Below are 115,343 nucleotides of genomic sequence, written 5' to 3'. Positions count from 1 at the left end.
GCGCCGACGGCGCAGCACGGCCCGGATCCGTGCGAGCAGCTCGGCCAGCCCGAACGGTTTGACCAGGTAGTCGTCGGCGCCCTCGTCCAGGGCCAGCACCCGGTCCGCCTCCTCGCCCCGGGCGGTCACGGCGATGATCGCGGCGTCCGACCGCGCCCGCAGCCTGCGGCACACCTCGACGCCGTCGATGTCGGGCAGCCCCAGATCGAGCAGCACGACATCGGGGCTGGGCGCCGACAGCGCCGCCCGCCCGGTCCGGACGCCCTCGACCGCGTATCCGGCCTGGCGCAGACCGCGTACCAGGGACTCCGCGATGCCGCGGTCGTCCTCGACGACCAGCACCCGCGTCTGCCCGGCCATGCCCGCGACCTCGGCGCTCATGCCTGCCACTCGCCTCCCTGGCGGTGAGACCAGCTGTCCGTACGCGACATCCAGCCTGCTCCTCGCACCGGGCGCGACGGCAGGGCCGTTCGTCCCTGGACCGTGCTGTCCGGACCACCTTGTCGTGCATGCACACGATCGATCAGAAGGCAGCCGGACGACGCAATCTTCGAACTCGCCGGACCGCCCGGCGATGACGCCGATCCGTTCGCCCTCGTGATCGACGAGGTCGTAGAAGAGGTGGCGGTGGCCAGGGCAACAGGACCGGCGTCGGATCCTGGGAGACAGTGGGGATTGAGGAGGTGACGCCGATGATGCGCACCAGGTCCTGCGGCGTGTGGCATCTGTGTCTGTTCCCCGACGTCCCCAGCCGTCCGAGACGGTTCGACGGCGACCGATGGGTGGCACGCGCCGTGCTCAGGGAGCCTGGAGGCTCGCCTTGAGTCCCCCGGTTGTGGTGGGAGTCGACGGCTCGCCTTCCGGCTTGGAGGCTGCGGCGGTCGCGGCACGTGAGGCGCGGTTTCGCGGGTGCGGGCTGAAGGTGGTGCACGCGCTCGTGTGGCCGGCCATGGAGGTGCCGCTCGGGCCGGACGAGGAAGGGCTGCGGTACGCGGCCGGACAGCTGGTGGCCGAGGCGGTGGAGCATGCGCGCTCGGTGGCCCCCGGCATCGAGGTCGGCAACGCGGTGGTCACGGGTGCGCCGCTGACGGTACTGGAGGCCCAGTCGCGCACTGCGGCACTGCTGGTGGTCGGCAGCCGGGGCCTGGGGGGATTCGCGGGGCTGCTGCTGGGGTCCACGGCGGTCCATCTCGCCGCACACGGCCGCTGCCCGGTCATGGTGGTGCGTGACCGTCCCGACGGGACCGGCCCGGTCCTGCTCGGCGTCGACGGCTCACCAGCCGGAGAAGCCGCCGTCGAGTTCGCCTTCACCGAAGCCGCCCTTCGCGGCACCGGAATCGTGGCCCTGCACGCGTGGACGCCGTGGAGCGTGCCGGTTTCTCCACCACCGGATCCCTCCGAGCCCTACGCGCTGGCTCCCGGCGTGCTCGCGGAGGGCGAGAGGCGCCTGCTGGCGGAAGCGGTCGCCGGCTGGCAGGAGCGGTACCCGGATGTCCCGGTCGAGCACACGGTGGTCCGCGGCGGTGCCCGCGAGGCGCTCATCGAGGCGAGCGCACGCGCCGGACTGCTGGTCGTCGGTGCCCGGGGCCGCGGCGGGTTCACCGGTCTGCTCCTCGGCTCGGTCAGTCAGGCGGTCCTGCATCACGCGCACTGCCCGGTCGCGGTCGTACGAGGCTCCCGTGGCCGGCGATGAGGCTGCCAGGGCGCCTGGGCAAGCCTCTGGTTCTGCGGCGGACGCGCGTCACGCGCCGGTGGCCCGGCCTCTTGAGCGGTTCGGCCCCGATCCTGCGTCAGTTCCACCATCCGCTGTTCTACGTCCTGCCCGGCCGTGGGCGCCGTCACGGCCGCGTTGGGCGAGTACGTCGACTCTGCGGTGATCTTCGGTGTGGAAACACCCCAGCGATGCGGCTGATGGCCCCCGATGCGCCGAGTGGCACGTTGGCAGAGGCTGGGAGGGAGGCCGGACAGGCAGGCAGCAACGGCCGTTCGACAAGGAGGCGCGGCGATGGCTGAACCGGTCGTAGTGGGAGTCGACGGCTCACCGTCCAGCTTCGAAGCGGTCGGGACGGCGGCACGCGAGGCCGCACTACGCGGGACCGGCCTGCGGCTCGTGCACGCCTTCGGGTGGCCCTCGATCCACCCGCCGCCCGGTGTGCCGCCCTGGACCCCTGCCGCGGTGGGGGAGCGCGAGCTGGTGGACGGCACGCTGGCCAAGGCCGAACGGCGGGCCCGTGAGGTCGCGCCGCACCTGGACATCGCCCGCGAGGCCGCCGTCGGTGAGCCGCTGATGGTGCTGGAGATCGAGTCGCGTACCGCCTCTCTCGTCGTGGTGGGCAGCCGCGGCCTGGGCGCGTTCGGCAGCCTGCTGCTCGGCTCCACCGCACTGCATCTGGCCGCCCATGGCCGTTGTCCAGTGCTCGTGGTACGGGGCAGGCCGAACCCGACGGGGCCCGTGCTGCTGGCGGTGGACGGCTCACCGGCGGGCGAGAAGGCCATCGAGTTCGCCTTCGCCGAGGCGGCCGTGCGCGATGCGGACTTGCTGGCTCTGCACGTGTGGAACACCTGGAACGAACGGGCCTACGAAGGGCCCGGCGACCCATTGAACATGGTGGTCGACATCGAGCGGCTGCGTGCGCAGGAGCAGCAACTGCTGGACGACACCCTGTCCCCGTGGCAGACCCGCTATCCCCAGGTCGCTGTGGAGCGGCGCCTGATGCGCTCTCGGGTCCGCATGGCCCTGATCGACGCAAGCCACGACGCGCAGTTGGTCGTGGCCGGCGCGCGCGGACGCGGTGGTTTCACCGGCCTGCTGCTCGGCTCGGTCAGCCAGGCACTGCTGCACCACGCACACTGCCCTGTCACAGTGGTTCGCGGTGACGAGTGACCACGCTGTCCTGCCCGTTGGGGTTCGGTTGTCCGGAAGACGAGGAAGGCTTCGTGGACCGCGCCGCGTTGTCCCCGCTGTATGCACAAGAGGCGGAGGTCGTGGCTCCGTTGAACTCCGTGATCAAAGACGTTGTGCATGGCCTCCAACCGGGAAGTCCCACGCCGCCTACCTGCGCGGCAGCTCAGGTCGCGGCCCGGGAGCAGCCGACCTAATCTGTGGAGGGGGGAGGGTCGGCTGCCGCAGATGCGTCAAACGTGGGCAGAGGCCCGTTTCTCCACCGCACGGGTACGGTCTCCCGGCCAAGGAGGAAGCCATGCATGCGAAGCGACTTCGAGTTCTCCTCGCAACCCCGTTGGCCGCCACCGCACTTCTGCTCCAGCTGTCCACGAACGCGCAAGCTGTCGTGGGACAGTCTGTGTCGGCGGCGCCGGCGGTGGTTGCGCATACCGACTCTCTGAGGATCACCCCGTACGACCAGGGCTACAAGGACGGATACCGGGATGGCCTGACGTACGCCCGTGACTGCATTCGCGGCGACTCCCGCGGACGGAGCGGAAAGCCCGGGGCTTCCGTTGAGTACAACCGCGGCTATGTCGACGGCGTCATCGCGGCGTACCGCTACGTCCACCAGACCTACTGTGGATTCGGGCGCTCCTGAGCGGTAGTGCCCACACACCGTCACCATTGCCGCCAGCGCCCTCGTCTCGTTGGCCGCCCTCACCGCTTGCCCAGCTAGCCGGAGACGGCCTTCGCCCAGCCCTGGGTGACCGTCTTCCTCGCCTTCTCCAGTTGCGCGTCCGTCGGGAACTGCGGTGTTCCCTCAACCGTCGGCAGTCGTGCAGCGGCGGCCTTGTCGAGGGTGCCGTCCTGCCTCATGGCGTCCATGAGCACCGGGCGGGCATAGGCGCGCAGCCGGAGGTTCTGGCCCTCTGGGCTGAAGAGGTACTCAAGCCACAGGCGGGCAGCCGCCGGGTGCGGGGCGTTCCGGTTGATCGCCAGCGCGAAATACTGGGCGAAGCTGCCGTCGAAGGGGATCGAGACCTGCCAGTTCACGCCTTTGTCGCGGAGCTGGTCGGCGTAGTGGAGGTTGATGTAGTCCCAGTTGATGCTGATGGGGGTCCGGCCGCTCGCGACCGTCGCCGAGTTGGAATTGAGAGGGTTGAAGTTGCCGCGATTCTTGAGTTCGGCGAAGAAGTCGAGACCGGGCTGGACGTCATCGAACGACCCGTTGCTCGCCAGCGCGGCCGCGTAGACACTGGCGAAGGCGGTGGCCGACCGGGGCGGGTCGCCTTCGAGTGCGACCTTGCCCTTGTAACCGGGTTTCAATAGATCGGCGAAGGTCTCCGGACAGGGTTTGACCCGGTTGGCGTCGCAGCCGATGGAGATGTAGCCGCCGTAGTTGTTGGACCAGCGGGCCTTCGAATCCTTCTGATTAACGGGAATCGAATCGTAAGCGGCTACCTCGTACGGCGCGAGAAGATTCTCCGCCGCTGCTTTCCGCGCGAACGTATCGCCCACGTCGATCACGTCGGGCGCTGTCGGCCGGTTCCCCCTCTTCCTGAGGGCGTCGACCTCGTCCTCGCTGTGGCCCAGCGGATCCTCGACCGTGACCTTGATCCCGTACTTGTTCTCGAAGCCGTCGATCAGGCCGCCGTAGTCGGCCCAGTCACGCGGCAGCGCGATTGCTCTGAGCGTGCCCTCCCGTGTCGCTGCGGCGATCAGTGCGCGCATACCGCCCATGCTCTCGGCGGACGTGGCCACCGACGGCTTCGCAAGGCTGGTGGTCGGTGTGCTCTCGCAAGCGCTCAGGCCCAGGGCCACAAGAGCGAAGCAGCCGAAGACCGCCGCTGCTCGGCCACACGGTGTAGTCACGGCTGCTCCCGGACGTGGAGGGATGAGATGGTCACCTCGACCGGCTGCCGGCAGCGCCACTGCGCCCGGAGTGGCGGGCCTCCCGCTGCGCCTCCAGGCTTCCTCGGCTCCACTGCGCCGACGAAGTGGTCATCGAGGCCAGGGTACCCGGCCGCCTCGATGGCGGAATGCCGCCCGGGACGCCCGCGATCACCGTCAATTGCCCGGCACTCGGCTTCTCCGTACGCCCTGGGCCTCGCCGCGCCCACACCGGCACCCGGCCTGGGCGACGGCGGAGGGAGGCGGAGGGAAGGGACGTACCGGCTCACCTCACAGCGCGGTGTCGTCCCATTGGCCGAGCAGGATCTCGCCGAGTTCTTCCGCCTCCGGCGTGGCGCCGTGGTGCAGGGACTGTTCGGCCCAGATGACTTTGCCGGTGGGCGTGTAGCGGGTCCCCCAGCGTTCGGCGAAGCGGGCGACCAGGTACAGTCCACGGCCGCCTTCGTCGGTGACCTTCGCCCGGCGCAGCCGCGGTGAGGTGCTGCTGCCGTCGGAGACCTCGAAGATCACGGTGCCCGCAGCGGGATCGCTGATCGGCATCGTGTGCAGCAGCCGGACGGCGATGGGCTCGGCGCCGTAGCGGATGGCGTTGGTGATCAGCTCACTGAGGATGAGTTCGGCGGTGAAGGCGAGCTGCTCCAGCCCCCACTCCGTCAGCCGGCGGGCGCAGGCGGTGCGGACCGGGGCCACCGCCGCCGGGTCACGGGGCACGTCCCACTCTGCGATCTGTTCTGCTCCGAGCCGGTGGGTGCGGGCCACCAGCAGCGCGATGTCATCCCTGGGCCGGTCGGACAGCATGGCCTTCATCACCGCCGCGCAGGTGGCCTCCGGCGTGCGATCTGGCCCTGTCAGAGCGTCGCGCAGAGCCTCCAGACCGGCGTCCAGGTCTCGGGTGCGGTCCTCGATCAGTCCGTCGGTGTAGAGCACCAGCCGGGAACCCTCGGGCACGGTCAGCTCGGCGGTCTCGAAAGGCAGGCCGGCGCCGAGTCCCAGCGGCGGGGAGACGGGCAGCAGAGGGAAGTCGACCGTACCGTCGGGCCGGACCACCGCCGGCCCCGGATGGCCGGCGGTGGCGATGGCCAGCCGCCCGGAGGTGGGGTCGTAGACGGCGTACTGGCAGGTCGCCCCGGTGATCATCCCCTGCCCGTCATCCGCGGTGGCGGTCTCCTCGGCGTCGATCTGCGCGACCAGCTCGTCCAGCCGGCCCAGCAGCTCCTCCACGGGCAGGTCCAGACTGGCGAAGTTGTGCACGGCGGTGCGCAACCGGCCCATGGTCGCCGCGGCGTGCAGACCGTGGCCGACGACATCGCCTACGACCAGCGCCACCCGGGTGCCGGACAGCGGGATGACGTCGAACCAGTCCCCGCCCACTCCGGCCTGGGCCGGCAGGTAGCGGTAGGCCACGTCGAGGGCGGACTGCTCGGGTAGCGCGCGTGGCAGCAGGCTGTGTTGCAGGGTGACGGCCATGGTGTGTTCGCGGGTGTAGCGGCGGGCGTTGTCGATGCACACCGCTGCCCGCGCGGCCAATTCCTCGGCGAAGGAGACGTCCTCGTCCTCGAACGACGGGGAGCCCTGTGCGCGCCAGAAGTCCACCACTCCCAGCACCACGCCGCGGGCGCGCAAGGGAACCACGAGCATGGAGTGGATGCCGTGATCGAGGATCCGCCGGGCACGTTCGGGTTGCTGGGCCCGCCAGCCGTCGGCGGTGCGCAGGTCCCCGAACAGGACCGGTCGGCCTTCGGTCAGCGCCGTGGAGACGGGGTGGGCCGGGACGAACCGGATCAGCTCGCGGACGGGGTGCAGGGGGTGGTCCGGGTCGAGACTGGTGACGGCGATGCGGTGCAACTCGGTGATCCCGGCGGTCGCACCGGAGGATTCCTCGCCGCGCAGGACCGGGTCCAGGAGTTCGACGGTGACGATGTCGGCGAACCTGGGTACCGCCACCTCGGCCAGTTCCTCGGCCGTGCGCTTCACATCGAGCGTGGTGCCGATCTGCAGCCCGGCGTCGTAGAGCAATTTCAACCGTTCGCGTGCCACCTCCGCCCGGCCGGACACGGCCTGCAGCTCGGTGGTGTCCCGGAGCGTCACCACGCTGCCGACCGGTCCGTGGGGTGCGGTGAGCCGCTTGCTGACAGAGAGCAGCCGGTCGGCCGCCAGGTACACCTCGTCGGTGGCGGGGCGGTCGGAGGCCAGCAGCCCGGCGAGGTCCTCGTACAACCCCAGATCGGTGATGTGTCGCCGCTCCGCGTCCGCCGGCAGGTCCAGAAGCCGTCGTGCCTCGTCGTTGGCCAGCAGCAGCCGGCCGTCACCGCCGATGATCAGTACTCCTTCCCGTACTGCGTGCAGGACCGCGTCGTGGTGCTCGTACATCCGGGTCATCTCAGTCGGCCCCAGGCCATGGGTCTGCCGCCGCAGCCGCCGGCTCACCAGGCCCGACCCGCCCGCGGCTACGACAAGGGCCGTGGCGGCGCCGCCGAAGAGGACCGGCAGCTGCCGGTTCACCCTGTGCTGAACCGTCTCGACCGTGACGGGCACGGAGACGACGGCGACGACCGAGCCGTCAGGACCCCTGACGGGAACCGCCGAGATCACGGAAAGCCCCAGTGAGCCCTTGAAAGTACTGGTGAAAGGCTTGCCGGTCGCCGCCGCAGCGTAAGGCCCGATGACCCGTTTCCCGATTTGATGCCGGTCGCTGTGGGTGAGGGTGATCCCGTTCAGCCTGTACACGATGATGGCGTCGACGCCTGCGGCCTTCCGGGCCGCCTCGGCGTGCGGCTGCAGCACGGCCGTCGGGTTCGCGCTGTTCAACGCCGCCACGATCCCCGGGGAGTTCGCGAATGTCTGCGCCGTGGTGAGCGTCCGGTGGCGGGCATCCGTCATCACGTCGCGTTGAGCCTGCACCACGAGCGCCACCAGGGCGGCGGCGGCGAGCAGCATCACAACGGCCAGCTGGAGCAGGAAGACCTGGCCCGCGAGGCTGTGCACGCCCAGCAGCGAGCCCGACCGCCACGCCTCCCCGGCCTGACGGGGCCGACCGGGCCGATGAGTCCTCACGGACGGATCAGGCGTCTCCTGTCCGGATTGACTCGAAACTCCGCTCATATTCCCTTTCTATCGTTTCCGGATGGCGGAGCACGAAGCGACCGGGGCGGACGGGTCCGTACAGCGACGGCGACGAGCACATGTGCGCTGCCGGGTGCCCGCGGCCACGCACGGCCTCTGAGGTCCGATTCGAGCCCACAGGGCGACATCATTCGGCACCAGTACCGGCGGTCGGCAGGCCGTTGCCGGCGGCTTCCCTCTTCACACGTGGGAAGATCGGAGCCTGCCCGACCGGACACGAAGACCGGCTCGACTGCAACCCATGAATTCACCGTCGGTAACCAGCAGACCTGCGTGCGTATGCGACTCATGAAGAGGCGCATCGACCCGCCTGATGCGGCGCTCTTCGGCGGGGTCCGAGCGGCTTGCCGAAAGGATGGTCGGGCGTCGTCCCCCGATGACGGTCGGCCCCGTTTCGGCACCCGGAAAGACCCTGGGCTGCAGGCAGGCCCGCGCTTGCTGGCGCCTCAGCCCCTCTGGCCCTCGGCCGAGAGATGTACGCGGATGTCCTCGGACTCACCGGACCGGCAGCACCGACGTGGACGCCCCGCGTTCGCGGCGAGCATGCCGAGCCCGAGCCGTCCGCGCATGCCGCGCTCCTGCGCGGGCAGGCACCGGCGCCTGCCCGCGGTGTCGGCAACACGGGCAGGACGCGGGAGTCGGGCCGGAGACGGCGGCACGACGAAACTCGCGCCACCGCCTGCCGCTGCCCACGTCGGCCGGCGCGAGCGGCGCTGCCCGCGCGCGGTCAGACCAAGGGCACATCGGCACATCGGCACATCGAGAGGAGGTCTTCCATCATGAACAGCGTCAACCGCCGCACCGTCCTGCTGGCCGGGCTCGGCGTCGCGGGCGCGGGCGCGCTCGCCGTGTGCACCAGCGGCTCCGGCAGCTCCAGCGGGCGCCCCCTCCCTGGTCAGTCCCGACAGCAGGGTGGTCGCCGCCACTGACAAGAAGCGCAAGAGCTGGGCCTTCGCCGGCCGCACTCCGGGCAAGGAGATCCGGCTTTCGGCCGGCGACCCGCTCGCCGCCGAGCTCTCCAAGCAGTTGCCCAACAAGACCGCGACGTCCATCCACTGGCACGGCATAGCCTTCGCTCCGACATGGATGGCGTGCCCCCGGCCACCCAGAGCGCGGTACGGGCCGGGAGCAACTTCACCTATCGTTTCATCGCCGACACCTCCGGCACCTATTTCTTCCACCCGCACGTGGGTGTCCAGCTCGACCGTGGCCTGTACGCCCCGCTGATCGTCGAGGACCCGAACGAGAAGGGTGCAGTACGACGACGAGTGGGTCGTCGTCCTCGACGACCGGGTCGGCGGCGTCACCGGCACCCCCGGCGAGGTCTTCGCCGAACTCAAGCAGGGCATGGGGGGCATGGACCGAGAGTGAGCTGCTCGGCGGTGACGCGGGCGTCGTCAAGTACCCGTCGTCACGAGCGAGTCGATGGAAGGGCGTCGGCGAGCCGTTCGTCGGATGGGTCACTCCGCGACCTCAAGAGCTGTGTCTCGTCCCCTTCTGTGGTCCTCGCCGGACTCCCGCTCCACACGACAGACATGAAACTCACCCGCGCGGATGAACCTTGGGACCGGAAGAGCCGTCAATCAACACGTCGGTAATCATCCGATCCAGTGAAAGGTCTCCCGTGGCCAGGTACGTGCGACTACGACGGTCGCGAATACTCATCGCCCTCACGTCAGCCGTAACCGTCGTCCTGGCCGTCGCGGTGACCATTGCGCTGACGGTCACGACGTACGATCACACGTCGCCGCGCGCCGCCCGGAACAAGGCATCGGGATCGGTGGCCGGGACTGTGGACTGCCGTAAGACGAAGTGCGTGGCCCTCACCTTCGACGGCGGCCCCAGCCCGACGACCCCCAGGCTGCTGGACATCCTGAAGCGGGAGCATCTGCACGCCACGTTTTTCCTGCAGGGCGAGGGCCACATCGGGAGGTACCCCGAGATCCTCCGTCGTATCTCGGACGAGGGCCATGAAATCGGCAATCACACCTGGAACCACAAGATCCTGACGGAGATCGACACGGCCGACGCCCGTGAGGAACTGACCCGCACGCAGAACGCCATCGAGAAGATCACGGGCACCAAGCCCATCCTGATGCGTCCGCCACAGGGTCGCACCAACCGCAAGGTGGCCAAGGTCTGCAAGGAGTTGGGGCTGGCTCAGGTGCTGTGGAGCGTCACGGCCAAGGATTACGAGACGACCGACTCGGCCCTGATCACCAGGCGGGTGCTCGACCAGACCGACCGAGACGGCATCATCCTGCTGCACGACCTGCACAAGGGCACCGTGCCCGCCGTACCGGGGATCCTCAAGGCTCTCAAGCGGCGCGGCTACACCATCGTCACGGTGTCGCAGTTGCTCGCCCCAGCCAGGCCTCAGCCGGGGATGGTCTACCGGCCCTGAGGCCAGGGCTCCAGCGTGCCCCCGTTGGTCTTGGACGGTGGCAGGGGCTGTGTCCGTGCTGGCGCCGTCCGACTCGCCCGGCGGCTCGACCCACAGGAACGCGTCCAGGTGGGAGGGGGCTGTCCGAGTGGGCCCCGCGGTCGGCGCGGGAATCGTCGACGTAGGTCTCGAGGCTGGTGCTGGTGCTCGCCGCCCTGGGGCGTCCGGTGCTGCCCGAACGGGTTGTGCCCAGTCGGGAACATGGTCGGCAGCGGTCGTTGGTGTGGGCCCGCGGGCCTTACGGGTCACGCCCGGGCTGGATCAGCAACCCAGGCGCGCCCCGTGGCGCGGTGTGACGCGAGGCCGCGTGACTTACGGCAGAGCCGCCGTCATGAGGCTCAGGTGCCACACCAGGTTTCACACCGTCGTGCAGGTGGACCCGTTGAGACTGAAGGCCGCCGGCTTGGCGAAGCTGCCGCCGTAGGTGCCCTGGAAGCCGAAGGAGACCTTGCCACCGGCCGGGATCTGCGCGTTGTAGTCGACACTGGTCGCCGTGACCGCTGCGGAGGTCGGAGCGACACCGGCGTTCCAGGCCCCTGTGATCTGCTGCCCGGCCGGCAGCGTGAACGCCAGCTTCCAGCCGTCGACCGGGGAGGAACCGGTGTTGGTGACGGTGACGTCGGCGGTGAAGCCGCCCGGCCAGATGTTCGTCCCGTACGACACGGTGCAGGCCGAGGAGCCTCCGGGGCCGCCGGGACTTCCGCCGCCGGCGTTGATCGTGGAGGAGAACGAGGTCACCGCGAGGCCGGAGCCGTTCTGCCAGGGCTCGAAGCCGGCCTGGACGCTGGTCAGGTACCAGTCGTTCTGTGCCAGCCCCCGTGAGACGGCCTGGCGGACGAAGTCCATGACGTCGAAGTCCCAGCTGTTGATCGCCGACGGGGCGACGAAGGACAGGACGTCGTTGGAGCCGTTGTTGCCGGACCACACCTGCCACTGGCGCCCGGCCACACTGGCCGTGCCGACCTGCGAGCCGACGGGCTGGATGGGACCCGCCTCGTTGAACCAGACCATGATCTCGGTCCGGTTGACACCGTCGGTGCGGGGCGTGGGGTCGAGCCAGATGTCGTACGCGGCGTCGTACACCGCGCCGCTCACATAGCCGTAGGAGATGCCGGTCGGTGCGCTGGATATGCCGCTGAGCTGCGCCGGAAGAGCGGTGCCCGGTGAGCAGTTGGTGTAGTGGCAGCCGTTGTAGACGGACGGATAGGACTTCGGGGCGCCGTTCGTCGGGACCGAGCCGTCGGCCTGCGTGATCCTGAAACCCGAGTCCGTGGCGGTGATGCACTGGGTCTGGCTGGTGCCCCAGCGGTTGTTCTGGACGATGTAGCGGCCCTGGATCGTGGCCGATCCGAACTGTTCGCAGATCGAGGTGTCGGCGTGGGCGGCCGAGGTGGTGCTCAACAGCGCCGCCAGGGCGGCGAGCGAGGCGAGCAGTGCGCCTAACAGACCGTGCGCTCTGTGGAGTACGGGGCGCGATGAGACAGGCATGCGGGGTCCTTCCGGAGGGGTGGGGAGTGATCGCGGGAGCACTCCGGCGTCGTAATGGGAGCGCTCCCATCACCTCCGTTTCGCTGGGACTGTAGGAGAGGGGCATGGTCTTGACAAGACGGTGGGCGCGAGGTCGTCGAAATTCCTTCGAAGGCCCAGGTCAGGGAAACCCGCCAAGGCGTGCCGGAAGGCTGTCGACTTGGGAGCGCTCCCGAACTCGTCGCGGTGATACGACGCTGTCGCACGTGCCGGGCATCGGCGTGGACGCCTCCCGTGGTCGCAGGCGGCGCTCAGGCCGACTCGCGCACCACCAGCTCCGTCCGCAGGATCACGTGGCGCCAGGCCACGGAGGACTCCTCGATCTCCTGGAGAAGCAGCTGGACCATGGTCCGGCCGATGTCCTCCAGGGGCTGACGCACCGTGGTCAGCCGCGGCTCGGTGCGCTCGGCCAGCGGAAAGTCGTCGAAGCCGATGACGGCGACGTCCTCCGGTACCCGGCGTCCCGCCGCGCGCAGCGTCTCCAGGGCACCTACGGCCGTGGTGTCCGAAGCGGCGAGGACGCCGTCGATCTCCGGATGCCGTTCGAGGAGCTGGGCCATGGCCCGGCGACCGCTCTCCTCGGTGAAGTCGCCCTCGGCGACCCACGACGGCTGGGCGTCCAGGCCGGCCAGCGCCAGGGCCTCGCGGTAGCCACGCAGCCGGCACTGGGCGACGTACATGTCGAGCGGCCCTGTGATGGTGGCGATCGCTCGTCGTTCTGTGGCCAGCAGGTGGGTGACCGCGCTGCGGGCACCGCCGACGTTGTCCGCGTCGACGTAGCTGACGTGCTCGTCGCCCGAGCGGCGCCCCAGCAGCACGGTCGGCAGACGGGCCTCGGCGAGCATGTCGGGCAGTGGATCGTCGGCGTGTACGGATATCAGCAGCGCGCCGTCGACCCGGCCGCCGCGGGCGTATTCGAGGAAGCGCTGCCGCTCCGCGTCCGAGCGGACCAGGGTCAGCAGCAGTTGCGGCCCGGTGTCGGTCAGCGTGTCACCGATAGCGCGGACGATCTCGGAGAAAAACGGCTCGGCGAAGAGCCGCCAGTCCGGCTCCATCATGACGAGCGCGACGGCGTCGGCCCGCCGCCCGGCGAGGGACCGGGCCGCCAGATTGGGCACGTACCCCAGTTCCGCGATGGCTTGCTGCACGGCTCGTCGCGTCGACTCCTTGACACCCGCCGCGTTGTTGACGACGCGGGAGACCGTGCCGCGGCCCACTCCGGCGCGGGCGGCCACCTCCTCCAGCGTTGGAGTACCCGGGCGCCTGCCCATGACCACCTCCCCCACGAGATCACCGATATTACGGTCCCGACGACTCCGGGCACAGCTCTTCCAGCGGCTTCAAAGCCCGCAACCACCTGGCAGTCCGTACGACTTCAGTGCGTGCGCCGCAAACCCTGACCGGCGATCTGCGGGGGGGGGGGAGAGGGAGAGGAGGCAGCCCCGTCGTCGACGAGTTCGTCACCCACCCACAGCAACGGTGGACGGTGAATGGTGGGCTACGTCAGCAAGGCAGCAGACTGCATGAGTTGCGCGAGCGGGAAGTCGCCGAAAGGCGCCGTGACATCGGGACCGGGCGATCATGTGCGGGGCGGGCGGCCGGGTCCGTGGGCGGCGCCGGTCAGCCGCCGAGCGTCCCCGGTGTCGCCTGCTCCGCCCAGATGACCTTGCCGTCCTTGGTGTAGCGCGTGCCCCAGCGCTCGGCGAACTGGGCCACGAGGAAGAGGCCCCGTCCGCCCTCGTCCGTGCTGGCCGCATAGCGCAGATGCGGCGAGGTGCTGCTGTGGTCGGAGACCTCGCAGATGAGCGCACGGTCGCGGATCAACCGCGCCTTGATGGGCCCTGTGGCGTGGCGCATGGCGTTGGTGATCAGTTCGCTGCAGATCAGCTCCGTGGTGTCCACGAGGTCCTCCAGCCCCCACTCCATGAGCCGGGCGGAGACGGCGGCGCGTACGCGGCGAACGGCGGCAGGGTCGCACTCCACGTCCCACTCGGCGACCTGCCCGGGCCCCAGCACCCGCGTACGGGCGACGAGCAGCGCGATGTCGTCGCTCTGGAGCTCCGGGAGCAGGGCGTCGAGCACGGCGTCGCAGGTCTCCTCGGGCGACTGGTCCGCGCGCGCCAGCGTCTCGCGGAGCAGCCGGAGCCCGGTGTCGACGTCCAGGTCGCGGCGCTCGACGAGGCCGTCGGTGAACAGGACGAGCCGGCTGCCCTCGGGCAGACGCAACTCGGCGTACTCGAAGGGCAGTCCGCCGATGCCGAGGGGAAGGCAGGACGGCACGTCCAGGAACTCCACCGTCCCGTCGGGGCGTACGAGCGCGGGTGCGAGGTGGCCGGCGCTGGCGATGGCACAGTTGCCGGACACGGAGTCGTAGACCGCGTACAGGCAGGTGGCGCCGGTGACGGTGGTCTTGTCGCCGGCCGCGATCGCGTCCTGGTCGATAAGGGCGACCAACTCGTCGAGGTGGCTGAGGAGTTCGTCGGGCGGCAGGTCCAGGGGGGTGGAGAAGTTGTGCACGGCGGTGCGCAGCTGCCCCATGGTGGCTGCGGCATGCAGTCCGTGCCCGACGATGTCGCCCATGACCAGCGCCACCCTGGCGCCCGGCAGCGGGATGACGTCGAACCAGTCGCCGCCGACTGCCTGCGCGGGGAGGTAACGGGAAGCGACCTCGACGGCGTTCTGTTCGGGCAGCGCGCGGGGCAGCAGTCTCCGCTGCAGCGCCACGGCCAAGCCGTGCTCGCGGGTGTAGCGGCGTGCGTTGTCGAGGGACACGGCGGCTCGGGTTGCCAGTTCGGCCGCGAGGGAGAGATCGTCCTGATCGAAGGGCTCGGGCTTCTCGGAGCGCCAGAAGTGGACGACGCCCAGCAGCACGCCGCGGGCGGACAGCGGCGCCGTGATGAGCGAATGGATCCCGTAGTCGATGATGCGGGAGCCCCGCGCGGGGTCCACCTCCTGCCATCGCGTGGCATCACGCAGACGAGGCACCAGGACCGCCTGCCCGCTCTCGACGCTGCGGGCCTGCGGCGAGGACGGCCCGAAAGTGATCAGGTCACCGACGGCGAAGAAGGGAGCGTCGTCGCGGATGCCGCTGACGGCCGCGCGCTGCATCCGCTTGCTGCCGTTGCCTGTGCCGTTCATCCCCAGTTCCTCGTCGCGCAGCACGGACTCGGCCAGGTCGACGGCGACGTAGTCGGCGAAGCGCGGAACCGCGACCTGCGTCAGCTCTTCGGCTGTACGGGTCACATCGAGGGTGGTGCCGATGCCGCCGGTCGCGTCGTAGAGCAATTTCAGCCGCCACCGGACCAGCTCGACCCGCTGCGACGCCTCGCCGATCATCTCCATCACTTCTTCGGTGCCGACCTCCTCCTCTCCGGCCACCGCGGCGATCGCAAGACGCGCGGACGCGGCGCCCACCGAACCAGCGAGCTGGGCTTCCGCGTGATGGACCAGCTCCGGCGGCGCTTCGGCTGCCAGTGAGTCCGGTCTTCCTCCAGGGTAGGAGCGCAGCGCCCGCTGGGCGCCCTCCCGCCCGAGGAAGCGCTCCAGCAGGGTCTGCAGTTCGCCGACCGTGGCACGGACCTGCCAGCGCCGCACCCTGACAGGCTCTTCGAGGATCTCGACGAACTGCACCGCCTGCGCCCGCTCGGCAGCGTCCGGTCGGTCCGCGAGGGAGACTGCGACATACCCGCCGAAGTTCAGCAGGACACTCCAGAACATCGCATGGCTGATCGGGTCCATTCCCGCCACGCCCAGCAGATGCTGCGGCCGGAGCAGCCCGATGCCGAGCGGGCCCTCCCGCAAGAAGGAAGCAGACAGCAACCCGGCATCGGCGAAGGTCGGCAGCACCAGGGTGTACGCCCACACGGCGAACCCCGCCACCAGGCCGACCAGCACTCCTCGGCGGGTACCACCCTTCCAGAACAGGCCGCCCAGGATGGCGGGCGCGAACTGTGCCACAGCCGCGAACGACACCAGGCCGATCGACACCAATGCCGTCTGTTCGCCCGCAAGCCGAAAGTACGCGTACCCGAGCAGCAGGACCAGCACGATGGTCGCCCGGCGAATGCCCAGCACCAGCCCGGCAAGGTTGTCCCGGCGCGCCAGCCGGGACTTGCTGCGCAGCAGCAGCGGCATCACGAGTGAGTTCGACACCATGGTGCTGAGCGCGATCGTCTCAACGATGATCATACTGGTGGCCGCGCTGAGGCCGCCGATGAAGACGAGCAGGGCGAGTGCCTCCTGGCCTTCGGCCATCGGCAGGGTCAGCACATAGGTGTCGGCGTCGACGGCCTTTCCGAACCGCAGAAGCCCGCCGGCTGCGATCGGAAGCACGAAGATGCTGATCGCGAGCAGGTACAGCGGGAACAGCCACATCGCCCGCTTGAGGTGCTTCTCGTCGACGTTCTCGACAACGCTGATCTGCCACTGCCGGGGCAGCAGCACGATCGCCAGCATGGACAGCACCATGAGCCAGACCCACATGCCGTAGCCGGTCTGCTCGTGCAGCGTGAACATCGTGGTGAGGCCGGCGTCCGCGGCCCGGGAGAACAGGTCGTGGAGCCCCCCGAACATCCAGAAGGCCACAAAAATCCCGGCCGAGAGGAACGCCACGAGCTTGACCACGGACTCGAACGCGATGGCGGCGACCATGCCCTCGTGGCGTTCGGTGGCGTCCAGATGGCGGGTGCCGAAGACGATGGTGAACGCGGCGAGCACCAGCGCTGCATACAACCCGGTGTCCTGAAACAGCGGGATATGGCCCGGCTCGGAGGTGACCACGGGGTGCCGTCGAATGACCGCAAAGGTGGTGGAGACCGCCTTGAGCTGCAGCGAGATGTAGGGAACAACCCCCACCACAGCGATGATCGTCACCAGACAACCCAGCGCGGTGCTCTTGCCGTAGCGGGCGGAGACGAAGTCGGCCAGCGAGGTGATCCGGTGCTGGTGGCTTATCCGGATGATTCTGCGCAGCACCAGCCAGCCCAGCGCGAGCATGAGCGTCGGCCCCAGGTAGATCGGCAGGAAGCCGACTCCAGCCCTGGCTGCCCAGCCCACGCTGCCGTAGTAAGTCCACGAGGTGGCGTACACGGCGAAGGACAGGGCGTAGATCGTGGCATTGTTGATGATGCTCCGACCGGAATCTGCCCGCCGGTCACCGTAGAAGGCCACAGCGAAGAGCAGACCGAGGTACCCGGCCGAAACAGCGACGATGAACCAGGTCTGGAGCACGGCCTACCTCGATCTGCCGCCGATCACGGCGACCAGACCGATCACGATCGCCCAGACGAGAAACAGGTAAGCCGCGAGAACGGGGACGCCGAAGACCTGGCCCATGTGATCGAACCGCGCCAAGAACGGCGGAACGAACAGCACGAACCCCAACGCCGCTACGGCCGTCAGGCGCAGACTGAGCTGCTCGTCGTCTCGCGACTGCGCCATGAGCCGCCTCCACATCCTCAATGTCAGGCTTTGCGACGCACACCCGAATTCGACCGATGTCAAACCGCGGCGTCGATCGGTGCCGTAGTGACGCGCACTCTGCTCAGTTCAACACGGCACCGAGACGCCCGCTACCTCGCCGAGCCGCCACCCCCACTACCTGCTGTGCGTGAAGGGCGGCCGGCCGGCCCGGCGCGCCCATTGAAGATCCGCCATCTTGAAGTCGCTGGTCATGCGGCCGTGTGAATCGTTGATCGTGTTCTCGTGCTGGTCGCGGGCGGTTGTCGGAGTTCGAGATCGTCTGCCACCTCGGCGATCACGGATCCGCGGCTTCCCCGGCGTGCGCGAGGCACCTGTCCGTGATGTCGGCAACCGCCTCCGCGGCGCTCACGCAGACCATGTCCATGAGTGTGAGGGCCTTTCTGCTGCTACTTGCGTATGGCGTCCGAGATCGGCTTGGCACCACCGTGCGCGGTGAGGCCGCCGTCGACCGGGATCTCGGCTCCGGTGATGAAGGACGCGTCGTCGGAGAGGAGGAAGGTGACGAGCGGGGTGATGTCGTCGGCGGTGCCGGTGCGGCCCAGCGGAGTCCCGGCGAGGTTGGCCACGCGGAACGCGGGCGCTGCGGAGGCGGTCATGTCCGTCTCGATGAAACCGGGGTGGATGATGTTGACACGGATGCCGCGCGGCCCCAGTTCCATGGCGGCGGTGGCCGACAGACCGCGCAGTGCCCACTTGCCGGCCGTGTACGCGACCGGGTAGTGGGCGGTCAGCGCCGCCGACGAACCGATGTTCACGATCGACGCCCCCGGGCGCATCAGCGGCGTCAGCTGCTGGATGCCCAGGAGTGGACCGGTGACGTTGACCCCGTGGACCCGGGCCATGTCCTCGGGGCGCACGTCGTCGATGCGAGCGCGCCAGGTGACGCCCGCATTGTTGACCAGGCCGTGCACCTGTCCGTACGCCTCGCGCAGGTCGGCGGCGAGCTCCGCCCAGTCCTGCTCGCTGGTGACGTCGAGGCGGCGGCAGCCGGGTGCGTCCGTCACGTCGGTGGCGATCACCCGGGCGCCCTCGCGCGTCAGTGCCTCGGCCTCCGCGGCGCCCTGGCCGCGGGCGGCACCCGTGACGACGACGACCTTGCCGAGCACGGCCTCGGGGATCAATGGAACCGTGGTTATCGGTGAGATGGATCATGGTGGGCGCCTCTACCACGGGTGCTGGCCTTCGCGCAGGGGTTCGGGTCACGGCTAACTGATCGGGCGTCAGTCCGGCTACCCTCCGCCCGTGCCGGTTGAGTTCTTAACTGATGAGCAGGCCGAGGCGTACGGACGGTTCGTTGAGGAGCCGACCGCCCGGAGCTGGAGCGGTTCTTCTACCTGGACGACGTGGACCGGGACCTGATCGCGCTGAGGCGCGCGCCCCACCAGCAGCTCGGGTTCGCGGTGCAGATGTGCACCGTCCGGTACGTGGGCCGGTTCCTGGTGGACGACCCGCTGGACGTGCCGTGGTCGGTGGTCGAGCACCTGGCCGTGCAGCTGGGGATCGAGGACCCCTCGGTGGTGAAGCGGTACGCCGAGCGCCGGCAGACCGCGTACGACCACGCCTGGGAGATCCGGGACGCCTACGGCTACCACCAGTTCGAGGACCACGAGTGGGGCCGGAAGTTCCGCACGTTCCTGCACGGGCGGGCCTGGACGCACGCCGAGGGGCCGGTGGCGCTGTTCAACCAGGCGGTCGGGTGGCTGCGGCGCAACCGGGTGCTGCTGCCGGGCGTCTCGGTGCTCGCCAAGCAGGTCGCCGCGGTGCAAGGTCGCGGAGAACCGGTTGCGCGCGACCGTGGCCAACGCGGCCCGGCGTGCGGACGCCGCACTGCCCGCCGACCTGGTGGCGCTGCTCGAAGTGCCGGAGGGCAGGCGGGTGTCGGAGCTGGAGCGGCTGCGCCGGCCGCCGACGCGCACGACCGGCACCAGCATGGCCAAGGCGCTGGAGCGGGTGGAGGAGATCTCGGGGTTCCGGCTGGGCCGGGTGAAGGTGGACAAGGTGCCACCGAACCGGCTGGCGACGCTGGCCCGGGTCGGGCTGGGGTCGAAGGCGCCGATCCTGGAGCGCACCCCGGAGCCGCGCCGCACCGCGCTGCTGACCTCGGTGGTGCGGCACCTGGAAGCCTCCGCGATCGACGACGCGCTGGACGTGTTCGCGCTGCTGATGCAGGTGAAGCTGCTGAACGCGGCGAAGCGGGCCACGGACAAGGACTGGCTGGCCTCCTGGCCGCGCTTGGCGAAGGCATCGCGCACCGTGCAGGCGGCGTACCGGCTGTGGAGCGGGCAGCTGGACCTGGTCGCCGAGGCCGGCGCCGACCTGGACGCGGCGGCGATGTACCGGGCCCTGGAGGCCGAGGTGGGCCCGCGCGCCGAGGTTGAGGCCGCCGCGCGGCTGCTGGACGAGCTGCTGCCGCCGGGCGACGACGAGGCCGAGGCGGAGATGCGCCGCGCGCTGGCCGGCCGCTACAACACCGTGCGCCCGTTCCTGTCCCTGCTCGGCGAATCCTCGGCGCTGGGCGCGGCCTCCGGCGGGCGGCGGGTGCTGGAGGCGGTCAAGCGGCTGCCGGCGCTGGCCCGGCGCAAGGTGAAGGCCAAGCCGCTGCTGCCGCGCGAGATCGACCAGAAGCTGGTGCCGTCGGCCTGGAAGAAGGCGGTGTTCTCCAACCCCGAGCTGCCGCAGGGGGCAGTGGACCGCGACGCCTACGTGGTGTGCGTGCTGGAGCAGCTCTACCGCGCGCTCGGGCGCCGGGACGTGTTCGCCTCCCCGTCCGCGCGCTGGGCCGATCCGAGGGCCCGGCTGCTGGACGGGCCACAGTGGGAGGCGGTGCAGGCGGACGTGCTGCACGGCCTGAGCCTGGATCAGCCGGTGGCCGAGCACCTGGCCGAGCGGGTCGGTGCGCTGGACGCGGCTTGGCGGCTGATGGCCGAGCGGCTGGAGGAGGCCGGGCAGGACGCGAAGCTGAGCTTCGTGGTGCAGCCGAACGGCCGGTTGAAGCTGAACGTGGACCGGCTCGGCGCGCTCGGCGAGTCGAAGTCGCTGCGGTGGCTGCGGCGGACCGCCGCGGCGATGCTGCCCAGGGTCGACCTGCCGGACCTGCTGTTCGAGGTGGACTCCTGGACCGGGTTCCTGGACGCCTTCGTGCACCTGGACGGCGGCCGGCCCCGGATGGAGCGGGTGAAGACCTCGCTGGTGGCGCTGCTGGTCGCCGAGGCGTGCAACATCGGCTACACCCCGGTCATCGACGCGGACGACGAGGCGCTGACGAGGGCCCGGCTGGTGCACGTGGACCAGTACTACCTGCGGTCCGACACGATCGCCGCCGCGAACGCCAGCCTCATCACGGCCCAGGGGCGGGTGCCGATCGTCGCGCACTGGGGCGAGGGCCTGCTGGCCTCGGTGGACGGGCTGCGGTTCGTCGTGCCGAAGCGCACGATCAGCGCCGGGCCGTCACCCACGTACTACCACTTCAAAAGGGGCATTACATGGCTAAATGCCGTAAATGACCAGGTTGCTGGCATCGGGCAGATGGTGGTGCCGGGAACCCCGCGCGACTCGCTGCACATCCTGGACACCCTGCTGAACCTCGACGCCGGCGCCCGCCCGGAGATGGTCGCCACCGACAACGCCTCCTGCTCCGACATGGTCTTCGGGCTGTTCTCGATGCTCGGCTACAACTTCTCGCCCCGCTTCCGCGACCTGGCCGACCAGCGGTTCTGGTGGGCCGAACTGCCCGGCGTCACCACCGGCGACTACGGGCCGCTGGAGCCACTGGCCCGCAACCGGGTCAACCTCACCAAGGTGGTCACCCACTGGCCGGACATGCTGCGGGTGGCCGGCTCCCTGGTGACCGGCCAGGTCCGCGCCTACGACCTGCTGCGGATGTTCGGCCGCGAAGGCCGCCCCACCCCGCTGGGCACCGCGTTCGCCGAGTACGGGCGGATCGCCAAGACGCTGCACCTGCTGCGGGTGGTCGACCCGGTGGACGACACCTACCGGCGGCAGATGAACCGCCAGCTCACCGTCCAGGAGTCCAGGCACAAGCTCGCCCGCGACATCTGCCACGGCAAGCGCGGGCAGATCATGCAGGCGTACAGGACGGGGCAGGAGGACCAGCTCGGCGCGCTCGGCCTGGTCCTCAACGCCGCGGTGCTGTGGACCACCCGCTACCTGGACGCCGCCGTCGAGCAGCTGCGCGCGCTGCCCGCCGAGGAACGCGAGCACCAAGTGCTGGACGAGGACGTGGCCCGGCTCTCCCCGCTCAAGCACGCCAACCTCAACGTGCTCGGCCGCTACAGCTTCCGGCCCTCCGTCCCGGCCGGCGGCGACCTGCGGCCCCTGCGCGACCCGGCCGAGGCCGACGACGAGGACACCGACGAGTGAGTACCGTTTGCGCCCGTACGCGGGACAGCGAGAGGAAGGTCCGAGGGGTGCGACCTGGTTGTGCGGCCTGCTACGGCTACGCCGTCGCCGAAGCCGACGTGCTGGAGCACGAGGAGGAGGCCGGCGGGAGCTTCGACAGCTGGTACGAGGCCCTGACCGAGATGCGGGACGCCCACGTCGAGCGCGCCCACCCGGACGGCCCGGACCAGCCCGCTCCTGCCGCGGCCGTGGCGCCGCTGGGGTGAACTCCGCGATCGTGACGTCCAGGCGTGGTACCGGCCAGTAGGGGCGGGAGAGCGCAACGCGCGCCCGGGCGGGTCGCCCCGGATGCGGCGCTGTTCGGTGCAGCGGGCGCGGTACGCCTGTGCAGGACGTCGAGGACGTCGAGGATGTGCTGGTTGCCGCGTACGAGGCGGAACATCTCGGAGATGTGCACGGTGTCGCCTGGCCGCGCGTATGCCAGCAGCTCGCCGGGAGTCGAGAGCACCGTTGGCGTGTCGGGGCAGCGGTGGAGATGGTGTCTAGCCGGCGCCGGCCTCGTGGTTGTCGACCAGCTCGTGGATGGTCTGATCGAGCTGCTGCCGCAGTAGCTCCGTGCGTAATGCCTCTACTGCGACGGCGAGGCGCCCTTGTCCAGGCCCAGCGCCCTCGGCGAAGATCTTGTGCTTGTGAGGCCGTCTGGCCATCACACTCGGCAGATATCCCTTGGAGGCGGTATGGAAACCGGCATCGTGAAGTGGTTCAACGATGCAAAGGGATTCGGCATCATCATTTCAAACAGCAGCGGCGAAGAGCTTCTCGCTCACTTCTCCGAGATCACGATGAACGGGTTCAAGACCCTCAAGGAGGGCCAGATGGTGGCCTTCACCGTCAAGACCGGCCCGAAGGGCAACCTAGCAGCCAACATCCAGGCCGTCTGATCCCCAGCCCTTCCAGCCGCATAGGGGTAGTCAGCCATGTGGGCTGACCACCCCTGGTCATCTCGGCCCCAAGACCCGATGGCGGGGCGGATCTGGAGAAGGGCTACCGGGGGACTTTGGCAGCACCCGGCCGCTTTGGCTCTGTTCACCAGAGTGCTGGTGAACAGAGCTACCCCCCCTCGTCGGCCCTGTCCTCGTATAGCTACGGCGAACGGACATGTAGCGCTGCGTGACGCTCGGGGTCAGTCCTCTTCTCCCGCCAGGACGCGGTCGGCCGCGTAGTGCGGGCAGGAGAGCAGGTGCCACGTCACGGTGAGGCGGGCCTCGGCCGCGGTGAGAGGGGTGTCGCCGAGATAAGCGCCAAGGCCGCCAGTAGTTGATCTTGAGCGGCCCGGGGTCAGTGAGGCCGCAGTTGGCGCTGGGATCGATCATGGCCGTCGCCGGTCCTTTGTGCTCCTAGGATTGCGAGGGTGACGGCAAGAACCAGTGACATCGAGAAGGCGGCCGGTGTGCTGCGTGCCGGCGGCCTGGTGGCTCTCCCGACCGAGACCGTCTACGGACTGGGCGCCAACGCTGAGGACCCAGCCGCCGTCTCGCGCATCTTCCAGGTCAAGGGGCGCCCGCCCTCGCACCCGCTGATCGTGCACATCGCCAGCGCGGAGCACCTGGACGACTGGGTCGAGGACGTGCCCGCGACGGCCCGCCTGCTGGCCGAACGCTTCTGGCCGGGGCCCCTCACGCTGGTCCTTCGGCGCGGGTGCCGGGTGCCTCTGGAGGCGACCGGTGGCTTGGAGACGGTGGCCGTGCGCGTGCCTGACCACCCCGTCGCACTCGCGCTGCTGTCGGCCTTCGGCGGCGGTGTCACGGCCCCGTCCGCCAACCGCTTCGGCTCGGTGAGCCCCACGACCGCGGACGACGTCCGTGCCGAGCTCGGCGACGCCGTCGACTTCGTGCTGGACGGCGGCCCTTGCGAGGTCGGTGTCGAGTCGACCATCGTCGACGCCACCGGCGAGATCCCGACCATCCTGCGGCCCGGCGGGGTGACGCGCGAGGACCTCGAAGCAGTGCTGGGATGCCCGCTCGCGGTCCCTGCGACCAGCCACATCCGGGTGCCGGGCCAGCATCCGTCGCACTACGCGCCGCGGGCGCGGGTCGTCCTGGTCGAGCCGGAGAAGGTCGTCGCCGAGGCGGAGCTGGCGCAGGAGCTGGGGCACCGGGTCGGCGTCTTTCTTCCTGCCGCCTTCGCCGGCGCCGAGGTGAAGGCTCACGCGGTGGTGCAGGTCCCCGGTTCGATGGCCGCCTATGCGCGCGGGCTGTACGGGTTCCTGCGTGAACTCGACCAGCGGGGGTGCGACCTCATCGTCGCGTCACTGCCGGCGGAGGAGGGGCTGGGACTGGCGATCGTCAACCGGCTCCGCCGCGCCGCGGGGCCCCGGACCACCGTGTGACCAGCGCCGACACCCTGCCCTTACTGCTCCCGGGTGCGGGGACCTGGCGGATTCGTGGCGGATTCGGCTGAGCTTGCGCCGGTCTGGCAGGCCGGGCACAGCTCGTGCCGTCCGTCGTCGGTGACGACCGTTCCCCATCCCCGGCACACCTCGCAGCCCGCGGCCCGCGCCAGGTCGGCGCGGGGGGCGGTGCTGGGCGCGTGGTCGGCTCCGTGAGCCATCGGGTGGTGCCCTTCCGGGGTGATCGAGCGGTGAACCCGGTGGGTTGGCTCTGTTCGCGGAAATGGGCAGCGTTTCGACAGCGGTTCGGGAGGCAGGCAACGGTTGGTGGACGGCCCAGATGTTCACGGCTTCTGGCAGCAGTCGCGCTGCCTCGCATCTGGGTTCCGCACGTGAGCGGCCGTGACGCAGCCCTCCGCCGGTCGAGCTGACGGAGGGCTGCCGGTTGTTCTGGGTCAGGTGCCTAGGCCCTCTTCACGACACCGAAGAACGGGGCCCCGTCCTACGGGGTTGTGCCGTCTGACGGCCCGGAGAATCCGATGATGGGCCTCGGGACCAGAACCGTCACGGGACCACGAGTCTGTTCTAGCTGACGCCGCGGTGTACGCACATCAGTTGTGCGTGGGTGCCGTTCTTGTCTTTGCCTGCGATGAGGGCGGGGCCGTGGGCGCTGGCGTGGCCGGTCTGGGCGCCGTTGTTCCAACTGGTGCCGTCGAACCGTGTCCAGAACATCTGCTCGACGGTGCCGCCCTTGTAGACGCAGTAGAGCTTGTTATCGAAGACCTCCAGTGCCGGGCCGTCATCGCTCTCCTGGGTACCGATGGGCTGTCCGCCGCTCCAGCTGGTGCCGTCGAACCGGGTCCAGAACAGCTGTCGGTCGTGGGACCCGGTGTAGACGCAGTACAGGGCGCCGTTGTAGGCGGCCAGAGCAGGTTCCGCGCCGGTTTTCTGGCTGCCGATCGGCTGTCCGCCGCTCCAGGTGGTGCCGTCGAACCGCGTCCAGAACAGCCGTGCGTCATAGGCCCCGCGGTAGACGCAGTACAGGCGGTTGTTGAAGACGCCCAGCGCCGGCCCGGTCCCGGTCTGCTGACTGCCCATCTGCTGGGCGTTCCCCCAGCGGTTTCCGTCATAGCTGACGGAGTGCAGGGTTTTGCCGTCGGTCCCGCGGTGCACGCCAGGGCCGGGGAGGAGGGGCTGGCGTAGTTGCCGGGCATCTGGGTTCCCGGGCTCCAGCCGCCTCCATCGGGGTCGTAGACCGTCCAGAACAGGTGCTGCTGGTGCGAGCCGCGGTACACGCAGTAGATCTTGCCCTTGTACATGGCAAGCGCGGGGTTTTCAGCGGTCATCTGGCCGACGAACTTCTCGCTCGCGCTCCAGCCGTTGTCCGGCTCGTACACGTTCCAGTACAGGGCCATGTCCTCCACCCTGACCCGCACTGGGATCAGCCAGCCGGGAGCCAGCCATGGGGAGACGAGCTTGCAGGCCCCGCCGTCAGCGACCTGCTTGATCCACTCGCCACGGACCTTCGCGTACACCTCGACGATCGTGCCGTAGGGCTCAGGTAGAAACGCCGAGACGAAATCTCCGATCAGCTCTGCGACGTCGGGTGCAATCGCCGCTGCTTCGGCGTTCATGTGGACCTCGAACTTCCACCACTTGGTTTCCACCCACACTTTAAGGCCCCGGGCCTTGAGTTCTTCCTGAGCCCGCTCTGACCGTTCGAGCACGGCGGCCGTGGGAGTGAAAGCCCGAGGGTCCTTGGTTTCGTCCTCACTTGCGGTGCTGAGTTCCTCTGTTGCCACTGGACTCTCCTGCCTGCTCAACCGGACCGGCTGGCGACGCACGGCCCGTGCGCGGCTCGTCCCGCACCCCACCATGAGAGCAGTTAGTAACCGCACGACACTGCCTGTAGTCGAGATTGGCGGGAAGTCGTCTCACCTGTGCGTTCGGTGCGGAACGCCAAGCCGTCCCACCGCCGCGAGGGTGCGCGGGTCGGGGCACCGTCGCCGACGCAGTGGCCAGGTCCCAATCCAAGATTCGGCGATAGAACATCAGCCTGATTGCTGGTTCAGCCGCCATCATTCTGTCCGCCTTCGACAAGCTCGGCTTCGAGGGCGGCGATGCGCTTCTCCGCGAAATAGCTATACGAGGACTGGGCCTTGCCCGCTGGTGAAGACGACTGCCAACGGGTGCCTCCCGTTCTCGTGAACACCGCTTATTCGCGCGAGCGTGCGACTTCCAACCTCGTGTCAAAACGACGTCGCTACTCGCGTACAAAGCCAGTAGGTCCCCCATCCACGTATACGGGTCTCCTCACACCGGGGCAAATCACTCCGTGGCAGTCACGGTCGGGGCGGTCAGGACGCGGCGGGTACCGCCGCATCGAGGCCGCGAGAGGCGACGAGCTGTGCACTGCCGTCGGCCAGTCGGTAGGACAGCCCCACCACGCCGAGGCGGCCTGCGGCCACCCGCTCGGCCAGGACGCGGGAGCGTTCGAGCAGCAGGTCCACGGTGTTCTCGATGTGTTCGGCCAGGATCTCTTCGGCCTGGTCGCGTCCGGTGGCGCGGGCTGCCAGCACGCTCGGCGTCACCCGTTCGACAACGTCACGGACGAAGCCGCCGGGCACCCTGCCGCCGTCGGCGGCGGCACGGGCGGCTGCGATGGCCCCGCACGAGTCGTGGCCGAGCACGACGACGAGCGGGGCGTCGAGCACGCTCACGCCGTACTCGATGGAACCGAGGACTTCTGCACCGGCGACATGCCCCGCGGTGCGCACCACGAACAGGTCGCCCAGGCCGCGGTCGAAGATGATTTCGGCGGCCAGGCGGGAGTCGGAGCACCCGAACAGCACGGCGAAGGGCTGCTGGGACGGTGCGGTCTCGGTGCGGCGTACGGCGTCTTGGTTCGGGTGCTCGGGGGTGCCTGAGACGAAGCGCTGGTTACCGGCCATGAGCAGCTTGAAGGCGTCGCGGGGTGTCGGGTTCTGGATCTCGGTCATGGCGGCAGCCTACGAGCCGGCACCAGCCGTCGCACCGCCTGGTCCCGCCGGAGCTCACCAGGTCGGGCCACACCGACGGCCTTGCCATCACTCCCAGGCGCCCGGCGAGAGCGGCCTCGGTATGGAACCTCAGCGCGCGACGGTGCTGCCCCGCCCCGTACGCCGACCGGTCCAGGACCCTCCGTTCGTCGTCCACATCCGCACAACGGGCCAGGTGCCGCCCGCGCTGTCGGCCGAACGAGGGCGGACCGCCCGGGATCACTCGCCATCCCCGCCGTTGCGGGCCTGCGCCAGCAGCTGGGCCACCACGCCCTTCGCTCCGTCGTCGGTCTGCTCAGTGAGCGCGTCAATCACCTCGTCGCTCGTGCCGTCGAGAACCTGCTGCGTGAGGCGATCCATCAGCCCGGGGTCGGTGCCGCTACCGGGGCCGGTGAGGTCCACTCGGGTCGGCCGACGCGGGGCGATGATCTCCGGCCCGGCCGGTGCCTCGGTCGCCTCGCTTTCGGCGAGCGCGCGGTAGACGGAGGCGACGGAGGGGTGCTGACCTGCGTTCTTGCCGGTCTTGATGGTCAGCTTCTTGGCGATCTCCGGGACGGGGACGCCCTTGTCCTTGAGTGCGCGGGCGAACAGGAGCATGTCGTCGTCGATGACCTTCGGCCGTCCGCCGTGGTTGCCCTTGGTCGCGGCGGCGACCTGACCTTCCAGGGTCTTCTCCCGGATGTAGTTGCGGTCGAGCTGGGCGGCGACGGCGAGCACGGCGAAGAACATCGCGCCCATGTCGTTGGGGTCGTAGATGCCGGTGAGGGGGCCGGTGAGGAGTTCGAGCTGGACGCCGGCCCTCTGGAGCTGGTTGGACAGGGTCATCAGCTCGGCGGCGTTGCGGGCGAGGCGCTTGAGCTCGTGGACGGTGAGGATGACCTCCTGGTCGGGGGCGGCCTCCTTGATGTCGTACGCCAGCTTCAGCGCCTGCTCCAGCTTCGGCCGGGTCTTCACCCGGGTGCTGATCTTCTCGGAGAAGATCCGCTTGCACAGTGGTTCGAGCGCGTCGAGCTGGCTCTGCAACTCCTGCTGGGCGGTCGAGCAGCGGGCGTACCCGATCCGGATCGGCTTGGCCGCCGGCGCCGCCGGGGCGGCCTCGACGGGCGGGCCCGGCTTCCACGGCCGTCCCGAGCCGCGGTCCTCGGGCACGAGGACGTCGAGTTCCTCGCGGAGTGCGGGCACGAGGATGAAGCGGGCGGTGTGGTACTTCGTCGTGGTCTTCCCGCCGCGGGTGCGGCAGGGACTGCCGGCCGGGGCGTCACACTTCGGACAGTCGTTTCGTTCTACCGCGATTGCAGCTTGATCGGGCGTCAGATCCACCCCGGAAGTCTGTCAGAACTGTCTCGCACAACGTGCGGGTTTTGAGAGGACTTCTGCGAGTCGCGACCTGCGGAAACGTGATCGCTTTCGGGGCTCTCGCAGAACTCTCGCAACCGGTCATTTCTGCGAAGGACACACCGTCACCGTCGTCACTCACTGCTACACCAGTGCGGCGCCCGACCGCCCCAGCAGGATCTCCGCGGCCTTCAACAGGACGTCGCCCGACTCCTCCACCAAGGCCAGCGCCTTGCCGATCTCCGCGAAGCCGACGCCGGCTTCACGGGCCCTCCCGGTCGCCGCCAGCGCCGCCGCGTGCAACTCCTTCACGAGCCGCCGCGCGAACTCCATGGCCCCGCCGGGGTCACAGAGCACGAGTCGGCCGAACTCCGCGCGCAGGGCCTCCGCCGGATCGGACTCGGGGTGTACGTGGTCGATGTCCATGACCAGATCAACGAGCCAGCCCCCAGCCGAGCCACCACCTGGCCATGATCGTTCTCACCGATAACCACGGTTCCATTGATCCCCGAGGCCGGAGCAGTCTCCCCCAAGCCCTCGGCTCCGCTCGAGCAGGGAGGTGCCCCCTCGGGTGGAGGTCGGTCACGGCCGCTCCCGCAGCCGGCGCCGGGCGGCCGGAACCGGCGCCGGATCCGAGCCGGCCACCACGGTGTTGGAGACGCTGCCGATGCCCTCGGCGGTGAGCGTGACCGTGTCGCCGGGCTTCAGCGGCGCCGGGTCCTGCCTGCCGCGTACGCCCCACAGCTCGGCGAGGCAGCCGCCGTTGCCGCAGGTACCCGAGCCGAGGACGTCGCCGGGGCGCACCCAGGTGCCGCGGGAGGCGTAGGCGACCGTCTCCTCGAACGTCCGGCTCATGTCGGACAGCAGGTCCTTGCCGACCGCCACGCCGTTGACCTCGGCGGTCAGCGCCAGCCGCAGAAAGCCCTCCGGGTCCCGGAACCGCTCCAGTTCGTCGGCGGTGACGAGGTACGGGCCAAGGGTGGTGGCGGTGTCCTTGCCCTTGCAGGGCCCGAGGCCGACCTTCATCTCGGCGGACTGCAGGTCGCGGGCGGACCAGTCGTTGAAGATCGTGTAGCCGATGATGTGGTCGCGGGCCTGTTCGGGGGTGAGATCGCGGCCCTCCTTGCCGATCACGGCGGCGACTTCGAGTTCGAAGTCGAGCACGGCCGAGCCCGGCGGGACGGGGATGTCGTCGTGCGGGCCGTACACGGCGTAGGGGTTGGCGAAGTAGAAGGTCGGGGCCGCGTACCACTGCTCCGGCACCCCGGCGCTGCCGTCGACGGACCGCCGTACGCCCTCGACGTGTTCCTCGAAGGTGACGAAGTCCCGCACGGTGGGCGGCTGGAGCGGCGGCAGCAGCCGTACGTCGGAGACATGGGGTCCGGCCGGGGCGTCGGCCATCGCTGCGCCCGCGTCGAGCAGCCGGGGCAGGCCGCCGCCGTCGGCAAGGAGCCCGGTCAGGGAGTGGAGGTCATCCACTGCCCGGCCGTTCTGCCCGGCGCCGGGATCCACGCGGTCAAGGTCTCCCCGTGCCTGCCGCAGCCGACCGGCCCCGCAGCCACCACCGTGCTCGCCGCCGCCGACCTCCTTCTCCCCGCTCGGGACGAAGGGCCAACGAAAGCGTCCAGGCGGCCCCCAGCGTCGAAAAGGCCGTGGCGGAGGCGGACTTGATGGTGTTGTGCACCTCGGCGGCCGAGAGCGCGGTATCTCCACCGACAACACGTCCAAGCCGTACTCGCCGGCCGACGTCTCCACCCACCGTGACCACGCCACCATCAGCGTCGGCCGCACGACATCGCCTACGCACCCCATCGGCTCCTACGAGTTCTGCACCCGCCTTCTGGAGCAGACCGGCGTCATGTTCACCCCCGGCGCCGCGTTCGGCACCCTGCGCACCGGCCTACGCCTGCCAACTGTCAGGGGTGCCGGGAACTGGCATGTCTCCTCGTGGCGGGAACTCCTCTGCCGGCTCCCGCCCGAAGGCGCGCCCGACGGACTGGGGCCCACCGCATGACGCTCGCCCAACGATGCTTGAACCGAGTGTCCGACGCAGGTTCGGAATTCCTCGTCGACTCGACCTGAGTGCACCCCAGAGAAGTCAGCAACGGGTCGGTGTGAGTCCTGAAACACCTGGCGACAGCTGACTGGGCAGGCGAATCGATGTAGCCTCCGAGACGGCCCTTGACCTGCAAAAGCAGGCAGGGAGCAGACAAACCGGGAGTTTCTTCATGCTTCGTACCATGTTCAAGTCCAAGATCCACCGCGCCACCGTCACTCAGGCCGACCTGCACTACGTGGGATCGGTGACCATCGACGCCGACCTGCTGGACGCCGCCGACCTGCTGCCCGGCGAGCTGGTCCACATCGTCGACATCACCAACGGCGCCCGTCTGGAGACGTACGTCATCGAAGGCGAGCGCGGCTCGGGAGTCATCGGGATCAACGGCGCTGCCGCCCACCTCGTGCACCCCGGAGACCTGGTGATCATCATCAGCTACGCTCAGGTCTCCGACGCCGAGGCGCGGGCGCTCCGGCCGCGGGTCGTGCACGTGGACGCCGACAACCGGATCGTGGCTCTCGGCGCCGACCCGTCCGAGCCGGTGCCCGGCTCGGACCAGGAGCGCAGCCCGCAGGCCGTCTCGGCCTGACCGGCGGACGACGACCAGGAGCGTGCCTGCCCATGAGCGACATCGAGATCCGTGACGACCGGGCGGCGGGCCGCCTGGAGGCCGTCGGTGACGGCGAAGTCGTCGCCCACATCGAGTACTTCGTCCTCGAGTCGCCCGCGCGCGCCCTGGTCCCGGTCCACACCATCGTGGAGCCGGCCCACGAGGGCACGGGCATCGCCGGCTCCCTGGCCCGTGAGCTGTACGCCGTGTCCGAGCGCGAGGGCATCCCGGTCGCCCCGTTGTGCCCGTACGTCGTCAAGTGGGCCGAACGCCACCCCGACGTGGCCCCGACCGCCGACCCGGAGCTGCTCGAGGCCGCGAAGGACTGGCTGCGGGCCCACCCCGGACGCTTCTGAGCACACCGACGCCTTCCGGCCACCCGGGCCCCGTTCCCCGCCGCCGTCGGGTGAGTGGCCGAGCGGGCCCCCGGGTACGCGGGAAGTAGCCCAGGCGACGCCAGCGACTGCTCGGAGGCCCCCGATGACGAGCCCGTACCCCGACCCGGCGTCCCCGGGGCCACCACCGGCCCCGGGCCCCACCCCGCCGGACCCTTACCCGAGCCCGGTCCCACCCCCGGAGCCGGGTCCGGCCCCGGCCCCGGAGCCTGTGCCACCGCCGGCGCCCACCCCGCCACCGGCCCCGGGCCCACCGGAACCCTCACCGTCCCCGATCCCCCCGGGCCCGGAACCCGTACCGAACCCGGAACCAGGCCCACCCCTCACCTGAAAACCCCGGGAGGGTCCAGCGCCTCCCAGGAGCGCGGGGAACTGCGCGACCAGCCACGAAACACCCGCACACGCGATCCGACCGCGCCCCGCACCCCGTTAGGCGCACAAAGCACCCCTGGCAGCCCTACGCGGAAACCTCACTACGGTCCCCACCCCACAGCGTGTGGAACGACCCCTCCCGGTCCACCCGCCGATACGTGTGCGCCCCGAAGAAGTCCCGCTGCCCCTGCGTCAAAGCCGCCGGCAGGCGTTCCGCACGCAGCGCGTCGTAGTACGCCAGCGCCGCCGCGAAACCGGGCGTGGGCACCCCCTGCCGGGTCGCCGCGATCAGCACCTCGCGCCAGTCGTCCTGCGCCGCGGCGATCTCCTGCGCGAAGGCGTCGTCCGACAGCAGGCTCGGCAGATCGGTCCGGGCGTCGTACGCGGCACGGATCCGGTCCAGGAAGGCCGCCCGGATGATGCACCCGCCGCGCCAGATCGAGGAGACCGCGCCCAGGTCGATGTCCCAGTCGTACTCCTCGCTGCCCGCGGCGATCTCGTGGAAGCCCTGTGTGTACGACACGATCTTCGATGCGTACAGCGCCTGCTCCACCTGGTCGGCGAACGCGGCCGCCTCCGACTCGCTCAGAGCCGAGGGCTTCGGTCCTGCCAGGCCCTGCGAAGCGGCCCGCAGCGCCGCGTGACCCGACAGTGACCGGGCGAACACGGCCTCGGCGATGCCGGACACCGGCACACCCAGGTCCAGCGCGATCTGCACGGTCCAGCGGCCGGTGCCCTTCTGCTCGGCCTGGTCGACCACCACGTCCACGAAAGGCTTGCCGGTCGCCGCGTCCACGTGGGAGAGCACCTCGGCGGTGATCTCGATCAGGTACGAGTCCAGGCGGCCCGTGTTCCAGGTGCGGAAGATGTCCGCGATCTGCGCGGGGGAGTACCCGGCGACGTCCCGCAGCAGCTGGTAGGCCTCGCCGATCAGCTGCATGTCGGCGTACTCGATGCCGTTGTGGACCATCTTCACGAAGTGGCCGGCGCCGTCGGGGCCCACGTGCGTGACGCACGGCGCGCCGTCGGCCGCCTTCGCGGAGATCTTCTCCAGCATCGGGCCGAGCGAGTCGTAGGACTCCTTCGGGCCGCCCGGCATGATGCTCGGACCGTGCAGCGCGCCCTCCTCGCCGCCGGAGACGCCCATGCCGACGAAGTGGATGCCCTGCTCGCGCAGCGCCTTCTCGCGGCGGCGGGTGTCCGCGAAGTGCGCGTTGCCCCCGTCGATGATCATGTCGCCGGGCTCCAGGAGCGGGGCGAACTCCTCGATCACCGCGTCCGTCGGACCGCCGGCCTTGACCATGATGACCAGACGGCGCGGGCGCTCCAGGGCCGCCACGAAGTCCTTGGCGGTCTCGGCCGCGATGAAGTCGCCCTCGTGCCCGAACTCCTCCACCAGCTCCTGCGTCCGCGACACCGTACGGTTGTGCACGGCGACCGTGTAGCCGTTGCGCGCGAAGTTCCGGGCGAGGTTGCGGCCCATGACCGCGAGGCCCGTGACGCCGATCTGCGCTGAAGTGCTCATACCGCCTGCTCCCTAACTGCCTCGTGACTACGGCTCCGTCAGTACGGGCCCTCGCCCATCCTGACGTGCCGCTACAGCGAGCGCACATCCGACCCGCCACGCATGTTTACGCACGGAAGGCGCCCGTCTCCTCAGTGTCGCCGCCGCTCGCGGCCGATCCCGTCAAGGAAAGCCCGTTCCCGGCCACTTGGGAGCGGCATGCGGCTGATTTGCCGTCTTGTCATGGCCTGTTCGCGGCGCTTACTTTTGCCGCTCCTGACGCATGCCGAGGGGATTTCGGACATGGCCGTACGCGGCCGGCATCGCCGGTACCAGCCGAACAGGATCAACCGCGCCTCACTCACCGTCACGGCGGGCGGCGCCGGTCTCGCCATCCCGCTGGTCGCCGCCGGCACCGCCGACGCGGCAGACGCGTCCACCTGGAACAAGGTCGCCGCCTGCGAGTCCAGCGGCAACTGGAGCATCAACACCGGCAACGGCTATTACGGCGGGCTGCAGTTCACCCAGTCCACCTGGGCGGCCTACGGCGGCACCCGGTACGCCCCGCGCGCCGACCTCGCCACCAGGGACCAGCAGATCGCCGTCGCCGAGAAGGTCCTGGACGGACAGGGACCCGGCGCCTGGCCGGTGTGCTCGGTCCGGGCAGGGCTGAACCGGGGTGGCCACGCGCCCGAACTCCACACGGACAGTGCCGCGACCCGCCCGGCGAAGTCCGGCAGGACCGGCTCCGTGCCGGACGTGCAGCCGCAGACGACCCCGCAGTCCCGTGCCGGCAAGGCCGAGATGTACACGGTGGTGCACGGCGACACGCTCTCGGGCATAGCCGGCGAGCATCACGTCCAGGGCGGCTGGCGCCGGCTGTACGCGGGCAACCGCGCCGCCATAGGGTCCGATCCCGACCTGATCCTGCCTGGCCAGCGGCTCAGCCTGCGCGCCACCGCCTCCCCGGCGCCCGACACGCACACCGGCGGCAAGCCCAAGTCCCCGAAGCGGAAAGCCCCTTCGGAGAAGAAGACCCACCAGCGCCCGGGCCACGGCAGCGGCCACTCGCTCGTCGCCCCGGTGCACGGCGCCATCGGCACCGGCTACCGGGTGGCCGGGTCGCACTGGTCGAAGGGCTACCACACCGGCGTCGACTTCCTCGTGCCGACCGGTACCTCCGTCCACGCGGCGGCGGCCGGACACGTGGTCTCCGCGGGCTGGGGCGGCTCCTACGGCTACCAGGTGGTGATCCGGCACGCCGACGGGCGCTACACCCAGTACGCCCACCTGTCGGCCATCTCCGTGCGGGCCGGGCAGAGCGTGTCCGCGGACCAGCGCATCGGCCGGTCCGGGTCCACCGGAAACGTCACGGGCCCGCATCTGCACTTCGAGGTGCGGACGGGGCCCGGCTTCGGTTCGGACATCGACCCGGTCGCCTATCTCCGGGCCGGCGGCGTCAGGATCTGACCCGCGTGCGCTGCCGGTCCCCGACGGGCACCGGCACATGGAAGCCGGCGGCCAGCGGGAGGTACGAGGCGGGGAGGGCGTAGACGGCGGCCGGTACGCCGCCACCTCCCCCCTCGCGGCCGCCGTCCGGAGCCGCCACGAGCACGTCCTCGAGGGCGGGCACGTCCGGAAGGGCGCGTACGTCGGGGCGGGCGGGCACGTCCGTGAGGAGGGAGCTGTCGGGCACGGGCAGGTCCACCGCGGCAGGATCGCCCACGGCCCCCACGGCCCCCACGGCCTCCGACGGCTCCGCCGCCGACCGCTGCCGGGGCACGCTCCCGAGCACCTCTCCGGCGCCCGACCCGGTCTCCGTGACCGGCTCCGCAGCCGGGGCGGGCTCGAGCCGCTCCGTCGTCAGCAGGATGAGACCGCCCGCGGCCACCACGCCGCAGCCCAGGGCGAGCACGGTGCCCGTGGAGGCGTAGCGGAACGTCTCGCCGAACATCATGATGCCGACCGCGGCGGCCAGTACCGGGTTGACCACCGTCAGCGTGGCCAGCGGGGCGGCGAGGCCACCGCCCCGGTAGGAGGCCTGGGAGAGCAGGACGCCGGCGGTCGCGAACACACCGATCACCGCGAGGGAGGGCAGGTCGCCGAGGCTGATCCCACTGTCCCAGTCGACCGCCACGGTCTTGGTGAACACGGACGACATGCCGAAGGCTATGCCGGAGCCGGTGGCCAGCAGCACGCTGCGCACGGCCGGGTGCCGGTGCACGGCCCGGCCCGCGACCATCAGCGCCACGACCGCCCCGCCGGTGACCAGCGCGACGGCCGCCCGCTGGGCGGCGTCGAGGGAGTGCGCGTCGGACGTGCCGACCAGGGACAGCAGGCCCGCGAGGCCCACCGTGGCCATGACGGCGCCGCGCCAGGCGGTCGCCCCTGCCTTGCGGGAGACGAAGAGCGCCGCCATGGGCAGGGCGAAGACGATGGTCAGCGCGCCCAGCGGCTGCACCAGGCTGAGCGGGCCGTAGGCCAGCGCCACGACGTGCAGCACGCCGCCGAGCCCGTTGAGTGTCAGCGCCGCCCACCAGCCGGCCCGGCGCAGCGGCATGTACGAACCGTCGGGGCAGGACACCGCGACCTGCTCCTGCACGATCGCTCCGCCGGCGTAGGCGACGGCGGAGACGAACGACAGGAGCACGGACAACGCCAGGGCGCTCATCTGCAGCTCCTCTGCGTGAGCCGGGACCCCCGGGTCCGGCGCGGCGTACGGTCGGCTTCCATGGTCAACACTCTGCCCGCCCGGGACTCTTCCCGTCGTCGTACCTGAGCACGCAATGCGTCCTACTACCGATGGAGTACGCCGAGCGCGCGATCATCCCCAAGAGGGGTGACCACGGGTGGACACCCCGGGGTCCGCGCCACGGACCAGCCTGGTACTAGTGCTCCTCGTGGACCTCGACCTCGACCCCGAACTCGCCGCCCTCCGCCCGCTCGGCGGCTTCTTCGTCCTTCGCACCACCAGTGCGGTCGCGGGGCCGGCTTCCGCGCCCCTGCCGACGCTCGCGCAGACCTATGGGACGGGGGCATCGGATGTTTACCGAAATCAGCTGACTTTCCGTGTCGGCACGGTGGGGCAGCGCCTGCGCACGACCGAGCCGCGGGTCGCCGCCTCCATCAGCCAGCAGGGCCTCGCCGCCCGCCTGTGGTCCCCGGCCCTGGCCTGTGCCGCCCTGTACGGCCGCCTGCCCGACCTGGACCCGCGCCTGCTGCGCTGGGACGCCGCCGCCACCGCCCCCGACGATCTGTGGCTGACCGAGGTGCGCCCGCTGCCCGGGGACGCGGCGGCGCTCGCGGACACGGTGCTGCACGGCCACCTCGAGCCCCTAGGGGAGACCCTGAGGTCCCGCTACGGTGTCGCGGCCGGTCTGCTGTGGGGCAACGCCGCCTCGGCGCTCGCCGGCGCCGCCCGCGAACTGGACCGCTGGGCCCGCGCGAAGGGTCGTACCGAGGTGGCGGACCGGGCGCGCGCCCTCACCGGCGAACTCTTCGCCCACCCCCTCCTGCGCGCCACCGGCACCCGCACCGGCACGGCCTTCCGCCGTCGCAGCTGCTGCCTGTACTACCGCGTCCCCGGCGGTGGAGTCTGCGGCGACTGCTGCTTCACCCGCCCGCCGCGCTCTTCCCCGGACGCCGCTTCTGGGTGACCATGAGGGGAACGTGCCGCCGTGGCAAGGGGGTTGTCGGGTGCGTGTGGGACTGCTGACCCGGGAGTACCCCCCGGACGTGTACGGCGGCGCCGGTGTCCATGTGGAGTTCCTCGCCCGGGAGTTGACCTCCCTGGTGGACCTGGAGGTGCACTGCTGGGGTGAGGGGCGCGGCGTCGGTGTCGTACGCCACCGCCCCTGGACCGTCCTCGACGGCTCCAACGACGCACTGCGCACCTTCTCCGTGGACCTCTCCGTCGCCGCCGCCCTCGAAGGCCGCGACCTCGTCCACTCCCACACCTGGTACGCCAATCTCGCCGGTCACTTCGCCAAGCTCCTGTACGGCGTCCCGCACGTCGTGACCGCCCACTCGCTGGAGCCCCTGCGCCCGTGGAAGGCCGAACAACTGGGCGGTGGATACGCCCTGTCGAGTTGGGCCGAGCGCACCGCGGTCGAGGCCGCGGACGCGGTGATCGCGGTTTCGGGGGCCATGCGGGAGGACATCCTCGCCTGCTATCCGGCGCTGGACCCGGCAAAGGTCCACGTCGTGCACAACGGCATCGACACGACCCTCTACCGGCCGAACCGGGGCACCGACGCCCTCACCCGCACCGGCCTCGACCCCGCCCGCCCGTACGTCCTGTTCGTCGGCCGGATCACCCGCCAGAAGGGCGTGCCCCATCTGCTTCGCGCGGTACGGGACATCGACCCGCGCGCACAGGTCGTGCTGTGCGCGGGAGCCCCCGACACACCGGAGACCGACCGTGAGTTCCGGGAGCTGTACGAGGAGCTGAGCCGGGTCCGCGAGGGCGTGTTCTGGATCCCGCAGATGCTGCCGCGCCCGGATGTGATCCAACTCCTCACGCACGCCGCCGTGTTCGTCTGCCCTTCGGTGTACGAACCCCTCGGCATCGTCAACCTGGAGGCCATGGCGTGCGGCACGCCCGTGGTGGCCTCCCGGGTGGGCGGCATCCCCGAGGTCGTCGAGGACGGGAGGACGGGTCTCCTCGTCGACGTGGACGACGACTTCGAGGAGGGCCTCGCGCGGGCACTGGACGCCGTCCTCGGCGACCAGGAGACGGCCCGAAGGATGGGCGAGGCCGGACGGGAGCGTGCGGTGGGCGAGTTCGGCTGGGACGCGGTGGCCCGGCGCACCGCCGGGTTGTACGAGGAGATCCTCAAGCAGGCTTAGTCCGGTCTGCTCGGGGCAGCCATGGTTCAACCAGGGTGAGGGGAGCGGCCATGCGTCGTGGTGGGCCTTCGGTTCTCGGAATCGTGCTGGCGGGCGGAGAGGGCAAGCGCCTGATGCCGCTCACCGCGGACCGCGCCAAACCAGCCGTCACCTTCGGCGGCACCTACCGGCTCGTCGACTTCGTCCTGTCCAACCTCGTCAACGCCGACGTCCTGCGCATCTGCGTGCTGACCCAGTACAAGTCCCACTCCCTGGACCGGCACATCACCACCACCTGGCGGATGTCCAGCCTGCTCGGCAACTACGTCACCCCGGTCCCGGCCCAGCAGCGCCTCGGCCCGCGCTGGTACCTGGGCAGTGCCGACGCGATCCTGCAGTCGCTGAACCTCGTGTACGACGAACAGCCCGAGTACGTGGCCGTGTTCGGCGCCGACCACGTCTACCGCATGGACCCGCGGCAGATGCTGCAGCAGCACATCGAGGGCGGCGCGGGCGTGACGGTGGCCGGCATCCGGGTGCCGCGCTCGGAGTCGTCCTCCTTCGGGGTGATCACGCCGGGCTCGGACGGCGTCGGTGTCGAGCGGTTCCTGGAGAAGCCCGCCGACCCGCCCGGGCTGGCGGACGACCCCGAGTGCGTGTTCGCCTCGATGGGCAACTACGTCTTCTCCACCAAGGCGCTCGTCGAGGCGCTGCAACGCGACGCCGAGGACAGCCAGTCGGTGCACGACATGGGCGGCTCGATCCTGCCCCAGCTCACCGGCCGCGGCGAGGCACAGCTGTACGACTTCAGTGCCAACCACGTGCCCGGGGAGACCAGCCGCGACCAGGGCTACTGGCGGGACGTCGGCTCCCTGGACGCCTACTACGAGGCCCACATGGACCTCATCGCCGAGCGGCCCGCCTTCAACCTCTACAACCGCCAGTGGCCCGTCTACACCCACTCCAACCAGCTCTCCCCGGCCCGCTTCAACGCCGGCGGCATGGCGAGCGAGTCCATCATCAGCGCGGGCTGCCTGATCCGCGGTCAGGTCACCCGGTCCGTGCTGTCGCCGGGGGTCCGGGTCGACCCGGGCGCGGTCGTGCAGGGCTCGGTGCTGCACGACAACGTGCACATCGGCCGGGGTGCGGTCGTCCGCGGTGCCGTCCTGGACAAGAACGTCGAGGTGCCGCCCGGCGCGACGATCGGTGTCAACCCGGAGCGGGACGCGGAGCTGTACACCGTCTCCAAGGGCGGGGTGATCGCCCTGGGGAAGGGACAGCGGGTCTCCTGACCTCCTGACGGACGCGTCGTCAGGCCGCTTCCGACCGCGACGCGTTTGTCATCACCCTCCCGGAATGCCGGGGTTCGGATCGTTCGGCCTTCACGATGCAGGCAACGATGTCGAACCTTCGGAGGTCATCCGACATGAGAGGGACCCGGCGCACGCGGCTGTGCCTGGCCGGAGTGCTGGCAGCGTCCACGCTGGTCGCCACCCCCGCCGCACGGGCCGCCGAGCGGACCGACGGCCACCTCACCGACCTGGTCAACCCCTTCATCGGGAGCCAGGACGAGGGCAACACCTTCCCCGGTGCGACCGTGCCCTTCGGCATGGTGCAGCTCTCCCCGGACACCGGGCACAGCACCGGCTACGACTACACGAGGAACAGCATCCGAGGCTTCTCGCTGGTCCATCTCTCGGGCGTCGGCTGCCGGATCGGCGGCGACCTGCCCGTGCTGCCCACCACCGGCGAGGTCACACAGACGGACTACGCCAAGTACGCGGCGGGCTTCTCGCACGCCGACGAGGAGGCGAGCCCCGGCTACTACCGCGTCGGTCTCGACTCCGGCATCCGCGCCGAGCTGACCGCGACCAGGCGCACCGGAGTGCAGCGCTTCACCTTCCCGGCCACCGACAAGGCCAACGTGCTGCTGAACGCGGCCCAGTCGCTGCACAAGCCGGTCGGCAGCGCGGTCGAGATCCTCGACGACCACACCGTGCGCACCGAGATCACCGGTCACGGCTTCTGCCGGGACACCGGCCCCTACACCGTCTACACGATCACCCGCTTCAGCCGGCCCTTCACCGCGTACGGCACCTGGGACGGCGCCACGGTCACCCCGGGCGCCCGCACCGGAGGCGGCGGCGCCTACGTCCGCTTCGACGCGACGAAGGACCGTACCGTCGAGGCGACCACCGCCCTGTCGTACGTCGACGCGCGCGGTGCCGTCGTCAACCTGCGCGCCGAGGGCGGCCGGTCCTTCGACGCCGTACGGGACCGGGCCCGCGGGGAGTGGGAGCGGCGGCTCGCCGCGGTCCGCGTCGAGGGCGGCGACCCGACCCTGCGCCGCACCTTCTACTCGTCGCTGTACCGGTCGTTCCTCGCGCCCAACATCGGCAGCGACGCCGACGGCCGCTACACCGGCTGGGACCGCCGTGTCCACCGTGCACAACGGTTCACGTACTACCAGAACTGGTCGCTGTGGGACACCTACCGCACCCAGGCCCAGCTCCTCGCCCTGCTCGCGCCCCGCGAGGCGCGCGACATGGCCCTGTCGGTGGTGAAGGTCGACGAGGACGGCGGCTGGCTGCCCAAGTGGGGCTACGGCCCGGTCGAGACGAACACCATGAGCGGCGACCCCGTCACCCCGTTCCTGACCACCGCCTACCAGATGGGCCTGCTCGAGGGGTTCGAGGAACGCGCCTACCGGGCGCTGCGGAAGAACGCCGACGGGGTGCCGCCCGCCGCCTACCCGGGCGTCGGACGGGAGGCCAACGCCGAGTACATCGCGTACGGCTTCGCGCCCTACGACAAGAGCCGCCCGCTCGCCAAGATGGGCGACTCCGACTACCACCACGGCGCCTCCGTCACCCTGGAGTACGCCCTCGCCGACGCCGTGCTCGCCCAGATGGCCCGCGGCCTCGGCCACACCGAAGATGCGGCCCGCTATGCCGCCCGGGCGCAGAACTACCGGACCGTCTTCGACCCCTCCACCGGCTTCTTCCGCGCCCGGGACGGCTCCGGTGCCTTCACCGGCTCGGCCGACCCGGCCCGCGGCATCGGCTTCCACGAGGGCACCGCCTGGCAGTACCAGTGGCTCGTCCCGCAGGACCTGCCCGGCATCATCGGCCTGATCGGCGGCGAGCGCGCGGCCAACGACCGCCTGGACTCCTTCTTCGCCTACGACCGGCTGCTGGCCGACCCCGGGAAGACCGCCCGCGAGGTGTGGGTGCACGGGGACGCGTACAACTACTACAACGCCGACAAGTACAACCCGATGAACGAGCCCGACCTCATCGCGCCCTACACCTACCTGGCCACCGGGCAGCCCTGGAAGACCACGGACGTCGTCCACGCGGCGCTGACCCTCTTCACCGACGGACCCACCGGCATGACCGGCAACGACGACCTCGGCACCATGTCCGCCTGGAACGTGCTGTCCTCGATCGGGCTCTTCCCGATCCAGCCCGGCTACGACACCTGGGGCCTGTCCACCCCGGTCTTCGACCGCGTCGACCTCACCCTGGACCGCCGCTTCTGGCCCGGCGGCCGGCTGACGGTCACCGCGCCCGGCACCTCGGCGAGCGACCGCTACGTCCAGGCCGTCCGCACCGACGGGACACCGCACACGCGGACCTATCTGACGACGGATGCGCTGCGCTCCACGCGCTCCCTCGCGTTCACGGTCGGCCCGCGCCCGTCCGAGTGGGGTACGTCACCCCAGGCGGTGCCACCGGTGCTGAAGTGACCTCAGGAGTCCCCTGTGTCCCGCCCTTCTCACCAGGGCGGGACTTAATCTGTTGTTAACTGAGCGTAGCCTGATCGTACTTGACCGTAATCGGCTGACGCGCTTTGACTGTTCCCCTGCACCTCCACCCGTCGTCGACGCGAGGCAAGCCCTTGACTTCCGATCTGCTCGCTCCCCTCGACCTGGCGTTCTGGAACATGGAGTCCGAACGGCACCCGATGCACCTCGGCGCGCTCGGCGTCTTCACCGCGCACTCGCCCACCGCCGGAGCCCACGCCGCCGACCTGCTCGCCGCGCGCGCCGCCGCCGTGCCCGGTCTGCGCATGCGCATCCGGGACATCTGGCAGCCGCTGGCCTTCGGTGGCGCCACGCGCGAGACCGATCCGGACTTCGACCCGCTCAACCACGTACGGCTGCACGCCCCGACCGCCGACTTCCAGGCGGTCGCGGGACGGCTGATGGAACGCCCGCTGGAGCGCGGCCGGCCGCCGTGGGAGGCGCACGTCCTGCCCGGCGAGGACGGCGTGTCCTTCGCCGTGCTGTTCAAGTTCCACCACGCCCTCGCCGACGGACTGCGCGCGCTCAAGCTCGCCGCCGGCGTCCTGGACCCGGTCGACCTGCCCGAGCGCGGCCCGCGCGCCATCGAGCCGCCTCGCAGCCTGCTCTCCGACGTGCGCCGGCTGCCCGGACTCGTCCCCGAGCTGCTCAAGGGCACCCTGTCCGACGTGGGCCGGGCCCTCGACATCGGCGCCTCCCTGGCCCGTTCCACCCTCGGCATGCGCCCCTCGTCCGCGCTGACGTCCGCGCCCAGCGGCACCCGCCGCACGGCCGGGGTCGTCCTGGACATCGACGACGTCCACCGGGTCCGCAAGAGCGTCGGCGGCACCGTCAACGACGTCCTGATCGCCGTCGTCGCCGGCGCGCTGCGCCGCTGGCTGGACGAACGCGGCGACAGCAGCGAGGGTGTCGCGCCCCGCGCGCTGATCCCCGTCTCCCGGCGCCGCCCGCGCGCCGCCCACCCACAGGGCAACCGGCTCTCCGGGTACCTGATACGGCTCCCGGTGGACGACCCCGATCCGCTCCGCCGGCTCGACACCGTGCGCACGGCGATGGTCCGCAACAAGGACGCGGGGCCCAACCGGGGGGCCGGGGCCGTCGCCCTGCTCGCCGATCACGTGCCCGCGCTCGGTCACCGGCTCGGCGGGCCGCTGGTGGGCCAGGCCGCTCGGCTCTGGTTCGACATCCTCGTCACCAGCGTGCCGCTGCCCGGGCTCGGGCTGAAGCTCGGCGGGCACCAGCTCACCGAGGTCTACCCCTTCGCCCCGCTCGCCCCGGGCCAGTCCCTGGCGGTCGCGATCTCCACGTATCGCGGCCGCGTGCACTACGGGCTTGTCGCCGACGCGCGGGCCGTGCCGGACCTCGATGTGTTCGCGCGGGCGGTGTCGGACGAGGTGGACATGCTGCTGTCCGTCTGCGAGGCCTGAGCACCGGGCCCGGGTTCCCACCCGCACCACCCGTGTGGCTTTCGTCGCCGGGTGCGGGTGGCCCCCGCGGGGCTGATGCGCCGTCGGCGGGTGGCGGGTCCGTGGTGGGGCGGGCGGCAGTTTTGGAGCCGTTGGTATGTCGTGTGGCCAGTGGGGCCGTTTTGTGGTGGGTGTGGCTGATGGGCCGTTTGTGGTGCGGTGTCGGCCTCGGTGGAGCCCGGTGTGTGGGAGCGGTTTGGCGGGTGGGCCCCGTGCTCCGTAAAATTCCCCGTTCGAAAGCGGGCGCGAGTCGGCGCGCTGCGCGGGTGATCAGGGAAGCGGCAGCGCGATGACGGTGACAGAGGACGGCTCGACGACCATGGACGAGGTCGGGTACGGCCCCGGCATCGACCCCGAGCGCCTGGCCGTCTGCCTCAGCGTGCTCGAGGAGCTCGACAAGCTGGAGGTCGACCACCCCGACGCCATCACGGTGCGCCGGGCCACGGCCGGCATCTACCGCACGGTGAAGCAGCGTCGCCGCCAGGAGCGCCGCGCCGCCAAGACCGCCCACGACAAGGCGGTCACCGAGGCCACCGCGACCGGCTCCGCCCAGCGCATCGACGACGAGACCGAGGGCATCCTGCCGTCGTCGGTCACCGAGGCAGGGAAGATCGCGGGGATACTCCAGCGCCCGCGCTCCTGCTACACCTGCAAGACGCGGTATGTGGAAGTCGACTACTTCTACCACCAGCTCTGTCCCGACTGCGCCGGTCTGAACCGGGCCAAGCGCGATGCCCGCGCCGATCTGACCGGCAAGCGCGCCCTGCTCACCGGCGGCCGCGCCAAGATCGGCATGTACATCGCGCTGCGCCTGCTGCGCGACGGCGCGCACACGACCATCACCACGCGCTTCCCCAAGGACGCCATCCGCCGGTTCAAGGCGATGGAGGACTCGGCGGACTGGATGCACCGGCTGGAGGTCGTCGGCATCGACCTGCGCGACCCGGCGCAAGCCGTGGCGCTGGCCGAGCGGGTCGCCGAGGCGGGTCCGCTCGACATCCTGATCAACAACGCGACGCAGACCGTGCGCCGCCTGCCCACCGCGTACGCGGCCCTGGTCGAGGGCGAGAGCGCCCCGCTGCCCGCCGGTGAACTCCCCGCCCACCATGTGATCGGCGCCTTCAACTCCGGCGCCGTGGACGGCATCGCCGCCCTGCCCGTCGGCACCAGCGGCCTGGACGCGCAGAAGGTCGCCGACCTCGCGCTCGTCGCGGGCAACGCCAGCGTCGCCCGGCACCTCGACGGCACCGCCATCGACGCGGGCGGCCTCGTCCCCGACGTCGTCGACACCAACACCTGGGTGCAGACCATCGACCAGATCTCGCCGGTCGAGCTGCTCGAGACCCAGCTGTGCAACTACACGTCGCCGTTCATCCTGATCAGCGCCCTGCGCTCGGTGATGGCGGACGCCGCGAAGAAGGCCGTCAGCGGCCGTGCCTACGTCGTCAACGTCTCGGCGATGGAAGGCGTCTTCGGCCGCGGCTACAAGGGCGCCGGGCACCCGAACACCAACGCCGCGAAGGCCGCCATGAACATGGTCACGCGGACCAGCGCCCAGGAGATGTTCGAGACCGACGGCATCCTCATGACCTCCGTCGACACCGGCTGGATCACCGACGAGCGTCCCCACTACGACAAGCTGCGTCTGGCGGAGGCCGGCTTCCACGCGCCGCTCGACCTGGTGGACGGCGCGGCCCGCGTCTACGACCCTGTCGTGCGCGGCGAGCAGGGCGAGGACGTGTACGGCGTCTTCCTGAAGGACTACGTGCCCGGCAAGTGGTGAACCGGGGGGCGGAAAACCGGTGGCCTGTCGGGCCACCGGTGATCTACTCTCCGAGGGTCGTGCCGGGGTGCCCGGTGCGCAGGCGACGCGTTCTTCGTGGTTGAACTCCTCTACAGGCCCCATGGGCCTGGGGCCCTTCTGGGGCCGGCTCGCGCCGCCGCCTAGACCTCGGGCACCCGGCGCAGACGTTCGTGCACGGCGTACGCCCCGGCCCCGGAAGCGGCCCGCACCCGCGTCCCGCCGTCCACCAGCAGATCGGCGCCCGTGATCCACTCGGCCGCCTCCGAGACCAGCCACACCACGGCCCGCGCCACGTCCTCCGGCTCCCCGATCCGCCCGAGCGGCAGCCCCGCGGCCACCTCCGCCTCGCCCGGCTCCCACACGAACCGCGCCATCTCGGTGCGGACGAGGCCGGGGGAAACCGAGTTGACCCGTACCCGGGGAGCGAGTTCGCCCGCGAGCTGCCGGGTGAGATGCAGCAGGGCCGCCTTGGTGGTGCCGTAGGCGCCGACGTGCGGCCCCACATGCCCGGCGCCCTCCGTGCACACGTTGACGACGGCTCCGCCGTGCTCCCGCATCCACCCCCGCCAGGCGCACTGCACCAGCCGCAGCGGAGCCTCGACGTTGACCGCGAACGCCTCCCGCCAGGCCGCCGCGCCGGCCTCCATCAGCGGCCCGTACGGCCGGTTGGTCGCCGCGTTGTTGACGAGGACGTCCAGCCGCCCGAACTCGCGCAGCACGAGATCGGTCAGCTCCTCGGGATGCCCCGCATCGGCCACGTTCCCGGCCAGCCCGATCCCGCCCAGCTCCACGGCCGTGCGCCGCACCTCGCCCGCGTCCCGCGCGGTCACGCACACCAGCGCACCGGCCGCGGCGAGCGCCCCGGCGACGGCACGCCCGATCCCACGCGTCCCACCGGTGACGACGGCTGCCCTGCCCCTGAGCCCGTACGACGAGGTCATCGCCGTACCGTCTCATGACGGGCCGTCAGACAACAGAGGCGCGACCGGATCCTCAGTCGACGGCGCCGAGCCGCGAGTGCCGGGCCGCGACCAGCTCCAGTACGGTGCGCCAGTCCTCCAGGACCCCGGCGTCGAAGCCCGCGGTGCGGCCCTCCTCGGCGGCCTGGCGCAGCCGCAGCAGATCGTCGTCGGCGGGTCCGGTGGGGTGGGAGGCCCCGCGCACCAGCCGGAACACCCGCTCGCCGAGCAGGGGGCGCACCGCGGCGGCCGCGCTGCGGGCCCGCCCGGCCTCGTCGCCGGGGCTCAGCACCGGTCCGATGCCGTGGACCAGCCCCGCCACCTGGAGCTCCTTGTCGGCGGGGCGGCTGCGGCGCAGCAGCGCGGCGGTACGCAGCGCGTGCTGGTGCCGGTCGGCGTACAGCAGGTCCATCAGCTCCTCGACGCTGCGCAGCTCCATGCGTCAGTCCTTCCGGGAGACGGCCGTTGCCCTCCGCCAGCAGATCATGGCGAGCTTGCGACCCGGCCAACGGCACCTGAACTGCGCCGCATGTACGCCGAGTGGGTGAATCCCGCCAGCTTGCGGGTGATGCGCGATGTGACAAATAGCGGCATATTGGGGGGCATTGGAGGGCAATCGACTTCCGATAGTTACACCTTGTTTGCACTCCCTATCGAGCGGACCTCCGCTCATTTGGTTAATCTGGGGGGCATGGACAGCAGTACGGGGTCCCACCCACACCCCTCGTCCGAACCGGCGCCACCGCGTCCGACTGGCCTTCCATCCAGACCCGAGCGGGCGACGAGCGCCGGAGCGCAAGCTGTCCGGTATGCCCCGAGGGTGACCCGACACATAAGGAGTGCGCGGTGACACCGGAGAAGACGAATCGCGACGAACGCCCCAAGGAACGCACGGAGCGCGGCCGCCGGCGGCCTGGAGAACTGGGCAGCCTCGACGTGTGGGCCCGCTCCGCCCCGATCCGCCTCGCGGGTTACGAGGACGACCTCGCCGAACCCCACATCCTGCCCAGCGTCGACTGACCCTCCGGGCCTGTTCGTCGCGATCGCCGCACCGTCGCATGGGCGTGGCAGACTCACGCCCATGCTGATCAGGGAAGCCGCGGCCGAGGACTGGCCGCGCATCTGGCCTTTCTGGCACCGGATCGTCGCCGCCGCCGAGACCTACGCCTGGGACCCCGACACCTCCGAGGAGGCGGCCCGCGCCCTGTGGATGAGCCCGGCCAAGCGCGTCTACGTGGCCGAGGACCCCACCGGCACCGTCGTCGGCTCCGCCTACCTCACCCCTAATTACGGCGGCCCCGCCGCGGGCGTCGCCAACGCGGGCTTCATGGTCGACCCCGACCACACCGGCCAGGGCATCGGCCGAGCCCTGGCCGAACACATCCTGGCCGAGGCGAAGACCCACGGCTACCACGCGATGGTCTTCAACGCCGTGGTGGAGACGAACCCCGCGGTCACCCTGTGGGAGTCCCTGGGCTTCACCGTCCTCACCACGATCCCGAAGGCGTTCGACCATCCACGCCAGGGCAGGGTGGGGCTGCACGTCATGCACAAGGCGCTCGACTAGCGCGACGGGGGCCGGGCGATCGTGACGGCCGAGGAGTGCAGCGCCGCGGACATCAAGGTCATCGAGTGCGACGAGCACGCCAGGGCACGGCGGTCACCACCGAACTCGCCGGCCTCGACCTGCACGGCCCATGCTGCGACGAGCCGCCCGGGCCGGGTGGCGTCACGTCTCGGGACCGGCGCGACGGGCGCGAGGTCCGCTACCGCTGGTCCGCCGGCGGCGCCGTCCGCTGCCACGGATGCAGGCTCTCCAGCTGCTCCGCCAGAGCCAGGAGATCCTCCTCCGTGCCCGGGCGGCCCACCAGTTGGACGGCGCAGGGGGCGCCGGAGGGGAGGGTGCCGACGGGGACGGACATCGCGGGCCAGCCCGTCAGGTTCCAGGGCGGGGTGAAGGGGGAGTAGGCGGAGTTGGCCACGATGTTGCGCAGCCAGCCGCGCTTGTGCCAGGGGGCGGCCTTGGGGGAGCGGCGGGCCAGGGCCGGGGTGAGCAGGACGTCGTGCTCGGTGAAGAAGGGGGTCAGCCGGGAACGGAGACGTTCTCGCTGGTCGCCGGTGCGGACCGAGTCGAGGAAGCGGCGGCCCACGGCCGCGTGCACCCGGGTGCGCCGGGCCAGCCGCGCCGGGTCGAGGCCCTCCGCGTCCACTGCCGTACCCGCCGTCCAGTGCTGGAGCGAAGTGATGCTCAGGGAGAGCGGGTAGGGCGGCTCGGCCCGCCGGACCCGGTGCCCGGCCTTGGCCAGCAACCCGGCCGCCTGCCGGACCGCGGTCGTGTACGGCTTGCTCACGCTCACGCCGGCGAGCGGGCTGCGCAGGGCGACGGCGATCCTGAGCGGTGTCCGCTCCTCGCGCCGCACGAACTCGGTGTCCGCGAGGACCGACAGCATGAGGCGCAGATCCTCGACCGTCGTGGCCAGCGGACCGTTCTCCGACATCCCGAACCAGTCGCCGTTGCCGATCCCGGCCGGGACCACTCCGTGCCCCGGCTTCAGCGTGACCAGCCCGCAGTTGGCCGCCGGGATGCGCAGCGAGCCCATCCCGTCGTTGCCGAGCGCGATCGGCACCAGCCCCGCCGCCACCGCGGCCGCGCTGCCGCCGGACGAGCCGCCCGCGTTGCGGGAGGTGTCCCACGGATTGCGGGCGGTGCCGAACACGCCCTCCGTGGTGCCGAAGACGCACAGTTCGGGCACGTTCGTCAGGCCCACGACCACCGCACCGGCCGCCCGCAGCCGAGCCACCGTCACATGGTCCTCGGCGGCCGGACTGTCCAGGGTCGCGGCCGAGCCGTCGCGGTGGGACTCGCCGCGCACCGCAAGGTTGTCCTTCACCGCCACCGGCACACCGGCGAGCGGCAGTTCGGCCAGCTCGGCACGGGAGGCCACCGCGTCGGCCTCCGCGAGAGCGGCCTCGGCCCGTACCGTCCGGAACGCCCCGATCCTGCCGTCCAGCCGCTCGATCCGCGCGAGGTGCTCAGCCACCACCTCCCGTGGCGTGACCTCCTTCGCGCGTACGGCGGCGGCGATCTCGGCGGCGGTCCGGCCGGCCCAGCTGCTCACGGGCACTCCTCGGCTACTCGTCGGTATCAATCAGCGTGCATGGATCGATCAGCGTGCGTGGATCAAGCAGGGTGCGTACGGAGAACTGTGCACGGTCGGAGGCTGCACGTCGAGGGGGCGAAGTCCGCCGTCGAAGTGCGTGGCGGCACCGGTGCCCGTACGGGCCGGGGCAAGGTGACCATGCTCGGTCACGACCGCCCCCTGACCTGGACCGTCACCGGCGGCTCCCTGGTCGTCGGCGTGCCGGGGGCGGCGCGGAAGGCGGGCCGGTACGTGTGGGCGTTCAGGTGGAGTGGCGCGTCACGGGGTGACCGGGCGCTCGAAGAACGTCTCGAGCACCACGGTGGCCTGCGTGCCGCTGACTCCCTCGATCGCGTAGATACGGCGCAGCACGTCCTGGAGTTGCTGCGTCGTGGAGGTCCTGACCTTGACCAGGGCCGAGGCGCTTCCGGCGATCACGTGCGCTTCCTCTATCTCCGGAATGGCGGCGAACCGGTCGCCGGAGTCGCCCACCCACCGGGTCGATTCCACCATCACGAAGGCGAGTACGTTCCGTCCGATCGCCGCGGGATCGACCTCGGCGGCCGTCCGGCGGATGACCCCTCGCTCCCGGAGCTTGCGCACGCGTTCGTGGGTGGCCCCCGCGGACAGTCCGACGGCCTCTCCCAGCGCCGTATACGGCCTGGAGGCATCGTCCTGGAGGAGGACGAGCAACTGTCGATCGACGTCGTCCACGGTATCTCCTTCGGTAAAGAACTTGATCTGTCGAATCTCATTCTGCATAGTTCTGATTCAGCAGATCAACATTCGGATCGATGGTGAGGGTGACAGCATGCCCGGCGAGCGACCGCAGTTGTACGAGGTCCTTGATGACCGGTTCCGTACGGGCAAGTGTCATGCGGGCGACTCGAAGCTGGAGACCCTCTTCGAGGGCTCTCGTTGGGCCGAGGGCCCCGTCTACGTCCCGGCCGGCCGGTACCTGGTCTGGAGCGACATCCCCAACGACCGCCTGCTGCGCTGGGACGAGACCACCGGCAAGGTCGGCGTCTTCCGCTCACCCGCCGGCCACCCCAACGGCAACACCCTGGACAACGAGGGCCGCCTGATCACCTGCGAGCAGGGCAACCGCCGCGTCACCCGCACCGAGCACGACGGCTCGGTCACCGTGATCGCAGACCGCTTCCAGGGCAGGAGGCTCAACAGCCCGAACGACGCCGCTGTGCGGTCCGACGGCTCGATCTGGTTCTCCGACCCCGACTTCGGGATCACCACCGACTACGAGGGCCACCGCGCCGAGAGTGAGATCGGCGCCTGCAACGTCTACCGCGTGGACCCCGGCACCGGCGAGGTGCGGCTGGTCGCCGACGGCTTCCGCGGCCCCAACGGCCTCGTCTTCTCGCCGGACGAGCGCCGGTTGTACGTCTCGGACAGCAGGGCCAACCATGTCCGCGTCTTCGAGGTCCGGGATGACGGCACCCTCACGGGGGGCGAGGTCTTCGCCGAGTGCCGGATCGGCAACTTCGACAACATCCGCTTCGACGACGCGGGCCGGCTCTGGGCCGCCGCCATGGACGGCGGTGTGCACTGCTACGACCCGGACGGCACGCTTCTCGGCCGCCTGCTGGTCCCCGACGTCGTCGCCAACATCCGCTTCGGCGGCGCCAAGCGGAACCGCATGTTCATCGCCGCCGACACCGCGCTCCACTCCCTCGTCATGTCGGTCACCGGCACGCCACCGCTGCCGACCGCGATCCACTCGTCCTGACCCGCCGCTGCCTCGGAATTCAGGAGCGGCCTTGACCGGCCCGGCGTCGATATCCCCTCCATATCCCCCTCGTCCGCCTCCCTGCAGGGGGAGATCGCCCAGGATCTCCAGGTGAGCCCGTCCTGCGGCGTAGGCACGAGATCGAGCGGCGCGTGGCCTTCCTCGCCGGGCAGCCCACCGCCACGGGCCTGCGCGCGCTGGTGCTGGGCATCGGCGGCGGTGGGGACTCCCTGACCGCGGGGCGGCTGTGTCAGCTCGCGGTCGAGCGGGCCCGGGCCGCGGACCTGGAGACGCTGAACCCCGGCAGGCCCGACGAGGAGGCGCTCGGCGTCACCTACGGCGGCATAGACGACCTCCTGGAGGGCAGGCCGGTCGGCGAGCCCGCTTTCACGGCCGTCGTCGACCGCTACCGCCGCACCGAGCACAGGCGCCGGCTGCCGATCGCTTTCTGAGGGAGCCGCCGCTCACCAGTACATGACCGCGATCGAGCCGCTGCCCCAGGTGGAGTACAGACGGGCCCGGGCCACGTAGCTGTGGTCCTTGACGAGCTTGACCGCGAGGCGTCCGTTGCGGTCCTGTCCGCTGTCGTCGTCGGCGGTGACGAACCGCAGTTCGCCGTCGACGTGCTCGAACAGGGCCAGGACGACGTCGCTGTTGCCGAACGTGCCGATCTCGTAGCACCGGGTCTCCGGCGCAACGATCTCGAAGTCGGCCTGTTCCCCGGTGGCGAGCTGCAACGGGGTCGACTCGAACGCCTCGAGCCGGACCGGCCGGGCGGCGAGCGGCGGATACCACTGCAGGACGCGCTCCTTGTCCGACGCGGACAGGCCCAGTGTCTCGGGGATGCCGTTGCGGTAGGTCTCCGGGCGCACGATCAGCCCGGGCCCGAAGCTGTACTCCATGATGGAGTCGACATCCCATTCGGAGCCCGTGACCTCGTCCTTCGACAGCTTGCGCAGGATGTTCTCGAACGTGACCTCGTGGGGCCAGTTGTTGGGGGGTCCGCCGAGGTCCTCGTAGACCTTCGTCTCGTTCCACTCGATGCCCGCGAACGGGTTCTGGTGCTCGTGGGCGAAGCCGATCGCGTGCCCGGTCTCGTGCAGCGCGGTGGCCTTGCCGTACCGGGTGGTCAGGTCCCAGCCGAAGGTCATGGTCGCTTCGTTCGTGCCGATGAGCAGATTGTCCCGGCCGACGTACGACGCGGAGCCGTCGCGCTCCCGGAACGCGATACGGATCTCGGCGTCGGTGGGATCGGCCACTTCCTTGAACTCCAGCCCGATCCCGAGGCCCTTCCAGGTCTGGAAGGCGTGCCGGACCTCCTCCAGTTGCTCCGGGCCTCCGATGTCACCACCCTGGTCGAGGAAGGCGTAGTGCAGGACCGTGCCGTTGACCCACTTGGCTCGGACCAGCAGGATCGCCCTCGACCGGCCCGGGCTGAGGTCCGGGCGCAACACGGGCTGGGTCTGGGGTGGTTGAGTGCAGTAGCGGGGTGTGATCGTCCCGCTCGCGGACGGCGCGTTCATGACGGCTCCCCTTCGCGTGCGTGTCTGTCACCGCGAGGGCGAACACGCACCCAGCCGTCGGCCGGTGGCCGGGCGAAGAAGGAGGTCGGCGGCAGGACTCCGATCGCCACCACGGTGTCACGGTTCCTGCGGAAATGCCCGGCTTGGACAACTCCAGCATCTTTCCGAACGGGGCGTTCCGCAAGTGTCGAATAGTTAGATACCTCAGGAAACCGGGCTGTTGAACGATGAAGCACCGCCCTCTCATGCGGGCCGCGTACGTCCCGTGCTGCCCCGCCCCGTGAGCCGCGGCACCGGCACCCCCACCGCCCGTGCCGCCTCCCCGTCCAGCAGCGCCATCAGCTCGCGTGCCGCCGTGCGCCCGAACTCGGCGCTGTCCCGGGACAGGGCTGACAGCCGGGGCGTGACCATGCGGCACAGCGCCGAGTCCTCCCAGGACACGACCGACACGTCCTGCGGGACACGGAAGCCGAGGTCGGCGGCCGCCGCGAGGCCGGCCACCGCCATCACGTCGTTGTCGTAGATCAGCGCGGTCGGGGGAGAGGAGTCGCCGAGCACCCGGCGGGTCACGGCGGCGCCCTCGGTGTCGGAGTAGTCGGTGGTCATCGAGCGGACCTCGGTGAGGCCGCGGCGGCGCGCCTGCGCGCGCAGCGTGGCGATACGGCGCTGGGTGTGCGCCAGGCCCGGGAGGCCCGCGATGTGGACGATCCGCCGGTGGCCGAGCGCCGTCAGCTCGTCGACCACGGACGCCATCGCGCCGGCGTCGTCCGCCCACACCGTGGACAGGCCGGGGTGGCGCACATCGGGCGCGCCGCCGATCACCACGGCGGGCAGGCCCAGTTCGTCCAGCAGGTCGGGACGCGGGTCCTCGGCGCGCGGGTCGACCACCAGGACGCCGTCCACCCGGTGCTCCGCCCACCAGCGCCGGTAGACCGCGCACTCGTCGGCCACGTCCTGAGCCACCTGGAAGAGCAGGCCCAGATGGCGCTCGGCGAGCACTTCCTGGATGCCGGAGACGAGTTGGAGGAAGAAGGAGTCGACGCCCAGCGTGTCCGCCGGGCGGGCCAGGACGAAGCCGACCGTGGCCGCTCCTTCGCCGGAGAGGGCGCGGGCCGCCGTGCTGGGGCGCCAGCCGAGCTGCTCGGCGACCCGGTGGACCCGGGCGCGGGTGGTCTCGGAGACGCCGGGGCGCCCGTTGAGGGCGAAGGAGACCGCGCTCTCGGAGACTCCGGCGCGGCGCGCGATGTCCTTCATCGTCGGTCGGCGCGCGGGTGATCGCTTCTCCGGCACGCTGGGCTCCCCATTCCGTACGGGCCGGTCCCGGCCAACTGCTAATGCGCTTGAGCGCACTTATCCTAAAGCGCATTAGTGTTCGGCGGCAATAGGTCCAACGCACCGCTGTGAGCAGGGGTTTTGAGTCACTAATGACTTTAGCTGGGTCGAATCCATTGACTCCTCGCAGAAACGCCGGGCACAGTCTGGCCCGGCACCTTCGGCCCCATCCCACTGCATCCACGCATCCACTGCATCCCACTGCAAAGGAGCCCAGCCGCCGTGCGCATCTCCCGTAGAACCTTCGCCACCGCTGCCCTCGTCCTGGTCCTGCCGCTGAGCGCCTGCGGCTCGGGCGGGGACGACGGTGGCTCGGCCGACGCCTCGGGCAAGGTCGAGGGCGACATCACCTTCCAGACCTGGAACCTGCGCGCCAACTTCAAGCCGTACTTCGAGGGCCTGATCGCGGACTTCGAGAAGAAGTACCCCGGCACCCACGTGAAGTGGATCGACCAGCCCGCCGAGGGCTACGCCGACAAGATCAGCGCCGACGCGGCCGGCGGTACCCTGCCCGACGTCGTCAATGTCTCCCCGGACCTGGTCGCCCCGCTCGCCGAGGCAGGCCTCGCCCTCGACCTCGACAAGACCGCGGGCAGGTACAAGTCCGAGTACCTGGCGGGGGCTTGGGCCAGCCATCAGGTCCCGGGCCTCAGCGGCACGTACGCCTTCCCGTGGTACCTGAACACCGGCCCGCTCTTCTACAACAAGTCCCTGTTCAAGAAGGCCGGACTCGACCCCAGCACACCGCCGAAGACCTACGGTGAACTCTTCGCCGACGCACTCCAGATGGCGAAGAAGAGCGACGGAAAGGTCGCCACGCTCGCCAATGTGCCCACCGTCGAGGACTTCGGCCGGTACGGCGTCCAGCTGATGAACAAGGAGGGGACAGGGTTCGCCTTCAACGACGCCAAGGGAGTCGAACTCCTCACCAAGTACAAGGAGTTGTACGACGCCAAGGCCCTCGACCCGCAGGCCCTGACCGCCACTCCGGAGTCCTCCGGCAAGAAGTTCCTCACCGAGGCCGTCGCCATGAACCCCGGCAGCGCACTCGATCTCGGCAACTTCAAGAAGCAGGCGCCGAACCTGTACAAGAACATCGGGATCACCGACCAGATCACCAGCACCGGGCACGTCAACATGTACGTGATGGGCGTGATGGTCAACTCCCGCACCAAGCACACCCCGGCCGCGGTCGCCTTCGCGCACTTCGTCACCGACGCGCAGAACCAGATGTCCTTCGCCGAGAAGGTCGCCATCTTCCCGAGCACCGCGGGCTCCCTCGACGACCCGTACTTCACCGAGGAGGACGGCACCGACGAGACGCGCGTGCGCATCGCGGCCGCCAAGTCCCTGAAGAACGCGGTCAATTACACGCCGGTACTGTTCAGCGAGCAGATGAAGACCGCGCTGCGCAACGAGGTCGCCAAGGCCCTGCAGGGCAAGGAGAGCCCCAAGGCGGCTCTTGACAACGCTGTCAGGGCCTGCGACCAGCTCCTGAAGCAGCAGGGCTGAACCGGCATGGCCACTCCCTCCGCGCCGTCCCGGGTGCGGCGGCAACTTCCCACCAGCCCCTGGCTGTTCGCCGCCCCGGGACTGCTCATCACGGGCGCCTTCGTGCTGTACCCGTTCGTGTCGACCGTGGTGAACTCCTTCACCGACCGCCGCACCCTGATTCCGGGCCGTTTCGTCGGACTCGCCAACTTCCGCGAGCTGCTCCACGACGACATGTTCTGGACCGGCCTGCGCAACAGCACGCTGTACGTCGTCGGGGTCGTACCGGCCCTGGTGATCCTGCCGCTGCTGCTCGCACTGCTGGTGCAGAAGAACATCCCCGGCATCACCTTCTTCCGGTCCGCCTTCTACACCCCGGTCGTCGCCTCCATCGTGGTCGTCGGGCTGATCTGGGTGTGGCTGCTGGACGAACGCGGCCTGGTCAACTCCCTGCTGGAGACGGTGGGGATCGGGCGGGTCGGCTTCCTCAGCGACCAGTGGCTGCTCCTGCTGAGCGCCATGGCCGTGACGGTGTGGAAGGGCCTCGGCTACTACATGATCATCTATCTGGCCGCGCTGGCGAACGTACCGCGCGAGCTGCACGAGGCCGCCGCCGTGGACGGCGCCGGACCGGTCCGCCGCTTCCGCACGGTCACCGTGCCCGCCGTGCGCTCCACCATGGTGCTGGTCGCCGCGCTCTCCTCGGTCGCCGCGTTCAAGGTGTTCTCCGAGGTGTACCTGATGGCGGGCCCGAGCGGCGGCCCGGCCGGCGAGGACACCACCCTCGTCATGCTCGTCCAGCGCACCGGCACCGGCCTGACCGGCCGCGTCGGCTACGCCTCCGCCCTCTCCGTCGTCGTGTTCGTCGTCACCGTCGCCCTGATGCTTCTCGTCCTGCGCACCGACCGGAGGGAGGAGACATGAGCGTGCTGGAGAAGGTACGGCCCCGCCAGGAGCCCGCCGTCCGCGAGCCGCGCGTCACCGACGAGCACGGCCGCCGCGTCCGGGTGTGGGAACTGGTCCTGCGCTACGCGCTGCTGCTCGCCGTACTTGCGCTCACCGTCGGCCCGTTCCTGTGGCAGCTGTCCACCTCGCTCAAGGGTCCCACCGAGGACATCTTCAGCTCGCCGCCGAAGCTCCTGCCCGGCCATCCCACCCTGCACAACTACGAGCGGGTCTCCCGCACCATCCCCGTGTGGGACTACGCCCTGAACTCGCTGAAGGTCGCGAGCGCGAGCGTGGTGACCAACTGCGCGGGCTCGGCACTCGCCGGATACGCCCTGGCCCGGCTGCGCTACCGCGGCCGGGGCGTGGCCACGCTGGTCTTCGTGCTGGCGATGCTCGTGCCCGTGGAGGGCATCATCATCGCCCAGTTCACGACCATGCGGGAACTCGGCCTGAACAACACGCTGATCGGGGTCGTGCTGCCCGGCTCGATCGGCGCGATGAACGTGCTGCTGATGCGCAACGCCTTCCGGAACCTGCCGTACGAGATCGAGGAGGCCGCCTACGTCGACGGCGCCGACGTCTGGCAGCGGTTCTGGCGCATCGCGCTGCCGTCGGTGAAGGGCACCCTCGCCGTCGTTGCGATCTTCGCCTTCATGGGCGCCTGGGACGACTTCCTCTGGCCGCTCATCGTGCTCAGCGACCCCGACAAGTTCACCCTGACCATCGGCCTCAACTATCTGCACGGCACCTTCGCCAACGACGAACGCCTGGTCGCCGCCGGCACCGTCATCGCCGTGGCCCCGCTCATCGCCCTCTTCGCCTGCCTCCAGCGGTACTTCTTCCGCGGGGTCGGCGAGGGCGCCGTCAAGGGCTGAGCCCCCTGCCCGGCCGAGTCCCGTACCCCTGCCGTATCCCGTATCCCTGCCGAGTCCCGTACCCCCCCGCAAGGACACACCGCATGCATCCTGCCGTGCGCTTCGGCGTCAACTACACGCCCAGCGAAGGGTGGTTCCACCACTGGCTCGACTTCGACCTCGACTCCGTACGCGCCGACCTCGACGCGATCGCCCTTCTCGGCCTGGACCACATCCGCGTCTTCCCGCTGTGGCCCTACTTCCAGCCGAACCGCACCCTGATCCGCCCGCGCGCCGTGGAGGACCTGGTACGACTGGCCGACGCGGCCGGCGAACGCGGCCTGGACGTCAACGTGGACGGACTGCAAGGGCACTTGAGCAGCTTCGACTTCCTCCCCGCCTGGACCCGCACCTGGCACCGGCGCAACCTCTTCACCGACCCGGACGTCGTCGACGGCCAGGCCGCATACCTGCGCACCCTCGCCGCCGCCCTCGCCGACCGGCCCAACTTCATCGGCATGACCATCGGCAACGAGGTCAACCAGTTCGCCGCCGGACCCCACCCCGATCCCGACCGGATCACGGCCGAGGACGCCGAGCGCTGGCTCACCCGGCTGCTCACCGCCTGCGCCGAGGGCGCCCCGGACCGGCCGCACCTGCACGCCTCGTACGACGCCGCCTGGTACCAGGACGACCAGCCCTTCACCCCCGGCCACTCGGCCCGCCTCGGCGCCGTCACCGCCGTGCACTCCTGGGTGTTCAACGGCACCGCCCAGCGCCACGGCCGTACCTCCGTACCGGCCGAGCACCACGCGGCCTATCTGGTCGAGCTGAGCAAGGCCTGGGCCGAGGAGCCGCACCGGCCCGTGTGGCTCCAGGAGGTCGGCGCCCCGGCGCCCCTCGTCCCCGCCGAACACGCGGCCGCCTTCACCGAGGCGACCGTGAAGAACGTTCTGGACTGCCCCGGCCTGTGGGGCGTCACCTGGTGGTGCTCGTACGACGTCTCCCGCGATCTGGCCGACTTCCCCGAACTCGAGTACGGGCTGGGGCTGTTCACCAACGACCGGCGGCCCAAGGACACCGCCCGCGTACTGGCCGACGCGGCACGCGCCCACCACGAGCCACCCGCCGTGCGCGGGACCGCTCTCGTCGTGCCCGCCGACCCGGCCCACCGCTCCCGCTGCGCCCCCGGCGGACCCGTCTTCGACGCCTTCTTCCGGCTCGTCGCCGACGGCGCCCGCCCCACCACCGTCCTGGACACCCGGGCGGACGGCAAGGAACACCTCGCGGCCCGTGGCATCACCGAAGTCGTCACTCCCGACCAGGTACTCCCCACCCCACAAGGAGGAACTTGCTCGTGAACCCCACCAGACGCACCGTCCTGATCGCCGGGGCCGCCGCGGCCCTGCTGCCCACGCCCGCCCTTGCGGTCCCTCGTCCCAAGGGCGCCGCCACCCCGCCGTACGCCTCGTACTGGTACCCGGACTCCCTGCCCGCCGGCAGCCCGGGCGCCGGTATCACCTGGCGCAGCCTGAAGGAGTGGCGCGCGGCCGACGACCCCGACCTGGCCTTCAACGCCGCGTCCGTGCCGCTCGCCGCCCGCTTCACCCCGACCCCCGCGAACACCACCGCCCGCTCGGGCCAGGCCCGCATCCAGTCCCTGGTCTCCTTCGGGCCGACCTCCAGCAACCCCTCGCAGGGATCGGCCACCGCCGACTACTACGCCCTCACCCACTGGGCCTACCTCGACGAGCTGGTGTTCTGGGGCGGCTCGGCGGGCGAGGGGCTGATCCTGGCGCCGAACGCGCCGATCGTGGACGCGGCCCACCGGCACGGCGTGCCCGTCCTCGGCAACATCTTCCTGCCGCCCACCGCCTACGGCGGCCGGCTCCAGTGGACCCGCGACCTCGTCCAGAAGGACTCCTCCGGGCGCTGTCCACTCGCCGCGCAACTCGTCGCGGTGGCGGCCGCGTACGGCTTCGACGGCTGGTTCGTGAACGCCGAGACCGGCGGCGGGAACACCGCGCTCGGCACCGCGATGCTCGGGTTCGTGAAGGAGCTGAAGGCGCTCGCCGCGGCCAAGGGGCAGCGGGTGACCTGGTACGACGCGATGACTGTGAACGGGACGGTCAGCTGGCAGGGCGCGCTGAACAGTCAGAACCAGGCCTTCTTCCAGGCCGCCGACGACATGTTCGTCGACTTCCGGTGGAGCGCGGCCACCCTTGCCTCCTCGGGCACCAGGACGGGTCAACTGGGGCGCAGCCGCTACGAGTTGTGGGCGGGCGTCGACGTCGAGTCGAACGGGTCCGACTCGTCGGTGAACTGGGACGCCATCGTGCCGACCGGGAAGACGCACGTCACCTCGATCGGCTTCTACCGGCCCGAGTGGACCCGCAACCACCTGCCCGCCGGGCAGCGCACCCCGGGCGACTTCCACGCGGCCGACGACCGGTTCTGGACCGGGCGGTCGCTCGATCCGGCGCGGCCGGACGGGACGGATCCGTGGCGGGCGCCCGCGGTGTCGGTGGCGGACCGGTCGACGGTGTCGTCGGTGCCGTTCGCGAGCGTGTTCAACACCGGGCACGGACTGCGGTGGTACGAGGAGGGGGTCGTCACCTCGGACGCGCCCTGGAACCACCTCGGGCTGCAGGACCGGCTGCCGTCGCGGCGGTGGGCCGTGCGGACGGCGGGGCGGCGGCCGGCCGTGTCCTTCGACTTCGCGGACGCGTGGCGGGGCGGGAGCAGCGTGCTGGTCGCTGGTGAACCGGATCAACCAGTGGTGGTGGACCTGTACGCGACTCGGCTGGCGATCGGTGTGGACACGGTTGTCGAGCTGACGCACCGGACCGACGCCGGCAGTGTGAATGTCGAGCTGGCCGTCGCCACCGCCGAGCCGAGCGGCGCCGGTGCGACACCGCCGTACACCTATCTGCCTGTGAACTCGGTCAACAACGAGGGACGCTCGACTGTGAACTCGGTCAACACCTGGCAGACCTCGACCCTACGGCTCACCGGGCTGTCCGGCACGATCCACGCCCTCGGCATCCGGCTCACCGCACCCGGCGGCGGCGCCGTGCGCTGGCGGCTGGGCGGTCTGGCCGTACGCGACACCGCCCCGGCCCCGGCCGCCCCCGCCGCCCTGCGGATCACCGCGGCCTCCGGCGGCGACCTGCGCTTCGCCTGGAGCGCCACGCCCACCCCCGTACGCCACTACGAACTCCACCGCGTCCTGCCCGACGGCACCCGCCGTTTCCTCGGCGGTACCTGCCAGCGCGCCTACTTCGCCGCCGGCCTGCAGCCCGCACCGGGAGAGACGGCCGCACGATTCGAACTGCGCTCGGTGGGGGAGCTGTACAACGCCTCGACTCCCGTGACCGTCACCCACACCTGGTAATCACCCGAAGCCCAGCAGGGAGCACCCCGCATGCATGACGACCGCAACCTGGTCGAAGCCCGCCTCAGGCGCGTCCTCGACGAACGGATCCGTCCCGCCGTGTACCCCGAGTCCGTGCCGCTGCGGGCCGCGGTCTGGCACGCGCCGGGCGAGCCCGTGCCGGTCGCGGAGGGACTGGCCGCCGAGCCCGTGCCGATCGAGGTGGGCGCCCGGTGGGGTGCTCCGTGGGGGACCAGCTGGTTCCGGGTGACCGGGACCGTGCCCGAGGCCTGGGCGGGCCGGACCGTGGAGGCCCTGCTCGACCTGGGCTTCGACGAGAACATGCCCGGCTTCCAGTGCGAGGGCCTGGTCTACCGGCCCGACGGCACCCCGGTGAAGGGCCTCAACCCGCGCAACCAGTGGGTGCGCATCGGGGCGCCCGTCGAGGGCGGGGAGGAGGTGCGCCTGCACATCGAGGCCGCCTCCAACCCGGTCATCCTCGACTACCACCCCTTCCGGCCCACCTGGCTCGGCGACAAGGACACCGCCGGGCACGAGCCGCAGTACACGCTCACCCGCATGGACCTCGCCGTCTTCGACGAGACCGTGTGGCAGCTGGTGCTGGACCTCGAGGTGCTGGGCGAGCTGATGGCCGAGCTGCCGGTGGACTCCGCGCGCCGCTGGGACATCCTGCGCGCCGTCGACCGGGCCCTCGACGCCGTCGACCTGCAGGACGTGGGCGGCACGGCGGCCGGGGCCCGTGACCGGCTCGCCGCGGTGCTGGCCGCTCCGGCCGTACCGTCCGCGCACCGGATCAGCGCGGTCGGGCACGCGCACATCGACTCCGCCTGGCTGTGGCCGCTGCGCGAGACCGTGCGCAAGGTGGCCCGTACGACGTCCAACATGACCGCGCTCATCGAGGACGAGCCGGAGTTCGTCTTCGCCATGTCGCAGGCGCAGCAGTGGGCGTGGGTGAAGGAGCACCGGCCCGAGGTGTGGGCGCGGGTGAAGAAGGCCGTGGCAAAGGGGCGGTTCGTGCCGGCCGGCGGGATGTGGGTGGAGTCGGACACCAACATGCCCGGCTCGGAGGCGATGGCCCGTCAGTTCGTGCACGGCAAGCGGTTCTTCCTCGACGAGTTCGGCATCGAGAACGAGGAGGCCTGGCTGCCCGACACCTTCGGCTTCGCCGCCGGGCTCCCGCAGATCATCAGGGCGGCAGGCTCCAAATGGCTGCTCACCCAGAAGATCTCCTGGTCGCAGACGAACAAGTTCCCGCACCACACCTTCCAGTGGGAGGGCATCGACGGCACCCGGATCTTCACCCACTTCCCGCCCGTCGACACCTACAACTGCTCGATGAGGGGCAGCGAGATCGCCCATGCGGCGCGCAACTTCAAGGACAAGGGCAGGGCCCGGCACTCCCTCGCGCCCAGCGGCTGGGGCGACGGGGGCGGCGGCACGACCCGCGAGATGGTCGCCAAGGCGGCCCGGCTCCGCGACCTCGAAGGCTCCGCGACCGTCGCCTGGGAGACACCCAGGGCGTTCTTCGAGAAGGCCGAGGCCGAATACCCCGAGCCCCCCGTCTGGGTCGGCGAGCTGTACCTCGAACTGCACCGCGCCACCCTCACCAGCCAGGCCAGGACCAAACAGGGCAACCGCCGCAGCGAACACCTCCTGCGCGAGGCCGAACTCTGGGCGGCCACGGCAGCCGTACGCACCGGATTCCCCTACCCCTACGAGGAGTTGGACCGGATCTGGAAGACGGTCCTGCTGCACCAGTTCCACGACATCCTGCCCGGCTCGTCCATCGCGTGGGTGCACCGGGAGGCCCGGGCGACGTACGAGCGCGTCGCCACGGAGCTGAACGGCATCATCGAGGCGGCCCAGCGCGCGCTCGCGGGCGAGGGGCACACGCCCCTGATGTTCAACGCCACCCCGCACGCGTACGCCGGTGTCCCGGCCGGAGGCGCGGCGACGCCACGGACGGACGGCACGACGAGGCTCGCACCGCGCCCGGAGGGCGGCCACGTCCTGGACAACGGCCTGTTGCGGATCGAGATCGACGCCCAGGGCCTTGTCGTCTCCGCGTACGACATCGAGGCCGACCGCGAGACGATCGCCCCCGGCGCCGCCGCGAACCTCCTCCAGATCCACCCCGACTTCCCGAACATGTGGGACGCCTGGGACGTGGACGAGTTCTACCGGAACACGGTCACGGACCTCACGGACGCCGACTCGGTCACGGCGGGCGAGGACGGCGACTCGGTGCGGATCGTCCGCTCCTTCGGCACCTCCCGCGTCACCCAGGTACTCACGCTTCCGCCGGGGGAGCGACGCCTGGTGCTGGACACGGAGGTGGACTGGCACGAGACGGAGAAGTTCCTGAAGCTCGCCTTCCCGCTCGACCTGCACGCCGAACGGTACGCATCGGAGACCCAGTTCGGGCACTTCCACCGCCCCACCCACACCAACACCTCCTGGGAAGCAGCCAAGTTCGAGGCCTGCAACCACCGCTTCGTCCATCTCACCGAACCGGACTGGGGTGTCGCCGTCGTCAACGACTCGACGTACGGCCACGACGTGACCCGCACGGTCCGCACCGGCGCCGACCGCGGTACGACCACCACGGTCACCACTGTTCGGGTATCCCTCCTGCGCGCCCCGCGCTTCCCCGACCCCGAGACCGACCAGGGCGTCCACCGCTTCCGGCACGCCCTGATCCCCGGCGCCCGCATCGCCGACGCGGTCCGTGAGGGCTGGCGGATCAACCTGCCCGAGCGGCGCACGACCGGTGCGGGTGAGGTCGCCCCGCTGGTCACCGTGGACAACGCGGCAGTCGTCATCACAGCCGTGAAGCTGGCCGACGACGGCACCGGCGACGTGGTGATCCGCTTCCACGAGGCCCACGGAGCCCGGGCCCGGGCGACCCTGACCGCCGCCTTCCCGTTCACCGACCTCGCCATGACGGACCTGCTGGAACGCCCGGGCGGGGAGGGCGAGCCGCCGGTACGGAACGACGACCGGATCACCGTACGGCTGCGGCCGTTCGAGCTGATGACGCTGCGCCTGCGCAGGGGCTGACCGACCCACGCACGGTACCGGCGGAGGCGTGTCAGGTGTTTCGCTGTGCCGGCAGGCGGTGTCGGCATGGGACAGCTGCCAGGGCGCATCCCCAACTGTCGCAAGGTGTGTCCCATACTTGGTGCTTGATGGGAGCGTAGGGGGCCACAAGACGACACGCGGGGGCGGAGTTGCGTGAGTTCGTGTACGTGTCGGACGGTAAGCTTCGGCAGTTTCTGCCCAAGCCGCCCCGTTTCACCATGCCTGGTGTCATGCGCCTGAACACCCCGGTGGGGGGCATGGACTTGGAGCGGGGCCCGCAGAACAGTGAGCGCGGCCGACTGCGGCACCTGGAGAAGGTCGACAAGCACCTGAACAATCAGGCCGAATGGTTCGGGGACCCCGCGCTGCGCCCAGGAGAATGGGTCTGGTTCGAGGCGCCGCTGCGCTGTGTGACGCTGCGGGGAGAGTACCGACGCATGGTTCTCTTCGCCGATCCTGCCCCCGGGGAGGATCCGGAGTACGACAGGGGCACGGGCTGCCGTCTTCTGATGCACGGTTCTTCCCGGCATCTCCTGGGGTATGCACCGGTGAGCGTCGACGGACCACCGCTGGAGGGGATCGACGGCGGTTCCAGCATCGGGACGACGTTCCTCACCAGCGCCGGTCATGTTGTCAGGGCCTTGTCCCTGGAGCCTGATCCCGTGGCGGATGATGTGCCGGCGCCGAGGACGGATGTGACCGGACCCGGAGTCAGGGAGCTGGTGGCGGCGCTCGACGCCCGGCACGGTCAGGCGGGCAGCGCGGCTCGGATGCGCGGGTACGCGCGGGTGACAGCCGTTCTGCCCGCCGGTGAGAGCGCCGCGCGGCTGGTCGTGGCGAGTCCCCTGACTGTGGAGTATGCGTTCGACCAGTCGTGACACGACCGGATGCGGACAGTGCGGGATGAGGGAAGGTGCACAACTGGCAGTGGCCGGCCCCGACCACGCTGCCGACGTCGTTCAATGCCGGGCCAAAGTCGCCCACTGCCACAGGCGTTTGGGGCACTTGGAGCAAGCGCTGGACGAGTACATTGCCCTGTCCGACGACTTGCCGCAGGACGACCCGCTCGATCCGCTGCTGCTCGAGGTGCGCAGCGGGATCGGGCTGCTGCCGAAGACCGTGGGCCACCCGGATGCCCTGGAAACCCTGGCAAACCTCTACCCCGTTCTGGCGGAACATCTTGGTCCTCAGGCGCCCAGCTGCGCCCGCAACCACTCCTCCACCTCGCCCACATGCGCGGCCGCCGCCGCCCTTGCCGCCTCCGGGTCGCGGGCCGCCAGGGCGCGGTGGATGGCGGCGTGCTCGCGGCGGGTTCGGGTGAAGGCGCCCTCCTCCTGGTAGCCGCGCCAGACGCGGGCGCGGAAGGTGCGGGAGGACAGGCCCTCCAGGATGGCGGCCATCGTGTCGTTGCCCGCGGCGGCCGCGATCTCGCGGTGGAAGGCCAGGTCGTGGGCGAGGATCTCCTCGGGGTCGTCGGTGGCGTTCATCGCCGCCAGGTGTTTCTCCACCTCGGCGAGCTGGTCGTCGGTGATGCGGGCCGCGGCGAGTGCGGTCGCCGTGGATTCGAGGATGCGGCGCACCTCCAGGAGTTCCACCAGCTGCGGGCCCCGGGACAGGTCCGCGACCACGCCGAAGGTCTCCAGCAGGTCGCCGGCCTCCAGCGCGGTGACGTAGATGCCGGAACCGTGCCGGGCCTCCAGGACGCCCATGACCGTCAGCGCGCGGATCGCCTCGCGCATCGAGCTGCGGGAGATGCCCAGTCGGGCCGCCAGGTCGCGCTCGGTGGGCAGGCGCTGGCCCGGCTCCAGGCGGCCCTCGGCGATCATCGCCTTGATCTGCTCGATGGCGCGCTGGGTCACCGTGCCCTTGTGCGGGGCTTCCTCGTCCACGCCACTCCTCCCGTCGCTGGGTGCGTCGCAGTCTAACCAGGGGAGTGGTCCGACCACTACGCGTCAGGGAGCGGAAAAATTGGCGCCGGAGGGTGTTCTCTCGCCCAAGTGGTCTGATAAATATCCAGGCATCTGCTCGAACACCCTCGACGAGGAGCCGCGAGATGCCCGTCAGAACAGCGAGGAAGCAGAACAGGTCACGGATCACCGGCGTGGCGGCCCTGGCCGCCTGCGCCTCGCTGCTGCTCAGCGCGTGCGGCAGCACCAAGGACACCGGCGCGTCCAGCGCGGGAGGCGGAGGCGGCTCCGGCAAGGTCGGGGTGATCCTGCCCCTGCTGACCTCGCCGTTCTGGCAGTCGTACAACGACTACGTGCCGAAGATGGCCAAGTCCGAGGGTGTCGACGCGCTGAAGACGGTCAACTCCAACAGCGATCCCTCGCAGCAGATCACCGACATCGACAACGAGCTGAACCAGGGCGTGAAGGGGCTGGTGGTCGCGCCCCTGGACAGCGCCGCCATTCAGGCCGGACTCGACCAGGCCGAGCGCAAGGGCGTGCCGGTCGTCGCCGTGGACGTCGCACCCGACAAGGGCAAGGTCGCCATGGTGGTGCGCGCCGACAACGTCGCCTACGGCGAGAAGGCCTGCGACTATCTCGGGCAGCACGTCACCAGCGGCAAGGTCGTGCAGATCATGGGCGACCTCGCCTCGGTCAACGGCCGCGACCGCTCCGAGGCGTTCCGGGCCTGCGTGAAGAAGAAGTACCCGAAGCTCAAGGTGCTGGAGATCCCCGCCAAGTGGGAGTCCGACACCGCGGCCGCCAAGCTGGACACGCTGCTGGGCGCCAACCCCGACATCAAGGGCATCTACCTGCAGGCCGGTGGCGTGTATCTCGCGCCGACCCTGCAGACCCTGAAGTCGAAGAACATGCTGAGGACGGTCGGCCGCAAGGGCCACGTCGTCATCGTCTCCAACGACGGCATCCCGCAGGAGTTCGACGCCATCCGCAAGGGCCAGATCGACGCCACCGTCTCCCAGCCCGCCGACGCCTACGCGCGGTACGGCATGTACTACATCAAGGCGGCGATGGCGGGGAAGACGTTCGAACCCGGCCCCACCGACCACGGCTCGACCATCGTGAAGCTGCCCAGCGGCATCCTCGAGGACCAGCTGCCCGCGCCCCTGGTCACCAAGGAGAACGTCGACGACCCCAAGCTCTGGGGCAACACGGTCAAATGAGCACACCTCTCGTTGAAGCCGAGGGCATCGTCAAGCGGTACGGCCCGACCGTCGCTCTCACCGACGGTAGGCTCACCGTCCACCCCGGCGAGTCCCACGCACTGGTCGGCCGCAACGGCGCCGGCAAGTCCACGCTCGTCAACGTCCTCACCGGAATCCAGGCACCGGACGAGGGCACCGTACGCTTCGACGGCGAGCCCGCACCCGCGCTCGCCGACCGGGACGCCTGGCGCCGCAGGGTCGCCTGCGTGTACCAGAAGCCCACGGTCGTACCGGAGTTGACGGTCGCCGAGAACCTGTTCATCAACCGCCAGCCGCTCCGGAGGGGCTTCATCAGCTGGCGCCGGCTCAGGCGTGCGGCCGCAGACCTGCTCGCCACCTGGGACGTGCGCGTCGATCCCGAGGCCCGCACCGCGGACCTGAGGGTCGAGGACCGCCAAATGGTTGAGATCGCACGGGCGTTGAGCTTCGGCGCGCGGTTCATCGTCCTGGACGAGCCGACCGCCCAGCTCGACAACCGGGAGATCGAGCGGCTGTTCAACCGGATGCGCGCCCTGCAGGATTCCGGGGTCACCTTCCTGTTCATCTCGCACCACCTCCAGGAGGTGTACGAGGTCTGCCAGACGGTGACCGTCCTGCGCGACGCCCGCTGGATCACCACCGCCCCGGTCGCCGAACTGCCACGCGCGGCCCTGGTGGAGGCCATGGCCGGGGAGACCGTCGTCGAGCGGGCGGCCACCGTGCGGGACACCGTGGCCGACGACGCGCCGGTCGCCCTGGAAGCACACGGGCTGTCGTCGGAGTCGTACCAGGACATCGACCTCTCCGTCCGCCACGGCGAGGTCGTCGGCCTCGCCGGCTCCAGCGGCAGCGGGAAGATCGAGCTGGCCGAGTCCCTCGCCGGACTGCACACCCCGACCGGCGGCACGGCCCGGCTCGACGGCAGACGACTCCCGTTCGGCGACGTCCAGGCCGCGCTCGGGGCCGGTGTCGGCTGCGTACCCCGGGACCGGCACGAACAGGGACTCGTGACCGCGATGAGCATCGGTGACAACGCCACGCTGAGCGTCCTCGGCCGCCTGGGCCGGTTCGGCTTCGTCGGCCCCCGGCGCAGACGCGGCGTCGCCGCCGACCTGATCGAACGCCTCGACATCCACGCCGAGGGCCCCGACCAGCCCGTCTCCGACCTCTCCGGCGGCAACGCGCAGAAGGTCGTCATGGCCCGCGCCCTGGCCTGTGACCCACGGCTGCTCGTCCTGATCAACCCCACCGCGGGCGTCGACGTGAAGTCCAAGGAGTCCCTGCTGGCCCGGATGGACAGCGCCCGCGAGGACGGCACCGCCGTGCTCGTCGTCTCCGACGAACTCGACGACCTGCGGCGCTGCGACCGCGTCCTCGTCCTCTTCCACGGCCGGATCGTCGCCGAGCACCCGGCGGGCTGGCACGACCACGAGCTGATCGCCTCCATCGAAGGAGTGGACCATGGCTGACACCAAGGCTCCGCCGCTCATGCCCGTCAAGGTCCCGGACGCGCGTTCGGCCAAGTCCGTCCTGCTCCGCCGCGCCCGCGAACTCGCCCTGGTCCCCGCCCTGTTGCTGCTGATGGTGCTGGGCGCGTTCGTCAACGACTCCTTCCTCACCGAGCGCAACATCATCTCGATCCTCGGCGCCTCCGCGGCCCTCGCCATGGTGGTGCTCGCCGAGTCGCTCGTCCTGATCACCGGCAAGTTCGACCTGTCGCTCGAATCGGTGGTCGGCATGGCGCCCGCCGTGGGCGCCCTGCTCGTCCTGCCCTCGGCCCAGTCCGGCTGGGGCACCGAGTGGCCCACCGTGCTCGCCCTGGTCGCGATCCTCGTCGTCGGCGCGGCGGTCGGCGCCCTCAACGGCATCCTCGTGGTGAAGTTCCGGCTCAACGCCTTCATCGTCACCCTGGCGATGCTGATCATCCTGCGCGGACTGCTGGTCGGCGCCACCAAGGGCAAGACCCTGTTCGGGATGCCCGACGCGTTCTTCACCCTGGCCACCACGACCTTCCTGCGCGTCCCCATGTCCGTGTGGCTGGCGGCGCTCGCCTTCGCGGTCACCGGGCTCGTGCTGCGCTACCACCGCGTCGGCCGCGCCCTGTACGCCATCGGCGGCAACGCGGACGCGGCCCGCGCGGCCGGTATCCGGGTCGAGCGCGTGATGCTCGGGGTGTTCGTCGTCGCCGGTGCCCTCGCCTCCGTCGGCGGCCTCCTGCAGACCGGGTACGTCGGCGCGATCAGCGCCAACCAGGGCAACAACATGATCTTCACCGTGTTCGCGGCGGCCGTGATCGGCGGCATCAGCCTCGACGGCGGCAAGGGCACCATGGCCGGCGCCCTCACCGGTGTCCTCCTGCTGGGCGTCGTACAGAACCTGCTGACCCTCGCGCAGGTGCCGTCGTTCTGGATCCAGGCCATCTACGGCGGGATCATCCTCGTCGCACTCATGATCGCCCGCGTGACGACGGGCCGGGCCCAGGACTGAACCCCGCCCCAACCGTCCTCTGACCGAAAGGACTTCAGTGTCCGAGGCCCCCGCCCGCATCACCGCGGTCAACACCCACGACATCCGCTTCCCCACCTCGCGCGAGCTGGACGGCTCCGACGCGATGAACCCGGACCCCGACTACTCGGCGGCCTACGTCGTCCTGCGCACGGACGCCGCCGACGGGCACGAGGGGCACGGGTTCACCTTCACCATCGGGCGGGGCAACGACGTCCAGGTCGCCGCGATCGACGCGCTGCGGGGCCATGTGCTCGGCCGCCCGGTCGAGGAGGTCTGCGCCGACCCCGGCTCGCTCTTCCGGGACCTGATCGCCGACAGCCAACTGCGCTGGCTCGGCCCCGAGAAGGGCGTGATGCACATGGCGATCGGGGCCGTCGTCAACGCCGTCTGGGACCTCGCCGCCCGTCGGGCCGGCAAGCCGCTGTGGCAGCTGCTCGCCGACGCCGAACCGGAGTGGCTGGTCCGCCAGATCGACTTCCGCTACATCACCGACGCCCTCACCCCCGAGGAGGCCCTCGACCTGCTCAGCCGCGGCAGGGAGGGCGCCATGGACCGCCGGGCCCGGCTGCTGGAGCGCGGCTTCCCCGCCTACACGACCTCTCCCGGCTGGCTCGGCTACGACGACGACAAGCTCACCCGGCTCGCCGCCCAGGCCGTCGCCGACGGCTTCCGGCAGATCAAGCTCAAGGTGGGTGCCGACCTGGCGGACGACGTCCGGCGCTGCCGGGTCGCCCGCGCCGTCGTCGGACCGGACGTCCGCCTCGCCGTCGACGCCAACCAGCGCTGGAACGTGGACGAGGCGATCGTCTGGGCCAAGGCGCTCGCCGAGTTCGACCCGTACTGGATCGAGGAGCCCACCAGCCCCGACGACGTCCTCGGCCACGCGGCCATCCGCCGCGCGGTGACACCTGTCAAGGTCGCGACCGGCGAACACGTCCACAACCGCATCGTGTTCAAGCAGATGCTCCAGGCCCGCGCCCTCGACATCGTGCAGATCGACGCGGCCCGCGTCGGCGGGGTCAACGAGAACCTCGCCATCCTGCTGCTCGCCGCCAAGTTCGGCGTCCCCGTCTGCCCGCACGCCGGCGGGGTCGGCCTGTGCGAACTCGTCCAGCACCTGTCGATGTTCGACTACCTGGCGGTCTCCGGCACCACCGAGGACCGGGTCATCGAGTACGTCGACCACCTCCACGAGCACTTCCTCACCCCCGTGGTGATCCGCGACGGCCACTACACGGCCCCCACCACGCCCGGCTTCTCGGCGGCCATGCGACCGGAGTCCATCGCGCGGTACACCTATCCCGGCGGCACCTTCTGGGCCGCCGACCCCGACACGCAGAAGGGACAGGCGGCATGAGCGACTTCGAGGGCCTCACGGCCCTGGTCACCGGCGGCGCCTCCGGGATCGGCCGGGCCACCGCCGACCTCCTCGCCGAACGCGGCGCCCAGGTGGCCGTACTCGACCTGGACCCGTCGTCGGTGGACAAGCCCCTCCTCGCCTACCGGGCGGACGTCACCGACGACACCTCGGTGCGTACCGCCGTCGAGCAGGCCGCCGAGACCCTCGGCGGGCTCGACGTCCTGGTCAACAACGCCGGCATCGGCGCCCAGGGCACCGTCGAGGACAACGACGACGAGGAGTGGCGGCGCGTCTTCGACGTCAACGTCCTCGGTATGGTCCGCGCCGCCCGCGCCGCCCTCCCGCATCTGCGCCGGTCCCGGCACGCGGCGATCGTCAACACCTGCTCCATCGCCGCCACCGCGGGCCTGCCGCAGCGCGCCCTCTACAGCGCCACCAAAGGCGCCGTCCACTCCCTGACCCTGGCCATGGCCGCCGACCACGTCCGCGAGGGCATCCGCGTCAACTGCGTCAACCCCGGTACGGCGGACACCCCGTGGGTCGGCCGGCTGCTGGACGCGGCCCCCGACCCCGCCGCCGAACGAGCCGCCCTGGAGGCCCGCCAGCCCACCGGCCGTCTCGTCTCGGCGGCCGAGGTCGCGGGCGCCATCGCCTACCTGGCCAGCCCCCTCTCCGGCGCCACCACCGGCACCGCCCTCGCCGTCGACGGCGGCATGCAGGGCCTCAGGCTGCGCCCGGCGGGCCGGTGAACCGCCTGGGCCGCAGCGGCGTCGAGGTCAGCCCGCTGGGCTTCGGCGCCGCCGGGATCGGCAACCTGTACACCCCGATGGACGACGAGCAGGCGCACGAGGCCGTACGGGCCGCCTGGGAGCGGGGCATCCGGTACTTCGACACCGCGCCCCACTACGGCCTCGGCCTGTCCGAACGGCGCCTGGGCGCGGCCCTGCGGGCGTACGACCGCGCCGCGTACACGGTCTCCACGAAGGTCGGCCGCCGCCTCGAACCCGCCGACGGGACCGGAGACGACCTGGCGAGCGGCTTCGCCGTCCCCACCGACCACCGCCGCGTCTGGGACTTCAGCGCCGGCGGCATCCGCCGCACCCTGGAGGCGAGCCTGGACCGGCTCGGCCTCGACCGGGTGGACGTCGTCCACCTCCACGACCCCGACGACCACGCCGAGCAGGCCTTCCGCGAGGGCTACCCCGCACTGGAGAAGCTTCGCTCGGAGGGCGTCGTCGGCGCGATCGGCGCGGGCATGAACCAGGCGGAGATGCTCACCCGGTTCGTCCGCGACACGGACGTGGACGTGGTGCTCTGCGCGGGCCGGTACACCCTGCTCGACCAGAGCGCGGCGGCCGAGCTGCTGCCCGAGGCCGCGTCGCGGGGGGTGTCGGTCGTCATCGGCGGCGCCTTCAACTCGGGCCTGCTGGCGGACCCGACGCCGGAATCGACGTACAACTACACCCGCGCGCCGAAGGAGCTGCTGGACCGCGCCCTCCACCTGAAGGCGGTCGCCGACCGTCACGGCATCACCCTGCGCGCCGCCGCCCTGGCCTTCTGCGCCGCGCATCCGGCCGTCGCGAGCGTCCTCACCGGAGCCCGCTCCGCGGCCGAAGTGCACGACTGTGCCGATCAGTTCGCCGCCCCCGTGCCGGGCGCCTTCTGGCAGGAACTGCGCGACACCGCTCTGCTGCCACCCGAGGAGCCGTCATGAGAGTCGCCCTGCACACCAAGGTCCGCGCCCACCGCATCGACGACTACGAGGCGGCCCACCGGGAGGTCCCGAAGGAACTCACCGACGCCATCCGCGCCGCCGGTGCCACCTCCTGGACCATCTGGCGCAGTGGCACCGAGCTCTTCCACCTCCTGGAGTGCGAGGACTACGGCCACCTCCTCGCCGCGCTCGAACAGCTGCCGGTCAACGTCGCCTGGCAGGCCCGTATGGCCGAGCTGCTCGACGTCGTGCACGACTACGCGCAGGGCGGCGCGGACGCCGGTCTGCCCGTCGTCTGGGAGCTGCCGTGACCGTCGACGCCCACCACCACGTCTGGGACCTGTCGGTTCGCGACCAGGAGTGGATCCAAGGCCCCGAACTCCAGCGGCTGAGAAAGAACTTCACCCTCGCCGACCTGGAGCCCGAGGCGCGGGCGGCCGGAGTGGACCGCACCGTCCTCGTCCAGACGGTCACCGTGCCAGAGGAGACCCCCGAGCTCCTGGCCCTGGCGGCCGGACACGACCTCGTCGCGGGCGTGGTCGGCTGGACCGACCTCACCCGCCCCGACCTCGCGGACGAACTGGCCCGCCTGCGTGAACTCCCCGGCGGCCCTTTCCTGAAGGGCATCCGCCACCAGGTCCAGGCCGAACCCGACCCGCAGTGGCTGCTGCGGGCCGACGTACAGCGCGGCCTGACCACCGTGGCCGAAGCGGGTCTGATCTACGACCTCGTGGTCCTGCCCCATCAGCTCCCGGCCTGCGCCGAGGCGGCCGCAAGCCTGCCTCGACTCACGTTCGTCCTTGACCACTTGGGCAAGCCGCCCATCGCCGCGGGAGAACGCGAACCCTGGGTCACGGCTCTGCGTGCCCTGGCCGCCCTCCCCAACACCGTCGCCAAACTCTCCGGCCTGGTCACGGAGGCCGACCCCGCCTCCTGGACGACCGACGACCTGCGCCCGTACGCGGACACCGCTTTGGAGGCCTTCGGCCCCGACCGCCTCATGTTCGGCTCCGACTGGCCGGTGTGCACACTGGCGGCCACCTACGCACAAGTCGTCGACGCGGCACAGGAGTTGACATCAGGTCTCAGCGCGGCCGAGCGCACCGCCCTGTACGAGGGCACCGCCGCCCGGGTCTACGACCTCTGAGCCATCCGGGCCAGCCGCGTCGGCGGCAGCCACTCCCGCACGTACACCCGCTCCCAGCACGCCCCCGTCTCCCGCAGCTCCCGCCAGGTCGTGTACCGGTAACGGAACAGGCGGGCGCGGATGAAGCGGGGCGGGGTGTCCGGCGGGAAGGGGGAGCGGCGCAGGAGCTTCAGGGCGTCGCGGTCGTTCTCCAGCAGTCGCTCCACCAGGCCGCCGAACCAATCGCCGGCGTAGGCGGGGGACAGCGCGGCGAACCACATCAGCCAGTCCAGGCGCAGATGGTAGGGCGCGAACTGGCGTGGCCAGTGCCGGGGGTCGCCGGGCTTGCCCTTGAACTCGTACTCCCGCCAGTCCGAGTCCTCCCGCGGCATGTCGTCCAGCGTGCCCTCGACCACCACCTCGTGACGGATCCGGCTGACGCTGCCGAACGCGCCGTAGGTGTTCACCAGGTGCAGCGGGTCGAAGGAGCGGTTCATGACCTGGCGCCGGGAGATCATGTTCGTCACCGGGTGGTAGCTCAGGCAGACCAGCAGCGCGGCGACCGCGAGCACCACGATCTCGTACCAGAGCGGCGCCGAGGGCACGGACGGTGCCGTGCCCGGCAGCCGCAGCACGGACAGGGCCACGACGATGGTGATCCAGTTCAGCCAGGAGAAGTTGCCCGACAGCACCAGCCACAGCTGGGTGACGATCATCAGCGCGGCGGCGGCCGATGCGATCGGCTGGGGGGTGAACAGCAGAACGGGCACGACCAGCTGGGTGAAGTGGTTCGCGGCGACCTCCACCCGGTGCAGCGGCTTCGGCAGGTGGTGGAAGAACCAGCTCAGCGGGCCCGGCATCGGCTGCGTCTCGTGGTGGTAGTACAGGCACGTCAGCTTCCGCCAGCACGCGTCACCCCGGAGCTTGATCAGCCCGGCGCCGAACTCGACCCGGAACAGGATCCAGCGCAGCAGGAACAGGACGACGATAGGTGGCGCGACCTCGTCGTTGCCGAGGAAGGCGGCCAGGAAGCCGACCTCCAGCAGCAGCGACTCCCAGCCGAACGCGTACCAGGTCTGGCCGACGTTGACGATCGACAGGTACAGCGCCCACGGCACCAGCCACAGCAGGATGCCGCCCCACAGCGGCAGCAGCGAGTCCGCGCCGGCCAGCAGGGCCGCCGACACCGCGCAGCCCGCCCAGGCACACGCCGCGAAGAAACGGTCCGAGTAGTGCAGATGGAACAGGCTCGGGGCCCGTCTGAAGGGGATCCGCGCCGTGTAGCGGGGGATCGGCAGCATGCCGCGCTCGCCGAGCAGGGCCCGGAACTGCAGGGCGGCCGTCAGGAACGCGACGAGGTACATACCGGCCAGGGCCCGCTGGAAGACCAGCCGGCTCAGCCAGTAGTCGGGTGCGGTGAACCAGTCCACGGCGGTGCGCTCCTGCCTCCATTGTGAGCCGCCGCGACGATGGTGCCCCAGCGGTGCTCGTCACTCCAGGTACCGCGCATCTTCGTGTGCGTAACCGCCGCAGCTGAGACCCAGCGGTCGAAGAATCGGACGAATCCTGGCAAGGTGGCCCCATGGCTGATCGGGCAGCGAGTGCCCTGTCACTCCCGCAGGACTGGCCCGCCCACCCGGATCCGATCCTGGCGCTCAACCGTATGGGCAGCTTCGACTGGGACCTGGATGCCGGTCTGTTCAGCATGGACGCCCAGGCGCACGAGATCTTCGACCTGCGCCCCGACGAGTACGACGGCCACCCCGAGCACCTGTCGATCCGGGTGCCCGCTGCGGAGGGCCACCGCCTCGACCTCCTGGTGGCCCAGGCCATCAAGGACGGCCGGGAGAACTACGGCGCGTACTTCCGCGTCCGGCGCCGCGACGGCACCCTGCGCTGGACCCACACCCAGGGCTACATTCGGCGCGACGAGACGGGCCGCCCGCGCCGGATCATCGGGATCGTCCGGGACGCCACCGACGAGCTGAGCGAAAGCGTGGTCCGCAAGGGCGCGGCCGCGCACGCCGCCGCCCGGCGCGCCCAGACGAACGTCGTCCAGATCGCCACGGCCGCCCTCGCCCACGCCCGCACCGTCCAGGACGTCATCGACGTCGTCACGGACGCCCAGGGCCTGACCCTGCTCGGCTCCACCAGCCTGGTCCTCGGCCTGGTCGAGGCCGGCCGCATCCGGCTGGTCGCCGAGGGTCCCGCGGGCACCTATGTGCCCGGCACCCGCATCACCCGGATAGACGAGCCCTACCCGATGGGCGAGGCGGTGCGGACCCTCAGCCCCTGCTTCATCGAGTCGGCGGAGGAGTTCTCCGAGCGCTTTCCCATCCTGTGGCCGCACATCACGGACATGCACATCAGCTCCGCCGCCTATCTGCCGCTGATCGCCCAGGCCCGCCCGATCGGCGCGATGGGCCTGCTCTACAACGACCGCAGCGGCTTCTCGCCCGAGGAGCGCAACGTGCTCGTCGCCCTCGGCAGCAGCATCGCGCAGAGCCTGCAGCGGGCCATGCTCTACGAGCAGGAGAAGGACCTCGCCCAGGGCCTCCAGCAGGCGATGCTGCCCCGCACCATCCCGAGCGTCCGCGGCGCCGACGTCGCCGTCCGCTACCGCGCCGCCACCGTCGGCGGCACCCTGGGCCGGGACATCGGCGGCGACTGGTACGACCTGATCCCGCTGCCCGGCGGCCGGGTCGGCGCGGTCATCGGCGACGTACAGGGTCACGACACGCACGCGGCGGCCGTGATGGGCCAGCTGCGGATCGTGCTGCGCGCCTACGCCGCCGAGGGACACACCCCGGCCACCGTGATGGCCCGCGCCTCCGTGTTCCTGCACGAACTCGACACCGACCGCTTCGCCACCTGCCTGTACGCGGAGGCCGACCTGTCCACCGGGGTCGTCCAGGTGGTCCGTGCCGGGCACATCGACCCGCTGGTCCGGCACGCCGACGGCAGCTGCCACCGGATCCCGGTCGAGGGCGGGCTGCCGCTTGGGCTCTCTGCGGAGTTCGGCCGCCTTGAGTACCCCGTCGCCACCCTCGAACTCGACCCCGGCCACACCCTGCTGCTGTTCACCGACGGGCTGGTCGAGCAACCCGGCTCCGACCTGGACGACGGGCTGGAGGCTCTCACGACCCTCATCGCCAAGGGCCCGGACGAGGTGCGCGACCTCGCCACCCGGCTGATCGAGGTGGCCGAGGAACGGGGCGGTGACGACGACGTGGCCCTGCTCCTGCTGCGCCGTCGCGTCCCGGAGGCCCCGCGGCCCGGCGGCCGGCTCCAGCAGCACGTGGCACCCGGCGACCCCGAGGCCCTCACCCAGGCCCGGCACATGATCGGCGCCGCGGTCCGCTCCTGGGGCGCCCGGGACCGGGCCGACGAGATCGAGCTGATCGCCGACGAACTCATCACCAACGCCCTGATGCACACCGAGGGCTGCGCGATCGTCACCCTGCGGGTCCTCGAAGGCAGCGGCCGCCGGCTCCGCGTCGAGGTCGAGGACTCCTCCAGCGCCCTGCCGCGCCGCCGCGACGCCGGGGAGGACGGAGTCTCCGGCCGCGGACTGCTCCTCGTCGACCGGATCGCCGACGTGTGGGGCGTGGAGGCGCGTGGCGGCGGCAAGTGCGTGTGGTGCGAGTTCCTGGTGCACGAGCACACCTGACCACAGGGGCCCCGGATGGCACCCTGGACCTATGCCGGAACTCCCCGAGGTGGAAGCCCTCAAGGACTTCCTGACCGAGAACCTGGTCGGCCACGAGGTCGTACGGGTGCTGCCCGTCGCGATCAGCGTCCTGAAGACGTACGACCCTCCGGTCGGCGCGTTCGAGGGCAGCGAGGTCACCGCCGTGCACCGGTACGGGAAGTTCCTCGGCATCGAGGGCGGCACCGGCCTGCACTTCGTCACCCACCTGGCCCGCGCGGGCTGGCTGCAGTGGAAGGACCGGCTCCCGGACGGCCCACCGCGCCCCGGGAAGGGCCCCCTCGCCCTGCGTGCCGCCCTGGAGACAGGCGCCGGCTTCGACCTCACCGAGGCCGGCACCCAGAAGAAGCTCGCGGTGTACATCGTCCGTGACCCGCGGGAGGTGCCCGGCGTGGCCCGCCTCGGCCCGGACCCGCTCGCCGCCGACTTCGACGAGGGCCGCTTCGCCGCCCTGCTGAAGGACGAACGGCGCCAGATCAAGGGCGCCCTGCGCGACCAGAGCCTGATCGCCGGGGTGGGCAACGCCTACAGCGACGAGATCCTCCACGCGGCGAAGATGTCCCCGTTCAAACTCGCCGCGTCCCTGACCGCGGAGGAGACCGAGCGGCTCTACGCGGCGCTGCGCACCACCCTCACCGAGGCGGTCGAACGCTCCCGGGGCCTTGCCGCGGGCCGGCTGAAGGCGGAGAAGAAGAGCGGTCTGCGCGTGCACGGCCGTACCGGGGAGCCCTGCCCGGTCTGCGGCGACACCGTCCGCGAGGTGTCCTTCAGCGACTCCTCGCTCCAGTACTGCCCGACCTGCCAGACCGGTGGGAAGCCGCTGGCCGATCGCAGGATGTCGCGGCTGCTGAAGTAGTCGGCGCGTTCACAGGTATTGGGTCACGATGTTGTAGGCGATGCTCATGAGCACGGTCAGGACGAAGACCGGCATCGCGCAGCGCTTCGCCGCCGAGGCCATGGAACGCGTGGCACTCTTCGCCCCCGGGGTGTAGCGCTTGCGCCGCGCGCTGAGATCGCGCCGGGCGAAGGCACCGAGGACGAGCGCCGCCGTCGCGGTGATCAGGGCGGTGACGAGGGCTGTGATCACTCCGTGGTGATGGGCGGACGTCGCGAATGTCTCTTCCGGTCCTACCCTGAGACCTTCCTCGGCGTACCACGTCGCCACGACTGCCACGACCCAGGTGATCACCGAGGTGACGGCGAGGGCCAGGGCTGCCGCCGCCAATGAGGGGGCGAGCAGGAGTCTGGACCCGGGCCGGTGTGTGAGGCCCGGCTCTTTCCCCTCGCTGCCCGTGGGGCTCTGGTCGGGCGGCTTCTCGGGCGGTGGCGGCACCACCTCGGCCTCGACGTGGACCACGGCCTCGTCTGCGACACCCTTCAGCATGATGTCGCCGGTCAGGCGCCCTTCGGCGGACGTGTCGACACCGACGGTCAGCCCCTGCGAGGACTGCTCGACCCGTAGCCACTTGCCCGTGGCGTGAGGCGCGCAATGGCGGGCCAGGGGGATGCCCTGCAGCGTCACGGTCCGCTGGGGCACGGCGGCGCCCCGGGGCACCCGGCCGAAGTCCAGACGGGCCGGGGCGGGCTTGAGGCTGACGTCGTCCAAGGCGCGCCGCGCCTCGTCGGCGACCTGCTGGGTGTCGTTGCGGACCACGGCCTCCAAAGCCTGGCGTGCCCCTTCGGCCACGGAGAGCACGGGGCTCGCCATGCGGGAGCGCACCTCCGCGACGGCGCCGAGGCGGGTGAAGACGTTCCTGCTGCGGAGCGCGTCCTGCACGGCACGCGGGACGGGTTCGGCCTCGATCGGGATCGGATGGTGCCGACTGTGTGCCAGCACCATGCTTCCCTGCATCTCGACGGTCTTGCTCGGGGTCTGGTTCGGGTTCTGCTCCCGCACATGGTCGTAGACGTAGTGGTACAGGTCGTCGAGCGTGACCTTACCGATCTTGTTGCGGTCGGCCTCACCGGTTTCCAGGCCCTCCACCACCGCATGGGTGAACACCGACGGCCGCGCGGCGCTGCCCTCGGTGAGTTCGCCGCCCTCGAAGGCGTACTCCATGGAGTTCGACGCCGTGATGACGGCCCAGCCCCGCCCCCCGCTCGGCTTCTCGCCCGCGAAGGCGTCGAGCACGTGGATGTCCCCGGAAGCACGCACGGACGCACCCCGGGAGAAGGCGCCTCCGTAGCAGCAGTCCAGGAACAGCACAGTGCAGCCCGCCCGTGTCCGGGACATGCACCGGCGTACGAAATCGGCCGAGACCCCCGTGGCGTCGAGCAGCCGGGGCTTCGTGTTTCTGGCCGCGAAGTACAGTTCGCCGGATTCGCTCTTGACCCCGTGGCAGGAGAAATGCAGCACCAGCTGGTCGTCTCGGCTGCGGTCGGCGAGAAAGCCCTCGATGCACTCCCGCATGTCCTGCGCGGACGCGTTCCTCAGGACATCCACCTCGAAGTCGCCGATCTGCGGATCGCGCAGGACCCTGGAGAGGGCGTCGGCATCGTGCCCGGGCGCTCTGAGCTGCTTGAGACCCGGGTCCTCGTACGCGTCGTTGGCGATGATCAGCGCATGCCGGGACTCGCCCATGGCTAGGTCCCCACTGCGGAGTGCTTCTCGACGAAGATCTTCAGCACCTGTTCCACCTGCTCGTCCGTCGCCGCCGAGATCTCCACCGTGTCCCCGTCCAGCGTCAGGGCCAGTGACGGGTTGGTGCTCCGGCCACGACTGCGGCCCAGCCAGTCACGGAGCACGTTCGCCACCTGGCTCAGTCCGGTGAGGGAGCTGCCCAGGCTCACCAGCAGGGTGCCGGCCAGAGCGGCGTCCACGACCCGCGCCCCGGGCGGGATCTCTCCGGCGGGGACCGGCCTGACGTCGTCGACGTCGAGTGCGAGCAGTTCCTCACGCAGATAGCCGGTGAGCTCCGCCACGTGCTCGGGTTCCGTTCCCTCCTCGGAGAGACGGATCAGAAGTTGGTTCTCCACCGGATCAGCCCCTTCGGTCGTACTCTGAGGGGCGGCGCAGAGCGCTCCGTCGGTGGCTCCGCGTCTTCGTCTACAGTCTCTGCCCATGGCCGCGCGACAGCAAATCCGTTGCCGCACAACGTGATTGACGCTTCAACGAGGTGTTCAGCCGACGTCGAGCGACACCAGCGGCTGCCCCTCCGCGGTGCGTACCTCGTAGCGGGCGATCTCGTCCGGATGCAGGGTGGAGCCCGCCGTGGTCGTGGTCGTCCCGGAGTCGTGGGTGTGCACGTTCCAGCCGCTGACGACCTGCTCCGAGCCGTCGTTGCCGATGACGACCAGGCGGCAGGAGTGCGGCCCGGAGCCGTCCTTCACCTCCAGTCGCATCCGGCTGCCGGAGTATCCGTCCTCGGTGGTGACCTGCGCCCACACGCCCGTTCTCGGGTCGGTCGCCGCGGTGACCCGGGCGGACGGTTCCTCGTGCCCGGCGTAGACCATGAGGCCCGGCCCGGCCACGGCCAGCACCACCGAGGCGGCCAGACCGTACAGGAAGCGACGGCGCCGTGCCCGGTGCCGGTGTGCCAGTTCGCCCATCAGCCGGTCGAGCAGTCGAGGACCGGGCTGGGCCATGGGGTGCACGAAGCGCGGCGTGGAGCGGCGGTACAGCATCAACTGCCGTGCCGTGGGACCGAATTCGGTCACCTGTGCCGCGCACTGAGGGCACTCCATGAGGTGGTCCTCGAAGCGGAAGGCCTCCGCCTCGTCCAGCACGCCGAGCGCGTACGCGCCGACGTCGCCATGCCTTTCCAGGGACCTCATGCCGAATCCTCGTGCCTATGGGTGTGGGTGGGGTTACTCCTTGCTCCCATCCGTACGCAGCGGACAACCGAATCACTCAAGCCACACACCGAATCGTGACCAAGAGATTCGGAGCCGCCCGGCCCGCGGATTGGTCTGAATTCGAGACGGCTCAGAACAGGTGGATGGCCAGATGCCCGAGGGGCAGTCCGAGCCGCCAGGCCGGGGTCCACACCTTCGGCCCGTCGTCCTCGCCGAACACCGCACCGCCGCCCGGCACCGCGTCCAGGTCGGGCGCGAGCAGCTCGGTCTCCTCCAGCCAGCGCCAGGCCTCGGCCGCCAGCGCCAGGTCCGGCGACGGCGCGGCGGCCCCGGCCTCCTCGCCGGCCAGCTGGGCCATGCGCTCGCGCACCCACTCCAGCCACGGCTGGTCGTACGCGGTCAGCGACAGCCAGGTCTCCAGCTGTGAGATCACCCGGATCCCGGACAGCTCGCCGTCGGTGTCGGAGAGGAAGACGGTCAGCGCCAGCGCGTCCCGGCCGGCCCGGAACTCGAAGGACGTCGGCGGCATCAGGTCGCCGGTACGCAGCAGCTCGTCGGCGATGTACTCGGCGTACAACCAGGCCATGGGGACGGCCAGTTCACCGCCACCGGTGCCGTCCGTGCTCTCGTGCCCTCTGTGCAGCATCCCTTCCTGCCTTCCTCCGGTGCGTGCGTGTCGCCCGAGACCTTGGACCCGATGCGGGCGGTCCCCGTCCGGAACACGGATGAGGACAGCTGATGGCCCGAACGGGGGTCGCAGCAAGGCGCTTTACCGAGGTTTGACCCAGCCTTCGGTTTCACCGCAGGTCGGCCGCGTAACCCGGAAGGACCCGGCGCAGGGCGCGCAGCGCGTAGTACGCGCGGGACTTCACGGTACCGGGTGGAATTCCAAGGGTTTGCGCTGCTTCCGCCACACTGGCCCCGCGGAAGTACACGAGTATCAGGACGTCACGGTGTTCCGGCGTGAGTGTCTTCACAGCCTCCCGGACGTCGAGCATCGCGGCGGCCCGCTCGGCGTGGTCGGCGGTCACCCGCGCGTTCTCGGGCACCTCGTCGCCGACCTCGGGCGGCCGCGCCTGCCGGGCCCGCCGCGCGTCGATCGCGAGCCGCCGGGCGACGGTCAGCAGCCAGGGCCGTACCGAGTCGAAATCCTCGGCGTGCAGGGCCTCGGGGTGCTGCCAGGCGCGCAGCAGGGTCTCCTGCACGAGGTCCTCGGCGCGCTGCCGGTCCCCGTCGCTCAGCCTGAGCAGCAGCGCGAACAGGGGACCGCCGTGCTCGCGCTGGAGTGCGGCGAGCTCGTGCTCGGCGGTCGTCGTCCCGTGGGTGAGTGAGGTTCCGGCCGTCATGGCCGTATGGCAGCGCAGGGTGCCGCCGGGGGACAGGAGGCGCACACGGCTCTGCGACGGACGGTCGATCGTGTCGGCGAACGGTAGGGCGCGCGGTGGTCCGCTAACGCGTGGGGCGACGCCGGATGGGCTAATTCGGGCACCTGGACTGTTTGCGCGGGGGGCCGGATTCATACCCATATGCCCGTAAAAGCCTTGTCTGTAAATACGACGTCTGCAGATATGACGATCCCGGGGTGAGCTGATGATCGGACGCAGAAAGCAGGTGGCGCTGGCCCTGACCGCCCTCCTCGCCGCCGCTGCCGCCTGTCAGAACCACGAGCGGCAGGATTCCGCGGGCACGGGCCGCCCGGCGCCGTCCGCCGCCCGCGGCTTCACCCTCGTCGCCTCGGGCGACGTGCTGCCGCACACCTCCGTCATCGAGCGGGCGGGCTACGACGCCGACGGCGACGGCTACGACTTCCGCCCGATGCTCTCCGGCGTCGAGCCCGTCGTCGGCGGGGCCGATCTGGCGCTGTGCCACATGGGGACCGTGTACGGCGCCGACGGCGGCTACAGCGGCTACCCCGTCTTCAAGTCCCCGCCGCAGATCGCCCAGGGCCTCGCCGCGACCGGCTACGACGGCTGCTCCACCGCCTCCGAGCACGCCCTGGACGACGGCGCCCCCGGCATACTGCGCACCCTGGACGCCATGGACCGGGCCGGCCTCCGGCACGCCGGAACCGCACGTACCCAGGACGAGGCCCGCTCGGTCACGATGCTCCGGGCGGGCGGGGCCCGGGTCGCGCACCTGTCGTACACCTACGGCACCGACGACCGCCCGCCGCCGCCCGGACAGCCCTGGGCCGTCAACCTGATCGACCGGAACCGGATGATCGCCGACGCCCGCGCCGCCCGGCGGGCGGGCGCCGACGTGGTCGTCGTCTCCGTGCACTGGGGCACCGAGTGGCAGGACGACCCCGACCGGCTGCAGCTCACCCTCGCCCAGGAGCTGACGGCCTCGAGGACGAACGGCCGCCCGGACATCGACCTGATCCTCGGCACCCACGCCCACGTCCCGCAGGCGTACGAGAAGGTCAACGGCACCTGGGTGGTCTACGGCATGGGCGACCAGATCGCCGGCGAGATGTACAACGACAAGGGCGTGCAGGACTCGCGCGCCAACGACTCCACCCTCGGCCGCTTCACCTTCGCCCCGCCCGCCCGTCCCGGCGAACGCTGGCGGGTCACCAAGGCCGAGTTCATCCCGCAGATGTACGACCTCGACGCCGGCCGGGTCCTCGACCTCAACCAGGCGATCTCCGACGGCGCCGAGCTGCAGGGGGTGCGCGACCGCATCAGGGACGTCGTCCTCAGCCGCGGGGCCGCCGACGACGGGCTGGTCATGGGGGAGTGATCACTCGCCGGGCCGGGTCCGGGCCAGCGCGGAACGCCGGTAGGAGTAGCCGAAGTAGACCACGCAGCCGATCACGAACCACACCGCGAACCGCACCCAGGTCTGCCACTGCAGGTACGTGATCAGCCAGATCGAGAAGACGACACCCAGCGCGGGCACGAACGGCATCCACGGGGTCCGGAAGGTGCGCGGCAGCTCCGGCTGCCGGTAGCGCAGCACGATCACCGCCGTGCACACCACCACGAACGCCAGCAGGATGCCGATGTTGGTCAGCTCGGCCGCCTCGCCGATCGGCAGGAACCCGGCGATGACGGCCGAGGCCGCCCCGACGATCCACGTCACACGGGTCGGCACGTGCCGCGTCGGGTGCGTCCTGGCGAACCAGATCGGCAGCAGCCCGTCCCGGCTCATGCTGAACCAGACCCGGGTCACGCCCAGCATGAACGTGAACATCACCGTGAGGATGCCGATGATCGCGCCCACCGCGATCACGTCCGCGAGCTTGTCCAGCCCCACGGACTTGAACGCCGACGAGAAGCCGCTCTCCGGGTCGATCTCCTTGTAGTTCTGCATGCCCGTCAGCACCAGGCAGGCCGCCACGTACAGCACCATCGAGATCGCCAGCGAGTAGATGATCGCCTTCGGCATGTGCCGCTGCGCGTCCTTCGACTCCTCGGCCGCGGTCGACATGGCGTCGTAGCCGAACACCGCGAAGAACACGGTCGCCGCACCGGTGAACGTCCCGCCGATGCCGAACGGGAAGAACGGGCGGTAGTTCGCGCTGGTGATGTGGAACACGCCCACCGCGATCACCAGGAGCACCACCAGCACCTTCAGCGCGACCACGAACGTCTCGAAGCGGGCCGCGGTACGGATGCCCATGTTGAGCAGCCAGGCGATCAGCAGACACAGCGCGGCCGCGAACAGGTCGACCCGGTGCCCGTGCCCGGTGCCGGGCGCGCCCAGCATCCAGGCCGGCAGGTTCGCGCCCATCTCCTCGACCAGGAAGCCGAAGTATCCCGAGATGCCGATGGCGACGACGGCCACGATCGCCGTGTACTCCAGCAGCAGGTCCCAGCCGATGAACCAGCCCGGGAACTCGCCGAGCACCGCGTAGCCGTAGGTGTACGCCGACCCCGCCTTCGGGATCAGCCCGGCGAACTCGGCGTACGACAGCGCCGCACAGGCACTCGCCGCGCCGGCGATGAGGAACGACACCAGCACCGCGGGCCCGGCGGTCTCGTGGGCCACCGTGCCGGCCAGTGTGAAGATGCCCGCGCCGATGATGCCGCCGATGCCGATGGCGGTGAGCTGCCACAGCCCGAGCGACCGGTCCAGCCGGGGGCCCTCGCTGATCTCCGTTGCCTCGATGTGCTCGATGGGTTTGCGGCGGAGAATTCCTTCACTCATAGGGAGCTTGGCCATGAGCCTCACCTCTTCGCCGATGGCAAACGGCTGACGGCGGATCATGATGGCTCAGGGCAGTCGCGTACGGAAGACGCCACGCACGGGTGCGGCGGGCTCGGTCCAGTGCGGTGTCCAGGTGCGGGCCTCCGGCCGGGCGGGGCGCCGGTCGGCGAGGTGGGTGCGCAGTGCGGCGAGCGCCGGGTGCGGGTTGGCGGTGACCCACAGCAGGGAATGCGGGTAGACGGGTGTCGGGTCGACCAGCCGGATACGGCGCAGATCGTGGCCGGCCGGCCAGACCAGTCGGGTCTGCTCACTGACGAGGGTCGCCAGGGTGCTGTCCCCGGCGACCGCGTCCTGCACCGCCCCGGTGAAGTTGGGGCCCGAGGAGTCGATGGTGAGCCCGAACTCGGCGGCGAGGGAGGCGTAGTAGGCGGCCCACTCGGTGCCGTCCACGATGCCCGGCATCCAGATCCGGTGCCCGGCCAACTCCCCGGGAGAGACCGAGCGGAGGCCGGCCAGGGCGTGTCCCGGGCCGGTGAGCAGCTGGATCGGTTCGTCGTGGACGCGCGCGGCCTCGACGCCCCTGGGCAGCGGCCGTCCGGGCATGGTGACGGCACGGAAGGACGCGTCGATCGTCCCGGATCGCAGGGCGGTGAGCGCCGAGTCCACGTCGAAGAGCGTGACGACGTCCAGGGCCACCTCCGGGTGCGCCTCGTGGAAGCCGCGCAGCAGTGCCGCGGGGGCGAGCCGCGGGCCGACCACATCGACCCGCAGAGCGCGCCGTCCGGGCCGTACGGCGGCGGCGGCCCGCTCCTCGGCCAGCAGCAGCTCGTGGGCGTGCGGCAGGAAGGCCTGGCCGTCGGCGGTCAGGGCGGCGCCCCGGGCGGTTCGGGTGAACAGCCGCACGCCCAGCTCCTTCTCCAGCGCGGCGATCCGCTTGGAGACGGCCTGCTGGGTGACCGCCAGCACGGCGGCGGCCTCCTGGAACTGTCCCGAGCCGGCCACGGTGACGAAGGTGCGCACTGCCTTGAGATCCATTTCGCCACCGTACAACCGATGGTTGTGACACCTGGTCCGGGAGTTGTTTGCTTCGGCGGCCATCTGCCCGTTTTCATGTCCAGAGTCAACGGGAGGGTGTGCATGGGGCGGCGGTTCGGGTGGCTGTGGGCCGCGTACTCGGTGAGTGCGATCGGCACCTGTCTCGCCTTCGACGCGTTCTCGGTGATCGCGGTCCTCGTGCTGCACGCCGGATCGGCCGAGGTGGCACTGCTCGCCGCGACCGGGCCGGCCGTGGGCGCCGTGGCGGCGGTGCCACTCGGGCCGTGGGTGGAGTTCCGGCGCAAGCGGCCGGTGATGATGGCGATGGACCTGGTCAGGTTCGCCGCGCTGCTCACCCTCCCCGCCGCCTACGCGCTCGGCGGCCTCGGCCTCGGTCAGCTGCTGCTCGTTTCGGTGATCGTCGCGGCGGCCGACATCACCTTCAACGCGGCCTCCGGCGCCTTTCTGAAGACACTCGTCCCGGCCGACGGGCTGCTCACGGCGAACTCCCGGTTCGAGTCCACCAACTGGACCGCCCTCGTCCTCGGACCGCCCCTCGGCGGCGCCGCGATCGGCCTGTTCGGCCCCGTCACGACGGTCGTGGCGAACGCGGTCAGCTTTCTGCTGTCGGCGCTGGGCATCCGGGCCGTGGGCGGCGGCGAGCCCCGCCCCGAGCGCACCGGCGTGGAGCGCCTGCGGGCCGCCGACCTGCTCGACGGCTGGCGGCACATCCTCACCAGTGAGGCCCTGCGGCCGCTGTTCTTCAACAACCTCGCGGTCAACGCCCTGATCATGGTCGCCGTACCGCCGCTGGCCGTCCTCATGCTCGGCCCGCTCGGCTTCGCCCCCTGGCAGTACGGCCTCGCCTTCGCCGTGCCCTGCCTCGGCGGACTCCTCGGCTCCCGGCTGGCCCGCCCGCTTATCGCCCGCTACGGCCGGCGGCGGGTACTGCGCACCGCGGGCACCCTGCGCGCCGTCTGGCCCCTCGGGCTGGCCTTCGTCGGGCCCGGCCTGCCCGGACTGCTGCTGGTGATGGCCGTGGAGTTCGGGGTGATCACCTCCTCGGGCGTCTACAACCCCGTGTACGCCACCCTCCGCCTGGAATACACCCCGAACGACCGGGTCGCCCGCACCCTGTCCGCCTGGTCCATCACCGGCAAGGCCACCACGGCCACTCTGACCGCCCTGTGGGGCATGCTGGCGAGCCTCACCGGCCCGCGCACCGCCATCGCCCTGGCCGGCGTCCTGCTCCTCGCGACCCTGCCACTGCTCCGGATGGAGACGACTACGGCACGACCGTCACCGGCCACCGTCCCGCCTTCACCAGCCGGACCGCCACCGAGCCGATGATCCGGTGCCCCGCCTGCTCGGAGGCGCCCACCACGACCGCGTCCGCCTTCAGCTCGTCCGCCGCCTTCACCAGGCCGTTGTAGGCGTCGCCACGGAAGGTGTGGAACTCCCAGCGCACGTCGAATATCCCCTTGACGCGCTCCGTCGCCTCCCGGATCTGGGCGATCAGGTCCTCGGCGATCTCGTCGGTCGTCTCCGCCACCGGAGCCCCGAGCGCCGCCCCCGCCGCGAGCACCGGCTGCACGTACACCACCGCCAGCAGCGCGTGCTGCCGCCGGGCCAGACCGCCCGCGTAGGCCGCGGCCCGCATCGAGGAGTCGGAGCCGTCCACCCCGACCACGACGACCTTGGGCCCGTCCGTGCCCCGCTCGAACCGGTGCGCGTGCTGTTCGTGCTGCTCCGTCACATCCCGAGGCTATCGGAACCAGTGCTTCCCGCCGACGCCCGGCCCCGCTCGACGGGCGCGCCGCGCCGGGCCTTCCTACAGTCGGAACCATGACTGCCACCGCCGGGCCGGCCGCACGGAGGGACGCCACGGGCCCCATACGCCCGCCCGCCGCCGGACGCCTCGGCTGGGTGCCCGAGGCCTTCGCCACGCTCTTCGCCGCGCTCGGCCTGCTCTGCGCCCTGCTCGCGATCTTCGCCCCGCTGCGCCGCCTGCTGCGCCCGGTCGTCCGCGCCCTCGACCTGCTCCTGGTCCCCATCAGCGCCAACCTCGCCTACGCCGTCTTCCTGTTCCTGCTGGCCGCCGCCACGGGCGCCCGGAAGAAGGTCGCCTGGTGGCTGGTCGTCGTCTATCTGGGCCTGGTCGTCGTCGGCGACGTCCTCGGCGTGGCCCTCGGCGAGTACACCGAGTCGGTGCCGTCGCTCGTGCTGTGCGGCCTGCTGCTGCTCCTGCTGGTGACGGTCCGCAAGGAGTTCTACGCCGCCTCCCGCCGCGGTGCCGTGTGGCGGGCCCTCGGCGTGCTGCTGGCCGGCCTGACCGTGGCGATCCTGGCCGGCTGGGGCCTGGTCGTGCTGTTCCCGGGCACCCTCCCGCAGAGCCAGCACCTGGCCTGGGCGGCCGACCGGGTGTGCGGCGGGCTGGTGTCCAACAGCGCCTTCGACGGCCGCCCGCCCCGCAGGGTCACCTTCCTGCTCGGCCTGTTCGGCGCGCTCGCCCTGCTGAACGCGGCCGCCACGCTGTTCCGTTCGCAGCGCCTGGAGGCGGCCCTGCACGGCGACGAGGAGGCCCGCATCCGGGCCCTGCTCGGGGCCTACGGCGACCGGGACTCGCTCGGCTACTTCGCCACCCGCCGTGACAAGGCCGTCGTCTTCTCCTCCAGCGGCAAGGCCGCCGTCACCTACCGCGTCGAGGCCGGCGTGTGCCTCGCCAGCGGCGACCCCGTGGGCGACCCGGAGGCCTGGCCGCACGCCATCGAGGCCTGGCTGGACGTGGCCCGCCGGCACGCCTGGGCGCCCGCCGTGATGGGCGCCTCCGAGGACGGCGCCCGCGCCTACGCCCGCGCCGGACTCGGCGCCCTCCAACTCGGCGACGAGGCCATCCTGCACGTGCCCGGATTCGACCTGGACGGCCGGGACATGCGCGTCACCCGCCAGGCCGTGCACCGCGTCCGCCGCACCGGCGCCACCTGCCGCATCCGCCGGCACGCCACCCTCACCGACCACGAGATGGAGGAGATCGTCGACAAGGCCGACGCCTGGCGGGACACCGAGACCGAACGCGGTTTCTCCATGGCCCTGGACCGGCTGGGCGACCCCGCCGACGGCGACTGCCTGCTCGTGGAGGCCCTCAGTGACGACGGCAGGCTCCTCGCGCTGCTCTCCTTCGTGCCCTGGGGCCGCGACGGCGTCTCCCTGGACCTGATGCGCCGTGACCGCGCCGCCCCCAACGGGGTCGTGGAGTTCATGGTCGCCGAACTGTGCGCGGCCGCCCCGAAACTGGGTGTGCACCGGATCTCGCTGAACTTCGCCGTCTTCCGGTCCGTCTTCGAGGAGGGCGCCCGCATCGGCGCCGGCCCCGTCCTCAGACTCTGGCGCCGCCTCCTGCTGTTCTTCTCCCGCTGGTGGCAGCTGGAGGCCCTCTACCGCTCCAACGCCAAGTACCAGCCGGAGTGGTACCCGCGCTTCATCTGCTACGGCGATACCGCCTCCCTCGCCCGGATCGGCCTCGCCTCCGGCATCGCCGAGGGATTCGTCTCCGTGCCGTCGCTGCGCAAACTCTGGGGAAAGGGGCACCCGAAGACGGGGCAGCGGCCCGCCACCACCGAGGGCCTGCCGTCCCTGACGGTGCTCGGCCTCGAAGGAGGGGACGAGGCCGGGCCCGCCGCCCCGGACGCGGGCCTGCCCGACCAGGTCCGCGTCCGGCACCGCACGCTCGACCGCCTGCGCGCCACCGGCACCGACCCGTACCCGGTCGGCGTGCCCGTCCCCACCCACGCCCTCGCCGACGTCCCGCAGGGCCAGGACGTCACCGTGGCCGGCCGCGTCATGCTGGTCCGCGACTTCGGCGGCATCGTCTTCGTCACCCTGCGCGACTGGTCGGGGGACCACCAACTCGCCCTCACCCGCGACCGCTCCGGAGCCGCCCTGGACCGCTTCCGGTCCGACACCGACATCGGCGACCACATCACCGCCACCGGCCGCGCGGGCCACAGCGACAAGGGCGAGCCCACCGTCTTCGTCACCTCCTGGCAGCTGACCGGCAAGTGCCTGCGCCCGCTGCCCGACAAACGCCGCGGTCTGGCCGACCCGGAGGCCAGGGTCCGCCGCCGCTACCTCGACCTGGTCACCAGCCCCGACGCCCGCCAGGTGATCCGCTCCCGCTCCACCGCCGTACAGGCCCTGCGCCAGGGCCTGCTGGACCGCGGCTTCCTCGAGGTCGAGACCCCGATGCTGCAGCAGATCCACGGCGGCGCCAACGCCCGCCCCTTCACCACCCACATCAACGCCTACGACCTCGACCTGTACCTGCGCATCGCCCCCGAGCTGTATCTGAAGCGGCTGTGCGTCGGCGGCCTGGAAAAGGTCTTCGAGCTGGGCCGCACCTTCCGCAACGAGGGCGTCTCCTACAAGCACAACCCCGAGTTCACGATGCTGGAGGCCTACCAGGCGCACGCCGACTACGACGTGATGCTCGACCTGACCCGCGAGCTGATCCAGGGCGCCGCCACCGCCGCCTTCGGCTCCCCGGTGGCCCGCAAGGACGGCCGGGAGTACGACATCTCGGGACCCTGGCCGGTGAAGACCGTGTACGGGGCGCTGTCCGAGGTGCTGGACGAGGAGATCGGCCCCGGCACCGAACTGCTCAGGCTGCACCGGCTGTGCGACCGGACCGGTGTGCCGTACACCGCCGACGACGGCCCCGGGGACGTGGTCCTGGAGATGTACCAGCGGCTGATCGAGGAACGCACCCGGCTGCCCACCTTCTACAAGGACTTCCCGACCGAGGTCTCCCCGCTCACCCGGCAGCACCGCACCGACCCGCGGCTCGCCGAGCGCTGGGACCTCGTCGCCTTCGGCACCGAACTCGGCACCGCCTACTCCGAGCTGACCGACCCCGTCGAACAGCGGCGCCGGCTCACCGCACAGTCCCTGCTGGCCGCCGGCGGCGACCCCGAGGCCATGGAACTGGACGAGGACTTCCTGGACGCCCTCGAGTACGCGATGCCGCCGACCGGCGGGCTCGGCATCGGCGTCGACCGGATCGTCATGTTCCTCACGGGCCTGACGATCCGGGAAACCCTGCCGTTCCCGCTGGTGCGCCGGCGCTAGCGCCCGGATCCGGGGCGGTGGCCCGCAGGCTCCGCCAGGGCAGGGCCAGCAGCGCGACCGCCGCGGCGGCGAGGGCGAGAGCCGCGCCGAGTTCGAAACAGTCCCGGAATGCGCCGGCGAGGACGGCCTCATAGGCCTTGCGGTCGGCGTACGTCATGGACGTCCCCTGCTCGGAGACCGTGAAGACGCCGACGAACAGCGACGCTCCGAGGCCGGCGCCCAGCTGTCGGGAGGAGTTCAGTCCCCGGGGCAGCGCGCCGCTCCCGGACCGTGCGAAGCTCACCGGCAGGGCGAGCACACCGCAGCCGTAGGCGAGCAGCAGCAGCGGCAGCAGCACGTCGGTGAACTGGTACGAGCCGCCCTCCCGGCTCAACAGGACGAACCCGGCCGCCGCCACACCACAGGCCACGGCCACCGTGGCGGCGAGGCCGGCGCGTGCCGCGAACACGGGCAGGGTCAGCCAGCCCAGCGCCAGCCCGGCGACGCCGGGCAACAGGGCCCACCCCACCGACTCGACGGAGAGGCCGCCGAGGATCTGCAGGGCCATCGTGAGGACCAGCGAGGCACCGGCCAGACACGCCGCCAGCAGTGCCACCACGGTGTACGCGCCGAGCGCGGCCCGCTCCCGGTACAGCCGGGTGAACAGGGACGGCTCCTCCCCACGCCGGCCGAGCCAGCTCAGCGAGGACGGTGTCAGTGCCCCGGCCGCCGCGACTGCCATGATCGTGGTCGGAGACACGCTGTGGTCCCCGACCCAGTCGGCGAACCAGGCGAGGAGGCCCAGCGGGAGGACGGCCGCCGCGGCGCGGCCCACCCGGGACCGGGCCTCGGGGCCGGGCGCGGACTCGGTGAGCGCCGCTGGGACCAGCAGCAGGAGCAGTACACCGACGACGGCCTGGGCCCAGAAGACCCCCGCGCCCGACTCCACGGTGGTCAGCAGCACGGCGGACGGCAGCACCACCGCCGGTGCCGCGGCCGCGACCACCACGAAGTGCACGCTCAGCGCCCGGTCACGGCCCCGGCCCGCCGGATGCGTGGACTCGATCAGCGCCACCGCACCGGCCGTGATCGCCGCCGCGGCCACCCCCTGTACCGCCCGCGAGGTCAGCAGCACCCCGGCGTCCTGCGTCACCGCGGACGCCGCGGCGGCGGCACTCGACAGTACGAGCCCGCCCATCAGCACCCGCCGCTGCCCGAAGGCCTCGCCGAGAGCCACTGCGAGCACCGGCAGCGCGGCGAAACACACGCTGTACGTGGTGAGCAGCCACGTCAGCCCGTCGACGGACAGCTGCGACCGGACCGAAATCAACGGCAACGCCATCGCGAAGGCCGTCGTGTCGAAGACGACCAGTACCTGGGCGGCGCCCAGCAGCACCACCGCCAACCGCCCGCGCGCCACACCACTCGTTCCCCCGCGCACGACCAAACCGGTTCGACCTCCGACTGCGACACACTCTCAAACGGACTGAGCGATTATCAGAAACCCGGTCGGCGTTTCACAGGTCGGCCCGGTGCTGCGCCGACCGGGTGGATTCCCGCCGCCGTACCGGTGTCGCTGTGGTGCGCCGGAGGCCCGCGGGGCGAGTGATGAGTCATGCAGAAGGATCAGTTGTTCACCCGGCGCCGGATGCTTCTCGCATCGGCCGTCGCCCTGGGAGCCGCGGGCACCGCCGGAATCGTCATGGCGGCCGGCGACGACGAGGCGGCCCGCATCGCCGAGCCCGTCGCGGGCCCACCGGCCCGCCAGGCGCTCAAGCCCTCCGCCTACCGTCTCCAGCCGCTCGCCGGCTACGGACCGCCGCGCGCCGTTCCACGCAAGCTCGAGGTGCGCCACGAGCCCATTCTGCAGATCTCCGGACGCGGCCGGCACATGATGTTGACCTTCGACGACGGACCCGACCCCCGCTACACCCCGCACATCCTCGACACCCTCGCCAAGTACGACGTACGGGCCATGTTCTTCGTGTGCGGGGAGATGGCCGTCGACAACAAGGAACTGCTGGCCCGGATGGCCGCCGAGGGGCACGTCGTCGGCAACCACACCTACACGCATCCGCTGCTGACCACCCTCAACCGCCGGGAGATCCGCTCCGAGATGGAGCGGACCAGCGACGTCATCGAGGACGCCTACGGGGAGCGCCCCCAGTGGTTCCGCGCACCCTACGGCGCCTGGAACCGCGCGGCCTTCCAACTGGGCGCCGACATGGGTATGGAGCCGATGGCCTGGACCGTCGACACCACCGACTGGGAGACACCCGGCACGGGCACCATCGTCGACCGGGTGGAGAGCGGCGCCGCCCCCGGTGTCGTGGTGCTCTCCCACGACGCCGGGGGCGACCGGTCGCAGAGCGTCCACGCGATCCGCGAATACCTGCCCTATCTGCTCGACTCCGGCTATCACCTCACCGTGCCGCGCCGGCGTCCGTCGTGACCGTGCGCCCGCCCGGTGACGGCGGCTCACTCGGCCGAGGCCAGACGGGCGAAGACGACGACGTTCCCGTCGTAGCCGTTCTGCTTCGAGAAACCGCCGCCGCAGGTGATCACCCGCAGTTCCGCGGTGCCCTTGGAGCCGTACACCCGGTCGCTCGGGAAACTGTTCTTCGCGAAGACCTCGACTCCATAGACCTCGAACACCGCGGTCCTTCCGTCCTTGCGCAGGACATCGACCCGGCTTCCCTTCTGCAGGGCCCCGAGTCCGTAGAACACGGCGGGGCCCTGCTTGTTGTCGACGTGTCCGACGACGACCGAGGTGCCCTTCTCGCCGGGCGAGACCGAGCCGGTGAACCAGCCCGCAAGGTTCGGGTCCTCCGGCGGCGGAGCGCCGACCCAGCCCTGGGCGTCCAGGCCGACGGGCATGACGGGTGCGTCGACCCGGATGGAGGGGATCCGGATCCGGTCGGCCGCGGCGAACGGCAGAGCGGCGAGGCCGCTCGCGAACGGGCTCGGGGTGGCACCGCCGTCCGCTGTCGCCGCCGCTGCCGACGCCGGCTGCGGTGGCCCGACGTCGAATTCTCCGGAACCATTCCGAATGAGCGCCAGGCCGGTCAGCAGAACGAGCGCTATCACGCCCCAAGGGGCGCGCCTCCTTCGCCGCTCCTCCTCCTCGGCCAGCTCGGCCAGCACGGACGCAGACATTCGCATGGGAAAAAGCTAAGTCCCGTACGAGCGGCGGGCGACGGGGCGACGGGCGAACGGGTGGTCCGTCACCCAGTTGGTGCGCCATCCGAGTTGCAGCCGAAAGGATTTTTCTGACGGTCTGTGACCTGCGGCAATGTCCGATTGTGTGGTTTTCCTGTGGCGTGTCCGCTCACCAGGACGGACCATTCTCGACATGCGGGCGTGTTCCGGGCGTCGGAGGGTTCTGTCGGGAGGTGCCTTCTCGCCGATAGTCCGGGTACGGGACCCGGAGTGCCTCCCGCGGAGGTTCACATGCGAAACCAACGTGCCCTGGCGGCCGCGTGCGCAGCGGTCGCCGTGCTGGGGCCGGCCGCCCCCGTGGCCGTAGCGGACGGCATGGGCAGCGGAGGCGGCTCGGACACGGTCGTCACCATCCCGGGCAACGGCAACATCGGGAACGGTCTCGGGAACGGTCTCGGGAACGGTCTCGGGAACAACAACGGCAACTTCTGCCAGGGGAACAACAACGGTCGGGGCGACAATGGCCGGTGCGACAACAACGGGCGGAGCAACAACAACGGACGGAGCAACAACGAACGCGACAACAACGGACGCGACAACAACGGACGCGACAACAACGGACGCGACAACAACGGACGGGGCGACAACTTCGACCAGGACGGCAACTCCGGCAACCGCGGTGACGACTTCGGCCATGGGGACAACTACGGGGGCAAGGGCGACAGCAACCCCCGCAACATCCTCGCCACACCCAGCGGGATCGCCGCCGGTGGCCGGATCGCCATCACCGTGGACGGCTGCCGCGGCGGTACGACGTCCTCAGGCGCCTCTCGCACCACCCAGCTGACGCCGATCCGCGACGAGACCTCGCGCGGCATCGCCACCATCGACCGCGACGCCCGTCCCGGCCGCTACGACATCACGGTCAACTGCAACGGCCGCACCCTGACCCGCCCCAACGCGTTCACCGTGCTCGGCGCCGTCAAGGGCGGACTCGGCGGCAGTGTCACCAGCGGCGCCACGCCGGCCGACATGGCCATCGGCGGCGGGCTGGTGGCCTCGGCGGTCTTCGGAGGCGGTGTGTCCTTGATGCGCCGCCGCCCGGAGAGGCGGATCTGACCGGGGCCCCGGATCCCGTTCTCCGGAGCGCACCGCACGCAGGACAGGCCTTCGCCCCGGTCCCCGCAGGGGGACCGGGGCGAAGGCCTGTCCGTGATCAACCCTTGACGTGCGGGAACAGGTTCAGGAACGGCTCGGCGTTCGCCGCGATGCCCCGGCTGTAGGGGGCGTCGAAGTCCCAGATGAGGAAGAGCATGAAGGCGATGGTCGCGGAGAAGAGCCCGGCCAGGACCAACTCGCGCCGGGTGCGCCGGATCTGCAGCGCGAAGACCATGCAGACGGTGATGACCGCCCCGGCGAGCAGCCCGAACCACACCACGCCCGGCATCGTCGCCCCGGTCGAGTCGGCACGCGCGTTGCGGGCCTGGTCGGCGGCGGCCATCTGGTCCAGCAGCGGCTGGTAGGCCTGCGCCTCGAAGTCGTTCTTCGGCTGGTAGTCCGTAAGGTCGTGGCGGAGCGTCGCCAGCAGTTCGGTGCCGCGCTCGGTGACATGCCCGTGGCGGGTCATCGCCTTCCACTCGGTGGTCACCACGTACTGGACATAGGTGTCGGCGTCGCCCCGGACGCGGTCACGGACGTCCGGCGGATAGACCCGCACCCGCTCGGAGATCTCGTGCAGCGCCTGGGCCTCGGCCTGCACATGGTCCTGGGCGGCGCTGCGCGCCTCCCACACGCCGGCGATGGCCAGGCCCAGGACGATGGCGTACACGACGCCGATCCACATCGTCATGTACTCGATGACGTCGGGGGTCTCACTGGGGTCCTCGTCGTCGGGAGCCCTCTTGTGCCGTACGAGGGTGATGACGACCACCACGGCACAGGCCCCCAGGATCGCGAGGACGAGAACAAGCCAATCCGACAACAGGTGCCTCCAGAAGTGAGCGGCCGGCGCGTCAGCGCGGGCGCAGCGCCGCGACGGCGACGATCGCGGGGACGGTGATGAGCAGGACGTAGGTGACGGGTGACGTGTGGTCGGGCGCCTGGTGGCTGGTGGGGCGGGGGTGGTACGCCGGGTAGCTCACCGGGGTCACGGAGGGCCGCGGGCGGGACTTGGGCGACGGCGTGGGCCTCGGCTTCGGGTCGGACCGGGGCGTCGGCGTCGGCATCGGCCGGGGCGGGGGCGGCGCCGGGGCCGGCGGCTGCGGCTTCGGTTTCGGCGGGGCTTTCGGCGTGGGTGTCGGACGCGGCGTCGGCGTCGGCGTCGGCGTGGGGGTCGGCGTGGGCGTGGGAGTCGGCGTCGGCGGGCACGGTGGCGGCGTGGGCTTCGGGCACGGCGGGGGCGTCGGCCAGCGGTCGCCGCCTCCCGCCACGGCCACCGCCACCGTGCCGTCCGGGCCCGTCGAGGCGGACGCGCAGGCGTCGGCCGACGCGGTCCCGACCGGACAGCCCACGAGGGTCCAGGTCAGTGCCAACAGCGCCAACACCCGTGTGGCGGGCGCACATCGGGTCACTTCGGGTCCATGCACGACGGAGATCATGAGGCCCCGAGCGGCGTCGTACTCCGGAGTGTGGGGGGGATTGATCAGAAGGGGTGGCAAATGGCGATCAATGGTTTGAAGATCCGAAACATTCCAACTGGCCGATATGTGAGCCTGTGCGACTCCCCGCGGCTCCCCGCGCGCGGGACGCGTCACAGGATCCGGAAAGAATTTCGCGCCCCCGTTGAACACTCCGACCCCTGCGCTGCGTACCCATGGCCGTGCGGCGGCGCAGCAAGGCGCTGCAATATCCAGGCGAATTTGGGGAGTTGGCGATGAAGACCTCCTGGCGGACCGCCTCACTGGTGGCCACGGCCGCATCGGTGCTGGCGCTGACGACGGCGTGCGGTCAGGACAACAGCACCACCCCGGCATCGGCGGCGCAGAACGTCGGGGCCACCGCCGCGGCGGGTGACTACGGCAACCCGGGCGGCGGAGCCGGCACGGGCACCGGTGCGGGCAACGGGTACGGCGCCGACGGCAACCAGAGCTCCAGCTCCCCGAGTCCGGCTGCCCCCGCGGGCAAGCTGACCGTGGCCCGCAACCCCGACCTGGGCAGCGTGCTGACCGACGGATCCGGCCTCACGCTCTACCGGTTCGACAAGGACACCGCCAATCCGCCCAAGTCGAACTGTGACGGCGACTGCGCCACCACCTGGCCGCCGGTGCCCGCGGACGACGCCACGGCCGGCGCCGGCATCGACAAGGCGCTGCTCGGCGAGGTCACCCGCGCCGACGGCAGCAAGCAGCTGACCATCGGCGGCTGGCCCGCCTACCGCTTCGCCAAGGACGTCAACTCCGGTGACGTCAACGGCCAGGGCGTGGGTGGCAAGTGGTTCGCGCTCGCGCCCAACGGGAAGAAGGCCTCGCTGGCCTCCCTGCCCGGTCTGTCCGTCCGCAAGGACCCCAAGCTGGGCGACATCATCGTGGACAAGAACGGCATGACGGTCTACCGGTTCCTGAAGGACAAGGCGTGGCCGAAGGTCGTCTCGAACTGCACCGGAGCCTGCCTGGAGAAGTGGCCCGCGGTCGCCCCGGTCAAGCCCGAGGACACCAAGGGCGTCCAGAAGAAGGGCCTGATGGGCTTCACCCGGCCCGACGGGGAGAAGCAGATGACCGTCAACTGCTGGCCCATCTACACCTTCTCCGGTGACAAGGCTCCCGGTGACAGCAACGGTCAGGGCGTGGGCGGCACTTGGTACGCCGTCTCGCCCGACGGCAAGCCGGTCGGCGCGCCGGGCAAGTAGAGATCACCTCCCCAGGGTCGATCGCCCCGCCCACCGGCGCCCGATCGAAGGTCCGCCCCCTCCGCACCGCACGGAGGGGGCGGACCGTTTGTTTCGTACGACCGTCACGCAGCGGCGTCACATGGGCACTTGCCGCAGGTAGTGACCGGGAACGGACGTTCAATTTCCGGTTCGGGTCGCTCCTTTGGCGGGCGATCAGTAGCCTCAGCTCGAACACCGGATCGCCTCGTCCTGTCGCCTATGCCTTGGAGAGATACATGGAGCGTCCCGCCTGGGCCCCACGGAGCATCGACATCTCGGTGCCGAGCGTTTCGCGTATCTACGACTTCTACCTGGGCGGTTCGCACAACTTCGAGGTCGACCGGGAAGCGGCCCGCAAGGCGATGGAGTTCCTGCCGGGCCTGCCGAAGATCATGCAGGCCAACCGGGCGTTCATGCGCCGGGCCGTGCGCTTCGCGGCCGATGAGGGCATCACCCAGTTCCTCGACATCGGCTCCGGCATCCCGACCTTCGGCAACGTCCACGAGGTGGCCCAGGCCGCCGCACCGGGCGCCCGCGTCGTCTACGTCGACCACGATCCGGTGGCGGTGGCGCACAGCCAGGCGGTGCTGGCGGGCAACGCCGACGCCGACGTGATCGCCGCCGACCTGTGCAAGCCCCAGGAGATCCTCTCCAGTCCCCGACTGGAGCGCCTCATCGACCTGAATCGGCCAGTGGCCCTCCTTCTCGTTGCCATACTGCACTTCGTGGAAGACGTGGACGACCCGTACGGTGCGGTGGCCGAGCTGCGCGAGGCACTCGCGCCCGGCAGCCTGCTGATCCTCACCCATGCCTCGTACGAGGGAATCCCGTTGCCGGCGGAGCGGGCCGAGGGTGCGGTGGACGTATACAAGGACATTCGCAACCCGCTGATCATGCGCTCGCGCGAGGAGATCGCGCGGTTCTTCGAGGGGTACGACATGGTGGAACCCGGACTGGTGCCGATGCCGCACTGGCGCCCGGAGTCGGCGCCGGAGGACGAGGATCCGTACGCCTTCTCCGGATTCGCCGGCGTGGGACGCACGGCGTGAGCGCGGAACCGGACGGGCCGGAGGACAGACTGCGCCGGCTGACGACGATCTGGAGCCGGGCGGTCTTCCCGGTCACCTCAACGTCGCTGACCCGCGCGGAGTTCGCGGAACAACTCCTTCCGCTAGCACGCCGGTTGAGCGGCCTGCTGCGGGCCCGCAGCTTCGACTCCGAGGAGGCCAAGGCGGTCGGCGCCGCGCTGGTCGAGGCGCACTGCACCGACCCCGAGGCGCTCACCCGCACCCTGGACTGCGTCGACGCCTACCTGGTCCTCTACTGCGGCGAGGACGGCCCCCAGGACGAACTGCGCATGCGCTCCTCGCGGTTGCAGCACGCGATGGCCGCCGGGTACGCGCAGGCCCTGCGCGAGCGCACCCTCGCCGAGCAGGAGGCCATCGCGCAGGCCGCGTTGCAGGCCCAGGGCGTGGTGGCACAGGCCCTGCACACCAGCGAGGCCCGCTTCCGGGCGGTCTTCGAGGGCGCGGCCATAGGTATCGGCATCGCCGACCTGGAGGGCAACGTGCTCCAGGTCAACGAGGCGCTGATGCGCATGTTCGGCGGCTCCGAGACGGCCGTGCGCGGACGCAACGTCATGGAGTGGACGCACCCCGAGGACGCGCCCCAGATCTGGAAGCTGTACGACGAACTCGTCCGCGGGGAGCGCGAGCACTACCACGTCGAGAAGGCGTTCAACCGCTCCGACGGCACGGTCCTGTGGACCAACCTCACGGTCTCCCTGCTGCGCGACGCCGACGGCAACCCGCAGTACCAGCTGGCCCTCATGGAGGACACCACCGAGCGCCGCCTGCTCAACCTCCGGCTGCGCTACGAGGCCACGCACGACGCGCTCACCGGCCTGCCCAACCGCACTCTGTTCTTCGAGCGCCTGGAGAAGGCCCTGGGCGCCGGCGAGGGCCAGCGCTTCGGCCTGTGCTACCTCGACCTGGACGGCTTCAAGACCGTCAACGACAGCCTCGGCCACGCGGCCGGCGACCGGCTGCTGGTGGAGGTCGCCGACCGGCTGCAGTCCTGCGCGACCGCGCCCGGCGAGATGGTCGCCCGGCTCGGCGGCGACGAGTTCGTGGCCCTGACCACCGGCCCCGGCACCGAGCGGGAGGTCGACGAACTCGCCGAGCGCATCATGAACGCGCTCATCACCCCCATCAGCATCGACGGCCGTGACCTGCTGGTACGCGGCAGCCTCGGCATCGTGGAGGGCCCGGCGGGCGAGCGCACCGCGGCGGAGGTCCTGCGCAGCGCGGACATCACCATGTACCGGGCCAAGTCGGCGGGCGGCAATCGCTCCGAGCTGGCCGACCCCGAGGCCGACGCCCGGGCGATCACCCGCCATGGCCTGACCACGGCTCTCCCCACGGCCCTGGAACGCGGCGAGTTCTTCATCGAGTACCAGCCCCTGGTCCACCTCGGCGACGGCAGCGTCCGCGGTGCCGAGGCACTGGTCCGCTGGCTGCACCCGCAGCACGGCGTCCTCGGCCCCGACCGCTTCATCCCGCTCGCCGAGCACACGGGCCTGATCGTCCCGCTGGGCCGCTGGGTCCTGGAGGAGTCCATCCGGCAGGCCCGCGAATGGCGAGAGCGGTACGGCGACCGGACGACCGCCGGCCCCCTGCGGATCAACGTCAACCTCTCCCCGTGCCAGCTGAGCCATCCCGGCCTGGTCCAGGACACGGTGGAGATCCTCGAACGCGCGGGGGTCGCCCCGGACGCCCTCTGCCTGGAGGTCACGGAGTCGGCACTGATCGGGGCGGACGACGACCTGCTCAAACCCCTGCGACGACTCGCCGAGATGGGCGTCGACATCGCCCTGGACGACTTCGGCACCGGCTACTCCAACCTCGCCAACCTGCGCCGCCTCCCGGTGAGCATCCTCAAACTGGACCGCTCCTTCACCCAGGGCATGCAGCAGTTCCCGGCCGACCCCGTCGACCTCAAGATCGTCGAGGGCATCGTCTCCCTGGCCCACAGCCTCGACCTGGCGGTCACCGTAGAGGGCGTGGAGACCGGCGCCCAGGCCGAACAGCTCCGCATACTGGGCTGCGACACGGCCCAGGGCTGGTACTACGCGAGGCCGGGCCCACCGGAGAGACTGCACGAACTGGCGCTGGTGGACGCGACGGGCTGAACCCGTCCCGGCCGGGGCGCGACTGTCACCCCGCGCATCTGCCGTCGCAGTCGCATCCTCACCCCCCCGCACGGGAGGGCGCTCCATGCCAGGGGTGCACCGGACAGGACAGTCCGACCCGTCACCGGATCGGACTGTCCGGACCGCGCGATATCGACTACACCGTGTCCAGTGCCTCGTTCCGGCCGGCCAGCCGCTGCCGCAGCAGTGCGAAGACCACCACGCCCACGGCCACCAGAGTGGACAGGATCACCTGGTCGCGGCCGCCGCCTTCGCTCGTGTCGGTGAGCATGTAGCCCAGCACGAAGGTGATCAGGGCGATGGTGGCCCAGGTCAGGTACGGGTAGAGCCACATCTTGACGGTCAGCTTCTCCGGGGCCTCCCGCTGGATGATCCTGCGCATGCGCAGCTGGGAGAAGCAGATCACCAGCCAGACGAACAGGGCGATCGCGCCGGAGGAGTTGAGGAGGAACTGGAAGACCGTGTCCGGCCACAGGTAGTTGAAGGCGACCGCGACGAAGCCGAAGACCACCGAGGCCAGGATGGCCGACTGGGGGACACCACGATCCGTGGTCCGCGCGAAGGCCGCCGGGGCGTCATTGCGCCCGCCGAGCGAGAACGCCATCCGTGACGCCGTGTACAGGCCGGAGTTGAGGCAGGAGAGCACGGAGGTCAGCACGATGGCGTTCATGATCTGTGCCGCGTGCGGGATGCCGATGGAGCTGAGGGCGGCCACGTACGAGCCGTCCTTGAGGATCGCCGGGTCGTCCCAGCGCAGCAGAGACACGACGATCAGGATCGAGCCCAGGTAGAAGACGGCGATCCGCCAGATCACGCTGTTGGTCGCCTTGGTGACCGCGGCCCGGGGGTCCGCGGTCTCGCCCGCCGCCAGGGTGACGATCTCGCTGCCCATGAACGAGAAGACCACCATCAGGACGCCGGTGAGGATCGCGCCGGGGCCGTTGGGGAGGAAACCGCCGTGCGCGGTGAGGTTGGAGAAGCCGGATGCCGGGTGGTCCGAGCCGGGCAGCAGGCCGAAGAGGGCGAGGCCACCGATCACGATGAACGCGGCGATGGCGACGACCTTGATGCCGGCGAACCAGAACTCGAACTCGCCGTAGGAGCCGACCGAGGCCAGGTTGGTGGCGGTGAGGACGACCATGACGATCAGGGCCCAGCCCCACTGGGGGACGGCCGGGATCCAGCCCGCGAGGATCTTCGCCCCGGCGGTCGCCTCGACGGCGAGCACCACGACCCAGAAGAACCAGTACAGCCAGCCGATCGTGAAGCCGGCCCAGCGGCCGAGGGCGCGGTCGGCGTACGCCGAGAACGAGCCGGACGTGGGGTTCGCCGCGGCCATCTCGCCCAGCATGCGCATCACGAGCACGACGAGGGCGCCGACGAGGGCGTAGGAGATGAGGATGCCGGGGCCCGCGGCGGCGATGCCGGAGCCGGAGCCGACGAACAGGCCGGCGCCGATGACTCCGCCGATCGCGATCATCGACAGGTGGCGGCTCTTGAGACCGGGCTTCAGACCGGACTCGCTGGGCGGGCTTTGGGGGAGGGTTGTGGTCATCTCGCCATCCATGGAGGGGGTGCGGACCAGGGCGGCACGAAAATTAGTTCAGTACGATCTAAAAAAACAGTCTTGTTTAAATGTTCACCGTGCTCTATTTTCCGTTCAGCGCTGAGCCGCATCCTCGGGTGCCGCCACCGCCCCGTCCCCCGCATACCGGCTCTCAGGGGAGCTCATGCACGAACCAGCAGCGTGGTCGCCGTTAGGGTGTCGTCGTGGTGAACACAGCGGGCAAGTTCGGTCCCTACAGCCAGCCAGGTCCCGCGCGGCCCGCGCCGGGTGCCGGGGCACTGGACACCCGCGTCCTGCCCGGCAGGGGCCTGACGGGATCGGAACTCGTCCGTTCACGCATCGCCCTGCGGGTGCGCCTGAGGTCGGCGGCGCCGGGGGACCGGCTGCCCGACGCCGGCGTGCTTGCCGAGGAACTGGGGATCAGTGAGATCACCGTGCGCCGCGCGCTGGAGGGAATGTGCCAGGACGGCCTGCTCGACCGTCGGCGGGGCAGAGCGGGCGGCACGTTCGTCGCCCAGGAGTGGGACACGGTCGTCGCCGTGCTGCACGACCCCGACGAGGCGGCTTCACTGGACGCCGTCCACGTGCTCCTGGAGTGCGGTCTGGTCTCCCACGCGGTGGGTGAGGTCCCGGACGGCCGGCTCGACGGGCTGCGGGCGCTGGTCGACGAGATGGACCGGATCGACGCACCGGCACGGCTGCTCGAACTGGAGACCCGCTTCCACCTCGACCTCGCGGAGGCGCTCGGCGGCCCCGGGATCCGCGAGTTCGCCGCTGATCTGCTGGGCCGCCAGTGCCTGCTGGTGCCCGCTCCGGCACCCGAGGTCGTCCGGGCGCGCAACCGCCACCACGCCGACCTGCTCGACGAACTGGCCCGCGGCGCGATGGCCCCGGCGGTAGCCGCGGTCAAGGCGCACCGGGACACCACACCGGCCTGACACCGGGCCTTACCGCCCGGGCCGTGGCGACGTACCTGAGCGCCATCGCACCGACACCACCCCCGTAGAAGGAGCAGGCGCCATGTCCGACCCCGGAGCCGTCGGCCCGCTGCCGACACCGGGCCCTGCCGGTGGCACGCCGCAGCGTCTGCGCGGCGGCGTCCTCGGCATGGCGGACATCGCCGCCGCCACCATGGCCAACGTCGGCCCGGCCATGAGCTTCTTCTTCGGTTTCGCGTTCCTGGCCACCACCGCGGGCGTCGCGTCCCCGCTGACCATCGCCGCCGCGGGCGTCGCCGTCGCCCTGCTCGGCAACACGCTCGCCGAGTTCTCCCGGGCACATCCCTCGGCGGGCAGCTTCATCACCTTCGTCGGCAAGACCTTCGGGCCGGTCAGCGCCGTGACCACCGCCCTGCTGGCCGGGCTGGGCTACATCATCGCGATGGCCTCCGTCATCGCGATCTCGGGCGGGTTCGTGCAGATCACCCTGCACCACTACACCGGCCTCGACGTCCCGTGGATCATCTGGACGCTGCTGCTGACCGGACTGTCGGTCGTGCTGATGCTGCGCGGGATCGTCGTCTCCACCAAGTGGGCCGGCTACTTCTTCGCCGTGGAGATGCTGGTCCTCGTCGTGGTCTCGGTGGCGGCGCTCGTCGAGCACCGCGGCAGCCTCTCCGCCGCCCCCTTCCTCCCTGGCCACATCACGCACGGTCTCAAGGGGCTCGCTGCGGGCTTCCCGCTCGCCGTCTACCTGTTCGTCGGCTGGGAGAACTCGGCGGCGCTCGCCGAGGAGACGGAGAACCCGCGGCGCAACGTCGGCCGTGCGGTGTTCTCCTCCGTGGCGATCATGACGGTGAGCTACATCCTCTTCTCCTACGCCACCGTGACCGGCTTCGGCTACGACGTCCAGCGGCTCGGCGACTCGCCCATCCCTTTCATCGACGTCGCCGACGACACCCTCGGGGCACTGTCCTTCCTCGCCTACGTCGGCGGCCTGACCTCCACCCTCGGTGTGCTGATCGCGGGCATCAACTCCCAGGCCCGGCTGGTGTTCAACGCCGGACGGGAGGGGCTGCTGCCGTCCTTCTTCGGCTACGTCCACCCCCTGCGCCGTACGCCCAACAACGCGATCGTCACCTTCGCCGTCACCGCCCTGCTGATCATCGGCGGCTGGGGCCTCGGGCATCTGGTGGGGGCCGACGGCGGCCCGATGGACCCCGTGGTCTTCTTCACCGAGTCCTCGACCTTGGGCACCATCCTGATCCTGCTCGTCTACCTGGCCTCCAACATCGCCCTGCCGCTGTACTACCGCCGCTACCGGCCACAGGAGTTCCGGACCGTACGGCACCTGGTGCTCCCGTCGATCGGCGCTCTGGCGATCCTGGTCCCGCTCTACTACCTCGCCAAGCCGGGCCAGCCCGCACCGTACAACTGGTTCCCCTACGTGGCCCTGGCCGCTCTGCTCGTCGCCGTCGGCTACGCCACCCACCTGGTCCGCCGCGACCCGGACCTGGCCGAACGCGTCGGTTCGGTCATCGCCGACGTGGAGTGAGTCTCTGACGGGTCGTCGACTTCGTCGCGCTCGAGGTCACCGCTCCACCAGCATCCGCTGCAACTCCCGCGCCGCCCGAGGCGGAGCCACATCACTGCGATGGGCCAGCGCGATCGTCCGATGCAAGCCCGGCCGCGCGAGCGGAGTCACCCGCAGCCCCCGTCCCGACCGCGTCGCGACCATGCGCGGCACGACGGCCACCCCCAGCCCCGCCCGTACGAAGCCCAGCACCGCGTCCATCTCCCCGCCCTCGACCGCGAAGTCCGGCTCGAAGCCCTCGGCACGGCAGGCGGCCACGGTCAGCTCGCGCAGGTCGTAGCCGTGCCGGAACATCACCAGACGCTCGCTCTCCAGGTCCGCGATGCGCACGACCGGGCCGCCCTCACCGGAGGTGCCCGGCGCCCGTACCTCCGGTGAGGACACCACCACCAGATCCTCCCGCAGCAGCTCCACCGTGGTCAGCGCGGGCGCGGGCGTCGGCAGCGGCAGGACCACCAGGGCGAGGTCGAGGGCGCCTCGGGCGAGCTCCCGCACGAGATCGTGCGAGCCGCCCTCCTCGATCAGCAGCTGGATGCCGGGGTAGCGGTCGTGGAAGGCGCGCAGGACGTCCGGCAGCAGGCCGGTGCACAGGCTCGGCGTCGCGCCGAGGCGCACCCGGCCCCGCCGCAGCTGCACCAGCTCCTGCACCTCGTACCGGGCCGTGTCGGCGTCCGCGAGGATCCGCCGGGCCAGCGGCAGTAGCGCCTCGCCCGCGTCGGTGAGCGTGATGTTGCCCCGGGCGCGCAGGAACAGGTCAGCGCCCAGCTCCCGCTCCAGTGCCTTGATCTGCTGCGACAGGGACGGCTGGGCGACATGGACCAGCTCGGCGGCCCGGGTGAAGTGCCGGGTCTCGGCCACGGCCACGAAGTACTGGAGCTGCTGGAACTGCATGGCGGAAGGATAGCCTCAGCCTATGGAAACGAGGCGGACCATGTCTTGGACCGATCGGGACCTTCGGCCCTAGCGTTCTGACCCATGGCTCTGGCAACGCGGACGGACCGACGGCCGTCCATTGCGCGCACCGTGTGGGACAGCACCGTCGGCAAGAAGACGGTGATGGCCGTCAGCGGTGTGATCATGCTGCTGTACCTGGTCGCGCACATGATCGGGAACCTGAAGATCTACTTCGGGGCGGGCGAGTTCAACCACTACGCCCACTGGCTGCGCACCGTCGGCGAACCCTTCATGCACTACGAGTGGACGCTCTGGCTCATCCGGATCGTCCTCGTCGTCGCCGTGGTCGCCCACGCCACGTCCGCCTACCAGCTCAGCCGCCGTGACATCAGGGCACGGCCCAGCAAGTACGTGCACAAGAAGCCGCGGGCCAGTTACGCCACGCGGACCATGCGCTGGGGCGGGATCATCCTCGGCCTGTTCATCGTCTGGCACCTCCTGGACCTGACCACCGGCACCGTGCACTCCGGCGGCTTCCAGGAGGGCCACCCGTACCAGAACGTGGTGGACACCTTCTCCACCTGGTACGGCAACGTCATCTACATCGTCGCGATGCTCGCGCTCGGCCTGCACATCCGGCACGGCTTCTGGAGCGCGGCCCAGACCCTCGGCGTCGGCAGCCGCGCCCGCGACCGCGCCCTGAAGACCGGCGCCGACGTCCTCGCGCTGCTGCTCACGGCCGGCTTCATCGCCGTACCCGTGGGCGTCATGACCGGAGTGGTGAGCTGACATGACAACCTACGTGGACTACAAGACGGGTGAGCCGGTCGTCGACGGCAAGGCCCCCTCCGGCCCGATCCACGAGCGCTGGGACAAGCGCCGCTTCGAGGCCAAGCTGGTCAACCCCGCCAACCGCCGCAAGCACACCGTCATCGTGGTCGGCACCGGCCTGGCCGGCGGCTCCGCGGGCGCCACGCTCGCCGAACAGGGCTACCACGTCGTCCAGTTCTGCTACCAGGACTCGCCGCGCCGCGCCCACTCGATCGCCGCGCAGGGCGGCATCAACGCGGCGAAGAACTACCGCAACGACGGCGACTCGATCCACCGGCTGTTCTACGACACCGTCAAGGGCGGCGACTTCCGGGCCCGGGAGTCCAACGTGCACCGGCTCGCGCAGATCTCCGTGGAGATCATCGACCAGTGCGTGGCGCAGGGCGTGCCCTTCGCTCGAGAGTACGGCGGCCTGCTCGACACCCGCTCCTTCGGCGGCGTCCAGGTGTCCCGTACGTTCTACGCCCGCGGCCAGACGGGTCAGCAGCTGCTGCTGGGCGCCTACCAGGCGCTGTCCCGGCAGATCGCCGCGGGGAACGTGGAGATGCACCCGCGCACCGAGATGCTGGACCTGATCGTCGTGGACGGGCGGGCGCGCGGCATCGTGGCGCGGGACCTCGTCACCGGGAAGACCGACACCTACTTCGCCGATGCCGTCGTGCTCGCGAGCGGCGGCTACGGCAACGTCTTCTACCTGTCCACGAACGCCATGAACTCCAACGCGACCGCCGTCTGGCGGGCGCACCGGCGCGGCGCCTACTTCGCCAACCCCTGCTTCACGCAGATCCACCCCACCTGCATCCCGCGCACCGGCGACCACCAGTCCAAGCTCACCCTGATGAGCGAGTCGCTGCGCAACGACGGCCGGATCTGGGTGCCCAAGGCCAAGGGCGACGACCGGCCGGCGAACCGGATCCCCGAGGACGAGCGCGACTACTACCTGGAGCGCATCTACCCCTCCTTCGGCAACCTGGTCCCGCGCGACATCGCCTCCCGCGCCGCGAAGAACGTCTGCGACGAGGGCAGGGGGGTCGGCCCCGGCGGCCAGGGCGTCTACCTCGACTTCGCGGACGCGATCAAGCGGATGGGCCGCAAGGCGGTCGAGGCGAAGTACGGCAACCTCTTCGACATGTACCAGCGGATCACCGACGAGGATCCCTACGAGGTGCCGATGCGGATCTACCCCGCCGTGCACTACACGATGGGCGGCCTCTGGGTCGACTACGACCTGCAGACGACCGTCCCGGGCCTGTTCGCGATCGGCGAGGCCAACTTCTCCGACCACGGAGCGAACCGCCTCGGCGCCTCCGCCCTGATGCAGGGCCTCGCCGACGGCTACTTCGTCCTGCCCTCGACGATCAACGACTACCTCGCCCGCAACCCGCACCAGGAGCCTGTGACGGCCGAACACCCCGTCGTCCAGGAGGTGTTGGCCGAAACCGAGGACCGGCTCAACCTGCTCCTGTCCGTCGACGGCGACCGCACCCCCGACTCCTTCCACCGCGAAGTCGGTGAACTCATGTGGGAGTTCTGCGGCATGGCCCGCACCGACGCCGGGCTGCGCAAGGCCCTGGAGCGGATCCCGCAGATCCGCGAGGAGTTCTGGCGGCGCATCAAGGTCCCCGGCACCGGCGAGGAGTTCAACCAGTCGCTGGAGAAGGCCAACCGCATCGTCGACTACCTGGAGCTCGCCGAGCTGATGTGCCTCGACGCGCTGCACCGCCGCGAGTCCTGCGGCGGCCACTTCCGCGAGGAGTCGCAGACACCCGACGGCGAGGCCGCGCGCAGGGACGAGGAGTTCTCCTACGCGGCAGCCTGGGAGTTCACCGGCACCGGCGAGGCGCCCACCCTGCACAAGGAAGACCTGGTCTTCGAGTACGTCCACCCCACCCAGCGGAGCTACGCATGAAGCTCACCCTGCGCGTCTGGCGGCAGAAGAACGCCGACGCCGAAGGCGCCATGTCCACGTACGAGGTGGACGGCATCTCCTCGGACATGTCCTTCCTGGAGATGCTCGACACCCTCAACGAGGAACTCATCCTCAAGGGCGAGGACCCGGTCGCCTTCGACCACGACTGCCGCGAGGGCATCTGCGGCGCCTGCTCGCTCGTCATCAACGGCGACGCGCACGGTCCCGAGCGCACCACCACCTGCCAGCTGCACATGCGGTCCTTCAAGGACGGCGACACGATCGACATCGAGCCGTGGCGCGCCTCGGCCTTCCCGGTGATCAAGGACCTGGTGGTGGACCGGTCGGCGTTCGACCGGATCATCCAGGCCGGCGGGTACGTCACCGCCCCCACCGGCTCCGCGCCCGAGGCCCATGCCACACCCGTCCCCAAGGCGGACGCCGACTTCGCGTTCGAACACGCCGAGTGCATCGGCTGCGGCGCGTGCGTGGCGGCCTGTCCGAACGGTGCGGCGATGCTGTTCACCTCCGCCAAGGTCAACCATCTCAATGTGCTGCCCCAGGGGGCGCCCGAGCGGGAGACGCGGGTGCTGGACATGGTGGCGCAGATGGACGCGGAGGGGTTCGGGGGGTGCACGCTGACGGGTGAGTGTGCGACCGCCTGTCCCAAGGGGATTCCGCTGGTGTCCATCACGAGCATGAACAAGGAGTGGCTGCGCGCCACCCGGAAGGCGGCCAAGCGCTAGCCACAGGAGAAGACGTTCGCCGACCAGCAGGCGGACGGGCGGGGTCGGGAGAGGTGCTCCTTCCGGCCCCGTCTGGCTTTCCGCCGGCACCCTCACCCGCGCCGTTCAACAAGCCCACACCCTCTCTCCGGCCACCTGTCACGCGTACGCCAACCGGCGTCGGAAGAACAGGACCGGCAGAGCGGACCGCCGCTCCGCCGCTCCCGCCGACCCCGGCCCGTGACCATGGAGAGAGCCATGACCGGCGTCACCACGCTCGACCGTCCTCCGCAGCCCGCGGCACCCACCCGCTACACCGTCACCCTCGCCCGTGACGAGGCCGACGTCCGTGCCGCCCAGCGGCTGCGGCACGACGTCTTCGCCGGAGAGATGGGCGCCCTGCTGGCCACCCCGCAGCCGGGCCTCGACGTCGACCCGTTCGACGCGTACTGCGACCACCTGCTCGTGCGCGACACCGTGACCGGGCAGGTCGTCGGCACCTACCGGCTGCTGCCGCCGGAGCGCGCCGCGGTCGCCGGCCGGCTCTACTCGGAGGGCGAATTCGACCTGGCCCCGCTCGACGGGGTCCGGGCCGGTCTGGTCGAGGTCGGCCGCTCCTGTGTGCACCCCGACCACCGGGACGGCACGGTCATCGGACTGATCTGGGCCGGGATAGCCCGGTACATGGTCGACCGGGGCCACGAGTGGCTGGCGGGCTGCTGCTCCGTGCCGCTCGCCGACGGCGGCGCGCTGGCCACGGCCACCTGGGAGCGGGTGCGCGCCAAGCACCTGGCACCCGAGGAGTTCCGGGTACGGCCCCTGCTGCCGTGGACCCCGAACGCCGAGGTTCCGGCCGACCGCGTGGAACTGCCCGCCCTGCTGCGCGGCTACGTCCGCCTCGGCGCCTGGGTGTGCGGGGAACCCGCGCACGACCCGGACTTCGGGGTCGCCGACCTGTACGTGCTGCTGTCGATGCGCCGGGTCAACCCGCGCTATCTGAAGCACTTCCTCTCCCTCGTGCCGGCCTGATGAGCGCCTGGCTGCCCAGCGCGCCCTGCACCCCGGGCACCTGCGTGGAGCCGGCCGCACCCGCCGCGGCCGTACCCCGGGCCGTGCTGCGGCTCACCGCGGTCACGGTCCTGGTGCTGGCCGGGATCGTGCCGGCCACGCTCGGCTGGGGGTGCCCCCGCTTGCGGGGGAGGATCCCCGCCGAGTGGGTCAGGTGGTGGTGCCGGTCGATCGTGCGGGCCATCGGGGTCCGGGTCCGCTGCACCGGCACCGCCGCACCGGCCGGCGGTCTGCTGCTGGTCGCCAACCACGTCTCGTGGCTGGACATCCCGCTGCTGGCCGCCGTACGCCCCGCCCGGATGCTCGCCAAGACCGAGATCCGTGACTGGCCCGTGGCGGGGGCGCTGGCCGCGCGCGGCGGCACGGTGTTCATCGAGCGCGACCGGCTGCGCGCGCTGCCCGACACGGTCGCCCGGATCGCGCACGCCATGCGGGAGGGCGCGGCCGTGGTCGCGTTTCCCGAGGGCAGCACCTGGTGCGGGCGGGCGCACGGCCGCTTCCACCGAGCCGTCTTCCAGGCCGCGCTGGACGCGGGCGTGCCCGTGCAGCCGGTCCGGCTGCGCTACCGGCAGGACGGGGGAGGGGCCGCGAGCACCGCGGCCGCGTTCGTCGGCGAGGACACCCTGCTCGCCTCCCTGTGGCGGGTCGCCCGCGCGCGGGGCCTGGTGGCCGAGGTGGACATCCGGCCGGTGATACCGCCCGGCGCCCAGCCCGACCGCCGGTCCCTCGCCCGTGCCGCCCAGCCGGTCCCCTCCGAGGCCGCCTGGACCCATGCCGTCCTGCTGGAGCCGCAGGCCGCCCCGGGTCAGGGCATGACCCGGGCCAGATAGGGAGCCGTGGCACTGCCCGCCGCCCGCGCCACCCGCTGCGGCGGCCCGGCCGCCACGATGCGCCCGCCCCGGTCGCCGCCGCCCGGCCCGAGGTCGATCACCCAGTCCGCCTCGGCGACCACGGTCATGTCGTGCTCGACCACGACCACCGTGTGCCCGGCGTCGACCAGCCCGTGCAGCCGGTCCATCAGCACCTCGACGTCGGCCGGGTGCAGACCGGTCGTCGGCTCGTCCAGCAGGTAGAGGGTGTGGGCGCGGCGGCCGCGCTGCAGTTCGCTCGCCAGCTTGATCCGCTGGGCCTCCCCGCCGGACAGCTCGGTGGCGGGCTGGCCCAGGCGCAGATAGCCGAGGCCCACGTCGAGCAGCGTGCCCAGGCTGCGAGCCGCCCCCGGGGTGTCCGCGAAGAACTCGGCCGCGTCCTCGACGGTGAGGTCCAGGACCTCGGCGATGTTCCGTCCCCGGTACGCCACCCGCAGGGTCTCGGGGTTGTAGCGGGCGCCCGCGCAGTCCGGGCAGGGCGCGTACGTGCTCGGCAGGAACAGCAGCTCGACGCTGACGAACCCCTCGCCCTGGCAGGTCTCGCAGCGTCCGCCCGCCACGTTGAAGGAGAACCGGCCCACGCCGTAACCGCGCTCCCGTGCCGCGTCGGTGGACGCGAACACCTTCCGTACGACGTCGAACAAGCCGGTGTAGGTGGCCAGGTTGGAGCGCGGGGTGCGCCCGATCGGCCGCTGGTCCACCCGGACCAGACGGCCGACCCCGGCCAGGTCCTGTGTCAGCTCGCCGATGAGAGTGGACTTCCCGGAGCCGGAGACACCGGTGACGGCGGTGAACGCGCTCAGCGGGAACTCGGCCGTCACCTCGCGCAGGTTGTGCCGGGTCACGGGACCCACCTTCAGCCAGCCGCGGGGCTCGCGGACCTCACGCGCCGGGCCCGGGGCCTCGTCGAAGAGGTAGCGGGCCGTGGCCGACTCCTCGACCGAGGCCAGCTCGGCCACCGGGCCGCTGTACAGCACCCGTCCGCCGTGCTCGCCCGCGCCGGGACCCACGTCCACGAGCCAGTCGGCGCCGCGCACCACCTCCAGGTGGTGTTCGACCACGAACACCGAGTTCCCGGCCGTCTTGAGCCGGTCCAGCACCGTGAGCAGGGCCTCGGTGTCCGCCGGGTGCAGTCCGGCCGACGGCTCGTCCAGCACGTACACCACGCCGAACAGGCCGGAGCGCAACTGGGTGGCGAGCCGCAGCCGTTGCAGCTCGCCCGCGGAGAGGGTGGGGGTGGACCGGTCCAGGCTGAGATAGCCGAGGCCCAGCTCGACCACCGGCGCGATCCGGGACTTCAGATCGTCGGTGAGGACCCGGGCGGCCTCGGTGCCGTCGTGGAGCAGTCCGGCCAGGTCGGTCAGGGGCAGGGCGGACAGCTCGGCGATGGTCCGGCCGCCGAAGGTCACCGCCAGCGCCTCGGCCCGCAGTCTGCTGCCCCCGCACACCGGGCAGGGCGCACTGGTCAGGAAGCGCTCCGCCTTCGCCCGCAGGGTCGGGGACTTGGTGTCGGAGAACGTCTTCATGACGTACCGGCGGGCGCTCATGTACGTGCCCTGGTACGGCCGTTGGATCCGGTCGGCGTCCCGGACCGGATGGACGGTGACGACCGGCTGCTCGTCCGTGAAGAGGATCCATTCCCGCTGCTCGGCGGGGAGTTCGCGCCAGGGCCGGCGCACGTCGTACCCGAGCGTGTCGAGGATGTCGCGCAGGTTCTTGCCCTGCCAGGCCCCGGGCCACGCGGCGATCGCGCCCTCGCGGACCGACAGCGAGGGGTCGGGGACCAGCAACTCCTCCGTGGTGCGGTGCACTTGGCCGAGACCATGGCATTCGGGGCAGGCACCCGCCGCCGTGTTCGCGGAGAACGCGTCCGAGTCGAGCCGCTCGGCGCCGGGCGGGTAGTCACCGGCGCGCGAGAACAGCATGCGCAGGGAGTTGGAGAGGTTGGTGACCGTGCCGACAGAGGAGCGGGAAGTGGGGGCCGAGCGCCGCTGCTGGAGGGAGACCGCCGGCGGCAGCCCGGTGATCTCACCGACCTTGGGTGCCCCGACCTGGTGGATCAGCCGGCGCGCGTACGGTGCGACCGACTCGAAGTAGCGTCGCTGCGCCTCGGCGTACACGGTGCCGAACGCCAGGGACGACTTTCCCGAGCCGGACACGCCGGTGAACACGGCCAGTACGTCCCGCGGGATGTCCACGTCGACGCCCTTGAGGTTGTGTTCGCGGGCACCGCGGACACGGATGTAGGGGTCGTACGGATCATGAGGGCTGTGCATCGGGGGAAACTCCGTACGGGCCTGCCGGGGCAGGGGGGTAGGGACAAACCCTGCGATTCTAGCCCGCCGGATCCCGGCAACGGAGGCGGAGGGGTGTCCCGCTCCCGGCTTCCGGGCTCGCCCTTCAGCTTCTGCTGGACGGTGTAGACCCGGTCCTGTCCAACATGGACACGGCTCGCATTCCGGCGGGCGGGGGCGCGGAGCAAGAGTGCGGCGCATGAGCTCGCCGTGGAGTCGCAAGTGCACAGATGTCACTTATGTGCGAATTTGAGGGGACGGACGCCTGTCGCCGCAGAAAGGCCTGCCCTCATGAGCACTCCCGGTTTCGGATTCGGACGCAGCCCGTTCGAGGAGTTCGACGAGCTGATGTCCCGGTTCTTCGGCAGCGGGGGGCCGGCCGCGTCCGCCCGCCGGCCGCAGCGCGTCGACATCGGCAGTCTGCTGTCCGAACGGGCCCGGGACCTGGTGGCCGAGGCCAGGGACATCGCCGCGATCGAGGGCAGCGAGGAACTCGACGCCCGGCACCTGCTGGCCGCCGCCACCCGCAACGACTCCACCCGGCGCCTGCTCACCGAGGCCGGTGCCGACCCCGACCGCATCCGCGAGCAGCTCGGCACCGGCGCGAACGGCGGCGAGAAGACCGAGCCGAACATCCTCACGCCGTCGGCCAAGCGCGCCCTGCTCGACGCGTACCAGATCTCCCGAGCCGAGGGCGACTCCTACATCGGCCCCGGTCACATCCTGCGCGCGCTCGCCGCGAACCCGGAGTCGGCGGCCGGGCAGGCGCTCGGCGACGGCGGCTGGGAGCCCGCCAGGCTGCCCACCGAGGGCGCTGCCGAGCGGAAGAAGCCCAGCACCACGCCGACCGTGGACGAGTACGGCCGCGACCTCACCGAGGACGCCCGTCAGGGCCGCCTCGACCCGGTGATCGGACGCGACGAGGAGGTCGAACAGACCATCGAAGTCCTCTCCCGGCGCAGCAAGAA

91 protein-coding genes and 5 pseudogenes (2 of these 96 only partly in view) are annotated in these 115,343 nt (G+C 70.9%); 57 read left to right on the top strand and 39 right to left on the bottom strand.

What is annotated here, in order from left to right; genetic code table 11:
• On the bottom strand, nucleotides 1–381 hold the 5' portion of the coding sequence (locus tag ACWC5O_RS06235; RefSeq protein ID WP_450582718.1) for a response regulator transcription factor. 324 nt of this gene lie to the left of the window's left edge; only the first 381 of its 705 coding nucleotides appear in the window; the start codon lies at nucleotides 379–381; its stop codon lies beyond the left edge, outside the window.
• Between the two features lie 439 nt (nucleotides 382–820).
• On the opposite strand from ACWC5O_RS06235, the gene ACWC5O_RS06230 reads away from it, so the two are divergent.
• From ACWC5O_RS06230 to ACWC5O_RS06220, 3 genes are all read left to right on the top strand, one after another.
• Nucleotides 821–1,693, top strand: a complete 873-nt coding sequence (locus ACWC5O_RS06230) for a universal stress protein (protein ID WP_450582717.1) — start codon at nucleotides 821–823, stop codon at nucleotides 1,691–1,693.
• Nucleotides 1,694–2,005: 312 nt separating this feature from the next.
• A complete protein-coding gene (locus ACWC5O_RS06225; protein WP_450582715.1) occupies nucleotides 2,006–2,884 on the top strand; it encodes a universal stress protein in 879 nt (292 codons plus the stop codon).
• 316 nt (nucleotides 2,885–3,200) lie between these two features.
• Nucleotides 3,201–3,545 (top strand): hypothetical protein, encoded by a 345-nt coding sequence (locus tag ACWC5O_RS06220; protein ID WP_450582713.1) that lies wholly within the window; start codon nucleotides 3,201–3,203, stop codon nucleotides 3,543–3,545.
• A gap of 74 nt (nucleotides 3,546–3,619) precedes the next feature.
• Here ACWC5O_RS06220 and ACWC5O_RS06215 read toward each other — a convergent pair whose 3' ends face one another.
• On the bottom strand, nucleotides 3,620–4,759 hold the full coding sequence (locus ACWC5O_RS06215; protein WP_450582712.1) for an ABC transporter substrate-binding protein: 1,140 nt from the start codon (nucleotides 4,757–4,759) through the stop codon (nucleotides 3,620–3,622).
• Nucleotides 4,760–5,068: 309 nt separating this feature from the next.
• Nucleotides 5,069–7,900 carry a SpoIIE family protein phosphatase gene (locus tag ACWC5O_RS06210; RefSeq protein WP_450582710.1) on the bottom strand — a complete coding sequence of 944 codons (2,832 nt, stop codon included), beginning with the start codon at nucleotides 7,898–7,900 and terminating at the stop codon, nucleotides 5,069–5,071.
• Between the two features lie 800 nt (nucleotides 7,901–8,700).
• On the opposite strand from ACWC5O_RS06210, the gene ACWC5O_RS06205 reads away from it, so the two are divergent.
• From ACWC5O_RS06205 to ACWC5O_RS06195, 3 genes and pseudogenes are all read left to right on the top strand, one after another.
• Nucleotides 8,701–8,850 carry a hypothetical protein gene (locus ACWC5O_RS06205; RefSeq protein ID WP_450582709.1) on the top strand — a complete coding sequence of 50 codons (150 nt, stop codon included), beginning with the start codon at nucleotides 8,701–8,703 and terminating at the stop codon, nucleotides 8,848–8,850.
• A pseudogene (locus tag ACWC5O_RS06200) lies at nucleotides 8,834–9,105 on the top strand (multicopper oxidase domain-containing protein); the annotation flags it as partial. The gene ACWC5O_RS06205 and the pseudogene ACWC5O_RS06200, both read left to right, overlap by 17 nt.
• Nucleotides 9,106–9,557: 452 nt before the next feature.
• Nucleotides 9,558–10,325 (top strand): polysaccharide deacetylase family protein, encoded by a 768-nt coding sequence (locus ACWC5O_RS06195; RefSeq protein WP_450582773.1) that lies wholly within the window; start codon nucleotides 9,558–9,560, stop codon nucleotides 10,323–10,325.
• A gap of 396 nt (nucleotides 10,326–10,721) precedes the next feature.
• Here ACWC5O_RS06195 and ACWC5O_RS06190 read toward each other — a convergent pair whose 3' ends face one another.
• From ACWC5O_RS06190 to ACWC5O_RS06170, 5 genes and pseudogenes are all read right to left on the bottom strand, one after another.
• A complete protein-coding gene (locus ACWC5O_RS06190; RefSeq protein WP_450582707.1) occupies nucleotides 10,722–11,852 on the bottom strand; it encodes a GH12 family glycosyl hydrolase domain-containing protein in 1,131 nt (376 codons plus the stop codon).
• A 290-nt stretch (nucleotides 11,853–12,142) separates the two neighbouring features.
• Nucleotides 12,143–13,162 (bottom strand): LacI family DNA-binding transcriptional regulator, encoded by a 1,020-nt coding sequence (locus ACWC5O_RS06185; RefSeq protein WP_450582706.1) that lies wholly within the window; start codon nucleotides 13,160–13,162, stop codon nucleotides 12,143–12,145.
• A 349-nt stretch (nucleotides 13,163–13,511) separates the two neighbouring features.
• Nucleotides 13,512–15,212: pseudogene (locus tag ACWC5O_RS06180) on the bottom strand (SpoIIE family protein phosphatase); the annotation flags it as partial.
• A gap of 1,911 nt (nucleotides 15,213–17,123) precedes the next feature.
• Nucleotides 17,124–17,330, bottom strand: a complete 207-nt coding sequence (locus tag ACWC5O_RS06175) for a hypothetical protein (RefSeq protein WP_450582704.1) — start codon at nucleotides 17,328–17,330, stop codon at nucleotides 17,124–17,126.
• 428 nt (nucleotides 17,331–17,758) lie between these two features.
• Entirely contained in the window at nucleotides 17,759–18,493 is a 735-nt protein-coding gene (locus tag ACWC5O_RS06170; protein ID WP_450582702.1) for an SDR family NAD(P)-dependent oxidoreductase, read from the bottom strand.
• A 121-nt stretch (nucleotides 18,494–18,614) separates the two neighbouring features.
• Here ACWC5O_RS06170 and ACWC5O_RS06165 point away from each other — a divergent pair.
• Nucleotides 18,615–21,752: pseudogene (locus ACWC5O_RS06165) on the top strand (Tn3 family transposase).
• Nucleotides 21,753–21,799: 47 nt separating this feature from the next.
• A complete protein-coding gene (locus ACWC5O_RS06160; RefSeq protein ID WP_450582700.1) occupies nucleotides 21,800–21,997 on the top strand; it encodes a hypothetical protein in 198 nt (65 codons plus the stop codon).
• 276 nt (nucleotides 21,998–22,273) lie between these two features.
• Here ACWC5O_RS06160 and ACWC5O_RS06155 read toward each other — a convergent pair whose 3' ends face one another.
• Complete coding sequence (locus ACWC5O_RS06155; RefSeq protein WP_450582698.1) at nucleotides 22,274–22,438, bottom strand: hypothetical protein; 165 nt, start codon at nucleotides 22,436–22,438, stop codon at nucleotides 22,274–22,276.
• A gap of 30 nt (nucleotides 22,439–22,468) precedes the next feature.
• Here ACWC5O_RS06155 and ACWC5O_RS06150 point away from each other — a divergent pair, with 30 nt between their 5' ends.
• Entirely contained in the window at nucleotides 22,469–22,672 is a 204-nt protein-coding gene (locus ACWC5O_RS06150; protein ID WP_450582696.1) for a cold-shock protein, read from the top strand.
• Between the two features lie 470 nt (nucleotides 22,673–23,142).
• Nucleotides 23,143–24,120, top strand: a complete 978-nt coding sequence (locus ACWC5O_RS06145) for an L-threonylcarbamoyladenylate synthase (RefSeq protein ID WP_450582694.1) — start codon at nucleotides 23,143–23,145, stop codon at nucleotides 24,118–24,120.
• A 585-nt stretch (nucleotides 24,121–24,705) separates the two neighbouring features.
• Here ACWC5O_RS06145 and ACWC5O_RS06140 read toward each other — a convergent pair.
• From ACWC5O_RS06140 to ACWC5O_RS06120, 5 genes are all read right to left on the bottom strand, one after another.
• Entirely contained in the window at nucleotides 24,706–25,218 is a 513-nt protein-coding gene (locus tag ACWC5O_RS06140) for a hypothetical protein (RefSeq protein WP_450582692.1), read from the bottom strand.
• 1,259 nt (nucleotides 25,219–26,477) lie between these two features.
• A complete protein-coding gene (locus ACWC5O_RS06135; RefSeq protein WP_450582691.1) occupies nucleotides 26,478–27,119 on the bottom strand; it encodes a carbonic anhydrase in 642 nt (213 codons plus the stop codon).
• Nucleotides 27,120–27,377: 258 nt separating this feature from the next.
• Nucleotides 27,378–28,478 carry a recombinase family protein gene (locus ACWC5O_RS06130; RefSeq protein WP_450582690.1) on the bottom strand — a complete coding sequence of 367 codons (1,101 nt, stop codon included), beginning with the start codon at nucleotides 28,476–28,478 and terminating at the stop codon, nucleotides 27,378–27,380.
• Nucleotides 28,479–28,637: 159 nt separating this feature from the next.
• Nucleotides 28,638–28,919, bottom strand: a complete 282-nt coding sequence (locus tag ACWC5O_RS06125; protein ID WP_450582688.1) for a hypothetical protein — start codon at nucleotides 28,917–28,919, stop codon at nucleotides 28,638–28,640.
• A 156-nt stretch (nucleotides 28,920–29,075) separates the two neighbouring features.
• Complete coding sequence (locus ACWC5O_RS06120; RefSeq protein ID WP_450582687.1) at nucleotides 29,076–30,005, bottom strand: fumarylacetoacetate hydrolase family protein; 930 nt, start codon at nucleotides 30,003–30,005, stop codon at nucleotides 29,076–29,078.
• Nucleotides 30,006–30,171: 166 nt separating this feature from the next.
• On the opposite strand from ACWC5O_RS06120, the gene ACWC5O_RS06115 reads away from it, so the two are divergent.
• The 3 genes from ACWC5O_RS06115 (at nucleotide 30,172) to ACWC5O_RS06105 (ending at nucleotide 31,518) form a co-directional block, all read left to right on the top strand.
• Nucleotides 30,172–30,507: a hypothetical protein gene (locus tag ACWC5O_RS06115; protein WP_450582685.1), complete on the top strand. Its 336-nt coding sequence runs from the start codon at nucleotides 30,172–30,174 to the stop codon at nucleotides 30,505–30,507.
• A gap of 214 nt (nucleotides 30,508–30,721) precedes the next feature.
• Nucleotides 30,722–31,141 carry an aspartate 1-decarboxylase gene (gene panD, locus ACWC5O_RS06110; RefSeq protein WP_450582684.1) on the top strand — a complete coding sequence of 140 codons (420 nt, stop codon included), beginning with the start codon at nucleotides 30,722–30,724 and terminating at the stop codon, nucleotides 31,139–31,141.
• 32 nt (nucleotides 31,142–31,173) lie between these two features.
• A complete protein-coding gene (locus ACWC5O_RS06105; protein ID WP_450582682.1) occupies nucleotides 31,174–31,518 on the top strand; it encodes a GNAT family N-acetyltransferase in 345 nt (114 codons plus the stop codon).
• 496 nt (nucleotides 31,519–32,014) lie between these two features.
• On the opposite strand, the gene gndA is transcribed toward ACWC5O_RS06105, so the two are convergent.
• Nucleotides 32,015–33,454: an NADP-dependent phosphogluconate dehydrogenase gene (gndA, locus tag ACWC5O_RS06100; RefSeq protein WP_450582680.1), complete on the bottom strand. Its 1,440-nt coding sequence runs from the start codon at nucleotides 33,452–33,454 to the stop codon at nucleotides 32,015–32,017.
• Between the two features lie 282 nt (nucleotides 33,455–33,736).
• On the opposite strand from gndA, the gene ACWC5O_RS06095 reads away from it, so the two are divergent.
• On the top strand, nucleotides 33,737–34,903 hold the full coding sequence (locus ACWC5O_RS06095; protein ID WP_450582678.1) for a transglycosylase family protein: 1,167 nt from the start codon (nucleotides 33,737–33,739) through the stop codon (nucleotides 34,901–34,903).
• Here the strand turns inward: ACWC5O_RS06095 and ACWC5O_RS06090 are convergent.
• Nucleotides 34,893–36,104, bottom strand: coding sequence for a DMT family transporter (locus ACWC5O_RS06090; protein ID WP_450582676.1), 1,212 nt, complete (start codon nucleotides 36,102–36,104; stop codon nucleotides 34,893–34,895). The genes ACWC5O_RS06095 and ACWC5O_RS06090 overlap by 11 nt on opposite strands.
• 220 nt (nucleotides 36,105–36,324) lie before the next feature.
• On the opposite strand from ACWC5O_RS06090, the gene ACWC5O_RS06085 reads away from it, so the two are divergent.
• The 6 genes from ACWC5O_RS06085 to ACWC5O_RS06060 all read left to right on the top strand — a co-directional run bounded on the left by ACWC5O_RS06085 (nucleotide 36,325) and on the right by ACWC5O_RS06060 (nucleotide 45,314).
• Nucleotides 36,325–37,089, top strand: coding sequence for a (2Fe-2S)-binding protein (locus tag ACWC5O_RS06085; protein ID WP_450582674.1), 765 nt, complete (start codon nucleotides 36,325–36,327; stop codon nucleotides 37,087–37,089).
• A 40-nt stretch (nucleotides 37,090–37,129) separates the two neighbouring features.
• A complete protein-coding gene (glgA, locus tag ACWC5O_RS06080) occupies nucleotides 37,130–38,281 on the top strand; it encodes a glycogen synthase (RefSeq protein ID WP_450582672.1) in 1,152 nt (383 codons plus the stop codon).
• A 50-nt stretch (nucleotides 38,282–38,331) separates the two neighbouring features.
• Nucleotides 38,332–39,552 (top strand): glucose-1-phosphate adenylyltransferase, encoded by a 1,221-nt coding sequence (glgC, locus tag ACWC5O_RS06075; RefSeq protein WP_450582670.1) that lies wholly within the window; start codon nucleotides 38,332–38,334, stop codon nucleotides 39,550–39,552.
• Between the two features lie 134 nt (nucleotides 39,553–39,686).
• A complete protein-coding gene (locus ACWC5O_RS06070) occupies nucleotides 39,687–42,008 on the top strand; it encodes a GH92 family glycosyl hydrolase (RefSeq protein ID WP_450582668.1) in 2,322 nt (773 codons plus the stop codon).
• A 152-nt stretch (nucleotides 42,009–42,160) separates the two neighbouring features.
• On the top strand, nucleotides 42,161–43,492 hold the full coding sequence (locus ACWC5O_RS06065; protein WP_450582666.1) for a wax ester/triacylglycerol synthase family O-acyltransferase: 1,332 nt from the start codon (nucleotides 42,161–42,163) through the stop codon (nucleotides 43,490–43,492).
• 328 nt (nucleotides 43,493–43,820) lie between these two features.
• A complete protein-coding gene (locus ACWC5O_RS06060; protein ID WP_450582665.1) occupies nucleotides 43,821–45,314 on the top strand; it encodes an SDR family NAD(P)-dependent oxidoreductase in 1,494 nt (497 codons plus the stop codon).
• Between the two features lie 161 nt (nucleotides 45,315–45,475).
• On the opposite strand, the gene ACWC5O_RS06055 is transcribed toward ACWC5O_RS06060, so the two are convergent.
• Nucleotides 45,476–46,276: an SDR family oxidoreductase gene (locus tag ACWC5O_RS06055; protein WP_450582663.1), complete on the bottom strand. Its 801-nt coding sequence runs from the start codon at nucleotides 46,274–46,276 to the stop codon at nucleotides 45,476–45,478.
• Between the two features lie 52 nt (nucleotides 46,277–46,328).
• A complete protein-coding gene (locus ACWC5O_RS06050) occupies nucleotides 46,329–46,733 on the bottom strand; it encodes a hypothetical protein (protein WP_450582661.1) in 405 nt (134 codons plus the stop codon).
• Between the two features lie 407 nt (nucleotides 46,734–47,140).
• Between ACWC5O_RS06050 and ACWC5O_RS06045 the strand changes: the two genes are divergently transcribed.
• Together ACWC5O_RS06045 and ACWC5O_RS06040 are read left to right on the top strand one after the other, a co-directional pair.
• Nucleotides 47,141–47,314: a hypothetical protein gene (locus ACWC5O_RS06045; protein ID WP_107407368.1), complete on the top strand. Its 174-nt coding sequence runs from the start codon at nucleotides 47,141–47,143 to the stop codon at nucleotides 47,312–47,314.
• Nucleotides 47,315–47,375: 61 nt separating this feature from the next.
• Complete coding sequence (locus ACWC5O_RS06040) at nucleotides 47,376–47,861, top strand: N-acetyltransferase family protein (RefSeq protein ID WP_450582659.1); 486 nt, start codon at nucleotides 47,376–47,378, stop codon at nucleotides 47,859–47,861.
• Between the two features lie 199 nt (nucleotides 47,862–48,060).
• Here ACWC5O_RS06040 and ACWC5O_RS06035 read toward each other — a convergent pair whose 3' ends face one another.
• Together ACWC5O_RS06035 and ACWC5O_RS06030 are read right to left on the bottom strand one after the other, a co-directional pair.
• Nucleotides 48,061–49,413: an amidase gene (locus tag ACWC5O_RS06035; RefSeq protein WP_450582658.1), complete on the bottom strand. Its 1,353-nt coding sequence runs from the start codon at nucleotides 49,411–49,413 to the stop codon at nucleotides 48,061–48,063.
• A gap of 300 nt (nucleotides 49,414–49,713) precedes the next feature.
• Nucleotides 49,714–50,148 carry an Lrp/AsnC family transcriptional regulator gene (locus ACWC5O_RS06030; RefSeq protein WP_450582656.1) on the bottom strand — a complete coding sequence of 145 codons (435 nt, stop codon included), beginning with the start codon at nucleotides 50,146–50,148 and terminating at the stop codon, nucleotides 49,714–49,716.
• A 97-nt stretch (nucleotides 50,149–50,245) separates the two neighbouring features.
• Here ACWC5O_RS06030 and ACWC5O_RS06025 point away from each other — a divergent pair, with 97 nt between their 5' ends.
• Nucleotides 50,246–51,178, top strand: a complete 933-nt coding sequence (locus ACWC5O_RS06025) for an SMP-30/gluconolactonase/LRE family protein (RefSeq protein ID WP_450582654.1) — start codon at nucleotides 50,246–50,248, stop codon at nucleotides 51,176–51,178.
• 60 nt (nucleotides 51,179–51,238) lie between these two features.
• A pseudogene (locus ACWC5O_RS06020) lies at nucleotides 51,239–51,630 on the top strand (hypothetical protein).
• A gap of 12 nt (nucleotides 51,631–51,642) precedes the next feature.
• Here the strand turns inward: ACWC5O_RS06020 and ACWC5O_RS06015 are convergent.
• Nucleotides 51,643–52,701 (bottom strand): matrixin family metalloprotease, encoded by a 1,059-nt coding sequence (locus ACWC5O_RS06015; protein WP_450582652.1) that lies wholly within the window; start codon nucleotides 52,699–52,701, stop codon nucleotides 51,643–51,645.
• 243 nt (nucleotides 52,702–52,944) lie between these two features.
• On the bottom strand, nucleotides 52,945–53,991 hold the full coding sequence (locus ACWC5O_RS06010) for a LacI family DNA-binding transcriptional regulator (RefSeq protein WP_450582650.1): 1,047 nt from the start codon (nucleotides 53,989–53,991) through the stop codon (nucleotides 52,945–52,947).
• Between the two features lie 264 nt (nucleotides 53,992–54,255).
• On the opposite strand from ACWC5O_RS06010, the gene ACWC5O_RS06005 reads away from it, so the two are divergent.
• The 7 genes from ACWC5O_RS06005 to ACWC5O_RS05975 all read left to right on the top strand — a co-directional run bounded on the left by ACWC5O_RS06005 (nucleotide 54,256) and on the right by ACWC5O_RS05975 (nucleotide 64,679).
• Nucleotides 54,256–55,545: an ABC transporter substrate-binding protein gene (locus ACWC5O_RS06005; RefSeq protein ID WP_450582648.1), complete on the top strand. Its 1,290-nt coding sequence runs from the start codon at nucleotides 54,256–54,258 to the stop codon at nucleotides 55,543–55,545.
• A gap of 6 nt (nucleotides 55,546–55,551) precedes the next feature.
• Entirely contained in the window at nucleotides 55,552–56,448 is an 897-nt protein-coding gene (locus tag ACWC5O_RS06000; protein WP_450582646.1) for a carbohydrate ABC transporter permease, read from the top strand.
• A complete protein-coding gene (locus tag ACWC5O_RS05995; RefSeq protein ID WP_450582644.1) occupies nucleotides 56,445–57,347 on the top strand; it encodes a carbohydrate ABC transporter permease in 903 nt (300 codons plus the stop codon). Before ACWC5O_RS06000 ends, ACWC5O_RS05995 begins: the two co-directional genes overlap by 4 nt.
• An 83-nt stretch (nucleotides 57,348–57,430) precedes the next feature.
• Nucleotides 57,431–58,687, top strand: coding sequence for a glycoside hydrolase 5 family protein (locus ACWC5O_RS05990; protein ID WP_450582643.1), 1,257 nt, complete (start codon nucleotides 57,431–57,433; stop codon nucleotides 58,685–58,687).
• A complete protein-coding gene (locus ACWC5O_RS05985; RefSeq protein WP_450582641.1) occupies nucleotides 58,684–60,720 on the top strand; it encodes an endo-beta-N-acetylglucosaminidase in 2,037 nt (678 codons plus the stop codon). Before ACWC5O_RS05990 ends, ACWC5O_RS05985 begins: the two co-directional genes overlap by 4 nt.
• 30 nt (nucleotides 60,721–60,750) lie before the next feature.
• Nucleotides 60,751–63,780 carry an alpha-mannosidase gene (locus ACWC5O_RS05980; RefSeq protein ID WP_450582639.1) on the top strand — a complete coding sequence of 1,010 codons (3,030 nt, stop codon included), beginning with the start codon at nucleotides 60,751–60,753 and terminating at the stop codon, nucleotides 63,778–63,780.
• A 170-nt stretch (nucleotides 63,781–63,950) separates the two neighbouring features.
• Entirely contained in the window at nucleotides 63,951–64,679 is a 729-nt protein-coding gene (locus ACWC5O_RS05975; protein WP_450582638.1) for an SAVMC3_10250 family protein, read from the top strand.
• 309 nt (nucleotides 64,680–64,988) lie between these two features.
• Here the strand turns inward: ACWC5O_RS05975 and ACWC5O_RS05970 are convergent, their stop codons facing one another.
• The gene (locus ACWC5O_RS05970) at nucleotides 64,989–65,690 is read right to left on the bottom strand and encodes a FadR/GntR family transcriptional regulator (RefSeq protein ID WP_450582636.1); all 702 of its coding nucleotides are present in this window, start codon (nucleotides 65,688–65,690) and stop codon (nucleotides 64,989–64,991) included.
• Between the two features lie 164 nt (nucleotides 65,691–65,854).
• Between ACWC5O_RS05970 and ACWC5O_RS05965 the strand changes: the two genes are divergently transcribed.
• From ACWC5O_RS05965 to ACWC5O_RS05930, 8 genes are read left to right on the top strand one after another with little or no spacing between them, the layout of a single operon-like run.
• Complete coding sequence (locus tag ACWC5O_RS05965; RefSeq protein ID WP_450582635.1) at nucleotides 65,855–66,928, top strand: sugar ABC transporter substrate-binding protein; 1,074 nt, start codon at nucleotides 65,855–65,857, stop codon at nucleotides 66,926–66,928.
• Complete coding sequence (locus ACWC5O_RS05960; protein WP_450582633.1) at nucleotides 66,925–68,418, top strand: sugar ABC transporter ATP-binding protein; 1,494 nt, start codon at nucleotides 66,925–66,927, stop codon at nucleotides 68,416–68,418. Before ACWC5O_RS05965 ends, ACWC5O_RS05960 begins: the two co-directional genes overlap by 4 nt.
• Complete coding sequence (locus ACWC5O_RS05955; RefSeq protein WP_450582631.1) at nucleotides 68,411–69,436, top strand: ABC transporter permease; 1,026 nt, start codon at nucleotides 68,411–68,413, stop codon at nucleotides 69,434–69,436. The genes ACWC5O_RS05960 and ACWC5O_RS05955 overlap by 8 nt, the downstream gene beginning before the upstream one ends.
• A gap of 37 nt (nucleotides 69,437–69,473) precedes the next feature.
• Nucleotides 69,474–70,814, top strand: coding sequence for an L-fuconate dehydratase (locus ACWC5O_RS05950; RefSeq protein ID WP_450582630.1), 1,341 nt, complete (start codon nucleotides 69,474–69,476; stop codon nucleotides 70,812–70,814).
• Entirely contained in the window at nucleotides 70,811–71,566 is a 756-nt protein-coding gene (locus ACWC5O_RS05945) for an SDR family NAD(P)-dependent oxidoreductase (protein ID WP_450582629.1), read from the top strand. Before ACWC5O_RS05950 ends, ACWC5O_RS05945 begins: the two co-directional genes overlap by 4 nt.
• Nucleotides 71,563–72,531, top strand: a complete 969-nt coding sequence (locus ACWC5O_RS05940) for an aldo/keto reductase (protein WP_450582628.1) — start codon at nucleotides 71,563–71,565, stop codon at nucleotides 72,529–72,531. Before ACWC5O_RS05945 ends, ACWC5O_RS05940 begins: the two co-directional genes overlap by 4 nt.
• Nucleotides 72,528–72,842: an L-rhamnose mutarotase gene (locus tag ACWC5O_RS05935; RefSeq protein ID WP_450582626.1), complete on the top strand. Its 315-nt coding sequence runs from the start codon at nucleotides 72,528–72,530 to the stop codon at nucleotides 72,840–72,842. The genes ACWC5O_RS05940 and ACWC5O_RS05935 overlap by 4 nt, the downstream gene beginning before the upstream one ends.
• Entirely contained in the window at nucleotides 72,839–73,678 is an 840-nt protein-coding gene (locus tag ACWC5O_RS05930; RefSeq protein WP_450582625.1) for an amidohydrolase family protein, read from the top strand. The genes ACWC5O_RS05935 and ACWC5O_RS05930 overlap by 4 nt, the downstream gene beginning before the upstream one ends.
• On the opposite strand, the gene ACWC5O_RS05925 is transcribed toward ACWC5O_RS05930, so the two are convergent.
• Nucleotides 73,666–75,087 carry a lipase maturation factor family protein gene (locus ACWC5O_RS05925; protein WP_450582623.1) on the bottom strand — a complete coding sequence of 474 codons (1,422 nt, stop codon included), beginning with the start codon at nucleotides 75,085–75,087 and terminating at the stop codon, nucleotides 73,666–73,668. The genes ACWC5O_RS05930 and ACWC5O_RS05925 overlap by 13 nt on opposite strands.
• Nucleotides 75,088–75,239: 152 nt before the next feature.
• Between ACWC5O_RS05925 and ACWC5O_RS05920 the strand changes: the two genes are divergently transcribed.
• A complete protein-coding gene (locus ACWC5O_RS05920) occupies nucleotides 75,240–77,327 on the top strand; it encodes a SpoIIE family protein phosphatase (protein WP_450582621.1) in 2,088 nt (695 codons plus the stop codon).
• 31 nt (nucleotides 77,328–77,358) lie between these two features.
• Nucleotides 77,359–78,222, top strand: coding sequence for an Fpg/Nei family DNA glycosylase (locus ACWC5O_RS05915; RefSeq protein ID WP_450582619.1), 864 nt, complete (start codon nucleotides 77,359–77,361; stop codon nucleotides 78,220–78,222).
• Nucleotides 78,223–78,231: 9 nt separating this feature from the next.
• Here ACWC5O_RS05915 and ACWC5O_RS05910 read toward each other — a convergent pair whose 3' ends face one another.
• From ACWC5O_RS05910 to ACWC5O_RS05890, 5 genes are all read right to left on the bottom strand, one after another.
• The gene (locus ACWC5O_RS05910; RefSeq protein ID WP_450582617.1) at nucleotides 78,232–79,947 is read right to left on the bottom strand and encodes a caspase family protein; all 1,716 of its coding nucleotides are present in this window, start codon (nucleotides 79,945–79,947) and stop codon (nucleotides 78,232–78,234) included.
• Between the two features lie 2 nt (nucleotides 79,948–79,949).
• A complete protein-coding gene (locus tag ACWC5O_RS05905) occupies nucleotides 79,950–80,342 on the bottom strand; it encodes a hypothetical protein (RefSeq protein ID WP_450582615.1) in 393 nt (130 codons plus the stop codon).
• 144 nt (nucleotides 80,343–80,486) lie between these two features.
• Nucleotides 80,487–81,140: a zf-HC2 domain-containing protein gene (locus tag ACWC5O_RS05900; protein WP_450582613.1), complete on the bottom strand. Its 654-nt coding sequence runs from the start codon at nucleotides 81,138–81,140 to the stop codon at nucleotides 80,487–80,489.
• Between the two features lie 151 nt (nucleotides 81,141–81,291).
• Nucleotides 81,292–81,807, bottom strand: a complete 516-nt coding sequence (locus ACWC5O_RS05895; protein WP_450582612.1) for a hypothetical protein — start codon at nucleotides 81,805–81,807, stop codon at nucleotides 81,292–81,294.
• A gap of 151 nt (nucleotides 81,808–81,958) precedes the next feature.
• Complete coding sequence (locus ACWC5O_RS05890; RefSeq protein WP_393470994.1) at nucleotides 81,959–82,507, bottom strand: sigma-70 family RNA polymerase sigma factor; 549 nt, start codon at nucleotides 82,505–82,507, stop codon at nucleotides 81,959–81,961.
• Nucleotides 82,508–82,751: 244 nt separating this feature from the next.
• Between ACWC5O_RS05890 and ACWC5O_RS05885 the strand changes: the two genes are divergently transcribed.
• Entirely contained in the window at nucleotides 82,752–83,903 is a 1,152-nt protein-coding gene (locus ACWC5O_RS05885; protein WP_450582610.1) for a CapA family protein, read from the top strand.
• Here the strand turns inward: ACWC5O_RS05885 and ACWC5O_RS05880 are convergent, their stop codons facing one another.
• The gene (locus tag ACWC5O_RS05880) at nucleotides 83,904–85,328 is read right to left on the bottom strand and encodes an amino acid permease (protein ID WP_450582609.1); all 1,425 of its coding nucleotides are present in this window, start codon (nucleotides 85,326–85,328) and stop codon (nucleotides 83,904–83,906) included.
• Nucleotides 85,329–85,379: 51 nt separating this feature from the next.
• The gene (locus ACWC5O_RS05875; RefSeq protein WP_450582607.1) at nucleotides 85,380–86,348 is read right to left on the bottom strand and encodes a LysR family transcriptional regulator; all 969 of its coding nucleotides are present in this window, start codon (nucleotides 86,346–86,348) and stop codon (nucleotides 85,380–85,382) included.
• Between the two features lie 102 nt (nucleotides 86,349–86,450).
• Here ACWC5O_RS05875 and ACWC5O_RS05870 point away from each other — a divergent pair, with 102 nt between their 5' ends.
• Nucleotides 86,451–87,698 carry an MFS transporter gene (locus tag ACWC5O_RS05870; protein WP_450582605.1) on the top strand — a complete coding sequence of 416 codons (1,248 nt, stop codon included), beginning with the start codon at nucleotides 86,451–86,453 and terminating at the stop codon, nucleotides 87,696–87,698.
• Here ACWC5O_RS05870 and ACWC5O_RS05865 read toward each other — a convergent pair.
• Nucleotides 87,634–88,104 (bottom strand): universal stress protein, encoded by a 471-nt coding sequence (locus ACWC5O_RS05865; RefSeq protein WP_450582603.1) that lies wholly within the window; start codon nucleotides 88,102–88,104, stop codon nucleotides 87,634–87,636. The two genes, ACWC5O_RS05870 and ACWC5O_RS05865, sit on opposite strands and share 65 nt — an antisense overlap.
• An 89-nt stretch (nucleotides 88,105–88,193) precedes the next feature.
• On the opposite strand from ACWC5O_RS05865, the gene lysX reads away from it, so the two are divergent.
• Complete coding sequence (lysX, locus tag ACWC5O_RS05860; protein ID WP_450582601.1) at nucleotides 88,194–91,472, top strand: bifunctional lysylphosphatidylglycerol synthetase/lysine--tRNA ligase LysX; 3,279 nt, start codon at nucleotides 88,194–88,196, stop codon at nucleotides 91,470–91,472.
• On the opposite strand, the gene ACWC5O_RS05855 is transcribed toward lysX, so the two are convergent.
• Nucleotides 91,417–92,871 (bottom strand): MFS transporter, encoded by a 1,455-nt coding sequence (locus ACWC5O_RS05855; protein WP_450582599.1) that lies wholly within the window; start codon nucleotides 92,869–92,871, stop codon nucleotides 91,417–91,419. The genes lysX and ACWC5O_RS05855 overlap by 56 nt on opposite strands.
• A 195-nt stretch (nucleotides 92,872–93,066) precedes the next feature.
• Here ACWC5O_RS05855 and ACWC5O_RS05850 point away from each other — a divergent pair, with 195 nt between their 5' ends.
• Nucleotides 93,067–93,903, top strand: coding sequence for a polysaccharide deacetylase family protein (locus tag ACWC5O_RS05850; RefSeq protein WP_450582597.1), 837 nt, complete (start codon nucleotides 93,067–93,069; stop codon nucleotides 93,901–93,903).
• 26 nt (nucleotides 93,904–93,929) lie between these two features.
• Here ACWC5O_RS05850 and ACWC5O_RS05845 read toward each other — a convergent pair whose 3' ends face one another.
• Nucleotides 93,930–94,607, bottom strand: a complete 678-nt coding sequence (locus ACWC5O_RS05845) for a class F sortase (RefSeq protein ID WP_450582771.1) — start codon at nucleotides 94,605–94,607, stop codon at nucleotides 93,930–93,932.
• A gap of 720 nt (nucleotides 94,608–95,327) precedes the next feature.
• Between ACWC5O_RS05845 and ACWC5O_RS05840 the strand changes: the two are divergent.
• Nucleotides 95,328–95,729: pseudogene (locus tag ACWC5O_RS05840) on the top strand (hypothetical protein); the annotation flags it as partial.
• A 97-nt stretch (nucleotides 95,730–95,826) separates the two neighbouring features.
• Here ACWC5O_RS05840 and ACWC5O_RS05835 read toward each other — a convergent pair.
• Both ACWC5O_RS05835 and ACWC5O_RS05830 read right to left on the bottom strand, forming a co-directional pair.
• On the bottom strand, nucleotides 95,827–96,591 hold the full coding sequence (locus tag ACWC5O_RS05835) for a bestrophin-like domain (RefSeq protein WP_450582595.1): 765 nt from the start codon (nucleotides 96,589–96,591) through the stop codon (nucleotides 95,827–95,829).
• A gap of 31 nt (nucleotides 96,592–96,622) precedes the next feature.
• Complete coding sequence (locus ACWC5O_RS05830; protein ID WP_450582593.1) at nucleotides 96,623–96,751, bottom strand: hypothetical protein; 129 nt, start codon at nucleotides 96,749–96,751, stop codon at nucleotides 96,623–96,625.
• Nucleotides 96,752–97,482: 731 nt separating this feature from the next.
• Here ACWC5O_RS05830 and ACWC5O_RS05825 point away from each other — a divergent pair.
• From ACWC5O_RS05825 to ACWC5O_RS05815, 3 genes are all read left to right on the top strand, one after another.
• Nucleotides 97,483–98,454 carry an SCO0930 family lipoprotein gene (locus ACWC5O_RS05825; RefSeq protein ID WP_450582591.1) on the top strand — a complete coding sequence of 324 codons (972 nt, stop codon included), beginning with the start codon at nucleotides 97,483–97,485 and terminating at the stop codon, nucleotides 98,452–98,454.
• Nucleotides 98,455–98,711: 257 nt separating this feature from the next.
• Nucleotides 98,712–99,524 carry an SAM-dependent methyltransferase gene (locus tag ACWC5O_RS05820; RefSeq protein WP_450582590.1) on the top strand — a complete coding sequence of 271 codons (813 nt, stop codon included), beginning with the start codon at nucleotides 98,712–98,714 and terminating at the stop codon, nucleotides 99,522–99,524.
• Complete coding sequence (locus tag ACWC5O_RS05815; protein ID WP_450582588.1) at nucleotides 99,521–101,665, top strand: putative bifunctional diguanylate cyclase/phosphodiesterase; 2,145 nt, start codon at nucleotides 99,521–99,523, stop codon at nucleotides 101,663–101,665. The genes ACWC5O_RS05820 and ACWC5O_RS05815 overlap by 4 nt, the downstream gene beginning before the upstream one ends.
• 157 nt (nucleotides 101,666–101,822) lie before the next feature.
• Here the strand turns inward: ACWC5O_RS05815 and ACWC5O_RS05810 are convergent, their stop codons facing one another.
• Entirely contained in the window at nucleotides 101,823–103,241 is a 1,419-nt protein-coding gene (locus ACWC5O_RS05810; RefSeq protein ID WP_450582586.1) for an amino acid permease, read from the bottom strand.
• 215 nt (nucleotides 103,242–103,456) lie between these two features.
• On the opposite strand from ACWC5O_RS05810, the gene ACWC5O_RS05805 reads away from it, so the two are divergent.
• Nucleotides 103,457–104,191: a FadR/GntR family transcriptional regulator gene (locus ACWC5O_RS05805; RefSeq protein WP_450582584.1), complete on the top strand. Its 735-nt coding sequence runs from the start codon at nucleotides 103,457–103,459 to the stop codon at nucleotides 104,189–104,191.
• 82 nt (nucleotides 104,192–104,273) lie between these two features.
• Nucleotides 104,274–105,746: an APC family permease gene (locus ACWC5O_RS05800; RefSeq protein WP_450582582.1), complete on the top strand. Its 1,473-nt coding sequence runs from the start codon at nucleotides 104,274–104,276 to the stop codon at nucleotides 105,744–105,746.
• Nucleotides 105,747–105,782: 36 nt separating this feature from the next.
• Here the strand turns inward: ACWC5O_RS05800 and ACWC5O_RS05795 are convergent, their stop codons facing one another.
• Nucleotides 105,783–106,676: a LysR family transcriptional regulator gene (locus ACWC5O_RS05795; protein ID WP_450582581.1), complete on the bottom strand. Its 894-nt coding sequence runs from the start codon at nucleotides 106,674–106,676 to the stop codon at nucleotides 105,783–105,785.
• Nucleotides 106,677–106,796: 120 nt separating this feature from the next.
• On the opposite strand from ACWC5O_RS05795, the gene ACWC5O_RS05790 reads away from it, so the two are divergent.
• From ACWC5O_RS05790 to ACWC5O_RS05770, 5 genes are all read left to right on the top strand, one after another.
• The gene (locus ACWC5O_RS05790; RefSeq protein ID WP_450582770.1) at nucleotides 106,797–107,468 is read left to right on the top strand and encodes a succinate dehydrogenase; all 672 of its coding nucleotides are present in this window, start codon (nucleotides 106,797–106,799) and stop codon (nucleotides 107,466–107,468) included.
• Between the two features lies 1 nt (nucleotide 107,469).
• A complete protein-coding gene (locus ACWC5O_RS05785) occupies nucleotides 107,470–109,419 on the top strand; it encodes a fumarate reductase/succinate dehydrogenase flavoprotein subunit (protein WP_450582579.1) in 1,950 nt (649 codons plus the stop codon).
• Nucleotides 109,416–110,165, top strand: a complete 750-nt coding sequence (locus ACWC5O_RS05780) for a succinate dehydrogenase/fumarate reductase iron-sulfur subunit (RefSeq protein WP_450582578.1) — start codon at nucleotides 109,416–109,418, stop codon at nucleotides 110,163–110,165. The genes ACWC5O_RS05785 and ACWC5O_RS05780 overlap by 4 nt, the downstream gene beginning before the upstream one ends.
• A 237-nt stretch (nucleotides 110,166–110,402) precedes the next feature.
• The gene (locus ACWC5O_RS05775; protein WP_450582576.1) at nucleotides 110,403–111,173 is read left to right on the top strand and encodes a GNAT family N-acetyltransferase; all 771 of its coding nucleotides are present in this window, start codon (nucleotides 110,403–110,405) and stop codon (nucleotides 111,171–111,173) included.
• A complete protein-coding gene (locus ACWC5O_RS05770; protein ID WP_450582575.1) occupies nucleotides 111,173–112,042 on the top strand; it encodes a lysophospholipid acyltransferase family protein in 870 nt (289 codons plus the stop codon). Before ACWC5O_RS05775 ends, ACWC5O_RS05770 begins: the two co-directional genes overlap by 1 nt.
• Here ACWC5O_RS05770 and ACWC5O_RS05765 read toward each other — a convergent pair.
• On the bottom strand, nucleotides 112,018–114,357 hold the full coding sequence (locus ACWC5O_RS05765) for an ATP-binding cassette domain-containing protein (protein ID WP_450582573.1): 2,340 nt from the start codon (nucleotides 114,355–114,357) through the stop codon (nucleotides 112,018–112,020). The two genes, ACWC5O_RS05770 and ACWC5O_RS05765, sit on opposite strands and share 25 nt — an antisense overlap.
• 309 nt (nucleotides 114,358–114,666) lie before the next feature.
• Between ACWC5O_RS05765 and ACWC5O_RS05760 the strand changes: the two genes are divergently transcribed.
• Nucleotides 114,667–115,343, top strand: the 5' portion of a protein-coding gene (locus ACWC5O_RS05760; RefSeq protein ID WP_450582571.1) for an ATP-dependent Clp protease ATP-binding subunit. It continues 1,801 nt past the right edge of the window; the window shows 677 of its 2,478 coding nt (coding positions 1–677); its start codon is at nucleotides 114,667–114,669; the stop codon falls past the right edge of the window.

Source organism: Streptomyces sp. NPDC001450 (assembly GCF_053597295.1).
Note: the sequence above shows the minus strand (reverse complement) of the source record. Positions and strands in the feature narration are given on the sequence as shown.

Coding starts and splice junctions, on each gene's coding strand:
- ACWC5O_RS06090 (WP_450582676.1), bottom strand. CDS start 36,104: ATGAGCGCCCTGGCGTTGTCCGTGCTCCTGTCGTTCGTCTCCGCCGTC.
- ACWC5O_RS05910 (WP_450582617.1), bottom strand. CDS start 79,947: ATGGGCGAGTCCCGGCATGCGCTGATCATCGCCAACGACGCGTACGAG.
- ACWC5O_RS06015 (WP_450582652.1), bottom strand. CDS start 52,701: ATGAACGCGCCGTCCGCGAGCGGGACGATCACACCCCGCTACTGCACT.
- ACWC5O_RS06000 (WP_450582646.1), top strand. CDS start 55,552: ATGGCCACTCCCTCCGCGCCGTCCCGGGTGCGGCGGCAACTTCCCACC.
- ACWC5O_RS06140 (WP_450582692.1), bottom strand. CDS start 25,218: ATGGGCAGTCAGCAGACCGGGACCGGGCCGGCGCTGGGCGTCTTCAAC.
- ACWC5O_RS06175 (WP_450582704.1), bottom strand. CDS start 17,330: ATGGCGCAGTCGCGAGACGACGAGCAGCTCAGTCTGCGCCTGACGGCC.
- ACWC5O_RS05885 (WP_450582610.1), top strand. CDS start 82,752: ATGATCGGACGCAGAAAGCAGGTGGCGCTGGCCCTGACCGCCCTCCTC.
- ACWC5O_RS05945 (WP_450582629.1), top strand. CDS start 70,811: ATGAGCGACTTCGAGGGCCTCACGGCCCTGGTCACCGGCGGCGCCTCC.
- ACWC5O_RS05965 (WP_450582635.1), top strand. CDS start 65,855: ATGCCCGTCAGAACAGCGAGGAAGCAGAACAGGTCACGGATCACCGGC.
- ACWC5O_RS05785 (WP_450582579.1), top strand. CDS start 107,470: ATGACAACCTACGTGGACTACAAGACGGGTGAGCCGGTCGTCGACGGC.
- ACWC5O_RS05825 (WP_450582591.1), top strand. CDS start 97,483: ATGAAGACCTCCTGGCGGACCGCCTCACTGGTGGCCACGGCCGCATCG.
- ACWC5O_RS06105 (WP_450582682.1), top strand. CDS start 31,174: ATGAGCGACATCGAGATCCGTGACGACCGGGCGGCGGGCCGCCTGGAG.
- ACWC5O_RS06050 (WP_450582661.1), bottom strand. CDS start 46,733: ATGGAGCTGCGCAGCGTCGAGGAGCTGATGGACCTGCTGTACGCCGAC.
- ACWC5O_RS05800 (WP_450582582.1), top strand. CDS start 104,274: ATGTCCGACCCCGGAGCCGTCGGCCCGCTGCCGACACCGGGCCCTGCC.
- ACWC5O_RS06135 (WP_450582691.1), bottom strand. CDS start 27,119: ATGACCGAGATCCAGAACCCGACACCCCGCGACGCCTTCAAGCTGCTC.
- lysX (WP_450582601.1), top strand. CDS start 88,194: ATGACTGCCACCGCCGGGCCGGCCGCACGGAGGGACGCCACGGGCCCC.
- ACWC5O_RS06225 (WP_450582715.1), top strand. CDS start 2,006: ATGGCTGAACCGGTCGTAGTGGGAGTCGACGGCTCACCGTCCAGCTTC.
- ACWC5O_RS06210 (WP_450582710.1), bottom strand. CDS start 7,900: ATGAGCGGAGTTTCGAGTCAATCCGGACAGGAGACGCCTGATCCGTCC.
- ACWC5O_RS06025 (WP_450582654.1), top strand. CDS start 50,246: ATGCCCGGCGAGCGACCGCAGTTGTACGAGGTCCTTGATGACCGGTTC.
- ACWC5O_RS05955 (WP_450582631.1), top strand. CDS start 68,411: ATGGCTGACACCAAGGCTCCGCCGCTCATGCCCGTCAAGGTCCCGGAC.
- ACWC5O_RS05875 (WP_450582607.1), bottom strand. CDS start 86,348: ATGGATCTCAAGGCAGTGCGCACCTTCGTCACCGTGGCCGGCTCGGGA.
- ACWC5O_RS05780 (WP_450582578.1), top strand. CDS start 109,416: ATGAAGCTCACCCTGCGCGTCTGGCGGCAGAAGAACGCCGACGCCGAA.
- ACWC5O_RS06220 (WP_450582713.1), top strand. CDS start 3,201: ATGCATGCGAAGCGACTTCGAGTTCTCCTCGCAACCCCGTTGGCCGCC.
- ACWC5O_RS05900 (WP_450582613.1), bottom strand. CDS start 81,140: ATGAGGTCCCTGGAAAGGCATGGCGACGTCGGCGCGTACGCGCTCGGC.
- ACWC5O_RS05810 (WP_450582586.1), bottom strand. CDS start 103,241: ATGACCACAACCCTCCCCCAAAGCCCGCCCAGCGAGTCCGGTCTGAAG.
- ACWC5O_RS06185 (WP_450582706.1), bottom strand. CDS start 13,162: ATGGGCAGGCGCCCGGGTACTCCAACGCTGGAGGAGGTGGCCGCCCGC.
- ACWC5O_RS06155 (WP_450582698.1), bottom strand. CDS start 22,438: ATGGCCAGACGGCCTCACAAGCACAAGATCTTCGCCGAGGGCGCTGGG.
- ACWC5O_RS05935 (WP_450582626.1), top strand. CDS start 72,528: ATGAGAGTCGCCCTGCACACCAAGGTCCGCGCCCACCGCATCGACGAC.
- ACWC5O_RS05820 (WP_450582590.1), top strand. CDS start 98,712: ATGGAGCGTCCCGCCTGGGCCCCACGGAGCATCGACATCTCGGTGCCG.
- ACWC5O_RS06055 (WP_450582663.1), bottom strand. CDS start 46,276: ATGACCTCGTCGTACGGGCTCAGGGGCAGGGCAGCCGTCGTCACCGGT.
- ACWC5O_RS05980 (WP_450582639.1), top strand. CDS start 60,751: ATGCATGACGACCGCAACCTGGTCGAAGCCCGCCTCAGGCGCGTCCTC.
- ACWC5O_RS06190 (WP_450582707.1), bottom strand. CDS start 11,852: ATGCCTGTCTCATCGCGCCCCGTACTCCACAGAGCGCACGGTCTGTTA.
- ACWC5O_RS05870 (WP_450582605.1), top strand. CDS start 86,451: ATGGGGCGGCGGTTCGGGTGGCTGTGGGCCGCGTACTCGGTGAGTGCG.
- ACWC5O_RS05845 (WP_450582771.1), bottom strand. CDS start 94,607: ATGTCTGCGTCCGTGCTGGCCGAGCTGGCCGAGGAGGAGGAGCGGCGA.
- ACWC5O_RS05880 (WP_450582609.1), bottom strand. CDS start 85,328: ATGGCCAAGCTCCCTATGAGTGAAGGAATTCTCCGCCGCAAACCCATC.
- ACWC5O_RS05915 (WP_450582619.1), top strand. CDS start 77,359: ATGCCGGAACTCCCCGAGGTGGAAGCCCTCAAGGACTTCCTGACCGAG.
- ACWC5O_RS05990 (WP_450582643.1), top strand. CDS start 57,431: ATGCATCCTGCCGTGCGCTTCGGCGTCAACTACACGCCCAGCGAAGGG.
- ACWC5O_RS06060 (WP_450582665.1), top strand. CDS start 43,821: ATGACGGTGACAGAGGACGGCTCGACGACCATGGACGAGGTCGGGTAC.
- ACWC5O_RS06070 (WP_450582668.1), top strand. CDS start 39,687: ATGAGAGGGACCCGGCGCACGCGGCTGTGCCTGGCCGGAGTGCTGGCA.
- panD (WP_450582684.1), top strand. CDS start 30,722: ATGCTTCGTACCATGTTCAAGTCCAAGATCCACCGCGCCACCGTCACT.
- ACWC5O_RS05775 (WP_450582576.1), top strand. CDS start 110,403: ATGACCGGCGTCACCACGCTCGACCGTCCTCCGCAGCCCGCGGCACCC.
- gndA (WP_450582680.1), bottom strand. CDS start 33,454: ATGAGCACTTCAGCGCAGATCGGCGTCACGGGCCTCGCGGTCATGGGC.
- ACWC5O_RS06205 (WP_450582709.1), top strand. CDS start 8,701: ATGAACAGCGTCAACCGCCGCACCGTCCTGCTGGCCGGGCTCGGCGTC.
- ACWC5O_RS05770 (WP_450582575.1), top strand. CDS start 111,173: ATGAGCGCCTGGCTGCCCAGCGCGCCCTGCACCCCGGGCACCTGCGTG.
- ACWC5O_RS05890 (WP_393470994.1), bottom strand. CDS start 82,507: ATGACGGCCGGAACCTCACTCACCCACGGGACGACGACCGCCGAGCAC.
- ACWC5O_RS05920 (WP_450582621.1), top strand. CDS start 75,240: ATGGCTGATCGGGCAGCGAGTGCCCTGTCACTCCCGCAGGACTGGCCC.
- ACWC5O_RS05795 (WP_450582581.1), bottom strand. CDS start 106,676: ATGCAGTTCCAGCAGCTCCAGTACTTCGTGGCCGTGGCCGAGACCCGG.
- ACWC5O_RS05850 (WP_450582597.1), top strand. CDS start 93,067: ATGCAGAAGGATCAGTTGTTCACCCGGCGCCGGATGCTTCTCGCATCG.
- ACWC5O_RS06095 (WP_450582678.1), top strand. CDS start 33,737: ATGGCCGTACGCGGCCGGCATCGCCGGTACCAGCCGAACAGGATCAAC.
- ACWC5O_RS05995 (WP_450582644.1), top strand. CDS start 56,445: ATGAGCGTGCTGGAGAAGGTACGGCCCCGCCAGGAGCCCGCCGTCCGC.
- ACWC5O_RS06040 (WP_450582659.1), top strand. CDS start 47,376: ATGCTGATCAGGGAAGCCGCGGCCGAGGACTGGCCGCGCATCTGGCCT.
- ACWC5O_RS05765 (WP_450582573.1), bottom strand. CDS start 114,357: ATGCACAGCCCTCATGATCCGTACGACCCCTACATCCGTGTCCGCGGT.
- glgC (WP_450582670.1), top strand. CDS start 38,332: ATGCGTCGTGGTGGGCCTTCGGTTCTCGGAATCGTGCTGGCGGGCGGA.
- ACWC5O_RS05895 (WP_450582612.1), bottom strand. CDS start 81,807: ATGCTGCACAGAGGGCACGAGAGCACGGACGGCACCGGTGGCGGTGAA.
- ACWC5O_RS06125 (WP_450582688.1), bottom strand. CDS start 28,919: ATGGACATCGACCACGTACACCCCGAGTCCGATCCGGCGGAGGCCCTG.
- ACWC5O_RS06150 (WP_450582696.1), top strand. CDS start 22,469: ATGGAAACCGGCATCGTGAAGTGGTTCAACGATGCAAAGGGATTCGGC.
- ACWC5O_RS05960 (WP_450582633.1), top strand. CDS start 66,925: ATGAGCACACCTCTCGTTGAAGCCGAGGGCATCGTCAAGCGGTACGGC.